Raw genomic sequence first — 115,343 nt, 5'->3', positions numbered from 1 at the left:
CTTCTCATACTGGCCATTGTGCTCGAAGACCTTCTGGTTAAGGCCCTTGAGAAGGATATCCAGGTATTCCGCAAACACGGCCGGCGCCTGATCGACATCGACGCCGAAGCGCTCGAACTCGAACTGCTGGTATCCCGAGCCGACGCCGAGTTCGAGGCGGCCGTTCGAAACGATATCGGCAAAGCCGATCTCGGAGAGCAGGCGCTGCGGTTGATATAGCGGCAGCACACACACACCGGTGCCAAGGCGAATGGTGCTCGTAAGGCCAGCACAGTGCGCCACCATCATCAAGGGCGAGGGAACCAGGCTGTAGTTGTTGAAGTGGTGCTCGGCGAACCAAGCGGTGTTGAAGCCAGCCTGCTCCGAAGCGATTGCCTGTTCTATGGAGTTACCGATGACGCTGTCGCACGATTGATGATAGCCTCGCTGGGCCGCCAAGATGAACGTCGCGAATTCCATGGCGTGTCCCTCGTTTACACAAAGTGGCCAATCAAGCCTTCGACTTGTGCCGATTGCGGGTGGGCCGCGGTGTCGATCCGGCCTGCGGCGACGTAGTCGACGATCTTGCGCAAAGCCGCTTATCGTTCGGCGGCCGCAGGCAAGCGCCAAAACCTGGCTAGTGATTCGACCCTGATGACGAGTTTTCCGTCACCGATGAAGACGATCACTTGGCAAGCCGCGCTTGGCACGTGCCATGCAGCCGCAGTCTCAATCCTCGAACCTCGTCGGCTTCGACGAACCGCAACCCGTCGCCGGCGAACATTCCGTTGGATTTTCTTGATCGGTTGGCTGGGCGTTTCGCGCGTCAGCCAACGAGGTCAAGCCGCCGTCCACGTAGAGGGTCGAGCCGTTTACGTATGAGGCATCAGGCGAGGCCAGAAAGAACACTGCCTCGGCGACGTCTTCGGGCTCTCCCATCCGCCCCATCGGGATGCGCCGTTTGATCGCTACGGAATCGATGCAGCCGGACTCGACCAGCTGAGCAATGTCAGGCGTACGGATATAGTCAAGAGCGACGGTGGCCGTTCGGATGCCGACCGACCCGAGTTCGGCCGCCATGCACCGGGTCAGAATGTTCATACCCGCCCTGGACGCCCCATAGGCATGGCGCGGCACGAAGGGCAGGAAACTATTGATCGATCCAAGATTGAGGATTACGCCGCCGGCGTCCATCGACTTGATCGCCTCGCGCGCGCAGGTGAAGGTGCCGGTGAGATTGACGTCCAGTACCCGCTCGATCTGTCGCGGGATTTCGATCCCTCGCACAAACGTATCGGCAATAGCAGCACAGTTGACGAGGATCTCGATGCGACCGAGGCGCCCCCGTATTTCCTCGAACAGGGCCACCACCTCGCTCTCGACCGCCAAGTCGACGGATTTCGCCACGTGCCTGCCGCCCAGCAAACCAGCGAGTTCTGCCGCCCCAGCACCATCTTTATCAGCAATCACGACTGTGTCGGAGTTCGCGGCAAAGCGGCGAACGACGGCGGCGCCTATACCGTTCGCGCCGCCCGTCACGACCACTGTGCGCGCGCCAGTTCGTTCGGCCGGCCGGAAGAGTTCGGCTCGAGGCGTCTCGTCGACCGTCGGGTGCGCGTCGCCCGGCTGGTTGAACGACATCCAACCGCCGTCGACCGTCAGCACCGATCCTGTGATGTAGCCCGTCTGTGCGCTGGCCAAAAAACGCACGGCCCGAGCGATCTCGTCGGGGCGCGCCATTCGCCCCATGGGCACGCGGCGGCGCACGGCCGCGAGGTCCATCTTGCCCGCACGTTCCAGTTCCGCCACCATCGGCGTGCGCACGTATCCTGGCGCTACCGCCGTTACGCGGATGCCGCGCGAGGCCCACTCGCATGCAAGCGATCTCGTGAGAGCGATCAAGCCTGCCTTCGAGCTGGCATAGGCGTTGCGCTTGGGATTGCCGAGCACGCCCGCCAGCGAAGCGACGTTGACAATGGCAGCGCCGGGCTGCATGCGCCTCGCCGCTTCGCCGGCCATGATGAAAGGCCCGATCAGATTTGTTGCCAGCACGCGTCGGAAGGCCTCGAAACCGGTGTCGACGGTCGCAGCCATGGCGGGTCCTATCGCCGCGTTGTTGACGAGAACATCGATTTTCGCGAACTGCGCTTCGATGCGGCCGTATAGGGCGACAATGTCCTCTTCTCGTGAGACATCGCATTCGAGGCCCAGATGCGGATGGCCGAGACCGCCGGCCAGTTCAAGAACGCCGCTGCCAGGAAGGTCCACCGCAACGACGATGTCTCCATCGGCGGCAACGATCTCGACCAGCGCACGGCCGATTCCGCCTGCCGCTCCCGTTATGATGACGACCCGTCCTGCCTGCTTCATATGAACCTCTCCGCAGCCAGCGTCAGAGATATCGACGCGAGTCAGGCGCAAGACCGGTCGCGGACGTCCTGGTGACGGCGAGTTTCCATACCGGGTAGACGTGTTGCGTTCCGCGACCGCTCCCGCGACGTGGCTCCGCAATTGGGAGCCTTGGACAGCATTGTGGTGACATGCATGGCATTTTCATTTTGATGACGAGCTGCGGCGCTTCCTGAGCGCGTAAACCGGGTCATTGGGATGCGCTGCTCCGATCGGTTGCCGCAAGCCGAACCGTTCTGCCTCGGGGACCGCTGGTGGGGTCTGCTCTTCGATCCAATCGTAAACGACGGTCCGTTCGGCAATGCGCCACGCCCCTTCCCTCTTCTGAAAAAGATCGCAGTAACGGCCGCAGAGAAGCACCTGGCGTGCTTCTCCGTCATTGTCTGGTCCGCGTTGCAGCGCGGTGAAATAGCTTTCGACCACGGCCTCCGACGGGTCGATGAATTCGATCAAGACGTTCGTGATCTGGTGGATTAAGCGCGGTCCGGTTTTGAAGAGACCAAGCGCAAACTCAAAGAAGCCCTCGGCTGAGCCGCGATAGGCACCGTGATTGTCATGCGCATCGGGCCAATATGCACTGCGCAGCGCAGCCTCATCCGCGCGGTCTATGCCGCGGCAGTACCGATAAAGGCAGTCGCGGATCGCCTCGCGGTCGCGCAGTTCGGTGATTTTCGCCTGGCCCATCGCTCTGTCGCAAATTTGAGATTGGAAGAGGCGTTTCGTGCCTCTAGGTGCGTGCAAGGTCGAACCGATCGGCAACTGAAGAAGCCAGAACGGAGACGAACTTCACGTGTCGCGTGCGTGTCATTGAGGTCTCGATGCCGGAGAGGAGGTAGGCAGGGAAGCGGCCGGACATCTTGCTTTGCGGTGTGGGGCCACGTCTCGTCGATTCCACCTAAGCTTCCCCAGTTCTTGGTTGCATGGCGGCTGGTTCGAACCGCGCTGCCGATGTGCGATCGACTTCCAGCGCACGTTCGGGGCAGGATCGCGCGCCTTGTGACGCAAGCAGTTGCTCCCCCTCCGCAACCTGAATGTCACCGGGCAGGATGTAGCCATCGTCATCAAGCTTGAAGATGTCCGGCGCTTGCGCCCAGCATCGCGCGTGACCCTGGCATTTGGCATTGTGGACGATAATGCGCATAGCGCTGCCTCCATTGTCTTGGCATGGCTCGGCGATGGTCATGACCAGTCCAGGATCAGATTTTCGATCCCGAACACATGGCCGCCACAGGTGATGGGCGCTGTACCCTCCTTGATCCGGAAGGTCGGTATGCGCGCCAGCCACTCCTCCAGGCCAATGACAATCTCGCGCCGGGCAAGGTGTGAGCCAAGGCAACGGTGGGGACCATAGCCAAAGGCGGCGTGGCGGTTGTGCTCTCGCGCCAGATCGACCGTGTTGGGGGATTCGAATTCCTCCGGGTCGCGATTTGCAATCATCGTGGCGCACGAAACATAGTCTCCCTTTCGGATCGGCGCGCCTTCGAAGTCGATATCTTTCGTAGCCACGCGGATCAACTGAATGGGCGGATAGGCCCGCAGCAACTCTTCGGTTGCGAGCAGGATGCGGTCCGGTTCGCTGCGCAGCAGTTCCTGATCCTTGAGGTTGCGCGCTAGATAAGCCAGGTCAAAGCCAATAGCTGCTGCGACAGTGTCAAGTCCCGCGACGAACACAAGCACGCCGATGCCACGGATCTCCCCGTCGGTTAGCCGGCGGCCTTCGATCTGTGCCTGCACGATGAAGGTCATGAGATCGTCGACCGGATCCTTGCGGCGATTGGTTGCAAGTTCATCGATGAAAGCCACAATCTTGCGGGCAGCCACAGGTCGTTCCACATCGTCGCCGTGGAGCAGATCTTTCGCCCAGCCGACAAATGTATCGAGTCCCTGATCCGGCAACCCCAGAAAGCGAAGGAAGATGCTGACAGTGAACGGAAAGGCAAAATCCTTCATGACGTCGCAGCTTGTGCCCGATGCGGCGATCCCATCGATCAGGGCGATCGCTCGCTCACGGACAGCCGGTTCCAGTGCCGTCACCCGCTTGGGCGAAAGCAGCGGACTGAGCAGTGAGCGAAATGCGCCATGGGCCGGTGGATCGAGCTCAAGCGGGATCGTCGGCCAGGTTTCGCCCAGTATGGAGGAGAAGATGCTGCGATGGCTGGAAAAAGTTTCAGTGTCCTGCAGCACCTTACGCTGGTCTGCGGCGCGGGTGATGACCCAGGTGCCCCGGCCATCTTGCGTGTTGTAGGGGGAATAGAAGATCGGAGGCCCGTCATGGGCGCAAGCGACGGCTGCGTGTGGATCCCCGTTGGGCGTTGGTGGCATGCCTGGCGATGTGAACAGGCTGAAGTCTCTCACCATTTCGGGCGGGACATGATCTGGAACCGGGTTGATCGCCATTGCATTTCTCCTGCCGTCTAACCACTAACCAGGCCGCGCGCCATGGCATCTTGGCCATCCAGCAAGCTTGTTGCCCTCTTGGCCAGACCGCTGCCTGCCCGCCAAAGAGCCGACGAGCGAAATCGTCGGAGACCCGGCGTTTTCCAGCTTCGAACGGCGAACCGGAATGAAGCTCTTGCTCCACAGCGGTTCGGGGTCGATCATCTCTTCGAGGATATCCGCAGCGCGGCACGCGAAAGACCGGTTGGCCGCCGAAGTGCTCGCCGGTCTCCTCAAGCGCCGGCGAGAGGGCAGGAGCAAGCACATTCTGGTCGAACCGTATCTGCAGGTCGATCGGTGGCCATTGGCCGGTGCCGGGCGGTTGTGACGGTGACGCCAGTCACGCCGGTCGATATTGCATTCCGCGGGCAATGCCCGTTTCGGATAGAATCTGAACTGACGCTGACCTGACATGTCGTCCTCCTTCATTGCATTGAGCGCGATATCACTCACGAATGGACGCCAGTCGGTATCTCCTGCCGTCTCACATGAGAGCTTCAAAAGTCGTGCCAACGGCGCGGAAAGAGCCCTGCAGGAGATTTTCTACATATCATTCAACAGCTTGAACGAATGCGCAGCCGCAAGCCTGGCGGAGCAAAGCCGTGTCCCGGACATGACAAACCCGACAGCAAGGTCGCGGCAGCTTCAAAATGCTCCGAGAGCACAAGGCGGCTTTTTCCGTCACCTTGGGACCGTGCCCGCCTCACGCAAGCGCGGTTCAGAAAGATCACATGGCCAGCTTGCTAATGGACGTGCTGGCTTTTTTGTACCCGTTGTCGATTTCGAAGCGGTCTCGCGAGCGTCGATAGGGCGAAGCGCGTGGGCCTGTCAGCCGTCTCAATCCTGAGAACGGAGGCCATAGGGACCCTCGCCAGGTTAACCCCGATCGACTCCTGTCCCTCGTTCCGAGTTTGAGCCCCAGATTTTCGCTTCGAATACGAGCCACGTGTTCGCCGCGCCGGCGACCCGGCGACCCTCCGGTCCGACTTCCGACATTTTTGTCCAGCTTCGGACAAAGAGGGGCGCGGCTTGATACGCATAAACGGGATCCCCTCTGCCCAGAGCTCACGATCAGATGATTATGGGCGCGCTCGCTCTCGGCGAAGGCACGGTCTTGGCCGCTCAAGGCAAAGAGTGTCGCTGCAAAAAACAGTGTGACCCCCAGCCTGAAAATCAAATGGCACGGCGCTTGCGTCGTACTCGGCAGAACCCATCACAAGGTGGCCAGGAGTAAGACCATTGCTGACATCGCGACGCCCCGTACAAGCGCGTAGTGAAACCGTTCTCGTGCCGCCACAAATCGAGAACGCCCGTGCTCGCGAGCGGTTTTGCCATGGCTGATCCAAGGTCGACGCAAAACGCGCGGCGCTCGACCGAATTGCCGGCCAAGGTCGATGCCGTGTCAGTTTCAACCGAAAAAGCAGCCCACCAGTTTTCCTCCAGGAGCACATTGATGACCGTCAAAAAAAAGGTTCCTTTCGTCACCTTTCGCACGCGTGTTCGCGATGATTCCATCGAGGGACCAAACCCGCACCGCTGGGAAGACAAGACATCCGACGACTATTTCAGCGGCAAGCGCATCATCCTGTTCTCGCTGCCCGGTGCCTTCACCCCGACCTGCTCGACCTTGCAGTTGCCCGATTTCGAAATGCTCTACGACGAGTTCGAGAAGGTGGGAATTGACGCGATCTACTGCGTTTCCGTCAACGATGCCTTCGTCATGAATGCCTGGGGCAAGGCCCTGGGGCTGAAGAAAGTCCAGCTCATCCCAGACGGCTCGGGCGAGTTCACCCGCAAGATGGGCATGCTGGTTGCCAAGGACAATCTCGGCTTCGGCATGCGCTCCTGGCGCTACGCTGCCGTGATCAACAATGGCGTGGTGGAGCAGTGCTTCGAGGAGAACGGTTTCTGCGACAACTGCGAGGCCGACCCCTATGGCGTATCGTCGCCGCAGAACGTCCTTGAAACGCTGCGAGCCGCCAAAGCCGTGACGGCTGCATGATCTAGACGAGTCAACGTCTCGAAAATCCCCTTGCACAAGGCGAAGGGTCGCTCGGTAGGAGTTTCACGCTAGCCATGGAGTCCTCAGCAAGCCTGCTTCAGCGTCAGAAGCAATCGTTGGTTTTGACGCCGCAAATGATGGAATCCATTCGCCTGTTGCAACTGGCGCATCCCGAACTGCATCAGTTCGTCGAGCAGGAAATCGAGAAGAACCCCTTTCTGGAACGGGCCTCAAACCGGGCGCCGAAGGACATTCCGTCGATTTCGGCCGGGAACCCGCGCATCGGGCCGACCACGGGCGGAATATCGGATCGGGCCTCGCAGTGGAAATCAATCCGCGGCAAAAACAATGTCCAACCGGGGGGAAACCATGCGTTCGAAGATTCCTGGACGTCCATCGAAACATTGCACGACCATGTCGCTCGTCAGATCGCTCTCAGCGCATTCGCGCCGCTGGAGCGGCGAATAGCTGGCGAGCTTGCCGGTCATCTGGAAGACACCGGATACCTTCCGGTGAACCTTTCGGAACTGGCCCGCAGCCTGAATGTCCGGGAGGCTGTTGTGGAACGGGTTCTCGGAACCTTGCAGCAGTTCGATCCACCGGGTATTTTTGCGCGAACTCTCAGCGAATGCCTTGAGATACAATTGCGGCAGCTAGACAGGTTCGACCCGGCAATGGCAGCGCTGGTCGCCAATCTTGAAGCGCTGGCGCGACGCGATTTTCAAACATTGAAGCGCCATTGCGGTGTCGATGAAGACGACCTTCTCGACATGTTGCACGAAATCCGCGCGCTCGATCCCAAGCCCGGAAACCGATTCCAATCCGGAGGGCCTGAATCGATCATTCCCGACGTCTTGGTCCAGCCCTCTCCCGGAGGTGGGTGGCAAATCGAACTCAATCCAGACACGCTGCCCAGGCTGCTGATGAACCAAAACTATTTTGCCCAGGTCTCCCGCCTAAGCGCTCAAAATTCGAAAGATCAGTCATTTCTCAACGAATGCCTCCAAAACGCGAACTGGCTAATCCGCAGCCTTGATCAGCGCGCCAAGACGATCCTCAAGGTAGCGGCTGAAATCATCCGCCAGCAGGACGCCTTTTTTGAACATGGGGTCGCCCACCTGCGGCCTCTCAATCTCAGGACTGTCGCGGATGCGATCAACGTGCACCAGTCGACGGTAAGCCGGGTAACGTCGAACAAGTACATGCTGACCCCGCGCGGCGTGTTCGAACTGAAGTATTTTTTCACTGTCGCGATCGGCTCCTCCGAAGGCGGCGACGCGTACTCCGCCGAAGCTGTCCGCCATCAAATCAAGGCGATGGTTGCCGTGGAATCGCCCAACGAAGTGCTTTCCGACGACGACATCGCCACCCGGCTCAAGGAAACCGGGATCGACATTGCTCGCCGCACCGTTGCGAAATATCGTGAGGCGCTGAACATCCCGTCCTCCGCGCGACGTCGCCGGGAAAAGCGCGTGCGTCTTCGATGCCAATCAAGCCCGGGCGGCGGCGGCGACGAAAGCGGCTCTTAAGCGAGCCCGTTCTTGATCCGTGCCAAGTGGCTTTCGCCTTCCTCCGGGCCAAAACAGCTTTCGAAATCGCCGCATTCCTGACAACTGGGCGCGGTGCATAGCGAAAAGCCTTCAGCCTCGCAGAGCTTACGATAGAAATACTTCTTCCATTTCATGTTTTTGGTGTTGCCGGCCGCCAGCGCCGAGAAATGCCTGGCCATTAAGCGGCTGAGTTCGGCCCGATTGAAAAGGCCAAGGTCCTGCCACAGATGGTCATTGCGCAAACTGCGCCTGGCGATGATCTTGGCGAAGAGGGTGCTCGCCGGATTGCCTGGCCTGGCATGCCCAATAAGCAAGCCGCGCAGAAGCCCTTCCTCCATATCCGGCTCGGGATCGGTCAGCTTTTCCAGCACGAAGGCGTTGACGGGAACAGCCGGGAAATAGCGTGTCATGACATCTCGCAGGTCGGCACGCGAAAGGCCGGTTGCTTCGGTCGCGGTCGCCTTGCCGGCCTCGACCTCCTCGAACGCGAGGTAGAAAACACAGGCAAGCACATGCCGGTCGAACGCCGCCGCCTGGTCTGTCGGCGGCCATTGGCTGGTGCTGAAACAGCCACGGTGATGGGCGAATGTGGCGCCGTTCTGCTGGTCTTGTCCCCAGCTCATGCAGCAAGCTTGTCGGCCGCAAGGTGGGTCTGGCAGTTCTTCGGGCAGACGCGGCCGCAGGCGCCGCAGCCGATGCAGCGGCCGGCATGGTCGACGATCATGACCATGCGGTTGAGCTCGCCGTCGAAGTCGTCGTCCTCGCCCGCGCAGATGCCGAGGATTTCGCCTGCGTCATCGACGCCATGAAGGTGCATGACCTCGCGCGAGCAGACCTTGAAGCAGCGGCCGCAGCCGATGCAGGTCGCGCCATCGATCGCCGTCAGATAGTGCGGCGTCCAGGGAGAGCCGTCGCGGGTGACGAAAGCGCCCGTCATTGTGAATTCTCCAACGCTGCGAGTTCTTCCTTTGCCGCATCCAACTCGGCAAAAACCTCGAAGGCTTTCCAGGCGACCGCCTTGATCTCGGTCCAGTTGACCGGAAGGTCCTCGGCAAGGTCGTGCAATTCCATCTTGGCGGCTCCCGCGCGCGACTGCAGCTTGCGGACCTTCTTCTGCAACAGCGCAAGGTCTGACATGATCCCCTTCCTCGCAAGCCGGTCGTTACGCCCGCGCCATGTCGGGACGCGCTTCGAAGGCCACGAGCGCATCGCCGGCGCGCCGGCCTCGGCGGGTTTCCGGAACGTCTCGAAGCCGAACCGGTGATGCCGATGGACGCTGCAGCCAGCTTATGCAATCCCGCGCGGCGAGACGCAGGTCCGTATCCTTCGAGTTCGGCATAAGAGCGGTTGAGCGCAGACGACAATCAAGATCTTGTTCCCGACGTCGACGCGGGCGGTGAGCGCATATTGTGAGGGTGTCGATTTGGCGACGCCCCTATGCCAGAGAAGGCGGATCTCGCGTGGATCCGGCGCGTTGCTTTCCTTCGCTCCATTGATCGCATCAACCAGGATCTAAATAATCGCGCGGCGGCTGCCGCCTCAGGAGGAAGCCTCAAGCGCTGTGCCGGGAACGCAGGACGCAGCTCATAAAAAGTTGTCTTCATCCCATTCATGGGTTTGCTCAAGAGCGCGGCAGGAAGACAGGCCGGCACCAGGCGTGTCGTGAATTGGACAAGCCCGACGACAGGTTGCGGCCGCCTTTTCAGGAACGGCCCGACAGGATTGCTGGGGAGGCAAGCTGAATTCACGCCGCGTTCAACCGTGTTGCACATTGGTCTCATCGCACCCCTTTGTCAGTTCCAAGGCCTGCCGCTCGAACAGGCGGCGGTAGATGCCGTCGCGACGGATCAGCGCGGCATGGTCGCCCTGCTCGGTGATGCAACCACGGTCGAAGACAAGCAGCCGGTCGAGTGCCCGCACCGTCGAGAGCCGGTGCGCAATGACGAGCGTGGTGCGCCCGACCATGAGCCGCTCCATCGCCTTCTGGATTAGCACCTCCGATTCCGAGTCGAGGCTTGATGTCGCCTCGTCCAGAATCAGGATCGGGGCATCGGCGAGGAAGGCGCGCGCTATCGCCACACGCTGGCGCTCGCCGCCTGAGAGCTTCACGCCGCGTTCGCCGACCAGCGTACCGTAGCCGTTCGGCAGGCGTGCAATGAAGTCATGCGCGCTGGCGAGCCGCGCCGCCTGCTCAATGTCGGACCGAGAAGCACCCGGCCGCCCATAGGCTATGTTCTCGGCCAGCGAGCGGTGGAACAGGAGGGGCTCCTGCTGTACGATCGCGATCTGCGAGCGCAGCGAACCCTGCGTCACCCGCGAAATGTCCTGCCCATCGATCAAGATTCGTCCAGCATCCAGGTCGTAAAGCCGCTGGATGAGCTTGACGAAGGTGGTCTTGCCGGAGCCAGAGGGGCCGACCAGACCGACCCGCGCGCCGGCCTCAATCGAAATCGACAAGTCGCTGTAAAAGGGCGACCAATGATTGCCGTAGTGGAAGTGGACGCTCTCAAAATCGATGTGACCCTTCGTGATCCGGATCGGCTTGGCGCCCGGATCATCGGCCACGTCGGGCGGCTGGCTGTAGGTTTGTACCAGTTCCTCCATCTCATTTACAGAGCGCTGGATGTTGCGCACGTGTATGGAAACATCACGCAAGTAGCCATATAGGACGGTGAAAGAGGCGAGCACCAAGGCGATGTCACCTGGGGTAGTCTGGCCGCGCGACCACAAAAATAAGGCATAGCCGATCAAAGCCGCTCTCATCGCAAGAAGCATGATCCCCTGGAATGCAGCACTGACCGTCCCGCGCACCCAGGTCCGGAGGGTGCGGTGCCGCCACTTGGAGATGACTTTCGCGAAGCGATGATCTTCCCGCACCTCGGCGCCGAAGCCTTTGACCACCGCGTTACAGCTGATCGCGTCCGCAAGCGAGCCGCCAAGCCTCGTGTCCCAGTTGTTGGCGAGGTTTGCGGCTGGCGCCACATAGCCGAGCGACAGGACAATAATCAGCGCCACATAGCCAACCGAGCCGCAAGCGATGATCAGCCCCATCATCGGCCAATACCAGCCGAGCAGAACGCTCGACCCCACGAGCATGATGAGCGACGGGAACAAGGCAAGAAGGATCGTGTCGTTAAGGAGGCAGAACGCCCACATGCCGCGCGTGATCTTGCGCACCGTAGAGCCGGCGAAGGTTTTCGCATGCCAATCGGTCGAAAAGCGCTGGACGCGATGGAACGCGTCGCTGGCGATGTCCGACATCATCTTCAGAATGAAGTCATTGACGGCAAGGAAGGCGATGTTGCGCATGACGACGGCGCCGAGTGCGAGCGCGATCAACATTGAAAAGGCCGCAAGAGCCGCATCCCACACGACGGCGTCGGCTGCCGCTCCTTGGGCGACCGCGTTTACGAGCCGTCCGGAATAGAGCGGCGTCAGAACGTCAAGGAGCGTTGCCACCAGCACCGCGATCATAATGATCGCGAGCCGGACCGGCTGCTTGCTCCAGTGGCGCATGGTGAAGGCGAAAACGTCGCGAAAGGCGGCGCCGCGTAGATCGATGTGAAAACGCCGCGTGGCTTTGTACGAGCGAAGCAGGCCGCTCGGTCTCAAGAAACCCGAAATGGAAGGTCTGCGTGAGGACGAAAACATCGCTCGGAATGCGGGTGGCTGATCTGGACCTGACATGTTGCTTTCTTTCCTTCGTTCCATCGATCGCGATGTCACCCGCGAGATGAATATCGGCCGCAGGCACGCGCTGCCCTACGAGGAGAGAACCGCAAAAGCCGCGCCAAAGGCTCAGAAAGAAGCTCAGAAGCATTTTCTGCATATTCTACAATGACAAACGAGATCTCAGCAGGGCAACGGGGGCGTAACAGTGCCGTGTCGCGCACGCGACAAACCCGACAGGACGCCTCGGTCGCGCGGGCAACCTTGGCGAACGGCCCCGACAGGATTGCTCCTCACGCGAGGCGGAATCTACGCCCGCCCGATTCCACGGCGTTCCGCGTTGAACAATTCCCGCCGATGTCGGAAATGCGACATAGCTGTGTTAGAGCCATCATGTTGTTTTGAAATGATTCCCTTCTTTGGCACGGTCCATGCGTAGCTGTTCGCGAACGCTTCCGGCCTGAAGGAGAGACAGTCCATGATCAAGCGCACCGAAAACGCCGTGGCCTAAAGACCGCGCTTGCCGGGGGCCGAGCCGGCGCAACGCTGGCGCACCAAGGTCGAGGCGGGTTGCCGCGCCGGCGCCAAGAAGCGCGCAGGCCGAATGTGGCCGCGGCAACTCCTTCGGCTAACCATCATCATCATCATCATGACAGACCGGGCGTGCGCCTTGTGTGATTGCGCTCAGCAGAAGGATCACATCCATGAGACCTGTTTATCTGGACAACAACGCAACGACACGGGTCGATCCTGAAGTCGTTCAAGCAATGCTGCCGTTTTTTACCGAGCAATTCGGCAACCCTTCGTCGAGCCACGATTTTGGCGCTTCCGCCGGGGCGGCGGTGAGAAAGGCGCGCCTGCGGGTGCAAACGCTGATCGGAGCGGAGTTCGAGAACGAGATCACCTTCACCTCGGGCGGGACGGAAAGCGACAACGCCGCGATCCTCTCGGCGCTCGAGGTGATGCCTGAGCGCACAGAGATCGTGACTTCCGCAGTCGAGCATTCGGCCGTGCTGACGCTTTGCGCCCACCTTGAGAAGACGCGCGGCATCAAGGTGCATAGGATCCCGGTGGATCGCCACGGCCGGCTCGACCTCGACACTTATAAGGCCGCCCTCACCCCGCGCGTGGCGATCGTCTCGATCATGTGGGCGAACAACGAGACCGGGACGATCTTCCCGGTGGTCGAGCTTGCTGAGTTGGCCAAGGAAGTCGGCGCCCTTTTTCATACCGACGCGGTGCAAGCGGTCGGCAAGCTTGTGATCGACTTGAAATCGACGGCAATCGATATGCTGTCTCTCTCCGGCCACAAATTACACGGACCGAAAGGGGTCGGCGCACTTTATGTAAAGCGCGGCGTGCGCTTCTGTCCGCTGATCAAGGGGGGAGGCCAGGAGGGCAACCGCCGCGCCGGCACGGAGAATACGCCAGGCATCGTCGGTCTCGGCGTGGCAGCCGATCTTGCCTTGAAATTCATGGACGACGCGAACACACGGGTAAAGGCGTTGCGCGACCGCCTGGAGAAGGAACTTCTCCAGCGCATCCCACACGCCTTCGTCGCCGGCGACTTGCTAAAGCGGTTGCCGAACACCGCAAACATCGCCTTTGGAGATATCGAAGGTGAGGGCATACTGCATTTCCTTAATCGCGAGGGCATCGCCTGCTCCTCCGGCTCTGCTTGCGCCTGCGGCTCGCTGGAGCCGAGCCACGTCTTGGTGGCGATGAACATCCCCAATAGCGCGGCACACGGGGCAATCCGTTTCTCCTTTTCGCGCAACAACGGCGAGGAGGACGTCGACCGCGTGCTCGAGGTCATGCCCGGGATCGTTAAGAAGCTGCGTGAGCTTTCCCCATCTGCCAGCCAGGCGAGAGGACTTCAATCAGCTCCAGGCCTGGGCGACAAGGCAAACCCGACCACCGTTTCCGGCCCAGGAGGATGCAATGCGCAGTTGTTTCGCTGAAAGCCGCGCCATCGATGTCACCGACATCCTCGCCCGGCTGAAGAGCCTGTCGGCTGCGGAGGAGTTCTTCGCAGCCCTTGGCATCTCTTATGATCCGAAGGTGCTCAATGTCTCACGGCTGCATATCCTGAAGCGCATGGGCCAATATCTCGCTGAAGAGGATTTCGCCGGTCTTCCCGACGGGGTGATCGCCGCGCGGGCGCGTGCGACGTTGGAACGCGCCTATGAGGATTTCGCGACATCTTCGCCACTCACCCAACGGGTCTTCAAGGTGCTCAAAGAGCACGATCCCGACAAACCGGCCACTCGGGACCACACCTTTGTCCCGTTCGAGTCGATCCTGAGGCGGTTCGGGACAGAATAACGCGACACGAGTGCGACGCGACAATGTCGAAAAGCCGACAAACTCGGTCATCACGACGGCACCTTCGGAAGAAAACAACCCATGTCAAAGGGAACAGAGCAACGCAAAATGGTTGGCACGAATGATGCTGCGAAGGAGATGAACGCCAGGGCCGCTTGCGGATTGGAGCCGAGAAAGACGCAATGCACATTGTAATCTGTATCAAGCAGGTGCCGGACTCCGCGCAGATACGTGTCCACCCGGTGACGAACACGATCATGCGCCAGGGCGTGCCGACCATCATCAACCCTTACGACCTGTTCGCCCTCGAAGAGGCACTGAAATTGCGCGGCGCCCATGGCGGCGAGGTCACCGTGCTTACGATGGGTCCGCCGATGGCAGAAGATGCGCTGCGCAAGGCGCTCACCTATGGCGCCGACCGAGCGGTACTCTTGACCGACCGCTGTTTTGCCGGCTCCGACACGCTGGCGACCTCCTTCGCGCTTTCTCGGGCAATCGTGAGAATTGCCGAGACCTTCGGCGCGCCGGACATCGTCTTCGCCGGCAAGCAGACGATTGACGGCGATACCGCCCAGGTCGGGCCCGGCATCGCCAAGCGCCTCGGCCTCCTGCAGTTCACCTATGTGGCGAAGATCGACTCTATCGATGTCGATGCGCGCGAGATCACCGTCAAGCGCCGTTCGGAAGGCGGTACGCAGATGCTGAAAAGCAGGCTGCCTTGCCTCATCACAATGCTGGAAGGCACCAACGAAATCCGCAGGGGCTCGCTCGACGACGCCATGCGCGCCGCGCGCAGCCAGATCGTGAAATGGAGCGCGGCCGAAGCTGGCATTGAGGACCTCAACAAATGCGGCCTGCGCGGCTCGCCGACGGTCGTCAAGCGCGTTTTCGCCCCAACCACGAAGGCGGAAAAGGCGACGCAGATCGACATGACCGACAAGACGCAGCACGACCTCGCTGACGAACTGATCGCCGCAATCTTTACCCGCCAGCCAGCGCTGGAACACGAACTCGCCTTCGACGGCGGCCAGTGACGGGACGGCAAGGAGAGATGATGTCGAACGCGAACCGCGAAGCCCCTCCTTCCGCCGGCCGTGCCGGCATCAAGAGGGAATTGCCTGAGCACTTTAGGGACTATCGGCACGTCTGGGTTTTCATCGAACTGGAACGCGGCGAGGTCCATCCCGTGTCCTTCGAACTGCTTGGCGAAGGCCGCAAGCTCGCCGACAAGCTAGGCATCCAGCTTGCGGGGATCGTGCTCGGACCGCCGTGCGAGGCCACGCAGCATGCCGTTGCCGAGGCCTTTGCTTACGGCGCCGACCTTGTCTACCTCGTCGAGGCACCGCTGCTTGCCGACTATCGCAACGAGCCTTTCACCAAGGCGATGACGGATCTGGTCAATACCCACAAACCGGAGATCCTGCTTCTCGGTGCGACCACGCTCGGCAGGGATCTCGCTGGCTCAGTAGCGACGACCTTGCTGACAGGGCTCACTGCCGACTGTACCGAACTCGATGTAGATGTCGACGGTTCGCTCGCCGCGACCCGTCCGACTTTCGGCGGTTCCTTGCTATGCACGATCTATACGCTCAACTACCGGCCGCAGATGGCCACGGTACGACCGAGGGTTATGGCCATGCCACCGCGGACGGACAAGCCGGTCGGGCGTGTCATCCGGCACAAGCTGTCAATGACCGAGGAAGAGATCATCACTAAAGTCCTTGGCTTCAACCTCGATCGCCAATCGGCAAAGGCAAATCTCGCCTACGCCGACATCGTGGTTGCCGGAGGCCTCGGTCTCGGCTCAGCGGAGAATTTGCAGCTTGTGAAGAATCTAGCGCGGGCAATCGGCGCCGAATATGGCTGTTCGCGCCCGTTGGTCCAGAAGGGCTGGATGCCTGCCGATCGGCAGGTTGGCCAAACTGGCAAGACCATCCGGCCAAAGCTTTACATAGCGGCCGGGATTTCCGGCGCCATTCAGCATCGGGTTGGCGTGGAGGGGGCTGATTTGATCGTGGCCATCAACACCGACCCGAACGCCCCGATCTTCGAATTTGCCCATCTCGGCATCGTCACCGACGCAATCCGTTTCCTGCCGGCATTGACGGAAGCTTTCACCCGGCGGCTGTCGCCGCACAGCCACGACAAGCTTGCGAGCTAAGGGAGAGGGCCATGATCGAGCAAGAATTCGACGCCATCGTCGTCGGGGCCGGTATGTCCGGAAACGCGGCCGCCTACACCATGGCAAGCCAGGGCCTGACGGTGCTGCAGTTGGAGCGCGGCGAGTATCCGGGCTCCAAGAATGTCCAGGGCGCCATCATGTACGCCGACATGTTGGAGCAAATCATTCCGGATTTCCGGGATGATGCGCCTCTCGAGCGGCATCTGGTCGAGCAGCGATTCTGGGTGATGGACGACACCTCCCACACCGGGATGCAGTATCGATCGGACGATTTCAACGAGGCGAAGCCCAATCGCTACACGATCATCCGCGCCCAATTCGACAAGTGGTTTTCGCGCAAGGTGCGCCAAGCCGGCGCGACGGTGCTGTGCGAGACGACGGTGACCGAACTTGTCCGCAGTGCCAGCGGCAAGGTGATCGGCGTGCGCACCGACCGGGCTGGCGGGCCGATCTACGCGGACGTCGTCGTGCTCGCAGAAGGTGTCAACGGGCTGCTCGGTACACGGGCCGGCCTGCGCAAGATGCCGAAGCCAGAAAGCGTGGCGCTCGCTGTCAAGGAAATGCATTTTCTACCCGATGAGGTCATTGAGCAGCGGTTCGGCCTCCAGGGCGACGAAGGCTGCGTGATCGAAGCGGCGGGCACGATTTCCCGCAGCATGGCCGGACTGGCCTTCCTCTACACCAACAAGGAGTCGATCTCTCTCGGCATCGGCTGCCTCGTCTCCGATTTCGCCCAGACAATGGAGAGCCCTTACGTCCTCCTCGACAACTTCAAAAACCATCCTTCGATCCGGCCGCTGATCGCGGGCTCGGAAGTCAAGGAGTATTCCGCGCATCTCATTCCCGAAGGTGGCTACAAGGCAATTCCGCAGCTCTTCGGCGACGGCTGGGTGGCGGTCGGTGATGCCGCCCAACTGAACAACGCTATCCACCGCGAGGGTTCGAACCTCGCCATGACTTCCGGCCGCATCGCGGGCGAGGCAATCATTGAGATCAAGGGCCGCAACCAGCCGATGATCAGGAGGAACCTCGCCCTCTACAAGACCATGCTGGACAAGTCCTTCGTAGTCAAAGACCTGATGAAATATAAGGACATGCCGGCCCTTATACACACCAATTCCCGCAATTTCTTCATGACTTACCCGCAGTTGATGTCGCAGGCCGCGCAGAACTTCATGCGGGTCGACGGCACCCCAAAAATCGAGAAGGAAAAGGCGACCACTGCTGCCTTCATCAGGGCGCGTTCGCGCTGGGGGCTGATCAGCGATGTGGTCCGCCTGGCACTCGCGTGGCGCTGAAGGAGAAACAGGATGACGATGGCCGTGACGAAGTTACGTGTCGAGGAGAAGCTTTATCAGAACCGCTATCTGGTCGATCCAGGCCGCCCGCATATCAAAGTGCGACCGCACGAGAGGCCGAGCGCGAACCTGCTCGCGCTGACACACATCTGCCCGGCCAAGTGCTATGAGTTGAACGACAAGGGACAGGTGGAGACGACTTCCGACGGCTGCATGGAATGCGGCACCTGTCGCGTGCTGTGCGAGGCCAGCGGTGAGATCGTATGGAATTACCCGCGCGGCGGCTTTGGCGTTCTCTTCAAGTTTGGATAACTGCCGCAAAGAGCGAGAAACGAGAGGCTCGCAATTGCGGTCAAGACCGCCAATATTGCTCACAAACGCCCGAAAAGCTGAAAATACTATGTTTCTGGAACTCGAACTACAAAAAAGGGGTTGGGAGGAGCACCTTGGACAACCCTTGAGGTGTTTGCATGGCTCACATGCTTCCAGATCAGGTCGGTGAAATTGTATCTCGGAACACCCCGCCTGAACCTGCGGTCGAAGCGGCGCGCAATGCGGACAGCTTGCTCAGGGGAATCTACGAGATATCGAAGATTCTGACTGCCCCGACCCGGCTGGAGATTACGCTTGCCAATGTCGCGAATATCCTCTCCTCGTTTGTGCAAATGCGTGATGGCGCAATCGTCGTCCTGGATGCTGAAGGAGAGCCGCAGATTAGCGCAACTACCGGCGGTGCTGTGCCTAAGTCAGCCGCCGGCAGCGTCATACCCCAGGCTGTAATAGACAAAATCGTCGCTACTGGAGTGCCGATCGTCATACAAGACACAAGCACGTCCGAGCTATTTCAGGCTGATCCTCAATCGAGCAGCGGCACGGTCGCAACTGCGTTTATCGGTGTCCCGCTAAAGGCTGAGGAAAAGATCTTCGGGACGCTGTCGATCGACCGCGTCAGGAACGGTACCACCAGGTTCCGCTACGAGGAGGACTTACGTTTCCTGGCCATGGTCGCCAATCTGGTCGGCCGGACCATCCGCCTGCATCGCACTTTGAGCACGGCTGGTCAGCGACTTATCGAGAAGCAACCGAGACCAGAGCAGTCGCTCGACGAGGACAGGACCCATCCGGCCCGACATCCGCATGTCAAGATCGACGGAATCATAGGAGAAAGTCCCGCGCTCAAGCAAGTGCTGGAGATCGTCTCGGTCGTGGCCAGGACCAATTCCACCGTGCTTCTTCGAGGCGAAAGCGGTACCGGCAAGGAGTTCTTTGCACAGGCCATCCATAAGCTTTCACATCGGAGGGAGAAATCCTTCGTCAAATTGAACTGCGCGGCACTGCCCGAAAGCGTTTTGGAATCGGAGCTCTTTGGCCACGAGAAGGGCGCCTTCACCGGGGCTATCCTGCAGCGCGCTGGCCGGTTCGAATTGGCAAATGGCGGAACCCTGCTGCTTGATGAAATCGGCGAGATTTCGCCTGCCTTTCAAGCCAAGCTGTTGCGCGTCTTGCAGGAAGGAGAACTGGAGCGAGTGGGCGGCACCAGGACCCTAAAAGTTGACGTGCGGCTCATATGCGCCACCAACAAGGACCTCGAGACGGCTGTCCGGAATGGAGAGTTCAGGGCCGACCTTTATTACCGCATCAATGTGGTGCCAATAGTCCTGCCTCCCCTCAGAGAACGACCGGGCGATATTCCACGCCTTGCGAACGCTCTCCTCGACCGATTCAACAAGGAGAACCATCGCGATCTTGGCTTCACGCCGTCGGCGCTTGACCTGATGTCGCAATGCTATTTCCCTGGCAACGTGCGTGAGTTGGAGAATTGTGTGAGACGGACGGCCACACTTGCGCGTTCAACGACAATAACTGCGTCGGATTTCGCCTGCAAGAACAGCCAGTGCCTGTCTTCGCTTCTGTGGAAAGGAGTCGACCGTTCGCACGGCGCCTATGCCGTCGACGAGTTCGCACGTGGCAATATGATGCCGGTTGGATCGCCGCTGCCTGCCATGCGAGTCGGCCCCTCACAGAATGAGGCATCGCCCGGCGAGACCTGCGACCCCCACCATCCCGTTTGCCCTGCAATGAACCCGCGTCTGACGGAACGCGACCGGCTGATTGATGCGATGGAGAAAGCCGGCTGGGTTCAGGCCAAGGCGGCTCGTGTTCTTGGTCTCACGCCGCGGCAGGTCGGCTATGCTTTGCGCCGACATCGTATCGGAGTGAAGAAGTTCTAAACGTCCCTGATGACATCAAACGTGAGGGCGCGGTTGCTGCCCGGACCGGGCGTAACTGAGACAAGACGTCACTTTTCGCATTGCTTTTGACCGTTGTCGGCGACCTGACAAAACCGTGTCGCAGGAAACGGACACAATTGGACACAAAAGGCCGACGTAAAAGCCAACATGACGGATAAGACCGCTTTTGGGGTTGGCATATCTCTTGCGCTCTGAAGTGCGATGTTCACATCACGCACGGAGCCGCTCCATGTCCGCACCGATGATTTCGCTACAGGGCCTTTCCCGCACGACAGTCTTCGATCAGTCGCCGGCGAGAGCGAAATCCGGTGGCTGCGCATCTTCATCCTGCGGCTCCTCCGCGAAGCCGCACGAGATGGACTCGGCCGTCTGGGAGAAGATCAAGGATCATCCCTGCTTTTCAGAGGAAGCGCACCACTATTTCGCGCGCATGCATGTCGCGGTCGCCCCAGCCTGCAATATTCAATGCAACTACTGCAATCGCAAATTTGACTGCGCCAACGAAAGCCGGCCTGGGGTCGTTTCGGAAAGGCTGACGCCCGACCAGGCGCTGCGCAAGGTGATCGGGGTTGCCAACGAAGTGCCGCAGCTTTCCGTGCTTGGCATCGCCGGACCGGGCGATGCCTGTTACGACTGGAAGAACACAAAGGCGACATTCCAACGGGTCGCCAAGGAAATCGCCGACATCAAGCTGTGCATCTCAACCAACGGGCTCGCGCTGCCAGACCGCGTCGCCGAGCTTGCCGAAATGAATGTCGATCACGTGACGATCACCATCAACATGGTCGACCCGCGGATCGGTGCCAAGATCTATCCGTGGATCTTCTATGACAACCGCCGTTATACCGGCGTTGAGGCAGCCACGATCCTGCACGAACGACAGATGTCGGGGCTGGAGATGCTGACGGCGCGCGGCATCCTCACCAAGATCAATTCGGTAATGATCCCCGGCGTAAACGATGAGCACCTGATCGAGGTGAATAAATGGGTCAAGGAGCGCGGCGCGTTCCTGCACAATGTCATGCCGCTGATTTCCGACCCGGCGCACGGTACGCATTACGGCCTGAGTGGGCAGCGCGGCCCCAAGGCAATGGAGCTGAAGGCCCTTCAGGATCGTCTCGAAGGCGGCGCCAAGTTGATGCGCCACTGCCGGCAGTGCCGGGCCGATGCTGTCGGCCTGCTCGGCGAGGATCGTGGCCAGGAATTCACGCTCGACCGGCTTCCCGACAAGGTCACGTACGACGCCAGCAAGCGCGAGACATATCGGGCAGTGGTCGCGCGCGAGCGGGGCGATCGCCTGGCGGCCAAGAGCGAGGCGCTCGGGATGGTCAAGACCGCAGGCTCCGGCAAATCGCTTCTGGTAGCGGTGGCGACCAAGGGTGGCGGCCGCATCAACGAGCATTTCGGCCATGCGAAGGAATTCCAGGTTTATGAGGCCTCTCCGAAAGGGATCAGTTTCGTCGGTCATCGCAAGGTCGAACAGTATTGCCTCGGCGGCCGGGCCGAGGACAAGAGGCTCGACGGCGTCATCTCTACGCTCGAAGGCGTAGACATCGTGCTGTGCGCGAGAATTGGAAATTGCCCCGAGGATCGTCTCAAGGAAGGTGGGATCCGAGCAACAGAGGCTTACGGGTATGACTACATCGAGACCGCGATCGGCGCGCTTTACGCCGCCGAGTTTGGGAGTGAGCCACTGGCTGCGACGGCCTGAGCCGCCTCATTCTAACCGAACCGGAGTTGAAAATGGCCTTTAAGATCATCGCTTCCCAATGCACCCAGTGCGGTGCCTGTGAGTTTGAATGCCCTTCGGGCGCGATTAAGTTCAAGGGCGAGATCTACGTGATCGATCCGAAAAAGTGCACCGAATGCGAGGGGACCTTCGAAACGCAGCAATGCGCCTCGGTATGTCCGGTGTCGAAGACTTGCGTCCCTGCCTGACCTCCATTTCGGCTACCGACACGGTCGAGGCGCCTCCGCAGGACCATAGACCTCCTGTTGGAAAGCTGCAGCCGAGAGAAAGGAACGGCCATGAGCCTCGGACGCGAACAGGACATCGAAATCCGTACACCCCCGCGATTCATGCCGGGTGAGCGGGTCCGCGCCACACGCCACATAAAAAATGACGGCACCTATCCGGGCAAGGAGATCGGTGAAAATCTGGTGCGCAAAGGCGACGAGGGCTATGTGCGCGACATCGGCACCTTTCTCCAGCAGTTCTACATCTATGCGGTCGAATGGGTCGATCGCGGCACCGTCGTCGGCATGCGTGCGCGTGAACTCATGAGCCTTGAGACGGCCCGGACTCCTTCCAGTGCCGAAATCGGTGCTGGCTTTAACAAAGGAACGGCCCGATGAGGGTAATGATCCGCAGGACCGGTGCTGGCTTGTCGGCATATATTCCCAAAAAGGATCTCGAAGAGCCGATCATCAAGGTCGACAACGAACACTTATGGGGCGGGGCTGTGACGCTGAAGAACGGCTGGCGGTTAGTTCTGCCCGACCTTCCGTGGGACACGCCTTTGCCGATTACCGTCGAGGCAAGGAAGATTTCCGGCGAGGACTGACCTTCGGGTTGACACAAAGAGAGCGGCAAAGGGATACGAGCATGAACACAATGACCTCGGGCCATCTCGTCGTCATTCGGGACAGTTTTGCCGAAAGGCAGCTTGACCTTTTGAAGAAAGCGCTCGCGGCCGATCAGGTCATTCCCTATCTCGGCCCGGGCTTGCTTGAGATCCGCTCCGCGGGACCGCCCGTACCGCATACCCCCGAAGCCGTTGCCGCAGCGCTCAACAAGCGCACGCCAGCCCCTTCGAAGATTCGCACCAACATGTGGTCGGTAGCGCAGTATATCGAACAGCGCCGGCACCGCCGGACGCTTCAAGCTTGGATGGCCGAAATATTCGCGGCCCCGGTGGTGCCGACCATCTTGCATGCCTGGCTTGCAACGCTGCCGCTCTCCGTGATCGTCGACAGCTGGTACGACGGTGCCATGCGCGCGGCTCTAATACAGACCCGCCGAACGGACGTCGTCGAAATACAGGGCGTAACACGGGCGCACGAGATCGGTGACATTTGGACGAAAGCCTACGATTTGTCCGGGATATTACTCGAATCCGCACCAGCGGCGAAGACGGTTCTCTACGCCCCTCACGGCGGTGCCAGGCCGGCCGCAAACTTCCTCGTCGCAGATTCCGACTACGTTGAAGTGCTGAGCGAAATCGACATCCAGACGCCGATCCCTGACCTGGTGAAGGAACGGCGAGCTAGCCGTGGTCTTTTCTTCATCGGCTGCCGCTTCAACGATCAGATGCTGCGCACCTATGCCCGGCAGATCATGAAGCGCTCCAATGGCCCACATTTTGCGGCAATCGATACAGCGACGCTGACCAAGAACGAGCGTCGTTTCCTTGCGGCAAGCGCAATCACGGTCATTGACATGCCGACGGGTCAGGCCGCAGCCCGTCTCGTCGGACTGGGCGAGACATTGCATGAAGCCAAACGGGGTATCGTTTGAGCCATTCTCAGACGCCTCAACATTGCCGAAAAGGTAAAACGGGCAATTGACTTCCGGGTTTTTCAACAACTCCGAGAGGCGCTCTGAAAAGCTACGACGGTTATTTCATTCGAGGCTGCAGTGGATATGGCATTCGATGCTGCGGATGAACACAGCGGCGACGGGCTCGAACCAGCCGAGCAGAGCATAGTCTGGCGCCAGGGTTGTCGCGGCGAGCGGTCGCAGCTGATCGGCTTCACTTGGCGGTAAAAGCTGTGGCACGGCGCGATGACCAGGGCCGGTTGGGGTCGATGCCAATCGAGCTAAGGCCAAGCGTGCTCACCGCATAGGCGGTCACCTGCCACTGCCATATAGGCGGTCACCTGCCACTGCCATCCCAGAGTGTCAGGATGATCGCGTTGCGCGACAGCTTGGCGCGCCGCAGACGCGAGCGATTGGTTCAGGGCAGCCCGCTTCGCCATCAACGAGACCCGCTGCTGCATGAGTTGTAAACGCCCGCACCACGGCGCCGCGAATCCGCGCTTGTGGCGCCATGACCTTGAGGCGAGTGAGTTCGGCGCTAACAGCGCAGACTGAACCAATCCGATCAGCCCGGCCCATGCCGGAGAGCACGGCGACCAATGCCGCCAGCTCCACCACGCAGGGGGACACGATCCCGCCTGCGGCTAACCGCGAGTTGAAAAGCATACGTCGACGCCCGCCATTTCCGCATGCACCGCCTTGGATAAGGCCTGCCTCGAGGCATGATGCGGGCCTGGTTGGCCTTCCTGTCGATGCCAGCTTCGTAAGCAGCGGCTCCCGCGAGGTCGAGCAGTTCTAACTGGCGGCTTGAGTTGACGGCGCTCACGCACAGCCGTTCCAGGTGCGGCCGGTTATGCGGCCTTCCCCTTCCCATTTGGCTTGGGCAAGCTTCTGGGTGATCCTCTGCATCGCCGGTCGCAGAGAGGTCCGGTCTGCAACGTCAGCACAGGCCACTATTGCGGCCGCCTCGGGATGTATGCGTCCCTCTCATCTGTTTGGCCGGACTGGGCGAGCTTGCACCCGGTCGGACATGCAGTCCAACCTGGATGCGCGCTTGCACATCAAGCCGCATGAAGGCGAAGAAAATCCTCATACGTCGCTTGCAACCCGGCACCAAGAGACGTTTTGGCTTTCCAGCCAAGGTTACGCAAGCGCGTTACGTCAAGTAGCTTGCGCGGAGTACCGTCTGGCTTCGTCGTGTCGAACACCAAATTGCCCTCCCAGCAGACCGCCGCCTTGACGAGTTCCGCCACCTCGCGAATTGTGACGTCCTCACCAACGCCAACATTAATCAGGGGCGCAGTGTCGGGGGCTGTCAAGGCGTCAAAATCCGAATCTGGCAGGCCAAGCAGGAACGCAATGGCATCGCCTACATCCGACGAATACATAAACTCTCGCCGAGGATTTCCGGATCCCCAGACCCCCACAGAGGAGTCGCCGTTCATTTTAGCTTGATGAAAGCGGCGTATCAGAGCAGGCAGAACGTGACAATTTTCGGGGTGATAATTATCGCCGGGACCATATAAATTGGTCGGCATCAACGCGAGATAGCGCGCCTTGTACTGCCGGTTGAAAGACCAGCACGATTCGACACCTGCGATTTTTGCCAAAGCGTAGGGACGATTCGTCGCTTCAAGCGGACCGGTGAGAAGGTATTCCTCCCGTATCGGCTGCGGACAGTCGCGTGGATAGATACACGAGGAGCCAAGAAAAATCATCCGTTCGACGCCGGAAGCGTAAGCGGCATCAAAAACACTGACTTGAATCGCGAGGTTGTTATGAAGGAAATCGACAGGGGAGCTAGCGTTCGCCAGTATACCACCAACCTTTGCGGCGCACATAACGACGTAATCTGGCCGCTGCGACATGAAGAACCTGCGCGTCTCGCTCCGGTCAAATAGATCCAGTTCGTCGTGAGTACGTGTTATTATCTCATAGGATCCTAACGCCTCGAGGGCTCGCATTGTGGCGGATCCAACAAGGCCGCGATGGCCTGCCACATAGACTTTCTTCATCTTTTTGTTTTCCATTGTTAACGCTCTGGGCGCTCCTTAAGAAGGCCACCATAGCACTGACAACAACCCAGCATGGCGCCGCCGTTGTCAGCATAACTCTCGTGGACTGTGTGAATAATAACCCTGCTTCATCAGCACTGCCTCACGCTCTGCCATGCGCAAATCTTCCCGAACCATCTCCCTAACCAATTCGATGAAGGAGATTTTGGGCTCCCACCCAAGTTTTTCTTTCGCCTTGCGGGCATCGCCGAGAAGTGTCTCGACTTCTGCAGGACGAAAATAACGGGGATCTACTTTTACGATCAGAGCTCCCGTCTTTGCATCGTACCCCTCTTCGTCGACCCCTTCCCCCACCCAACGAACATCGATGCCGAGTTCAGCGGCCGCGACGGTGACGAATTCGCGCACCGAATGTTGCTCACCGCTAGCGATCACAAAGTCTTCAGGTTGCTCCTGCTGCAGCATCAACCACTGCATCTGGACGTAGTCTCGAGCGTGCCCCCAATCGCGACGCGCATTAAGGTTGCCCAGGAATAGAGTGCGCTGCATTCCAAGCTTAATCCGAGTCAAGGCGCGCGTGATTTTGCGAGTTACAAATGTTTCTCCGCGCGCAGGTGACTCATGATTAAATAAAATGCCGTTACATGCATACAAATTGTAAGATTCTCGATAATTTACGGTGATCCAGTGAGCATACAATTTGGCAACAGCGTAGGGGGACCGGGGGTAGAACGGTGTCGTCTCGGTCTGTGGCGTTTCCCGCACCAGCCCGTAGAGCTCAGACGTCGAGGCTTGGTAGTAGCGCGTATGCTTGACGAGCCCCAGGATCCGAATTGCCTCGAGGATACGCAGCGCACCCAAGGCATCGGAGTTCGCGGTGTATTCTGGTTCTTCAAAGGAGACTGCAACGTGGCTCTGAGCTGCCAAATTGTAAATTTCGTCCGGCTGAACCAGTTGGATGACGCGCGTAAGGCTCGACGAGTCTGTCAAGTCCCCGTGGTGAAGTGTAAGATCAACGCCACTTTCATGAGGGTCATGATAGAGATGGTCTATACGGCCCGTATTAAAAAGAGACGATCGTCTCTTTATCCCATGCACAGAATAGCCCTTTTCTAAAAGCAATTCTGCGAGGTAGGAACCGTCTTGCCCCGTTACCCCGGTGATTAAAGCTACTTTTCTCTTTGACAAGCTTGAATCCTTTTGATTTTGACGCGCCCATGAAAACGCTCGCCTGCGGCGGGATTGCGTGGCGAGAAAGGGGCGTATTGGGCAGGGCGAACGGGGGCCTCTGCGCGAAGGCAAGGGAGAGTTCGAGCGGGATGCCAGCCTTTCATGGAGCCGGGGAACGTTCGAAAGAGTTGTCGATCAAGATCAAACGACGCGGGTCATTCAAATCGAATTCGACAATTCGTGGCACGAAGAGGCGGGCATAGCGGGTGAAGGCGCTAGTCGGAGGAAAGCGAATAACAGTGTCGCATCGACCGAGGAGATACATCTCAACGAGCGCGGAAAACCCGCCGTCGGTGCCCAGTGCTGCACTGTGTAAGGGGCCGGCCTGATCCGCCTGGAAGCGTTTTGGGACGGTGAAAAGTTCGGGAAATACGCCCGACAGGTGATCAACAACCTTGGCGCTGTCTGTACACAAGAACACCCTTACAGGTCTTGAATGCGGTTGCGCCTTGGCCATACGAATGGCAGTGCATACCTGCTCTAAGGCAACCTTCGGATCAGCCCAGTAAGGTGCGTGATCCATAATATCTTCGCCGTTGCCGTGGCGGACATGGACTCCAATTATGCTGTGCCCGTCAAAATGTTCCTGGTAGAGCGCTTCAATGCGATCCTCAATTTCGACCCTCGGTGCGATGCTCCTAAATATGGTTCGCTCGGCCTTTTCATCGCAGCGCCACATCAAGCAAGCATCACACACTACCGTGTTGGCTTCACAATCATCTTGGGCCTGGAAAAGATCGTTAAGCTCGTCACGTTCTTGGAAAATCTGTTCATCCGGACGGTACACGCAGTCGATGGATGGCTTGTTCCACCACGACGGGAAGAAGGGACCAGGGAATGAGACGTGGTTGATCTGGTCATCGCAAATGACCCGTACACCACCGATATCCTCAATTGGCTTGAAGAAAGCTGGAAAGGCATTCGCAAACGGGTTGTCGAGGTAACAAGAGCCGCGCCAATCTATTGCTAAAGCTCGTCCCGTCCGATGTGCGTAGTCCCAAGCCGACGCGAGAGACCACAGGCAATCACCGAGACCCGTGCGCCGTCGAGAAACAACGAACCGATCGTTCCTTGAGCGATCAACAAGCATCTAAATTGCCTCTCTCCAGAACACCACAAGCCTCAGCTTTGCTGCTGCGTTTGAGGCAAGCGCCTGCGCAATTCGGGGAAGATTGTCGTGCTGTGCCAATGCGATGTAGCTTGCGTCTGTCGCGGAAGTGCCTGGCCGCGATGGACGCGCGCCTGGGCTGGTCTTCGGCGCAGACCAGAAAATGCTCTTCGGAGCCAACGCAAACATCAACCACTTTCCTTAAGGCTGCTACATTCTTGAATTCTTTCTATGCATCGTGCCGTAACATCGGTAAAATCGTCTGTTTCGATGAAACGCATCCACGCCATGGATGGCTAGTGACATGGGTTCCAGGGCGTTGGCTGTGAACCCTCTCGCTGTGCTCCGACGCACCGCTAACCCCAGCGGAACCTCACGGTGACAGCACGCAGCATCGACCTAAGTGAGCCGGCCATGAGCGCGGGCCGCCGCCACGAAGCTTCGACTGGGCCAGGTTCTGCATGGGAGCGCCACAAAGAAAGAGGCGATGCGTCGAGCTGTAAGCGAGCCTGAGCTCGCTTTCGAAGCGCTATGCCATCAACCCCAAGACGGTCGCGAAGTGGAGGAGCGGAGTTCGACCGCCGATCTGCCCACCGGCCCCAGGGAGCCGAGATCGAAGGTTCTGTCTGCCGTAGAAGAGGACCGTTGTTGTGGCCTTCCGCCGCAACACACTGCTGCCGCTGGACGATTGCCTCTACGGCCTTGCAGCCGACGATCCCGCATCTGACGCGCTCTTCATTGCACCGATGTCTGCAGCGCAAGCATCGGCTTCTTCCACATTGATATTGCGGAGATCCCAACCGAACAGGGCAAGCTAAACATCGAGGCCTTTGTACCGCGGCACCGCCTGTCGCGAACCTTCGCGCCCCTCTGTCCCGCCGGCACCAAAGGAGACCGTCGCGGCGCCGTTGTTGCTAGATCACATTCAATTCCCTAAACGCCCGCCCTTCGGCGACACGGATGTACCCAAACGCGGAGCAATCGACCGTGCGGTAGCCGCCATGCACGAGAAGCTCGGCCAGCGCCTTGCCGACCGCCGGGGCCTGCTGCAGACCGTGGCCTGAAAATCCGTTGGCGAAGAAGAAATTTTTCACCTTGGGGTGCGGCCCGATCACCGCGTTCTGGTCGAGCGTGTTGTAGTCGTAATGGCCGGCCCAGGCGCGTGTCGGCTTGATCGCCTCGAAGGCCGGAATGCGGGTCGCCAGCACCGGCCAAATCACCTCTTCGAACAGCGGCCAGTCGACCTCGAAATCCTGGGGATCGGCCGGGCCGTCGCCCTCTTCCGGCTCGGCGCCGCCAGTGAGATAGACCGAGCCTTCCGGCCTGACATAGATGCCGGAGGGATCGACCAGCAGCGGCATGTCGGCATATTTTTCGCGCGCCTCGAAGACGAAGACATTGCGCTTGCGCGGCTCGACCGGCAGCGCCAGCCCGGCGAGAGCGGCGACCTTGCCGGCATTCGGCCCGGCGGCATTGAGGACGGTGCCGGCTTCGATCGTCTCGGCATTGTCGAGCCTGACGCTGGTGACACGGTGGCCCTGCCGCTCGATGCCGATGACCGAGGCGGTCATAAAGTCCACGTTCTTGCCGCGCAGCGCCTTGCGGAACAGCGTCAGCATCGCATGCGCGTCGAACCAGCCTTCGCCGCTGCGGCCATAGGAGCCGGCGGATATACCTTCGGTCGACAGCCAAGGGAAGCGGCGCGTCAGCTGATCCGCGTCCTCGAGCACGATGTCGGCCCCCTCGGCGACCTGCGCTTCGTGATTGGCATTCAGGATCGGCAGCCCGTTCTCGCTAGCGAGAATGAGAAAGCCGCCCTCGCGAAAACCGATGTCGGCGTCCGCGCCGAATTCTTCCTTCAGCCGCCGGAACAATTTCATGGTGAACTGCGACAGGCGGATGTTCTGCGGGATCGAGAATTGCTGGCGAATGGAGGCGCAGGACAACGTCGTTGCCGCGTGCGCGAACTGCGGATCGCGCTCGATCAGCGCGATCGAGCCGGAAAACCCTTCCTCGCGCAGATAGTAGGCGATCGAGGAGCCGACGATGGCTCCTCCGATGATAACGATGTCGTAACGCACTTTTTTGTCGCCTTTCCGGTAACCGCCCGTGTCGATCACACAGCCGTCAGCATGATGTCGAAGCGCGTGCCGCGGCGGGCGCGGGCTAGCGAGTTGAAAAGGGTTGCCGCATGCGCTGGATCCAGCGGCGCTCACGCAGCTGCCGGTCCTGCCTCACGCAGCAAGTCGTCGGCTCTGTCCGTCTTCTCCCAGGTGAACACAGGCTCTTCACGGCCGAAGTGTCCGTATTGCGGTATATCGGGCGTACGAGATCAAGCATCTTGATGATGCCTTTCAGTCGGAGATCGAAAACATGCGAATCCAAACATGAGGCCCTGATCCCGCCCTTGCTCGAGATCCTGCCATCGTCCTTCATCAACGCCCTGGCTGATGTCGGGCGACTGCCCGGTGAGAGCCAGAACGACGGCGCAATTTCGACCATCAAAGCCGATGGCATCGTCGTAGCCAATATCGAGTATCGTATCGCGGGCGACTTGGGTGTAATCGATGTGCGCATGGCTGGTACCCTGGTCCTGCTGGCTTTGTCATTTCGCGCTCTTCGCAAATGCTGTTTGGCGGCGGAACATAAAACGACACCAGATTTCTGCCGCCACTGATCTCGAAAGTTGTGATGAGCGTACCATTGACAGCGATTTGCGCTCGCAACGATTCCATGAATTTCTTTGAAGGATCTGTTGCAACGCTAAACAACAACGCAACGAGATTGGCGGGGGCCTGGTAAGACGGCAAGCTGGAACTGGTTGGCCAAGAGGGAGGCGATCGGCGCACCTTTCCCCAGGCGACGTGCTAACTTGCATCGTGCACCTCATCCGCCATTTGCTAAATGTTTAGTCCCGGCATTTGCTGGAGCGGATTGAAAGTGAACGCTCGGGCTGGGAAGCCCATGCCTTCCAGATGAACTCGCAGGGCGTGAGGCCCTTGAGGGTCTTCAGCTTGCGGCCGAAATTGTAGGCCGCGACGAAGTCGGCAAGATGCCGACGCAGTTGGTCGCGATCGTCGTAGTGGAAGCGCTTGACGGTTGCGTCTTGATGGTCCGGTTCATTCTCTCGACTCTTCTCGCCGGCCTGTCGCCGTCGACATCTGGCAATCGGCCGATGCTTGCCTGCAGACAGCGGTGGGAGCGCGTCAGATGTGGGACGTCGGCTGCAACGCGTAGAGGCAATCGTCGAGCGGCAGCAGCCTTGTTGCGGCGGAAGGCCACAACAACGGTTTTCCTCGACAGACAGAACTGTCGACTCCCTGGAGCCGGTGGACAGATCGGCGGTCGAATTCCGCTTCTCCACTTCGCGACCGTCTTGGGGTTGATGCCATAGCGCTCCGAAAGCGACCTCAGGCTCGCTTCACCTAGCCCATAGTGCATCCTTTGAGTCGGACGAGAATGGCGAAATTTCTTTTCCGCGACATGCAAGCAAGAAGGCTTCAGCCAATGGCGGTTTTTCGATAATCGGCCGTGTCTATCCCGTGTCGTTTCAGCTTGTCGTAGAAGGTCTTGCGGGGAACTCCCAGGACTTCGATCGTGCGCCTCACGTCGCCGCCGCATTCCTGCAAGGCATCGCGGATGACAGTCGCCTCATAAAGGCTGACCTTCTCGGACAAGGGGAGGCTTGATACCGCTTGTTCCTTTCGACCTGATGCAATGGGCGTGCCTAGCCTTTCAAGTCCCAATGCAACGCGATCGGCGAAATGCACGAGTTCACGGACATTGCCGGGCCAAATGTGGCTCACGAGGCGATCGCGCACGCCAGCGCTTATGTCCGGAACTGGCCTGCTGAAGCGTTTGGAGGCGCGTTCCAGGAAATGCCCAAAGAGCATCGGGATGTCTTCGCGCCTTTCGCGAAGCGGCGGGATGCGGAGCGTCACCACATTCAGCCGGAAATAAAGGTCTTCCCGGAAATCTCCGCGGGCGGCCGGATCGCCGAGATCGGCCTTGGTAGCCGACACGACACGAAGGTCGATGCTGCGGGTTTCGTTCGTGCCAAGCGGCGTGATCTGCCGGGTCTCAAGCACCCTCAGAAGCTTCACCTGGAGTGCTGGCGGCATCGACTCGATTTCGTCGAGGAAGAGCGTCCCTCCGTTCGAATGCTCGATGCGACCGGTCCTGCGCCTCTGCGCGCCAGTAAAGGCGCCTGCCTCGTGCCCGAAAAGTTCGCTATCGATGACGCTTTCGGGCAGCGCTCCACAATTCAGGGCAACGAAGGGCTTCGTGCGTCGTCTGCTCCAGCGGTGAAGCAGATCCGCGACCACCTCCTTGCCCGTGCCCGTCTCGCCTTCCACAAGGACATCCACATCGGTATCGGCGATCTGGCGGAGAGTTTCGCGCAATCGAATCATGGTCGGTGCCTCCCCGATCAGCGGGATATCGCCCGCAGATCGGACAACCGCATCCCTAAGACGTCTGTTTTCCAGGACCAGGCGCCGTTTTTCCGAAGCGCGATGCAGCGTCACGAGAAGCCGGTCGTTCGCATATGGCTTCGAGATGAAATCGTAGGCGCCATCCTTGATGGCGGCAACGGCCAGCTCGACGTCGGCATGCCCGGTGATCAGGACAACCGGAATTTCCGGGTCGATCGCCTTCACTCGCTCGAAGAGCTGAAGTCCGTTCAGCCCGGGCATACGGATGTCACTCACGACAGGGCCATCGAAGTTCCCGTCGATTCTGGCGAGTGCGGCCTCGGCCGAACCGAACACGCTCGGTGAGAACGAGGCAAGCTTCAGCATCTGCGTGGCTGCGCGAAGCACATCCTCGTCATCGTCGATAAAAATGACCGGTCCTGATTCAGCACTCATGCCGCTCGCCTCAGCTCGACCGTGAAGGAAGTCCCTCTCCCGTGGCCGGCATCATCATGCCGCAACGAGCCGCCGAGCTCACGTGCGATCTCTTGCGAAATGACCAGGCCAAGACCGAGACCCTTTTCCTTGTTGGTAACGAACGGCATGAAGAGGCTCCTGCGAATGTCGGGGGCAAGGCCGGGGCCGTTGTCCCGAAGGGAAATAGCGACCATTTCCCCGTTTTCGGCGAGCGCTATCTCGACGCGGGGCTCCGGTTGACCCTTCAGAGCGTCAAGCGCGTTCTGGAGAAGGTTGACGAGTATCTGCTCCAGTCGCATGCGGCTTGCCATGACAATTGGAGACGGATCGATCCGCTTCCGTTCAATCGTCACCCCGGAATCGCGAATTCGGCCTGAAAGAAGCGACAGAGCGCCGTCGATCGCGTCGTCCGCCAGTATCGGTCCCATCGATCCGCTGGCGCGGCGGGAAAAGGACCTTAGCGTTTCAGTGATCGTGCCGATCCTGCCGGTCATGGCGACGATCGAGGTCAGATTCTCGGCGGTTTCTTGCGACCGGCCGATCCCTAGAAGACGCGCGGCATTTTCAGCATAGGTGCGGATTGCGGCGACCGGCTGGTTGATCTCGTGGGCGACCCCGGCCGTTATCTGTCCCAGGATTGACAAGCGGTTCGCCTGGGCGAGTTCGTCGCGCAGGCGACGCACTCTTGCTTCAGCGTTCTCTCGCTCGGCGATCTCACCGGCGAGCGCTGCGTTCGAGCTCTGGAGCTCCGCCCTGCGCAGTTCGACGCGATGCTCCAGTTCCGCATTCAGCAACACAAGCACTTCTTGCCGCTGCCGGGCCGCCCGCCGCCGTCGAACAATGATGAAAATGACGAATCCAACGAGAACGAGGGCAAGCAGCGTTGTCACGCGGGCTGTCATGACCGCCGAGGAGATCTCGGTGTCGGCGGGGATGAGCAACGACATGCGCCAGCCCGGAACTGCTTTGCCGAGATCCTGCGAAACCGCAAAGAAACCGGCTGATCGACTCTCAGGAGTTGCGGTGACCAGGTTGTCGCCGCGGCGGGAAAGCGGCACCGGCTCGAAAGTCACGCCCGGTAGCTGCAGACGATCGCGAGCGGTTTGCTTCTCCTTTGCGGAAAGCGGTGAGAGAGTGCCAAAACGCCATTGGGGCACGCTCGTGGCAAGAACCACGCCTCGCTCATCGGTCGTGAAGACCACGAAGCCGCTCTCCAGCCAACGCGACTCGACGCGGTCGAGCTCCACCTTCACCACAACCACACCGAGCGGCCCCTCCGGCCCATCGACCCGGCTCGACAGATAGAGACCAGGGCGCGCGCTAACCGTGCCGAGCGCATATTGCATAGCCGCGCTATCCGCCATCGCCTCGGTGAAGTAGTGGCGAAAGCGGTAATCGCTGCCGACGAAACTGGTCGGCTCGCCGGCGTTGCTCGCAGCGACCGCTACGCCCTCAGGATTAATGATGTAGAGTATAGAAGAGCCGGCGTCGCGCGCGATGGCGCGAAGCTTCTCATCAAGCGCGGCTTCGTTGGCAGTGCTCGGACTGCGAAGCATCTCCTGAACGGCATCGTCGCGTGCCAGAACCAGCGGAATCATTCGCTGCTTCTCGATCTCTCCTTTCAAACTGTCGGCTGCAAGCGGGAACGCGGCAAGAGCACGGTCGCGTAGGGCATACTCTGCTCTGGTGCCGGCGATGCGTCCCGTTGCAAAGACGACGAAACAGAGCGCCGCACCAAGAATTGCAAGCAAAACCACAAGCCAGAGAGATCGACCGCCGGATCTACCAGTGAAGACCAATGGGACGCGCTGGAAGGCGCCATTACCCATGTCTTCTTCTTCTGCCATCGTATTCTTAAAACCGATCATTGACGAACCATAGTGCGGGGTTCCGCCAGAAGGGAAGGCGATCCGTGCGGAAAACCGCACAATCTTGCTGCGCGATTTGTTGAAGATACCTGAGGCTCCGGCGATTTCCGCGCTCTCTTGGCTTGGCACGGCTATTGCGGTCAACAACGCAGCAGCGTTCGACCGGGGCGCCGCGATGGGAGAAGCCGCGGGGAGGAACAGCCCGCCCCAAACCGGTCAGGGAGAGAAAACTTACATGTTGACCCCACTGGCTCCAAGCGTAAAGCGCGCACCCCGCAAGACCCTTTTTGCCAAGCCTTACGTGCAGGTGCTTGTCGCAATCCTGCTCGGAGTCGCGGTTGGCCATTTTTATCCGCAAATCGGAGAAAACCTGAAGCCGCTCGGCGATGCCTTCATCAAGCTCGTCAAGATGATCATCGCGCCCGTTATCTTTCTGACCGTGTCGACTGGAATTGCCGGCATGAGCGATCTTCAGAAGGTCGGCCGTGTTGCCGGCAAGGCGATGGTCTATTTCTTCACCTTCTCGACGCTCGCGCTTATCGTCGGCCTCATCGTCGGCAATGTCATTCAGCCTGGCGCCGGCCTCAACATCGATCTGACCTCGCTCGACGTCCAAGCCGTCAATGGCTATGCCTCAAAGGCCCATGAGCAGTCCGTGACCGGCTTCCTCATGAACATGATCCCGACCACGATTGTCGGCGCCTTTGTGGAAGGCGACATTCTACAGGTGTTGTTCTTCTCCGTCCTCTTCGGCATCGCGCTGGCGATGGTCGGAGAATCGGGCAAATCGGTTCTTTCCTTCCTTCAGGACCTCACTGCACCCGTTTTCAAATTGGTCGGCATCCTGATGAAAGCCGCGCCGATCGGTGCTTTCGGAGCAATGGCCTTCACGATTGGCAAATATGGCATCGGTTCGGTAGCCAACCTTGCGATGCTGGTCGGGACCTTCTATCTCACGGCCTTCCTCTTCGTATTCGGGGTTCTCGGTGCAGTCTGTCGCTACAATGGCTTCTCGATCTTTTCTCTTATCCGCTACATAAAGGAAGAGCTGCTGCTGGTCCTCGGAACGTCCTCCTCCGAGGCTGCGCTGCCCTCTCTCATGGAGAAAATGGAAAAGGCCGGCGCCAAGCGCTCGGTCGTGGGCCTGGTTATCCCGACCGGATATTCCTTCAATCTGGATGGCACCAATATCTACATGACCCTCGCGGCCCTTTTCATCGCGCAGGCGACGAATACGGATTTGTCAGTTGGCGATCAGGTCCTGCTGCTGCTCGTCGCGATGCTTTCCTCCAAGGGTGCAGCAGGTGTCACAGGTGCCGGCTTCGTCACGTTGGCCGCTACGCTCTCCGTAGTGCCGGCAGTTCCCGTTGCTGGAATGGCGCTGATCCTTGGCGTCGATCGCTTCATGTCGGAATGCAGGGCACTGACGAATTTGGTCGGTAACGCGGTGGCATCGCTCGTCGTCGCCCGCTGGGAAGGCGAACTGGATCAGGCGCAATTGAAAGCTGCATTCTGCGGCCACCAGCCTGCCGAGACATCAACCGGCCAGCCACTGATAACGCCCGCGCCGAGCAACTCGGCAGCATCGCTGCCGGTTGAATCGCCTGGCTGGTCCCAAACGCCGGACGATCGGGCCGCGGGGTCTAAACAAACTCTCGCGGGCCGATGAAATCAAGAATCCCGAAATGCAGTGGGTGCAAAATCATCTGCGCCTTGCGAAGGTCTTGCACCGGTCACGACACACAAGCCATCGATGATGCGCTTAATGCCTCCGAAGTTTGCGACGGTTCGTGGAACCGGGCGCGGAGCTGGGTCGGAGCCGTCGGCACGGCTGAACAATTCGCCCAGGCTCTACGTTTCGGCTTCTACCTCGCACCATGCCACGACAAGAATTCGGTAGCGAACAGGATCAATGCAGGAATGACAGATTTTACTGAATCGACCTTTGCCGGATTTCTTCTTGATGTCGTTTAATCAGACTCGAACAATGGCGAAGCGACCCATAATTGCTGATATCGCCCGGGAAGCCGGGGTTAGTGTTGCCACCGTTGACCGAGTTCTGAATGCCCGTCATCCGGTGCGGAAGGAGACTGCGCAGCGGGTCTTAGCGGCGGCACAGGCCATCGGATATCACGCCGCAGGTCTTATCAAGCAGCGCCTGCAGCCGGACCTGCCGCAATATCGGCTTGGCTTCATCTTGAGAAAACCGACTCACCACTTCTACCAGGGCTTCGCGCGTGAGGTCGAAGCGGCGGTCAACGCGGCGAAGTGCTTCCATGGCACTTCGCTCATCGAATTCGCGCCGTCGCACATGCCGTGCGACCTTGTTCCACTGCTCAAGGAATTCGGCGCGCGCTGCCACGCGATCGCCATGGTGGCGCCGGACCATCCGGCGATCACGGCAGCCGTCCAAGAACTCAAGGCAAAAGGCATCCCCGTTTTTTCGCTGCTTTCCGATTTCGCCGAAGGTGTTCGTGAGGGTTATATCGGCCTCGACAACCGCAAGGTCGGGCGGACGACAGCGTGGATGCTTTCAAAGGTCGCAAGACGGCCGGGCAAGGTGGCGGTTTTTGTCGGCAGCCACCGTTTTCAGGGGCAGGAGCTGCGGGAGGTCGGCTTTCGCTCCTATTTCCGTGAGAATGCACCGGCATTCGAGCTGCTCGATCCGCTCGTGAACCTTGAGGCACGGCAGATCACCTACGAGGCCACGCTGGATCTCATGCAACGGGAACCCGAACTCACCGGCTTCTATGTGGCCGGCGGAGGTATGGAGGGAGCGATCTCCGCGCTCCGTGAAGAAGGCGAAAGCCGGGGTCTCGTCGCGATCGTTAACGAGATCACGCCGGAGTCACGGGCTGCACTCGCAGATGGCATGATCACGATGTCGGTCGCCACGCCCCAGCGCCTGCTTTGCCAGGAACTGATGACGCTGATGGCCCAGGCCATCAAGGTCGGCACTTCGGAGACGCTTGGGCAGACTTTTCTGCCGTTTGAGATCTATCTGCCGGAAAACATCTGAAAAACTGATAAAATACTATCATGAGAGCCTAATTTCCTTTCATTCATGAAAGAAAAGCAGCGGGAGTTTGATTGACTCACCTCCCTCATTCCGGTCTCGTTTAACAACGAATGATTGCTGCGCGGCGGAAGCCAGTCAGCCGAGAACGACGACCCGCACTTCATGAAGAGAGAGGAAAGCCATGCGTCAAGCATCGCTCCGCTTTGCGATCGACCGCATGACGCCGCCCCATCTTGCCAGGGCCGTACTTGCTCGCGGCCCGGGCCTGACTGGCATCGACATTAGCTATCATCTCGATGGCAATTTCATTGCGCGCGAAAAGCCGGCTGCAGACGTCCGTCTTGCCGACGGATCAATCGTCACGACTATCTTCATCAACGCCTTTTCGTGTTTCAATGAATCCCCGCGTGCAAGGGCGAGGCGAGCAAACTCGTCGATTGTGCGGCCTGCGGAGCGAAGACGCCGACGAATGCGATTCGCCAAGGACATCCACACGCTGGACAATAGGCGCACTTGCCTCGGGCATCGATTTCATGGCGCGAGATGGATGATCACATGGAACACGATACTCGCAACTCCGAGCAAAGTGCCAGGCAGATCTCGTCACGCTGCATATCGCTTCCAAAAATGAAAAGGCCCAATTCAAAGTCCGAGATGAATGACGTGGTCCCTATTGTGCCGTTGCACGAGAGGGCGCCGGACATCTTTGAAACGTCGACAGCGCTCACCGCTCCCTCTGGGCTGGAAGCCACGTTGTCCAACGTCGTCGACCTCCTGCCATCGTTGGTGCAGGTGCGGCACGGCATCATCTCGCTCTGCGACGGTGCCGGCATACCGGACATGACCGTCGGCGCCGGCTGGAGCGAAGGCAGCGATGAGCGCTACCGCAAGCATCTGCCACGGGCGGCGATCGACCAGATCATAACGACGGGCATGGCGCTCGTCGCCGAGGACATAGCGTTGGATCCGGCTTTCAACGCCGCCGACAAGGACGTGCTCGGGGCGTCCGACAACATGAAAGTGTCGTTCATCGGCGTACCCATTCGCGTCGATGCGAACGTCGTGGGCACGCTGACCATCGACCGCATCCTGGACAACAAATCAGGCTCCCTCCTCGATTACGACCTGCGCCTCCTTACCACAATCGCTAATCTGGTTGGACAGACAGTGAAGCTGCATCGCCTGTTCGCGTCCGACCGCGAGCGACTGATGGCCGAGAAAATCCGGATGCAAAAGCAATTCGGCGAACTCAAGCAGCCTGGGCATGAGGGCAAAAGGGCTCATGTCAAGGGGATCATTGGCGACAGCCCGGCGCTGCGCGGGCTGCTCGAGAAGGTCGCGTTAGTAGCCAGGTCCAACAGCACCGTTTTGCTGCGCGGGGAATCGGGGACCGGCAAGGAGCTGGTCGCCAAGGCCGTTCACGAGATGTCGGGACGCGCCAAGCGGCCGTTCATCAAGCTCAATTGCGCAGCGCTCCCTGAGACAGTCCTGGAATCCGAACTGTTCGGTCACGAAAAGGGTGCCTTTACCAGTGCATTCAACTCGCGCAAGGGGCGCTTTGAGCTCGCCGACAAGGGAACGTTGTTTCTGGACGAGATCGGTGAGATTTCGGCCTCGTTCCAGGCAAAGCTGCTGCGCGTGCTGCAGGAGCAGGAGTTCGAGCGCGTCGGCAGCAACCAGACGATTAAGGTCGACGTTCGCGTGATTGCCGCCACGAACAGGAACCTGGAAGACGCGGTTGCAAGGAACGAGTTTCGCGCCGACCTTTATTATCGCATCAGCGTTGTTCCCTTGCTGGTGCCGCCATTGCGCGAAAGGCGCGGTGATATTCCGCTCCTTGCCGCTGAGTTTCTCAAGAATTTCAACAGCGAGAACGGCCGTACGATGGTCTTCGATGCGAGTGCGACTGAAGTGCTGATGAACTGTGCTTTTCCCGGAAATGTCCGCGAGCTTGAAAATTGCGTGCAGCGGACAGCGACCCTGGCAGCGGGAGCGTCAATCGGCAGAAACGACTTTGACTGCTGCCATGGCCGATGCCTTTCCGCGATGCTATGGAAGCACGCATCGAAGGAAACTGCGCCGAAATCGGAGCCGATCGCACCATCGCCACTGAACCCGGCCATGCAATCGTCTGGTGCTTTTGCTTCGGCCGCCATTGGGGTCCCGCCCGTCGACAGCGAGCAGGCACTGCCAGCGCCTGTTCGGCTAGGCCTCGTAAGCGACGCGAAGATGACCGATCGCGAGCGTCTCATCGCGGCCATGGAAAGATCCGGCTGGGTACAGGCAAAGGCAGCGCGCCTGCTTGGACTGACGCCGCGCCAGATTGGTTACGCGCTGAGGAAATACGGTATCGAGATCAAGAATCTCTGAACCTGCTGTCGGACTTCAAGCGGGGCCGCGAGATAGCGCGCGAGGCGAATAGCTGGGACAAATTAGCGTTGATTGGTACGGCTCGGACCTCCGTCGGTGAGGCGTTGCAGCCCTCCTGTTGGCGCCGGCCGCAATCCACGGCCCGCTCGACCGCACGGCGCTTGGTATCCCAGTCATGTTGGCGCAAACGCAGCGCCGTCATGGTCGGTCCGATGGCCATGTCGCTCCGCCGGCCCCGTGCCGGATGTCTCGCCATTGAAACGGAGAACAGTACGCCGTCAACCAACCTTACCGGAGTGGTGTAGGTCGTCAGGCAGATAAGCGCCGTGCTGCCTTTCGCGCACGCATATCCGGCGGCGTGATCGCCTTTGACGACACCTCCGACGCTCAATCGACGTCTCTCCTCACCCAGCGTCACCCACGGCGAGTGTCGCGTTTGGCATATTTTTGTGCAGGTTCGAAGAGGTAAAGTCGCCACAGCGCGTGGTGTTGACGCGACGATTGGTATGATAAACAACAGAACTAAATCGGTTTAGACAGCTCGCGCGGAGATCTAACCCAAGTGGCTCAGGAACCATGGATCAGGCCAAAGGACCAAGGAAAGGCAGAACCATAGGCAAGACCAACAATGTCAACGCCGACCTGATCGCAGTCGTGGTCGCCGTGAACGACGCTGGACCATGTGTTCTGACCATCGAACAGGGGGCCGCTCTTCCCTCGGGCCCGTTTGAGCTCGCTCATCGTTCGCTCCAGTCGGGGCTTAGGGCATGGGTGGAACTGCAGACCGGTCAGCCTCTCGGTTATATCGAGCAGCTCTACACCTTTGCCGATCGCGATCGGGTCGGCGCCAACCAGCGCGTGATCTCGATCAGCTATCTCGCACTCACCCGCGAAGAAGATGCGGGCGCCTCGGGCAGGCGCAGTTGGGCCAGCTGGTACGACTATTTCCCGTGGGAGGATCATCGGTCCGGCAGGCCCCCGATAGTGCTGGAAGAATTGCGGCCGCGCCTTATCGAATGGGCGGACGGCGCGGACGACGGCGCGACGCGCTTCGATCGCCGACGGCGAGCGGCGGTTGCCTTTGCCTTGGACGGCCGGGCATGGAACGAAGAGCTCGCGCTGCAGCGCTACGAGCTGCTCTACGAAGCCGCCCTGGTGGAGGAAGCAAAGCGCGGCGGAGTTTCGGCCATCCTCGCTTCGGTGCCGGGCAGATCGATGATCGCCGATCACCGCCGCATTCTGGCAACGGCTATTGCGCGACTGCGCTCCAAAATCAAATACCGGCCTGTTGTGTTCGAACTGATGCCGCCGCTCTTCACGCTTTTGCAGCTACAGCGAACTGTGGAGGCGCTCTCCGGCAGGCTCATCAACAAGCCGAACTTTCGCCGGCTCATAGAGCAGCAGGAACTGGTTGAGAAGACCGGGGCGACGACCGCCGAGACCGGCGGCCGGCCTGCGCAGCTCTACCGCTTCCACCATACTATTCTCGACGAGAGGCCTGTGGCCGGCACAAAATTACCGCTCCCACGGGCTTGACACCCCTTATAGTCACAACGATTATATATATCTTATAATCAGATCGACTATAACTGGAGGCTCGATGAGTGCCGTCCTGCCTTCGAGCGCCTCACTGTACGACCGCGTTCGGCGCGTTATCCCACCGATCGAGTGGTCGGTCTTCGTCGAGGATATCGACGCAATCCTGAATCTGAAGCGACAGCGCAATGCGGTCATCCTGGCGCATAACTACCAGACGCCGGAGATTTTTCACTGCGTGGCTGACATCGTTGGCGACAGCCTGGCGCTGGCCCGCGAGGCGATGACAGTCGACGCCGATGTGATCGTGATCGCCGGCGTGCATTTCATGGCAGAAACAGCCAAGTTGCTCAATCCCGACAAGACAGTGCTCATACCGGATCTCGACGCCGGCTGCTCGCTGGCGGACTCGATCACCGCCGAAGACGTACGCCTGATGCGGCAGCGCTATCCGTCCGTTCCGGTCGTCACTTACGTCAACACCTCCGCCGCGGTGAAAGCCGAGTCAGACATCTGCTGCACCTCGGGCAACGCGCTCGCAGTGGTGAAGTCGCTCCGGGTCCCGCGCGTGATCATGCTGCCCGATGAATATCTGGCAAAGAACATCGCGGCGCAAACCAAAGTCGAGATCATCGCCTGGAACGGGCGCTGCGAGGTGCATGAACGCTTCACGGCGGCCGACATCCGCGAGCTGCGTGAGGCCCATCCCGGCATCAGTGTACTTGCCCATCCCGAATGTCCGCCTGAAGTGGTCGCGGAAGCCGACTTCGCCGGCTCGACGGCGGCGATGTCCGACTATGTCGCGCGGCATAGGCCGGCGCGTGTGGTGCTGATGACGGAATGTTCCATGAGCGACAACGTCGCGGTCGAGCATCCGGAAGTAGATTTCGTGCGCCCATGCAATCTGTGCCCGCACATGAAGCGCATCACGCTCGCCAACATCCGGACCGCGCTCGAGGAGAACCGCCACGTCGTCACGATCGATCCTCATGTCGCTGAACGGGCCCGCTGGGCTGTGGAACGCATGCTCTTTGTATGACGGCGGACATCCATCACATTGGCGGAGCGCCGGTCATCATCGGCGCTGGCATCGCCGGGCTCATGACGGCGCTACACCTGGCGCCGCAACCAGTCGTCCTTCTGTCCGGAACCCCGCTCGGAACCGAAGCCTCGAGCACCCTCGCGCAGGGCGGCCTCGCAGCGAGTCTGGGGGAGGACGACAGCCCCGACCTGCACCTCGCCGATACGCTTGCTGCCGGCGATGGGCTTTGCGACGAACAAATGGCCAGGCGGGTGGTAGACGCCGCACCTCAAGCCGTCGAGAATCTCATTCGTCTTGGTACTCCTTTCGACCGCTCGCTAGACGGGAGGCTGCAGCTGGGCCTGGAAGCGGCGCATTCGCGTCGCCGCATCGTGCACGCCGCCGGCGACGCAACCGGCCGCGAGTTGTTTCGGGCGCTGCTCGGCGTGGCGCGGCGAACCCGTTCGATCACGATCATGGAAGGCATGACAGCGCTTCGCTTGGTTGTCGCGGAAGGCAGCATTGTAGGGGTGGTGGCTGCCCTGCACGGCGGCGTGTTCGCATTGCCCACACGCCGCGTGGTGCTGGCCACCGGTGGGATGGGCGGCCTGTTTTGCGACACAACCAATCCGCTCTCCTCATTCGGGCATGGCCTGGCGCTGGCCGCCTGCGCGGGCGCGGAACTGGCCGATCTCGAATTCGTGCAATTCCACCCGACGGCCCTCGACATTGCGCGCCGGCCAATGCCGCTTGTCAGCGAAGCAGTGCGTGGCGAAGGCGCGGTGCTGATCGATGAGCACGGCCATCGCTTCCTGGCAGACACGCCCGGGGCAGAACTCGCATCGCGCGATGTGGTCGCGCGGGCGATCTCGGATCAGCTCGCAGCCGGGCATGGCGTCTATCTCGATGCCCGACATTGTCTCGGGCAGAAATTCGCAAGACGCTTTCCGGCAATCGACGCTATTTGCAAGCATGCCGGCATCGATCCGGCGGTGGAACCCATTCCCGTACGGCCCGCTGCTCACTATCACATGGGCGGCGTGGCCGTTGACGCCGAGGGGCGAACTTCCGTTAGCGGCCTGTGGGCCTGTGGCGAAGTCGCATGCACAGGACTGCATGGCGCCAACCGGCTTGCCAGCAACTCGCTGACCGAAGCGGTTGCAACCGCCGCCTGGGTGGCTGAAAGCGTCGCGGGTACGTCTGCGGGTTGGCAGTGGCCTAGGCTTCCGGCAACTGTTCCCATCCGGCCCGACCCTTCACCTATTCGCCCGATTGTGTCCAATGCGCTTGGCATTGTTCGGAATGGGAAATCATTGTGCGACACGGTCGCGACACTGCTGCCGATCTCTGTTTGCGAGACGGCCGCGGCCGATCCGGCCCTGGTGGCATTGTTGATGGCGATCGCCGCCCTTCGGCGCGAGGAGAGCCGCGGCTCCCACTTTCGATCCGATTTCCCCGGGCGCGATGCCGCCGCCCTCCCCTCACGATTGACGCTCTGCACAGCTTTTGAGAATGCCGTCACGCTCAGATGGCAAGCATCCGAACGGAGCCGTTGACATGACTTCACTTGCACCACTTCCCCAGATCATCATGGAGCCCATCGTGCGTTCTGCCCTGCTTGAAGACCTGGGCAGAGCCGGCGACATCACGAGCGATGCGATCATCCCCGCCGATTGCAAAGCGACGCTGGCGTTGAATGCCCGGCAGGCAGGCGTTGTTGCCGGGCTCGACCTGGTCATGTTTGCCTTCCTGCTGGTCGATCCCGGGATCAGCATCCAGCTGCGGTGTCCTGAGGGCGGCAAGGTTTCGGCCGGCCAGACCATCGCGATCGTAAACGGGCCGGCGCGCAGCCTGCTGACGGCGGAGCGGACGGCGCTCAATTTCTTATGCAAACTCAGCGGCATCGCGACGGCAACGGCTACGCTCGTAAACGCGGTGAGGGGCCATAACGCAAAAATCGTGTGCACACGCAAAACGACGCCCGGCCTGCGTGTCCTGGAAAAGTATGCGGTACGAGCGGGCGGCGGTGCCAATCACCGCTTCGCGCTCGACGACGCCGTGCTGATCAAGGACAACCACATCGCCATTGCCGGCGATATCCGCACCGCAATCGAGCGGGCGCGCAGCGCCATCGGTCACATGGTCAAGATCGAGGTCGAGGTCGACAGGCTGGACCAGTTGGAGATCGCGCTTACAGCGGGCGTCGACGCCGTGCTCCTCGACAACATGTCGGTCGAGGGCCTTGCGCAGGCTGTGGCTATGGTCGGTGGCCGCGCGATCACCGAGGCTTCGGGCCGGGTAACGCGGGCGAGTGCCCCCGCAATTGCGGCGACCGGCGTCGACCTCATATCGGTCGGCTGGCTTACCCACAGCGCGCCCATTCTCGACATTGGTCTCGACATGCCGGCCGACCGAAATTGCAACAGGCATCTGAACTGATGGAGAGGACATGAACCGGGATCGCAGGAACTCCTTTGGTCGCAGGCTAACCTGCGTCAGCACGTCCCCGGTTCCACCAACAGCCGACGCAAGCCTTCTCGGCGCCAGGCGACACGCTTCAACAACGGAGGCGGGAGGGACGGACCAGCAAGGCACAGAAAGCCGCGTCGCAGTCCTTGGCGTCATCATCTGCCGACTCGACGAGATGCGCCAGTTGGCGGCCTCTCACGGGCTGGAACTTCTGAGTTATCTGCTGGACGTCGCCTTCACCGAATCCTGCGACGCGATCAGAAAGGAGCATTCCTGTGCTCAGAGTAAAATAACGGAAACCGTAATCCCCACGGATGACGTGAGTTGAGCCTGCGGGCAGCAGTTGGAGAGTCCGCTCAAGAGCGCCACCAGTCGCGTTTCGATAGAAGACTTCCCGCTGGCATGCGCCTTGTCTTCAGCATCCACTGCAACGCTCCAGGTCAAGGACGGAAGATTATGGAGAACAAGACCTTATGAACGAACTCAGCCCAGACCTGACCTCGGATCCAATCGGTTGGGCGCTTCCCCCTTGGACGCGAGCGGAAGCCCAAGCGCTCCACGACGCGCCATTCAACGACCTTTTGTTTCAGGCCCAGACCCTTCACCGGCAGAATTTCGATCCCAACAAGGTCCAGCTCAGCCGGCTTCTCAGCATCAAAACAGGCGGATGCCCGGAGGATTGCGGCTATTGCAGCCAATCGGCACATCACGAAAGCGGGTTGAAGGCGTCAAAGCTGATGGAGGTCCGGCGCGTCATCGCCGAGGCGACCAAGGCCCGTGACGCCGGCGCCACCCGCTATTGCATGGGCGCTGCCTGGCGAAACCCGAAGGCGCGCGACATGGACGCGGTGGTGGCGATGGTCGAGGGTGTCAAGGCACTCGGTATGGAGACCTGCATGACGCTCGGCATGCTCGATCTTGAGCAGGCCGCTCGTCTGAAACAGGCCGGTCTCGACTACTACAACCACAACATCGACACCTCCGAGCGCTATTACTCAGAGATCATCTCGACGCGCACGTTTGCCGATCGGCTGGATACGCTCGCCAATGTCCGCGACAGCGGCATTAAGGTCTGTTGCGGCGGCATTGTCGGCATGGGCGAAGAGCCGGTGGACCGGATCGACATGCTGGTGACGCTGGCCAACCTGCCGGAGCACCCGGAAAGCGTGCCGATCAACATGCTCATCCCGATCGAGGGCACCCCGCTTGCCGAGGCTAAACCCATCGAGCCGATCGAATTCGTGCGCGTCATCGCGCTGGCGCGCATCATGATGCCGAAATCGCATGTCCGACTCTCCGCCGGCCGCACCGCCATGACCGATGAAATGCAGGCGCTGTGCTTTTTTGCCGGCGCCAACTCGATCTTCGTCGGCGACACACTGCTGACGGCGGACAATCCCGGCGAAGACAAGGATACTCTGCTGTTCCAGCGTCTCGGCATCGAGCCGATGGAAATCGGCACGCAATGAACGAGGCACTTCTTGCCCGGTATGACGCGTCCTTGCGCGGACTGGCGCGCAAGGACCGGCTGCGCACAATTGCACCGCGCGCCGGGCTCGACTTCTCGTCGAACGACTATCTCGGGCTTGCCGCCTCCAAAAGACTTGGCGAAGCGGTGGCGGCGGCGATTGCGCGGGGGACGCCGGTCGGCGCGACCGGATCGCGGTTGTTAAGGGGCAACTCACCGGAGCACGAGGCCCTGGAGGCAGACGCCGCGACGTTCTTCGGCGCCGAACGCGCGCTGTTCTTCGGCAGCGGCTATATCGCCAACTTCGCTCTGCTGACGACGCTGCCGCAAAAGGGCGACCTCTTGATCCTCGACGAGCTTGCTCATGCCAGCATGCATGAGGGGGCCCGCGCTGGCCGCGCCGAGTTCAAGCTCGCCGCGCATAACGACATCGATGCTGTCGAGGATGCGATCACGCGCTGGCGCGCCGAAGGCGGCACCGGGCGCGTCTGGATCGCGGTCGAAAGCCTCTACAGCATGGATGGCGACCGCGCCCCGATGGCGCGCCTTATCGCGCTTGCCGATCGGCACGAGGCATTCCTCGTCGTCGACGAGGCGCATGCCACCGGCATCTGGGGACCGGACGGCCGCGGGCTGGCCGCCGCTTTCGAGGGCCGCGACAACATTGTCGCACTTCACACATGCGGCAAGGCGCTCGGCGCGTCCGGCGCACTCGTCACCGGGCCGGGAACGCTATGCGACTATCTCGTCAACCGCTGCCGGCCATTCATCTACGCCACCGCGCCGTCGCCTCTGATGGCGGTGGCAGTGCGCGAAGCGCTGGCCATGCTGTCCGACGAGCCCCAACGCCGTGTCCAGCTGCAGGAGCGCGTAGCCTTCGCGGGCCGCCAATTGGCCGAGCGCTGCGGCATGAAGCCCAGCGGCTCGCAGATCCAGCCCTTTGTCATCGGCGACAACAGGCGCACCATGGCGGTGGCGGCGGCGCTGCAGACGCGCGGCTTCGACATACGCGGCATTCGTCCGCCGACCGTACCCGAGGGCACATCGCGGCTGCGCATTTCGCTGACGCTCAACGTCGACGAAGCCGACATTTCAGCGATGGTCGAGGCGCTCGTTGAGGTGTTGGCCCAAACATGATCGGAGGCGACATGACCAAGCGCATCGTCATCACCGGAACAGATACCGGAATCGGCAAGACGGTGTTTTCGGCGGGATTGGCCGGCTTCCTCAACGGCTTCTACTGGAAGCCGGTGCAGTCGGGCCTCGACGGCGAGACCGACAGCGAGGTTGTTGCGCGGCTTGCCGGCCTTCCGCCGGGGCGCGTGCTGCCGGAAGTGTATCGCCTGAAGGAGCCGCTGTCGCCGCATCGTTCGGCCGAACTCGATGGCGTCGCGATAGACGTGGCAAGGCTCTCGCTTCCGGACTTGCCGGGTCCGATCGTCATCGAAGGTGCCGGGGGACTGATGGTGCCGCTCAACCGGCGGACCAAGTTCATCGACATATTCGCTCAGTGGCGGGTGCCGATCATCCTGTGCGCCCGTACCAAGCTCGGCACCATCAATCACACCTTGTTGTCGATCGAGGCCCTGCGGGCTCGCTCGATCCCGCTCGTCGGCATCGCCTTCATCGGCGATGAAGTGGCCGATACGCAAAGGACAATCGTGGAATTCAGCGGCATACGCCAGCTTGGCAGGCTGCCGCTGCTCGATCCGCTGACGAGTGAGACGCTGAGGGAAGCGATGGTTGCCGGCTTCGACCTCGCAGCGATCGCAGGAGGCGAGTGATGTCGCAGTCTCAAGTCTGGCATCCGTTCACCCAGCACGCGCTCGAGCCGGCTATCCCTGAAATCGTCAGGACGGAAGGCGCCTATCTCTACAAGGCTGACGGCACACGTATCCTGGACGCCATTTCGTCCTGGTGGGTCGTCACGCATGGCCACCGCCATCCCCGCATCATCAGGGCCATCGAGACGACCGCGTCGAGCCTCGACCAGATCATCTTCGCGGGCTTCACCCACGAGCCAGCCGAACGCTTGGCCAGGGCGCTTGTCGGGCTCGCTCCCACCGGTCTCGACTGGGTGTTTTATTCCGACAGCGGCTCGACCTCAGTCGAAGTCGCGCTGAAGATGGCGCTCGGCTATTTCCGCAACATCGGCGCGCCGCGCTCGCGCATCGTCGTCATGGAGCACAGCTATCATGGCGACACCATCGGCACGATGAGCGTCGGCGCCCGAGGCGTGTTCAACGCCGCCTACGAGCCCTTGCTGTTCGAGGTCGACACAATCCCCTTCCCGGCCTCCGGGCGCGAGCAGGAAACGCTGGATCGTTTCGAGGCCGTCAGCCGTGACCGGCGCGCGGCCGCGCTGATCGTCGAGCCGCTCGTGCTTGGCGCCGGCGGCATGCTGATGTATCCGGCATGGGTTCTGGCCGAGTTGAAGAAGATCGCTGAGGCCTCCGGCACACTGCTGATCGCCGACGAAGTGATGACCGGCTGGGGACGCACCGGGACCATGTTCGCCTGCGAGCAGGCGTCGATCTCGCCGGACATCCTGTGCACCTCGAAAGGGCTGACGGGCGGCGTGATCCCGCTGGCCGCCACGCTTGCGACCGATGCCATCTTCCAGGCCCACTATTCGATGGACCGCAAGAAGACGTTTTTCCACTCGAGTTCCTACACCGCCAATCCGATGGCCTGCGCGGCAGCCCTCGCCAATGTCGAGATCTGGCATGACGAGCCGGTGGCCGAGCGGGTCGCGGCCCTGAGCGCGAGGCAGGCCGCCGGGCTTCAGCGCTTTCGCGACAATGCCAACTTCACCGACAGCCGGGCGACCGGCACGATCGCGGCCCTCGATCTGCGCACTGGCTCAGCCGGTTACCTGGCCGAGATTGGGCCAAAGCTGCGCGCATTCTTCCTCGAGCGCGGCATGCTCGTGCGCCCGCTCGGCAACGTCCTCTATCTTCTGCCGCCCTATTGCATCACCGGCGAGGAATTGGACGGGCTCCATGACGCCATCGAGGAGGCCGGCGAACGCTTCGGCACAAAGCCATGAGCGGATCGTCGCGCGTCCTCGGGTTTGGTCATCATGCGCCGTCGCGCAAGGTCGAGAACCCGGAAATTGAAGACCGTCTCGGGCTTGAACCCGGCTGGATCGAGCGGCGCACCGGCATTCGCTCGCGCTTCTGGGCAACCGACGAAGACACGCTGTCGGGCCTTGCCGCGCAAGCCGGCGACATGGCGCTGGCGAATGCCGGCATCGACCGGAGCGACATCGGTCTTCTGTTGCTCGCCACCTCGACCCCCGACCACCTTCTGCCACCAAGTGCGCCGCTGGTCGCACATCGGCTGGGGCTCGGCCGGGCCGGCGCTATCGATCTCACCGGCGCCTGCGCCGGCTTCATCTATGCGCTGATGTTCGCTGACGGATTCACCCGGCTGCATGGCAAGGTGAGCCTCGTCATCGCCGCCAACATCCTTAGCCGCCGCATCAATCCCGCCGAGCGCGCCAGCGCCGTGCTGTTTGCCGATGCTGCTGGCGCCGTGGTGATTGGTCCGTGCGATAAACCGGATCGAGGCATTCTCGGCGCTTCGGTGAATTCCGACGGATCGCGCTATGGGTTGATCCAGATTCCCGCCGGCGGAAGCAACACCCCGTTCCATGGCGACCTCGATCTCGAGCAAACCCGCATGACGATCACCGACGGCCGCGAAGTGTTCGCCAAGGCGGTTGAGATGATGACTGCCTGCTCGCAGGACGCACTCGCGGCGGCCCGGATGCGGCCGCAGGACATCGATCGGTTCGTACCGCACCAGGCCAATGCCCGCATTTTCGATGCGGTCGGGCGAAACCTCGGCATCGCCGATCACACGATCGTCAAGTCGATCTCCGAATACGGCAATTCTTCTGCCGCGACGATCCCGCTGTCGCTGTCGCTCGCTCATCGCACGCAGCCGTTTGGGGCGGGAGAGAAGGTTCTTCTAGCGGCTGCGGGTGCGGGCCTCAGCGGAGGTGCGCTCGTCATTGGAATTTAGTCGCGCGAACCGGCTGCCAACATTCACCTTGTATGATGATGAGGACAACAGAACCAATGCGAAAACTAGTCGCCGGCAAGCTGCACGGCATCCATGTCACCGAAGCGAACCTCAATTACCATGGATCGATAACGCTCGACCCCGACCACTGCGAGGCAGCCGGGATCCTGCCGATGGAATTCGTGGAGATATGGAACAAGAATTCCGGTGCGCGGATTTCGACCTATGTCATCCTCGGCGAGCGCGGTTCACGGTGCTGCATCCTCAACGGAGCGGCGGCTCGCACCTGTCAGCCCGACGACCCAATTATCGTCTGCAACTCCATCTACCTGGACGAAGCGCATATCACCTCGCTGAAGCCGCGCATCGTCACGTTCGACCAGGATAACTACATACTCGACCGCCTGAGCTACTCCGTCGATCTTGACACAGACGGCCGTTACAGTTTCTCGATCCTTGATGAGGCGAATGAAGCTTTGGCAATTCCAGCCTTGGTCTCCGGGGCGTGAGCCGCGCTCCGCAGATGTGCGAGCCTCGGCACTGAAGAGCGTCTGGTCTAAGACTCGACGAAGTTGCTGAAAAAGGCCGATGCCTACTGCGCCTTGGGCACCGTGGGCCTTCGTGGGATGGCGCAATGTCTCGCAGCTGCTGATCCGCGAACAGCGGTTTGCATGTCTGACCCTTGTCTCAGGTTACTTGCGGTGGCGGCTTGCAAATTCTTTCTGCTTTCTCAAGCGCCGCGGCTGGGTCCTTGACGACCTGGCTTTTCATGATCTTTGCCGCCGTGTCGATCAAGCAGGCCACCGTCTTCCGCATCGGCAGCGGTGCCAAACCATCATCGCGAATATGGCTAGCCGAACGGCCGCAAGCAGCATTGAGGTGGGCCTTCGGCAAAGTGTTTCCCGCCGGCGCCAAGGCTCGCCAGCCATCCGACGCCTGATCGCGTTACATATCAGGTTCGTCGATCGGTGGCTTGGCAGCAAGACCGAGCCTGGCTCGTTGGCCATCGGCGTAATTTTCGGCGGGAAACTGTGTCTTGAACCGAAGAACTGTCAGTTTGCCGTCCTCGACAATATGAACAACCCATCCCCCACCACAACGCTTGACGCGCACGTCATTAGGTTCGCCAGCCACCATTGCTGCCCCTCATTTTCGTTGCCCTTGGGCTGAGACTGGAAGTCGTTCCCGCACATCGGAAAACATAGGACCTTACGTAACGTCAAGCCCCGATTTTGGGATAGCCGATGCCTTGTCGATTTCAGGGTGACGGCGATTCTGGTCCGCAACGTCCGTGAGTGCTCAAATCGATTTAGATGCGCAGATTTTGCATGTTAATTCAGCCTTGTTATCCACAACTAACGTGAATGGGAACGCGTATTCAGTCCGAGTACCTCTGCAAAAAATCTGCCGCTCTGGTGAGGGGAGCGGGCGATCAGGGCGTGTGAGGTGCTGACGTCAAACGCGAGATTCCGGAAGATTGATAAAATCGTTTGTTTCGATGAGATGCATCCACCCTGTGGATAGAAATACAGTCCCATGAACGGGCAAGCCTCTGGTGCGGGAGATGATGCTAAAGGAGACATCCCGCATGGCCACTCCACGCAAAAGCTCGGCACGTCTCGGCGCTACCAAATGCTCAGCCCCTCACCTCGCTCTCTACGGTGCGACGAAGCGCGCTGGCAGATCGCGGAAGGCACAATGGTTACCGATCCGCAGGGTGGATTCATCCTGTGGGTCGAGCCTCCGAACACCATCGATTGGCTCGACTCTTTCAGGGCTGCATCGTCCGGAAAATCGTGATCGCCCACCCTCTTGTCTTGACTAGCCCCAGCCTAGGGCTTATCTCGTCGCATTGTTAGCGCTCGCCCTTGGTGAGTGCTAACCGCAGGCCGGCATAGCCGAGCTTTGTAAGTTATCCGGCGTCGCCGGACGCTTTTCTCACCGTTCTCATCGAGGAAGAAAAAATGGCAAAGTCGAAGTTCCGCCCGCTTCATGACCGCGTGGTCGTTCGCCGGGTCGAATCCGAATCCAAGACCGCCGGCGGGATCATCATCCCGGATACGGCAAAGGAAAAGCCGCAGGAAGGCGAGATCATTGCTGTCGGCTCCGGCGCTCGTGACGAAGCCGGCAAGCTGGTCCCGCTGGACGTCAAGGCTGGCGACCGTATCCTGTTCGGCAAGTGGTCGGGCACCGAAGTCAAGCTCAATGGCGAAGACCTTCTGATCATGAAGGAAGCCGACATCATGGGCATCATCGGCTAACACGCCGCTGCCCTTCATCCGTACCATCCAATCTGAATTTCGGGCGAAATGCCCAGGAGTTAAAAATGGCTGCCAAAGACGTAAAATTCTCCCGTGACGCCCGCGAGCGCATGCTGCGCGGTGTCAACATCCTCGCCGACGCGGTGAAGGTCACGCTCGGCCCCAAGGGCCGCAACGTCGTCATCGACAAGTCGTTCGGCGCCCCGCGCATCACCAAGGACGGCGTCACCGTCGCCAAGGAAATCGAGCTTGAGGACAAGTTCGAGAACATGGGCGCGCAGATGGTCCGCGAAGTCGCTTCGAAGACCAACGACATCGCCGGCGACGGCACCACGACCGCGACCGTTCTGGCGCAGTCGATCGTCCAGGAAGGCCACAAGGCGGTTGCCGCCGGCATGAACCCGATGGACCTGAAGCGCGGCATCGATCTTGCCGTGACCGACGTCGTCGCGACGCTGATCAAGAACGCCAAGAAGATCAAGACCTCGGAAGAGGTTGCCCAGGTCGGCACGATCGCCGGCAATGGCGACGAGTCGGTCGGCAAGATGATCGCGGAAGCGATGCAGAAGGTCGGCAATGAAGGCGTCATCACGGTCGAGGAAGCCAAGACCGCCGAAACCGAGCTCGAAGTCGTGGAAGGCATGCAGTTCGACCGCGGCTATCTCTCGCCCTACTTCGTCACCAACGCCGACAAGATGGTTGCCGATCTCGAGGACGTCTACATCCTGCTGCACGAGAAGAAGCTCTCCAACCTGCAGGCCATGCTCCCGGTTCTCGAAGCCGTCGTGCAGACCTCGAAGCCGCTGCTCATCATCTCGGAAGACGTCGAAGGCGAGGCTCTGGCCACGCTGGTCGTCAACAAGCTGCGTGGCGGCCTGAAGATCGCCGCCGTCAAGGCGCCGGGCTTCGGTGATCGCCGCAAGGCCATGCTGGAAGACATCGCCATCCTGACCGGTGGCCAGGTCATCTCGGAAGACCTCGGCATCAAGCTCGAGAACGTCGGCCTCAACATGCTTGGCCGCGCCAAGAAGGTGTCGATCTCCAAGGAGAACACCACCATCGTCGACGGCGCCGGCAAGAAGGAAGAGATCCAGGGCCGCGTTGCCCAGATCAAGCAGCAGATCGAAGAGACCACGTCGGACTACGACAAGGAGAAGCTGCAGGAACGTCTCGCGAAGCTCGCGGGCGGCGTTGCGGTGATCCGCGTCGGCGGTGCGACGGAAGTCGAAGTCAAGGAAAAGAAGGACCGCGTTGACGATGCGCTGAACGCGACACGCGCGGCCGTGGAAGAAGGCATCGTTCCCGGCGGCGGCGTTGCCCTGCTGCGCGCTTCGCTGAGCATCAACGCTGTCGGCGCAAACTCCGACCAGACCGCTGGCATCAGCATCGTGCGTCGTGCGCTGCAGGCTCCGGCCCGCCAGATCGCGGCCAACGCCGGTGCGGAAGCCTCGATCGTTGCCGGCAAGATCCTTGAGAACAAGGGCGCGACCTTCGGTTTCAACGCCCAGACCGGCGAATATGGCGACATGATCGCCATGGGCATCGTCGATCCGGTCAAGGTCGTGCGCACGGCTCTGCAGGACGCGGCCTCGGTCGCCGGCCTGCTGGTCACCACCGAAGCCATGATCGCGGAGGCTCCGAAGAAGGAGTCGGCTGGCGGCGGCGGCATGCCTGGCGGCATGGGCGGCGGCGGCATGGGCGGCATGGGCGGCATGGATTTCTAATCTAGCCTCTATCAGCTTTCGGATACCGAGAGGGCGGCAGCGACGCCGCCCCCTTTTTTTGGGACGGAGCCGGTCGGAAAAGGTTTGGGCTCGCGTGATATTGTAGTGTGCGCGCCTACACGGCCACACTACATCGTCGCAGTGGAGCTTTCGGGTGGCGAACTGAACAAACATGGCTTTGTGCGCGACTATCAAGACTTAGCAGCGCTCAAGCCACTACATCGATGGCACGTTCGACCATGGCGGTCGGTTTTCGATATGCCTGATATGAGCGGCCGTGGAAGCCGCTCAAAGAATGATACCGCAGTGCTGTTGCCAACGTCGGCGATTTCGATGATCGACTCCGCCTATGCCAGCTCTTCACGAGCTCTATCCGCGCTTGCCTGTTATGGAGCGAAAGCCTTAGCGCGACTCGTGATTGAGGCTGTCATTGCTATGGGCTAATCAGTCGGGAAGCTGCGCTTGCAATGACGGAGGGCCGGAACGATCTCGTCCGATCATCTGGCACAAGTTGTGCCTATTAGTACGTTGCGAAGCTAGTAACTTAACCATGAAGGGGGACGACGGTTTGACCGTGACACAGTCGCTGACGAGACGTCTCAAAAATCCCGAGCTATTTGACGATCTGGCCGGTGTGCCTGGTCGGAAGGCGGAGCAATCCACGAGGCGTTTTTCGGTGTTCAATCCCTCAACGGGCGAGCTGTTGGCTGAGCTTCCAGATATGGATGTCCGGGACGTTTCCAAGGCAATCGATAAGGCTGAAGCTGCGCAGGAACATTGGGCGGCGCTCACCGCGCGCGAGCGCTCCGACATCTTATGGGAATGGCACCAACTGATCCTCGACCACAGCGAGGATCTTGCAGCCATTTTGACGGCTGAAATGGGTAAGCCGCTTGCAGAGGCGAAGTCTGAAATCGCCCATGCCGCAGCCTACCTCCAATGGTATGCCGAGGAGGCCTATCGCATCTATGGCGAGACGATTTCGCCGCCTTCTAACGACAGGCGTATGCTGGTAATCAAACAGCCGATCGGTGTTGTCGGCGCCATTACTCCTTGGAATTTTCCCGCCTCGATGGTGGCTCGCAAGATTTCGCCTGCGCTTGCCGCCGGCTGCGCGATTGTTCTGAAACCCGCGGAGCAAACACCGCTTGTCGCGGGTGCTATGTTCACGCTTGCCCGGATGGCAGGTTTTCCCGATGGCGTTCTAAACTTGATCTACGCATCGGAAGGCGATGCGGTTGGGCGTGAACTTTGCTCGAACCCGAAGGTCCGCAAGATCAGCTTCACTGGGTCGACCGAGGTCGGGCGGCTGCTCATGAGGGAGTGTTCGGATCAGATCAAAAGAACCAGCTTCGAACTTGGTGGTAACGCTCCTTTCATTGTTTTTGATGATGCAGACGTCGACGCTGCCGTCGATGGTGCGCTACAGGCAAAGTTTCGGAATGCAGGCCAGACCTGCGTTTCAGCCAATCGGCTTTACGTACAGTCCAGCGTGTATAATGAATTCTGCGACAAATTCACCAAGCGCGTCAGTGCATTGCGCGTCGGTGACGGTTTCGAGCCAGAAGTTGCGATCGGTCCCCTGATCGATAAGTGCGCGCTTGCAAAGATTGAAGATCATATTCGCGATGCTGTGCGGCAGGGTGGGAAGATCCGTTGCGGTGGCAACCGTATCGGCGAATCGGGAACCTTCTTCGAGCCCACGGTGATCACCGACGTCGAAAGGACAATGCGGGTCGCTCAGGAAGAAACCTTCGGACCGCTGGCTCCCATAATCCGCTTCAACGATCCCGACCAGGTGGTGCGCGAGGCGAATGACACGATTTACGGTCTTGCAGCCTACTTCTACGCTTCCAATCTAAAGCGCGTGTGGCGCGTGGCTGAAGCCCTCGAATACGGAATGGTCGGCATCAATACGGGACGCATGTCATCCGAGGCCGCACCCTTTGGCGGAATGAAGCAATCAGGGATCGGTCGTGAGGGGTCGCGCCACGGCCTCGAGGATTATCTCGAAATGAAGTACCTGTGCATGGGTGGGCTATAATCCCACAGCATCCGCGTCCCATTGACTTCGCCCTGACAATCCGCCGCGGCCATCGATGGAATGGTGGCCTTCGATCAAGGCCCAGCGTAAAACCTTGATGCTGTCATCCTTGCCTTCGGCCGCGTTCACCGATCCCTGATTGACACGTGCTTGCCATGTACCGCTTCAATCCGCCGGGAGTGGTTTTTCCTGTCTCGGCCGCGACAGATCAGGGTGCTGGTGCGCAAAATCTCCGTCCATCCGACAGCCGGCGAGCCTTCGATCACAGTTCTACCGTCTGGTCGAATGGCGGCATCTTCTGAAGCCTTATTGCAGCCCTAGCTTCCTCTTCAGTTCCGCGTTCTCTGTGCGCAGGCGTTCCGCGAGCAGGCTCTTCAATCGCTTGTTTTCTTTCTCGAGGGCGACCAGGTCCTTCAGATCGTCGCCATCGGATCTAGGCGCCGCGGCCTTCTTCCAGTGATAATAGGTCTGTTCCGATATACCCGCCTGCTTTACGGCGCTCTTGAGAGTGGTGCCGCCGCTGATCGACGTCTCGACCTGAGCGAGCATTTGGGCGCGCTCTTTTCCGGAGTAGACCTTCCGGGCGCTCCGCACGGCCGCTGCTGTTGCTGCCGCCGGGGACGCCGTATTGGCGCCATTCTTGCGACCAGGCTCAGTCTTGGCCTTCCGCGAAGGTGGGGTTTTCTTCTTCGTTTCAGGCGTCCTTCCTTTGGGAGCGTGTTCGGTTGCAGCTTCTACTGATTCAGCTTCTAGGGGATTTGCCATGAGATACTCCGCTCGCGGTTTGTGCGCGTGTTCAGCATCAAGGGGTATGACATTAGAGTCAATCAGCCGACGATTTGGCAGATCCATATCTTTGAGCTCCCTTGTTGTGTCGGCTATAGCCGCGGAGAGATCGACATCGCTCCAGATGGAATGGCCCCGTTTTTGATAATTGCGCTTTTGTTTGACCTCCACAGTGAACGGTCGGGTCTGCCGCCTCATAGTTTCTTCCTTGTTAGAACGAATTGCACAGGAGGTCGCGGCTGACGATGACTGAACAACTGGCGCTTCCTCTGTTGCGCCGAGCTATATGGATGAGATAGTCCGAGAGCAAGCGGCACTTGCGGTGTGCATTGACAAATGCTCGGGCCACGTCGCTGGCTGACCGCAGCTTTGTTTTCATATCGGTGCGTTGCAGAGCTGGAACAGCTGCTCGCGCGTCGCAACGCCATCGAGCACGTTTTGAAGGGGTGGATCTGAAGGCATCCGGTTTCCGCTGGGCGAACGCCAACGCCGCGCGGAATATTGTCCGCGATGGCTCGATCAGGTGGTTGCGAGCTTGTCAGCGAATCTAAAGCGGGGGTGCATGCAACGACACATTACGACACAGTCGGCTAGCCGGAGCGTCTGATCGACGTGGCCGGCAAGACGGTCATGCTGTCGTGACGCAAGTGGGCGTCGACGGGTCAGGTTTTCATTTAGCGTTTCAATTGAATTCGGAAATGAAAGTCCCCCTAGCTTTCCAGTTGGATAGGCCTCGCCGGAAGTCATGATCGTTTCGTCCCAGTGAAGGTCGCAATCATCCGTGATTGCGACCTTCGCTAGCCAGCTCCGGCCAATCATTGCGGGAGGATATGCAATACAGGTCGAGGCGTTGTCGGCGTTTCGGCGGGTAAGACGGGATAGGCGACCTCCGGTACTTTTCCGGTCAGCGAATTAAGGAAGGCAACGAGCAGGTCGACTTCTTTTTCCGTCAATTCTTGGCCGAGCTGGGTGGTCCCCATGATGGCGACGGCCTGTTTCAGATCCCAAACCTTGCCCGAATGAAAGTATGGCGCGGTGAGTGCTACGTTGCGCAACGGCGCCACGCGGAAAACATAGGAATCGTCGGCTTCATGGGTCACGGCAAATCGGCCTTTGTCGTTTTCCGGCAGGACATCGGTGTTGGGCTTTTCAACGAGGCCGAATGGGGAATAGCCCTCCCCACCCACGTTGATACCGCCGTGGCAGGACGAGCAGCCTTTGTCCATGAAAAGCGTCAGGCCCTGTTTCTGTTCGGAAGTCATAGCGGCGTCATCGCCGTTGAGGAAGGCATCGAAGGGCGCCGGTGTGACCAGTGTCGCCTCAAAGGCTTCGATTGCCCTGGCGACGTTTTCGAAGGTGACGCGATCGGCTTCGCCCGGGAAAGCTGAATTGAACCACTCGACATATTTCGGCATCGACTTGAGCGTGGCGATGAGTTGACCTGGTGTGTTGGCCATTTCGACAGCGGCTTGGATCGGTGCCTTGGCCTGAGCCTTCAGGTCTTCAGCACGACCATCCCAGAACTGCGCGATGTTGAAGACAGCGTTCAGTACCGTCGGCGCGTTGCGCGGTCCCTTCTGCCAACCATGGCCGATCGAGCTTTCATGATTGTCGTCGCCCCCGGTGGCCAAGTTGTGGCACGAGTTGCACGACAAGACGCCTGACGCCGAGACGCGTGGATCGAAGAACATTGCCTTGCCCAGGGCTATCTTCTCCGGTGTGATCGGGTTGTTGGCGACTGTCGGCGTGATGGACGGTAGAGCCTTGAAGGTGGCCCGTGCCGTTTCTCTGAGGTATACGGGGATCGTTTGCGCAGCAAAAGCGATGGCCGGCAACGCGACAGCCACCGTAGCGAATAGGATTTTCACAAGTGATCTCCCTGCGTTTTGCACGGAAGCCATTGTTGATATGCGGTTCGTGAACGCCTTGCGCTAAAGGCGGCAATCCTCTTTGCATAAAATCGACTCTGACGCGGACCTGACATATTGTCTTCCTTCGTTGCATTGCGCGCGATGTCACCCACGATGAACGCCCAGTCGGTATCTCCTGTCGCCTCTCGAGAAGCATCAAAAGTCGTGCCAACTAAGCAGAAGGAACCTCCGGGGGATTTTCTGGTCATCATTCAATAGGTTGAACGGAATTCGCAGCAAAGCGCAGCCCTACTCCGGTGTCGCGGATCTGACAGCCAACAGTCGGGCTGAAACAGAGAGATGTTTGGTCCCTCAGCGTCTTGTCCGATGGGCACCCGGCCTCCCGCATGGGCGGCAGGGGACCACAAGGTATTGAGGCTCAAGATGAACACCGCCGGCCAGCATCGCTAGGCAGCCCCGCAGATACTTTGAGGCTGGTCCGCGAGCTGGTGCGCCTAGTGCCCGACCGCCAGATCGCGCGGCTCCTCAATCGCGCCGTAAGCCGACGGCGCGTTAAAGCGGCCGCGCAATCATCGATGTGAGCGTGATGACGGCGCTGCGCACTGTGTCGTCGAATTGTGGCCACTGGAGCAATCCTCGTAAAGCGAGCCAAGGTTCTTGATCTAAACGGCGGCGGCCGCCATATTAGCGTAGCGCCTCTCACACGTTCGAGAGTGATCGCATTTTGGATGCCGCCGGCTCGGGCTGTTTCGGCATCCTATTTCAACATCGGCCGCCGCTTGGTTCGAGTTATCGAATGGCCGTTCTCTGCATTTGGAGGCAAAATGACCGCAACGCCTTTCGCGCTGCCCGAGGCAGTGCTTACCGCAATCTCAAACGGAAAACCCGTAATTCAGGCATATCGGGAACATCTTGGCTATTCGACCGAGGACATTGCCGTGACCAGCGGTCTGACAGTCGAGGAGGTCGGGCTGATCGAATCTGGCCATTGTTTCGACAAGGGCTATCGCGATCGGATCGCTCGGGCGCTTGGCTTGGCTGAGAGTATCTTCGATGAAATCTTGGGTATCCCGAACGCTGCCTGACGTCGGCCTCTGAAGATTACCCGCCGCCTGCCAGGTCGGATCAAAATCCAAAGGGTATATCATTACCCTTACGGCGGCGGGGCGGTGGCAGAATTCTTATTTCTACGGAATCGATTCGCTCTGCGGAAGTCCAAATAGCAGAAGAATGTCACGATCATCTGACGGCCGGGACGGATGATTCCCAAATCATCTTCTGGCGTCAGCGCATTCTCGCCGCCGGTAGCCTTGCTGCAGAGAAGAGACGATGAGATTGAGCGGATCCGCGGCCGGGTTTGTGCCCGAATGAACTCCCTCGGGGAGCGAATTCTGAGCGCTGGCGCGGTGATGCGGCGATAGCCATAGATGGACTGCTCGTCGACCAAATGGCGAATGAGCGGCAGCAGCCCTGCATCCTCTGGTTTGAGCAAACGACAAGCGAGATACGCTTTCAATCCGAACCCTCCTGGCCCAAGCAGTTCGCCAGTCTCGCTGCCTGATCAGCACCCCGCCAACCCGCGTGCAGGCGTTGCAACAGATCCTTCAGAGAAATTCATAGACTTTTAGCAACCCCAAACCGCTGGGAATGGTAAGCAAACATAAATTGGTCGAAACCTGTAGCATCTGCGGAGAACGCCAAACGACAAAGTCAGCAGGAGTGCTCAGTCTTTCAATGTGGCTTCACTTTGAGCGCATGGGAAAGTAATCGCAATGGAGACCCAACCCATGACCAATCCCGAGCACCCCGCCAATCCGTTTTCCCTTCCCGACAACCTGCCACCCCCGGTGGACGATGGCGAGGCCGATCATCTGGCCGGCATGCAAATGCCAAGCGTGACGCTCCGCACGACCTTCGGCGAACTGGTGGACTTGTTCGCCTTGTCGGGTCGCGTCGTCGTCTATGCCTATCCGATGACCGGGGTTCCCGGGGTCGAATTGCCGCCGGGTTGGAACGACATTCCCGGTGCGCGCGGATGCACGCCGCAAACCCTGTCGTTTCAGGCCGAAAAGGATGTGTTCGCCGCCTTCGGCGTCACGATCTACGGATTGAGCACGCAAACCCCAGAATATCAGAAAGAGCTGTCCGATCGGCTCGGCCTGGCCTTCCCGATCGTGAGCGATGCCGAGTTCAAGCTGACTGACGCGCTGCGCCTGCCAACCATGACCGTGGAAGGCATGCGGCTGATCAAGCGGCTGACCTCGTCATCAAGGACGGGGTGATTGAACACGTCTTCTATCCGGTGTTCCCGCCGAACAAATCGGCGGCCGAAGTCGTCGCTTGGCTGCAAGAAAACACCGCTCCGGCGCAAAGGTCGGGCGTGCTGATCTACACCACCCCGGACTGTCCCCCACTGCAAGGCCGCGAAGGCGCTCCTGACCGAAAAAACGCGTTGCGTTCATCGAGCTTGACGTTGAGCGCGATCCGGAAGCGGCGAACGTCATGGTCGCCCGCAGCGGCGGCCGCCGGACGGTCCCGCAGATTTTCATTGGCTCAACCCATGTGGGCGGGGGCGACGAACTGCAAGAACTCGAACGGGCCGGTCGCCTGGACGAACCTCTCGCCGCACGGACGAATTAATAGGGCAGGCAATCGTTGCTCTGGCCCTCGCATATCGCGCTCCTCACGCGAACACCCGGATATCGATCGTGGACGTATCGCCTCTCCATTCCCTGCTCATGGCCTATGCAGCTTACATCCTGGGCGCCTTGAGCCCAGGCCCAGTAATATGGCGATCATGAGCACAGCGATGAGCCGCGGCCGTACGGCAGCGTTCGCACTTGCCGCCGGGGTGATCACCATCTCCTGGACCTGGGCGACACTCGCATCGACAGGGCTGGCCGCATTGCTTCTGACCTATCCTAAAACGCTGTACGCCATCCAGATCGTCGTCGGCGGTTCCTATCTCATCTATCTTGCGGTGATTGCATTGCGGGCGGCCCTCCAGGGGAAGGACCTGGCGAAGCTGGCCGAAACTCAACCCTCCCGCGCGGAGTTTAGGATGTTCAATCGTCGGGGCGTGCTGATCCATGTGGCAAACCCCAAAGCCGTCATGGCCTGGGTCGCTACAATCTCTCTCGGGCTTCAGCCGGGGGCTCCAGCCTATAGGCCCTTCGTCATCCTGCTCGGATATGCGGTGCTGTCTGTCATCATATTCAGCGGATACGCGATCGTTTTCTCCTTTCCGGTCATGTCGAGGCTCTACGCCAATCGCGCAACGTTGGATTGACGGTGGACTGGCGCTGTTTTTCGCAGGCGCCGGTCTCACCTTGGTTCAACGCGCAATCACGGAAGCCGGCGGCTATCTGGCCACCGGGCGGTGAAGGGGGCAGATCACAATGGGCACGAACAATCCGCCGCTTTCGCCCGAGGACGTCGAACGCTTCGGGCCTGATCCCCTTACCAGCTTCCGCACCAATCTGGCGTCGGTTGAAGAGCGCATCACGCTTGCTTGCGCACGGGCCGGCCGCGACCGTGCCTCCGTGCGGCTGCTGCCGATCACCAAGACGGTGCCGGCCCATATCCTGCGATATGCCTTCGACGTCGGCATCAGCACCTTCGGCGAGAACAAGATCCAGGAGGCAATGACAAAGTGCGAGGCGCTTCACGATCTCGCCATCGACTGGAGCATCGTCGGACATCTCCAGACCAACAAGGCCAAATATCTGACCCGCTTCGCGCGTGAGTTTCATGCACTCGACAGCCTGCGGCTCGCCGACCTTCTGAACACGAGGCTGGAGCGCGAAGATCGCTTCCTCGACGTCTATGTGCAGGTCAACACGTCTGGCGAGGACAGCAAGTTCGGCCTCCATCCGAACGCAGTGCTGCCCTTCGTGGAGACCCTCGATCAGCTTCCCCGTCTCCGGCCATGCGGGTTGATGACACTTGCGCTGTTTTCCTCCGACATGGCCAAGGTGCGGCCTTGCTTCATTCTGCTGCGCCGGCTGCGGGACAAAGCCGTGAAGCACAACGCCGCGCTCACCGGGCTCTCCATGGGTATGACCGGAGACTTCGAGGAAGCCATCGAGGAAGGCGCCACTGTCGTGCGCGTCGGTCAGGCCATCTTCGGCAAGCGGCCGACGCCTGACGGCCACTACTGGCCGGGTTTCGCCCCCACCGATCGAGGAATTGAACCATGATTTTTCGCAAACGGCCTGTCTGCTTTTCCGATCACCCCCGCCGATCGTTCCGGCCGGGTCGACGTTGACGCGCTACGGAAACTGGTCAGCCGGCTGATCGCGGCTGAGGTCGATTCCATCGGCCTGCTCGGCAGCACCGGCATTTATGTGTATCTGACTCGCGACGAACGACGCTGCGCACAGCTCTACCCAATGACACGCAATTGCATCGCGCGTCGACGGTCCTGAGGGAGCTCCGCCATCCGCGAAGCCGGATCGCTGCAGGCATTGCGCAATCGTCTCGTTCACGCTGTCAATGTAACGACAGCCGGCCCGAAACCAGCCTATGATCTGGAGGAGGACAATGCCTGATGTGTCCGTCCTCAATGTCGCCCTGCATGGAAACAAGATCGGCACGCTCAGGCTCTTGCAAGGAGACCAGATCTTTGCACTCATCCAGGAATACATCGACGAGGCGCGACGGCCGACCTTAACTCTCTCCTTCAAAGACGATCACGGCGGGCTCGTCACCGAGCAACCAGCCACGCATATCCAGGTATCGCCCTTCTTCTCAAACCTGTTGCCGGAAGGTCCATTGCGCAAGTACCTGGCAGATCGGGCTAGCGTGAAGGAGGTGCGCGAGTTTTTCTTGCTGTGGGTGCTGGGGCGCGATCTACCCGGCGCCGTGACCGTCACGCCGACGAATGGAGAGGCCTGGCCGCCCGCCGATAACGCTGTCGGCGGCGGCAGACAAAAAGACAAGGCACTGCGGTTTCGCTCGCCGGCGTGCAGCTCAAATTCTCAGCCATCAGAAACAAGCGCAAGAACAGCGGCCTCGTCATTCGGGCCAGGGGCGTCGGCGGCTCCTGGATTGCCAAACTCCCGGCTGAGCGGTTTGATGGCGTCCCCGAGAACGAATTCTCGATGATGACGATCGCCTCTCGCCTCGGCATCAATGTTCCTGGAATCGACTTGGTCCATGTCGACTCTCTGGAAGGCCTTTCCGCGGGGCTGAGGCGGCTGCGGGGGACAAGGCTTTCGCCCTTCGTCGTTTCGATCGAGACGGCGCAAATCTCGTCCCATAGAGGACTTCGCGCAGGTCTTTCGCCGCTATCCCGAACAGAAGTACGAAAGTGCGAGCTACCGCAACATCGCCACGGTCCTCGGGATCGAAACCAAGGAAGAGAGCATCGCCGAATTCATCCGGCGGTTGGTTTATTGCACACTGATCGGCAATGCCGACATGCACCTCAAAAACTGGTCGCTGATCTATTACGATCGCAGGACGCCTGCTTTGTCTCCGCCCTACGATCTCATATCGACCATCCCCTACATTCCCGATGAAACGGCAGCGCTGAAATTCGCGCGTACGAACAAGGTCAGCGAATTCAACGAAGACGAGCTCCGACGCCTGGCAGCAAAAGCACGCCTGCCTGAGAAGCTGGTTCTCGATTGCGCCTAGTTAGGAAACCGTCCAGCGCTTCTCGACGTGTGGAACGCCGAGAAGAACAACCTATGGCTCGGCAAAGACGTCATCGCCGTGATCGATCGCAACATCGCGATCGTTCCCCTCGCAAGCAAGGTCTATCGGCTAGCGCGTTGATCCCAGAAGATGAAAATGCGGCGAAAGCGATAGCGGACAAGGAAGGCGTGAGCGCAGCGGTTGTCGGGTATGAATGCGTCGCCAGTGCTTGAGGTGAGCGAAGGTGTTATCGATCTTGTGGCGTTGGCGGTAGAGAACCGGATCGTAGTTATGGTTGTGCTTCGCATGAGCCGGAATCAGGGAGTGATGCCGTGCTGGACGAGGGCATCGCGGAAGCCCGATCAAGCTATAGGCACGTTCCGCGAGCAGATGGCGGACTGGCGTCACGTATGTGCTCAGCGTCAGACGCGATTGCACTCAAAACGTCAGCTTGAAGCCGGCCGACATGGTGAAGGCATAGAAGTCCATGCCTGCGCCATCTTTGAAGGTCGTGCTGCTTCGGGCGCCCGTCGGGATGTCGTACACTGTCATATCGCCTTTCGCGCGGAAGTTCTCATCGAAATTGCCGGCTAGGAAGAGGCTAGCGCGTTCGGTGATTTGATAACCAGCCTTGGCGCCGAGCGAGATGAAGGGAATGGTACGAAAGTCCTCTTCGTACACCCTGCTCCGCCAGTGATGGTCAATATCGCTTGGGTTAGTCGAAAGGCCGCCGCGGAGCAGACCCGAGAGCGTCCAATTGCCGAATTTTGTGATCGATTCCGCACCAAGGGAAAACGCCCGGAATCAGCAGCGCGCTTTGTGTCCCGCGTCCAATCGTCGACGACAGTGAGGATGTGGAACGATCGAAGACGAAGTCGAGCGATCACCACTGCTTAAACTCGGCGGTTCCAGCATCGGCACGGCGGCGGACGGTCAGCTTCTCGCGATAGAACCAGCTTCTCGCGATAGAACCGAAGAGCTCCTGTGGCATCTCGTCGCCCGTTCCCACACATTTGCGACGGAGGCGGCGAAAGCCGAGATTTGTCTAACGCGAATATGCCCGCTCTCTACGACAACAGCCAAGCATTGCGAGCAGCGCGGAGCCGTGACGAACGACCTTCCAGTCGGCTTATTTCTCCTCGGAACTGTCGGCAATGTGGCCGCCGGTCTGCCGCCGCCACAGGCGGGCATACAGGCCGTCGCGTTTAAGTAGCTCCGAGGGGGAGCCCTCCTCAACGATGCGCCCTTTGTCGAGCACGACGATCCTGTCCATGCTGGCAATCGTCGACAGGCGGTGGGCAATGGCGATCACCGTCTTGCCCTCCATCATAAGCTCGAGTTTTTCTTGGACCGCCGCCTCGGCTTCACTGTCCAGGGCAGAAGTCGCCTCGTCTAGAAGGAGGATTGGCGCGTCCTTAAGCAGCACCCGAGCGATCGCGACCCGCTGACGCTGGCCGCCAGAAAGCTTCACCCCGCGGTCACCGACGAAAGCATCGTAGCCGGTGCGGTTTTCGCTGTCCTTGAGATCGGCCACGAAACCGTCCGCATCGGCCAGCATTGCGGCGCGTTCGACCTCCTCCGGCGAGGCATCCGGCCGGCCGTAACGGATGTTGTCCCCGACAGAGCGATGGAGCAACGAGACATCCTGGGTCACGACCCCGATATTCTGACGCAGGCTTGCCTGCGTCACCGAACGGATATCCTGGCCGTCGACGACGATTGCGCCATCGTTTACGTCGAAGAACCGCAGAAGCAGGCTGACAAGCGTTGACTTGCCGGCCCCCGACATGCCGACGAGCCCGACCTTCTCGCCGGCGCGGACCCTGAGCGATAGATTCTCGATTACCCCTTTTCCTTGCCGGTATTCGAACCGGATATCCCTGAACTCGACCGTGCCGGCGACAACGGCCAGCGGCCTGGCTCCGGAGACATCGGTTACCGTTGGAGGCGTGGTGATGACCGGCATCGCGTCGCGTATCGTGCCCACAGCCTGGAATATCTGCTGTCCTAGCTGGAGAAAGGCCAGGGAGTTGGCATTGAGCCGCTGAACGAGTGCGATTGAAGCAACAAATTGGCCGGTGGTGACAAAACCGGCCACGAGTCCCCAAAGCCCGACGGCGATGTTGGTCAGCGAAAGAAGGACGTTCAGCAGGACGACGCCGGTGTCGGTTGTTAACTGGATGCGCCGCTCAAGCTGTTGCGTCTCGATGGAATCTCCCATGATGGTGCGCATTGCGTCCGCCTCGCTGTCTTCGGCCGCAAACAGCTTGACCACGTGGATGTTGCTGTAGAGGTCGGTCATGGCGCCGACGACGAGGCTGCGCGCGCGGGCAGAGTGGCGGGACCGCACGGCAAAATATGGCACTGCCACAACCGCGACAGCGACGTTCGCCACGATCCAAAAAAAGACCGGAAGCGCCAGCGGCCAGGACAGCGTGGCAAGCAGCGAAAGCGAACCGAGAAACTGCACGAGAAAATACGGTATGCTGGAAGACGCTACGACGATCTGCTGCTGCACGGCGGAGGCGAGTTGCGAAATGCGCGACGCCACCTGGCCGGCGAAGAGATCGTGGAAGAATGCAAGGTCCTGACGTTCGACCGCCTTGTAGCCATGCCATTGCATAGCCGCGGGCATGCATACGGACACTGCCTGGGAACCCAATGTCTTGGCGATGAACATCAGCAGCGGTTGCACGGGGAACATCAGCAGGCCGAGGAACGTGAGCATAGGCCAAGCTTCCTCAAGGAAAACCGCCGCACCATTCGTGCTCACCCCGTCCACAATGATATACATGCCCCAGATCACCGCGAGGTTGATTCCCTCGACCGCCATCATGAAGACGGCGATGGCCGCCAGCGCGCCACGGAACATGCGTGCGAAATGCAGAAGCAGCGCAAACGGACCTGTTGCCGGTAAAGGCGCGTAGGGGATATCCAGCGGGCGGATAAGCGTCTCAAAGGGACGATAGATGAAATGCAAAGGCGACATGGCGGGTCAAACCGGCTGATCAGAAGAATGGGTGCGGCGCATCGGAGGAGTGCGAGAGCGCTCGCGCCCCCTGAACTGCCAAGCGCACGTTCCTCGTCCACACACAATGCGTTCCTGGCGCGCTTCGAGCGGACCACGCAAGGCTGAGGGGCGCACTTGAATGTACATGCGCGCTGTGGCCAGGTTCGAGAGCTGCATAGGGTGGCCTCGTAGTGCTGGTGGACGGCTTTGCTGAAGGAGGCGCGATCTACGAGGAGGCGCCGCGGCTGGCTATAGCGGTCCAGCTCCCCAGGTGTGGCTGGGTTCATCGTCCTGTTCTGGCCGTCTCATTGCGGGCATCGAGCACGCTCCTGGTTGATTTCTCAATCCTCCCCGACGCCCTGCCGACGTCTCACTTACGAGATCAAAGCAATTTGCGTGCCGGATTTGCGCTCCGTTTCGTTCAACCGCTTGCTCGCCAGCCGGTGCCTGGCTGTACGGCCAGCGGGTGGGGCTCTGACATTCTTGTTCGGTTTCGGACACAGGAAGGTCGCCATAGACACTATCGGGAAGACCGAATAGAGCCTCGAGCATGTAATCATCGCACCCGGTTGGGCCAGCGCCTTGTAGCTCGGGCGCTGCACGCTCGCCCGCGCAAAGCGGCGCAGGATCGATTCCGCATCGGCCGTGCGGTGCTGCAGGGCCGGCGCATATTTGATCAACTCGTCATACTGCTGCTCGATGAGGTTCCAGCCGATCGCCCGTGTCAGGATCGGCAGAAGGTTCGGGAGATCGCGCGCCATTTCGGTGTCGGGCACCCAGCACTTCATCGGCAAGAGAACGGGCGACGGTTCCGGCCACGGTCGCCAACCATCTGGTGGCGCACCGCGACGGTCCGGCTCTTATGCTACGGCGAACTGGGGAGCACATGCGCCCCCTGCCATGACGCACGCATCCAGAAGGAAGAGGTAGGTTACGCGAACGGGTGTGATGGAGTGGGAGGCGCATCGCGTCCGACCATCCGTGGAATCGGCAGCCTTGATTAACGTCTGCGACGTCTGACCAAAGCCATCCATGGCGGAGTGCTCTCGCTGAGGTTAAAGGCAGCCTCTTCGGCCTCGTACCGGGTCAGCCCGGTGAGCGGCCGACCGTATCTCTCGGCGGGAAGCCCTGTCAGGCTATCGATCACACACCACAGCCCTGATTCCGACGGCAACGGAAGGCGAAGGCGGCTTACGCGCAGCCGAGTCGAATGAAGGGCGCCTCGTGCTCCCTTTTGCGGTCGGCCCGACGGTCCACTCTTGTCAACCTGACATACACCCAAAGTCAATGTGACTTGGGGTTGTCCGAGCTGTCGGAGATGCGACGTTAATGTCGGTCATCCGACACAGCCGGTCCGATCGATCGCCTTGATCTAAAGGCATTTCCTTTGGCGCACATATTGCATCGTTCATCCGGACACGGATCAACGGACTGACGACAGCCATGCAGAGAATGTCGATAGCTAACGCTTTGTGCCGGGCCAAATTCCGGCCCTTCCAGGTGTGATTGCAAGCGTCATGGGGCTTTGAACATTCCCTCATTGTGGACATGGAAAATACCCTGCTGGCTCGGATGCCAACTCTTCAGTCTGGTTCACTCGGCCAGTTCCTGGATCCGCGTAGGGCGCACGGGTCATGGTGACTGCCGTCTTGGCTGCACCCGCGTGCTGACTGCTTCGAGCAACGCTCAACGCTGCTGCATGCCGGCGATGAAAAGCCAGACTCCAACAATGCGTCTTCCGAAAACCGAAAGAGGTGAACAGATATGTTCAAGATCGGCGCTTTGGCGCTCGCGTTATCAATTCAAGGGGCATCGGGACCGGCGACCGCTCGGGCGCTGGCCAACGGTTCGAACGATGCGCATCCATCGCTAGCGCTGAGCGATTTGGAGCGGGCACTGACGATCAACAATCGCTATCGCGGGCTCGTGAATGTCCCCGAGCGGCCGTTCTGGCTGACTGGAGCCAACGCGTTCGCATACCGCCGGACTAGCCACGGCGAGCAGCAGTTCATGCGGGTCGATGCTGCCACGGGTTTGAAACGGGCCGCCTTCGATCAGGCCCGTCTGGCGGCGGGGCTAAATGAAGCGAGCCATAAGAGCTATCAGGCCGGCGATCTTCCCTTCGAGCGTTTCGAACTGACCGAGGATGGTCGCAGGCTCGACTTCCTGATTGAGCAGGTCCGGTGGAGCTGCGACGTTGCAAGCTATGCCTGCACCAGCACAAAATTGGATGTGGAGGCCCCGGAGTTTCAGCTCAGCCACTACTACACGCCACCGGCTGAGAATAACCCCGACCAGAGGAGCGTCTCGCCCGACGGCAAATGGATCGTCTATATAAAAAACTACAATGTTTTCCTGCGCAGCAAGGACGGATTGCAGGATGTTGCGCTGAGTCGGGAGGGATCCGAGGGCAATTACTACGTCTTTTCGACGCTGAATTGGTCGCCGGACTCGCGCCATCTCGCGGCCTACCGCGTTCGCCCCGGCTACAAGCGGGAGGTCCCCTACCTCGATTCGTCGACGGACCGGTTGCAGCGCGAACATTCAACCCTGGTCTACCCCAAGCCGGGTGATGTCCTTCCGCTACCCCAGCCGGTTCTGTTCGAGATTGCCAGCCAGCGCCAAGTCGCGATTGACGACGCCCTGTTCTCGAACCCCTTCGAACTTTCACCTCTCCGGTGGTGGGCGGACGGTCGCGGCTTTACTTTCGAATATAACCAGCGCGGGCATCAGCTCTATCGGCTGGTCGAGGTAGACGCCGCCACGGCCCGTGCGCGCTCGATCATCGACGAGACCAGCAAGACATTTGTTGATTACCAGCCTCTGGTGATGGATCAGGAGGGTACCGGGAAAATCTTTCGTTACGATGTCGACGACGGGAAGGAGATCATCTGGGCGTCCGAGCGCGATGGGCACGAGCACCTGTACCTGTTCGACGGCCGGACCGGCGCGCTCAAGAACCAGATCACCAGCGGTGAGTGGGTCGTCCGGGGGGTCAACCATGTCGATCCGGTCAAGCGCCAGATCTGGTTCGAGGCGAGCGGGATGAACCCGGGGGAGGACCCTTATTTCGTCCATGCGTACCGCATCGGCTTCGACGGTGAGGGGCTGACTGAGCTCACGCCCGAGCCGGCCAACCACCATGTCGAGTTCTCTCCCGACGGCCGCTATTATGTCGATATCTGGTCACGCATCGATCTGCCGCCCCGCATGACGCTCTACCGCGCCATCGATAATGCCAAGCTCATGCAGGTGGAGACCGCCGACACGTCCGAGCTCGTCGCCGCCGGCTGGCAGCCGCCACTCAGCTTCCACGCCAAGGGGCGCGACGGCAAGACTGACATCTGGGGCGTGATTCACCTGCCCGCCAATTTCGATCCGAAGAAGAAGTACCCGGTCGTGGAGAATATCTATGCCGGGCCGCAGGGCTCTTTTGCCCCAAAATCCTTCTCAAGGCGGACAGAGCCGCTCACGCAACTGGGCTTCGTCGTTGTGCAGATCGATGGCATGGGTACCAACAACCGCTCGCGCGCCTTTCATGACGTTGCCTGGAAAAATCTGAAGGACGCAGGCTTTCCCGATCGCATCCTATGGCACAAGGCGGCCGCCGCGAGGTATCCGTGGTACGATATCTCCAATGTCGGCATTTTCGGCTGGTCCGCAGGCGGCCAGAGCGCGGTGGGCGCGCTGCTCTTCCATCCCGAATTCTATAAGGTCGCGGTCGCCAACAGTGGCTGCTATGACAACCGGATAGACAAGATCTGGTGGAACGAACAGTGGATGGGGTGGCCAGTCGGCATTGAATATTCCCAATCCTCCGCCATCGACAATGCCTACAGGCTGCGGGGCAAGCTGATGATCGTCGTCGGCGAAATGGACCACAATGTCGACCCGTCCTCCTCGCTCCAGCTTGCCGACCGCCTCATCAAGGCGGGAAAAGATTTCGACATGGTCTATGTGCCTGGTGCCGATCACGGCGCGCCAGGCATCTATACTGAGCGCAAACTCCTGGACTTCTTCGTTCGCAACATTCTCGGTCAGACCCCACCCGACTGGCACGCTAAACGAACCGAGCTGCAAAAGAGCAAATCGTCACGATGATGGCTTGGGCAGCTTCTGCCTGTGGCAATCCTCGCGCCCGTTTTGTTGGCTTGATCGAGGCGGCGAGCGAGCGGAGAACCGCTCGGACGAGGCCTGTGCCGATTCCTGCGCAACGGGCCTTCGCAAGACGGAAACAGGAGCGATTCCGACGCTCGACGGCCCCCGGAAGCGGGACGGAAGCGGGGGTGGGCGGCGAGTTGCGACCGGAAGGGCCGCCGTTCAGGCGGACTGCATCCGAAGGGCCGAAACGAAGAGAAGGAGCCGAAGCGACAGCGAAGGGTTGCGGGACGCCGCGGCGGGCCTAGAAGGGAGTGCCGCCTTACCCTGCGCCGCCGGGAGGCACAACAGAGAAGAGATGCGCCGACCTGCGACCCATGCCGACGCAGGTTCGGTCTGCCAAGCCAACGTAGGGCATGTGACGTTGAACTGTCAGGTTCGACCGTATACGTCCTCAAGCCGCACGATGTCATCTTCGCCGAGATACTCGCCGCTTTGGACCTCGATCATCACCAGTCCGATATTGCCGGGGTTTTCGAGCCGGTGTTTGTGGCCGCAAGGGATATAGGTGGATTGATTGGTGGTCAGGAGTAGCTCCTGGTCGCCGTTGACTATTTTCGCAGTGCCGCTGACCACGACCCAGTGCTCGGAGCGGTGATGGTGCATCTGCAGGCTCAAGCGTCCGCCCGGCTTCACCTCGATGCGCTTGATTTTGAAGCGCTCGCTTTCCTCCAGAACCGTGTAGGTGCCCCAGGGCCGGTGCACGGTACTGTGAAGCAAGTGCGCTTCATGTCCCGCAGCCTTGAGGCCCTCGAAGAGTTTCTTGACGTCCTGGACGCGATCGCGGGATGCAACAAGCAATGCATCGGGGGAATCCACGATCACCAGGTCGCTGATGCCGACGGTGCCGATGACGCGTTTGTCCGAGCTTATGTAACTGCCCACGGTGTCGACCACATGGACATCGCCGCGAATCCTGTTGCCGCTCCCGTCAGCGGCGACCAGTTCGGCCATTGCGTTCCAAGATCCAATGTCGTTCCACCCCATTTCGCAGGGAACGACAGCGAGATTGTGGGTTTTTTCCATCACCGCATGGTCGAGTGAAATACGCGGCGCCATGGCGAAGTGCTCAGATGAGAGTTCGACGCTGGCAACATGTTCGCCGTGGCTGACGCGAGCGTTATCATAGCTATCGAGAACGGCATCGATCACCTGCGGGCAATGCGCAGCCATTTCGTCGAGCATGACCTGCGCCTTGAAGCAGAAGATGCCGGCGTTCCAGAAGAAACGTTTGGACGCGACATAAGATCTGGCAGTCTCGGCGTTCGGTTTCTCGACGAACCGGACAACTTTCTCACCGTCGGCCTCGATGTAGCCGAATGCGGTGTCTGGCCTATCCGGGGTTATGCCCAAGGTTGCAATACGCCCCTGCTGCGCCTGTTCGATTGCCCGGTTCATGGCGGTTTGAAATGCGGGCAGATCACCAATCATATGGTCGGCGGGAAAAACACACAGAACAGCATCGGGACCCTGTGTTGCCTTGGCATGGACGGTTGCCGCAGCGACGGCGGCGGCGGTATCCCGACCCTCAGGCTCAAGCAGAAAGGTGCGTGGCAAAACAACGGAATCCAGCTCGTCGAAAACGTCTTTCGTAAGGAAGAGGTGCCCCGTGGACGTCACGGTAACAAGCTCCACGACATGCTGCATCGAAGCGGCGCGCAACACGGTGTGCTGGATGAGCGAAAGTCCATCCGCCACCTTGAGGAAAGGTTTGGGGTGCGATTGCCTTGAGGCGGGCCAGAGCCGCGAACCAGCTCCACCGCTGATGATGACCGGAACCACTTTCATCAAAGGTCCTCTATCTCGTCTGTAAGCGCGAACGCATGTGCCCCTTGCAGCGTCGAGGCGACGATCGCCATGGCCCTGCTCTCGGTCGAAGCTTCCGAGTAGCAGCGCAGTTCCGGGGCATTGCCGGAAGGCCGCAGATGTATGATCTCACCTGAAAGCATCCGCGCCCTGAGGCCATCGGTTTCGTCAATTTCGGCGACGGTCCCGAACGAGGCAAGAAAGTGCTGCAGTGCGTTCCGGCTTGCGAGATGATCCATCAATCTGCGCGAACTTTCCGCGGGGAAGTTCTGAAGCCGGTCACTGGCGCACACAGGAAGATTCCAAAGCCCGCGCAGTCGCGACAGCTTCTTTTTTGTCGACGCCATGGTACTGAGGACGGCCATAATCGGGACGAATGAGTCCCGCGTCGGCAGTGCAGTCAATGTCTTCCCATTCACCACACAATCCGAGCCCAGCAGAACACCACCATTGGCCTCAAAGCCGACGATGACGCCGCCGGCGCCGTGTAATGCTTCCATTGCTTCAATGACAAATGGAGACCCGACTTTCGTCCTCTGGACCGCGAAGCCAAAGGCCTTCGAAATTCCCGAATTGGAGGTCACTGGCGTCACGATCGTGTCTGCCTTCAGGAAAAGAGCCGTTGCAAGCCCAACCAGGTCGCCGCGAAGAAGATCGCCATTTTCATCAGCGATGAGTGGCCGATCAGCGTCCGCATCGGTCGACACGATGGCATCGAGACCGAATTCGCGGACCCACTTCTTCAATTTTGCAATTGTTGCTGTGTCTACGGCTTCGGTATCGACAGGTACGAAGGTCCCGGTTTTCCCGATGGCGACCACGCTGGCACCGAGCGATTGAAGAACCTGTATCAACAGTTCCGCCGCGACCGAACTGTGCTGATAGACTCCAAGTCTCATGCCGGAAAGTGAGCCCGGCTCCAGCATGTCATGGGCGCGCTCTCGATAAGAGGCGATCGCTTCTTCACGGTGCATAGGCCACGTCGTTCCCGGACAAGCTGGTGGTAAGCAATACGCATTTGATCTTTCGGCTACAAAGCGCGTAATCGCGGCCTCATCCGCCTTGCTGATTTCACCATTCGGGCCATAGAATTTGATGCCGTTGCGATCGGCTGGAATGTGCGACCCGGTGACCATAAGAGCCGCCGCGCCGTGTTTGCATGCATATAGTGCCAGGGCAGGCGTGGGTATGGTGCCGCAATCGATCGGCTGGAAACCATTTGCGGCCAACGCCGCCATGCAATTGTTGGCTATCGCCTGACTGCTGTCACGTAGGTCGCGGCCTATGAAGACTGAACTATTCGGCTGAACCCGGCTGGAAATCAAACGCCAAGCGAAAGCTTCGGTATAAAGTCCGCTGGCCTTGCCGACCAATTCCGAAGCCAAACCTCGAACGCCGCTTGACCCGAATTTCATGATTTCGCTTTGCTAGTGGACAGGCAGGGTGGGGTAATGTTGCAATGGGCTAGTACTTTCTACTGCAAGCGCCATCGTTCTCAGGCATCTGCTGTTCAGGTATGCGGTCTCTACAACACGGTGTGGCGTAAGGACCCCTCAGAGTTCCGCCGAACAGCAGGGCATCCATTGGCACAGGGGCATCTACAGTTCTCCTATTGGTATCTTTTGGCGCGCTCATTTAATGATCAAGGAAGTGGAGTGATCGATCGGTGCCTGCCGGTATTTCGCTATGCAGCATCATGACAGGTGCGTAAACTTGGTTGTTTGGATGGAATGCATCCATGGCATGGATAGGGCTCGAAGGGCGTCTCGATCAGCGCAATGGAACCCTGTGATTCTTAGGTATTTGGATTAAGGTCAGCCAGAGCGCTCGCCGACCGTGGCGTCGCCTAGGGCGCTAGACCCAAGCAGGAACCGATGCTTGGATCAGCTGGGGCGACGATCAGCGCCGACAATGTCTTGCCTTGCGACGCCTTCAGTCTAGGAAAATTGTTCTGGAATTGCGCTCGATCAAGGCCCAGCGCAAAACCTTGATGCAGTCGTCGCCGCCGCAATCTTCGCCTTCGGCTTTGTCTACATCCATCCGTTCGAGGACGGAAACGGCCGCATTCACCGCTACCTGATCCACCACGTCCTTGCCATGCACCGCTTCAATCGCCGGAAGTGGTGTCCCGTATCGGCCGCGATCCTGGACCAGATCGACGAGTACAGGCGCGTGCTGGAGAGCTATTCGAAGCGCCTTCTGCCATTGGTCGAATGGGAACTGACGCCGCAATTCAATGTCCGGGTGCTGAATGACACCGTGGATTTCTACCGATACTTCGATGCAACCCCGCACGCCGAATTTCTTTATGCCTGCGTTCGGCGGACGATCGAACGGTACCTTCCTGGCGAAACAGCTTTTCTGCAGCGCTACGATCGATTCCGGCAACAGGTGAATGCCTTTATCGACATGCCCGAGCGGCTGATCGATCTGCTCTTCCGTTTCCTTAACCAGAATGGTGGCCCCTCTCGAGCCGCGCCCTCGGAAAGGAATTCCCAGCTCTGACCAATGACGAGGCGCGGCGGCTCGAGGCGATCTATGCGCAGACCAGAAAACGGCAAAGCACGCGGCAGAACCCTTTCACTGGACTGCCGGTCGACCCTTGAGTTGTCGCCGAAACTCGGGACGTCAAGTTCTGGGGCAAACCGGACAAGCCGAAGGTGTGTCGGGAATGCTGCTGCGCCACGGCAGTGATTTCTGCATCGTCTATACGCCTATAAACGCAGTGCCGGCGTCAGCACCCCAGCGGTCGAAGATACGCGACAAGTCGCGTGCAAAGTCATCTTGGGGACGCTGACAACAAGGTACCTCGGCTCAATCGCGTCCACCCCATTCACAAAACCGGCTCCGTGGAGTAGTGGGAACGCAGAGAAATCTCCGGTCGCAGCCTTACCCGGTCAAAACAAGGATTCAAACCATGAATGCCCTCGTCATCTGCTCCGGCGGATTGGACTCTGTTTCGCTCGCTCACAAGGTGGCGACCGAGCAGAAACTCATTGGCCTGCTTTCGTTCGATTACGGCCAGAGGCACAAAAAGGAACTCGGCTTTGCCGCTATGTGCGCCAAGCGGCTGGGTGTTCCGCACCAGATCGTCGATATCCGCGATGTCGGCCGGAACCTGAGCGGCTCGGCGCTGACTGATAATGTGGACGTGCCCGACGGGCACTATGCCGAAGACTCCATGAGGATCACGGTGGTGCCTAATAGGAACGCCATCATGCTGGCCATCGCCTTCGGGGTTGCCGCCGCGCAGCAGGCCGATGCGGTGGCCACTGCCGTCCACGGCGGAGATCATTTCATCTATCCCGATTGCCGGCCCGCTTTTATCGACGCCTTTCAGACGATGCAGAACCATGCGCTCGCAGGCTACGCCGATATCCGCCTGTATGCTCCGTATGTGAATATGTCGAAGGCCGACATCGTCAGCGAGGGGGCAAAGTACGCCACACCGTTCGAGGCGACGTGGTCCTGCTACAAGGGCGGTGCACGTCATTGCGGTCGCTGCGGGACATGCGTCGAACGGCGCGAAGCATTCGATCTGGCCGGCATTGCCGATCGGACAAATTATGAGGATGCAGACTTCTGGCTCCACGCTATCCAGACAACGAGCGCGTGATGTTCCGCATTACCAAAGAGTTCCACTTCTCGGCCTCGCATCAGCTCACCTCCTTGCCATCCGATCATCAGTGCGCACGCCTGCACGGCCACAACTACATCGTCGTCGTGGAGCTTTCAGGTGGCGAACTGGACGAACACGGCTTTGTGCGCGACTACCAAGATCTGGCGGCGTTCAAGCACTACATCGATGGGACGTTCGACCATCGGCATCTTAACGACTTGCTGGGGCATGACCATGCCACAGCGGAATGTCTGGCCAGGCACTTCTACCACTGGTGCAAGATGCGGCTACCCGAAACCTCCGCCGTGCGGGTGAGCGAGACGCCGAAAACCTGGGCGGAATACCGACCATGACTTGCGCGTTGCATCCCGGAATCCGGGTGAGCGAGATTTTTGGGCCGACCATTCAGGGCGAAGGCGTGCTGATCGGCTTGCCGACGGTGTTCGTAAGAACCGGCGGGTGCGATTATCGCTGTTCCTGGTGCGACAGCCTGCATGCGGTGGACCGTCGCTTCCGCCATGATTGGGAGATGATGTCTCCCGACGCGGTTTGGCAAAAGGTCATTGCGCTTTCCGGCGGTCAGCCCGTGATGGTATCGCTGTCGGGCGGCAATCCGGCCATCCAGCCGCTTGGCCAGTTGATCGACCGCGGGCATGGTGAGGGCTACCGTTTTGCATTGGAAACCCAAGGCTCGGTGTCTAAGCAATGGTTCGCGGATCTCGACGTGCTGGTACTAAGCCCCAAGCCGCCCTCAAGCGAAATGACGACAGATTGGGCCGCGTTCGACGCCTGCTTAGAGGCGGCGCAGGATAAGCCGCAGATGGCGCTCAAGCTCGTTGTCTTCGACGATGATGACTATGCCTATGCCAAAGACGCCGCGGCGCGCTACCCGCAATTACCCGTCTATCTGCAGCCCGGCAATCACACGCCGCCGCGTCCCGGCGACGAAGACGCGTTCATCGACATGGCCGGTGTGATGAGGCGCATGGAATGGCTGGTTGAAAAGGTGACCCGTGACAGGTGGTTCGAGGCGCGTGTACTGCCGCAGCTTCATGTTCTGCTCTGGGGGAACAAACGGGGCGTCTAGCCGAAGCGGAAGGATTGCCGACGACGAGCAAGACAGACATCTATAGCAATCTCACCCAACTGGGTGGCAGCAGCGTCGTTCCGGAAAGCCCCGAAAATACCGTGCTGGAAAAGGCACCGAATCCGCATGAGGGCTCGCCTTACTGGGGGGCACTTCACCGCTGCTCTGGGGCGCCACTTGCTCTCGATACTAGCATGCTTTTCCGCTGGGTTTGTTTGGTCGTCGATCACCGCTGCGGGACGAATGCGCTTGACAAAATAGCGCCGGCCCATTCAATTCGACGCATTCACCAGGGGAGTCCCGGCAAGGGGCTGAGATACTGCTGGCTTTCGCGGCGCAGTGACCCGTTGAACCTGATCCAGTTCATACTGGCGTAGGGACGGTGCAAGCGCGTTGCGGGAGTCTATGCCCGAGGTCCTGTTTCGGCAGGTCGACCAAAGCGTCTTTTCATCCTTCCGGCACAGAACTGGGTCTCCAATGCAATGAGCAAAGGAGCCTCAAGATGAATGCCCTCACCCCCGCCGTGTCGACGGGACCCCTGCCCGCCTCGCGGAAAATCCACAAATCCGGCGTCCTCCACCCGCAGATCAGGGTGCCGATGCGCGAAATCTCCGTCCATCCAACGGCCGGCGAGCCGCCCGTCATCGTCTACGATCCGTCCGGCCCCTATACCGACCCGACAGTCGAAACCAGCATTGAGAACGGCCTTGCACGGCTTCGCCATGAATGGATTATCGCGCGCGGCGATGTCGAAGCCTATGATGGCCGCCATGTCCAGCCGGAAGACAACGGATTCGCGGTGGGCGAGCGCCTGACGCCGGAATTTCCCATTCGCAACCGGCCGCTCAGGGCCAAGGCCGGCAAGGCGGTGACACAGCTTGCCTATGCGCGCGCCGGCATCATCACGCCCGAAATGGAGTTCGTCGCCATCCGCGAGAACCTTGGCCGCGAGAACCTCGGCCGCGAGATCTTGCGCGGCAAGCTTCAACGCGACGGCGAAGCCTTCGGCGCGGCGATCCCCGACTTCGTCACGCCGGAATTCGTGCGCGACGAGGTGGCTCGCGGACGCGCGATCATTCCCGCCAACATCAATCACCCGGAGAGCGAACCGATGATCATCGGGCGCAATTTCCTCGTCAAGATCAACGCCAACATCGGTAACTCCGCCGTCACCTCTTCGATGGCCGAAGAGGTCGAAAAGATGGTCTGGGCGATCCGCTGGGGCGCCGATACGGTGATGGACCTGTCGACCGGCCGCAACATCCACAACATCCGCGACTGGATCGTGCGCAATGCGCCGGTGCCGATCGGCACGGTGCCTCTCTATCAGGCGCTGGAAAAGGTCAACGGCATTGCCGAGGACCTGACTTGGGAGGTCTACCGCGACACGCTGGTTGAACAGGCCGAACAGGGCGTCGACTATTTCACCATCCATGCCGGCGTGCGGCTGCACTACATCCCGCTGACCGTTGGCCGGGTCACCGGCATCGTCTCGCGCGGCGGCTCGATCATGGCCAAATGGTGCCTGCACCATCACCGGGAAAGCTTCCTCTACGAGCATTTTGCGGAGATCTGCGACATCTGCCGCGCCTATGACGTGTCTTTCTCGCTCGGCGACGGTCTTCGCCCGGGCTCGATCGCCGATGCCAATGACGCAGCGCAATTCGCCGAACTGGAGACGCTCGGCGAGCTGACGCAGATCGCCTGGGCGAAGGATTGCCAGGTGATGATCGAAGGGCCCGGCCACGTTCCGATGCACAAGATCAAGGAGAACATGGACAAGCAGCTCGCCGTCTGCGGCGAGGCGCCCTGCTACACGCTTGGACCGCTGACCACCGACATCGCGCCGGGCTATGACCACATCACTTCAGGCATTGGTGCTGCCATGATCGGCTGGTTCGGCACGGCCATGCTCTGCTACGTCACGCCGAAGGAGCATCTCGGCCTTCCCGATCGCAACGATGTCAAGATTGGCGTGATCACCTACAAGATAGCGGCCCATGCCGCCGACCTGGCGAAGGGCCACCCGGCAGCGAAAACCAGGGATGATGCCCTTTCCCGCGCGCGCTTCGAGTTCCGCTGGGAGGACCAGTTCAACCTGTCGCTCGATCCCGAAACCGCGCGATCCTTCCACGATCAGACCTTGCCCAAGGAGGCCCACAAGCTGGCGCATTTCTGCTCCATGTGCGGGCCGAAATTCTGCTCAATGCGAATATCCCACGACATCCGCGCCGAGGCACAGAAAGAGGGCATGGCGGCGATGGCTGCGAAATACCGCGAGGGCGGCGATCTCTACGTGCCAGCGGAAGAGAGCGGCGCACCGCTCATGTCGGAGGCACAAGAGCCATCATGAGAGTGCTGGTGCAGGGGGCCGGCGTCGCTGGCCTCACCGCAGCCTTCGAGCTCGCCGTCCGCGGCGCGACGGTCACAGTCGCCGAGATCCGACATGCCCTCGGTGGCAATGCGTCGTGGTTCGCCGGCGGCATGCTGGCGCCATGGTGCGAGCGTGAAAGCGCCGAGCAGCCGGTGCTCGATCTCGGACGCGATGCCGCCGAATGGTGGGAGGCGGTGACACCCGGCCAGGTGACGCGGGCCGGAACACTGGTCGTGGCTGCGCCGCGCGATGCGGGCGAACTTGAGCGGTTCGCCAGCCGCACGTCGGGTCATCGGCGCGTCGATGAAGATGAAATCGCTTTGCGGGAGCCCGACCTTGCCGGCCGCTTCCGCCGCGGATTGCTCTTCCCCGACGAAGCCCATCTCGACCCGCGCCAGGCGATGGCGGCAGTGCATGACAGGTTGTCGGCGATGGGCGTCGAATTCCGCTTCGACGCCGATGCCCGGCACATTTCCGGTTTCGATCGCCAGATCGACTGCACCGGGATGGCGACGGACGACGACCGGCTGCGTGGCGTTCGGGGCGAGATGCTGATCCTGCGCACGCCCGACGTCTCGCTGTCGCGCCCGGTCCGGCTGCTTCATCCGCGCTTTCCGCTCTACGTGGTGCCGCGTGCCGACCGGCGTTTCATGGTCGGCGCGACGATGATCGAAAGCCATTCCGGGGGACCGGTCACGGCGCGTTCGATGATCGAGCTTCTGGGTGCCGCCTGCGCGCTCCATCCGGCATTCGGCGAGGCTGAGATCGTTGAGACTGGTGTCGGCGTTCGTCCGGCCTTTCCAGATAACCTGCCGCGTGTCGAGGCACGCGGCAACACGGTCGCGATCAACGGGCTTTATCGCCATGGCTTTCTTCTCGCGCCCGCCATGGCGCGCCAGGCGGCCGACCTGGTTTTCAATCATGACGGAACCAAGGAGCTAGCTCATGAAACTGTTGGTCAACGGCGAAGCGCATGAGGTTGCCGCCAACACCCTGGCCGAGCTGCTTGCCGCGCTCGACTATGAGGGCGATTGGCTGGCGACCGCAGTCAACAGCGACCTCGTGCACAAAGCCAACCGGGCGGAATTCCGGTTGAGCGACGGCGATCGGATCGAAATCCTTTCGCCGATGCAGGGAGGCTAGCATGTTCGAGCTTCTCGGGACGACGCTTCCTTCCCGCCTGCTTCTCGGCACCGCGCAATATCCTTCGCCGGCCATTCTTGCCGATGCGGTCAAGGCATCGGGCACGTCGGTGGTGACCGTCTCGCTGCGCCGTGAGATGGCAGGCGGTCGGGCCGGCGAGAAATTCTGGTCGTTGATCCGCTCGCTGGGCGTCAGAATCCTGCCCAATACTGCTGGCTGTCATTCCGTCAAGGAAGCGGTGACCACTGCGAAAATGGCGCGCGACGTCTTCGGCACGAGCTGGATCAAGCTCGAAGTGATCGGCAACCACGACACGCTGCAACCGGACGTGTTCGGCCTGGTCGAAGCCGCCCGCATCCTGTGCGAGGACGGTTTTGATGTATTCCCCTATACCACCGATGACCTTGTCGTCGCCGAGCGGCTGCTGGAGGGGGGCTGCAAGGTCTTGATGCCGTGGTGCGCACCGATCGGTTCCGCCCTCGGGCCGGTCAACGTGATGGCACTGCGTTCGATGCGCGGCCATCTCCCTGGCGTCCCGCTGATCGTGGATGCGGGGCTCGGACGGCCGTCGCACGCGGCCAACGTCATGGAACTCGGCTTTGACGCCGTGCTCCTGAATACGGCGGTCGCCAGGGCGGCCGATCCGGTCGGCATGGCCCGTGCGTTCGGCAAGGCGGTCGACGCCGGTCGCGAAGCCTTCAGTTCGGGAATGCTTGAACCGCGTGACGTCGCCGTGCCCTCGACACCGACGATCGGCAGGGCGGTTTTCTCATGAAGCTCGATCCCTTCTACCTGATCGTCGACAGTGCCGCCTGGATTGGGCGGCTGGTGCCGCTCGGCGTCAAGCTGGTTCAGCTTCGCATCAAGGACATGGGCGAGGACCGACTGCGCGCCGAAATCCGCAAGGCAAAGGCCTTGTGCGCCGAGCACCAAAGCCAGCTCATCGTCAACGACCACTGGCGCCTGGCAATCGAGGAAGGCTGCGACTTCGTTCATCTCGGCCAGGAGGATCTACAAACCGCCGACCTCTTGGCGATACGGGCGGCCGGCATGAGGCTCGGGCTCAGCACTCATGATCATGCAGAATTGGAAACGGCCATAACGGCCATGCCCGACTACATCGCACTCGGTCCGATCTATCCCACCATCCTGAAAAAGATGAAATGGGCGCCGCAAGGGCTCGAACGGATCAGAGAGTGGAAGTGCCGGGTCGCGCCGATTCCCCTGGTCGCCATTGGCGGTCTCAACCCTGACCGCCTCGACGGCGCTTTTGAGGCTGGTGCGGACAGCGCGGCGGTGGTGACCGACATCACGCTGAACGACGACCCCGAAGCGCGCACGCGAGAATGGATCGAAAAGACAGACAGATGGCGCTGAGGCGAGAACCGCATGTGCTTGTCGTTGGCGGGTCGGACTCCAGCGGTGGAGCTGGAATTGCCCGCGATATAGAAACGGTTTCCGCCTTTGGGCTGCGCAGTTGTCTTGCCATCACCGCCGTGACAGTACAGACGCACTCGGCTGTCGAGCACGTCAAGCTTGTGCCGTCGGAGCTTGTCGCCGCTCAGATGCGCGCCGCGTTCGCTGCCAACGCTGTCGCGGCCGTCAAGATAGGCATGATTGGGACATCGGCGGCTGTTGAGGCAGTCGGCGCTGTTTTGGTCAACCGCCAAGTGCCTGTGGTACTCGACCCGGTCCTGGCCTCTACCTCGGGACGCAATCTGCTGGCGGACGATGCCATTAATATGCTGCGCCACGATCTGATGCCGATCTGCCGGCTTGTAACGCCTAACCTGGTCGAGCTGGCTGCGCTTACCGGCTCGTCACCGGCCGCGGACGAAGAAGGGGCTTGTCGTCAGGCTGAAGAGCTATCGAGGACGGTGAGGACCGCCGTACTCGTCAAGGGCGGCCATGCACAAGGAACCCGTTGCGTCGACGTGCTTTTGCAGCCGAACCAACCTGCAGTTCGGTTCGAGGCGCCCCGCTTGCCGCAAGGGATGCGCGGAACGGGTTGCATGATGGCCAGCGCAGTCGCCGCCTCGCTTGCTCTTGGAGCGTCGCTGGAAGCGAGCGTGCGCCAAGCCAAGCAACATGTTTTCGATGCGCTTGCCGGATCGAAGGATATCGGGCCGATAAGCTGATCGGGCCGAACGTATCCAACGCTCCGATCAAGTCTGCCAGGCGATCGTGGGTCTACTCCTAGGTGTGGAGCCTCAACAGGTTGTCCTCGGTCAAGGCGAGGCGGCTGATAGGCGTTTTTGATTTTAGGCTGCCATGTGGGCGATGCCAATTGTATCTGTGCAGCCAGACGGGCAGTTCGGCGGCACGGTGATCGGATGTCGGATAGGCTATGGCGTAGGCCCATTCGCGCAGCGCCGTCTGGATGAATCGCTCGGCCTTGCCATTGGTCTTGGGCGTATAGGGCCTTGTGGTGACGTGCTTGAGGCCGAGATCGCGGCAGGCGTTGGCGAAAGCCTTCGATCTGTAGCAGGAGCCGTTGTCGGTCATGACGCGGGCTATGGTGACGCCGAGGCTGGCGTAATAGGCCACCGCCGCCTTGAGGAAAGCGATGGCGCTCTCCTTTTTCTCGTCGGGCAGGATTTGCGAGAAAGCGATACGGGAAGCATCGTCGATGCAGACATGGACGAACTCCCAGCCAGCGCCGCGCGACTTGCCCTTTTGCGGATCGCCGGTGATGCGATGGCCGACTTGGCTGAAACGTCCGAGCTTCTTGATGTCGATATGGATCATCTCGCCGGGATGCTCGCGCTCATAGCGTCGGATCGGTTCGGCCGGCTCGATATCCCTGAGCCGCGACAGCCCGGCACGCCTGAGAACCCGGCTTACGGTGGCAGGCGAGACGCCGACCTCCATGGCGATGTGCTTGCCGGTCAGCCGTAGGCGGCGCAAGGCGACGATGCGCTCGGCCACTGCCTGTTCGGTCATGTCCGGCATGACGTTGGGCCGTGACGAACGGTCGGCCATGCCGTCACGACCTGCGGCCTTGTAGCGCTCGGTCCAACGCGCCACGATCTTGGCCGACACGCCATACATCCGCGCCGCATGGGCTTTGGAAAAACCGCCTTCTATCACCGCCAGCGCCATCTCCTCTCGACGCAGCGGCGTGAGACGGGCATTCTTGTGGATGTTCATTCGGACCCTCCGCTGAGTGCTGAAGCCTGGTAACTCCAGTCTCCTCGGTTCGGTCCGAATGGACAACCTCCTGAAAGCTCACACCTAGGACATGAAGGCCCTATCCGAGGGGTGAGAATGCGGCATACATGGTCGCTGTCGCCTATGAACAACACGCCGCTTTGAGGAGGAAGCCGCATGCCTCTGTGCCAACCGGTTGATGGGTCATCCGAAACCCGCACCTAGTCGTCGCTAGCGACGCATGCCGCTTGGCACGTTGTTGGGTGAGCGAACGTTCGAACCGGGGTTAGCCAACTCGAGCCATAATTGCGGATTGAATCGCCGTTGCGGTATATAGGGAAGCATCTAACGACAGATTCCCAAACGCCGGTTGACAAAGGAGGTAGTTTGCACCTGCCGCTTCCAGCTGATCAAGAAGAGCTTGTCCCGCAGATGCTGCCGTTCCTACTACGCACAATTCCTTCTCGATTGCTGCATCGAAGGTCAGCGGCAGGTTTGGTGGAGTCGGCATGCCATTGAGATCATAAAGGAATTTAAAGCTCTTGAGCCACCGTTCGTAAGCAGGTGCGGCGAGTGAACGTGCATCTGTTTCAGAGCGCCCAATCACGACCATTCGGAGCAATCCAAGAAATGGCGCTTGGTCGTCCGCCTCACTGGTGTGCTCTCGACCGGCGCGGAAGGCATCAGTGATTCTTCGAACGGAAGAGGAAGGTCCCACGCACGCGATGTTCATGCCATTCGCAGCGGCCCAGCCTGCCGATTCCGGTCGATTGGTGGCGATCCAAGTCGGCGGATGTGGACGCTGATGAGTTCTTAGCGTCAGCGGAACGCTGTTCAACTCAAAATGGCGACCTTGATAGGATAGCGTGCCGCCCTTCAGCGCATTGATAAGAATTTCGCTGGCTTCCGCATAGTGGTTTGGCGCCGCGTCCGAGCCAATCCCGAAGTAACCTAATTCGATCGGGAGCGAGCCGCGCCCTATCCCAAGTTCGAGCCTGCCACCGCTCAATTGGTCCAGCATACAGATCTCTTCGAACGCACGTAGCGGATGATAGAGGGCAAGCAGCATTACCAACGGGCCGACACGAAGGCGACGGGTTCGCTGGACTACGCTCGACAAGAACAGATTCGGTGAGGGACCTCTCCCATGTGGGGTACAATGGTGCTCTGCGAGATGATATGCATAGAACCCAAGGTGATCGCACGCCTCCGCTAACATCAGGCGATCTTCGTACTGTCGGGCGATATCGGGGCCGTCCTCGTCCAGATGATCGAAGATGCCGACAGCTAGGCCTGAAGGAAAGGCCTTATCCATGATATTGTCTCCATTTTTGACGCAACAAGTCCGGTTGCTTGCGTATTCCAAGCAATTTAAAGATTTCTCGCTTGTGTAATCGCTCGGATTATTGCCTGCGAAATGCTCAAGCGGAGGCTCATGCAACCTAATACGGGCAAATTGACATATTAACTATTCTACAAATACGACCAGCGGCACAAAGAAATGCATCCATTTGCTCTTTTGTACCGATGCTGACGCGGATGTAATTTTCCAAACCTTTATCTGGAAAGACGGCAACAAGTATTTTTTGCCTTGCAAAGGCTGATTGCCACCATGAGCCGTCCTGTCCCGTTGGCACGCGGGCAAGCAAGAAGTTTGCGTGGGAAGGGATTACGGAAAATCCAAGTTGCGACAGCGCGAGCGTTACTCGCCGTCGTTCATGCCTGATGTGTCTGTGGTTGTCTGCATAGGCGGCGCGGTGCGCAAGGACGCTGATACCAACCGCATGCCCGACCACATTCATGTTGAAGACGTTCTGGATGTTGCGTAGCCTGCCGATAATTTCAGGGTGACCGAAACCGAAACCGACGCGAATGCCGGCGGCAGCATAGCTTTTCGAAAATGTTCTTAAGACCAGAAGGTTCGAATAGCGATTGATGAGGCGTAGAGCATTCTCGGGTGCAAAGTCGACGTAGGCCTCATCCAGCACGATCAAGCGGTCCGATTTCGCTACCAAGCGTTCGATATCGGCCACCGGAACGAACGTTCCGGTCGGGTTGTTCGGGTTAGCTAATAGAATGAACTTGGCGTCCTTTGCAGGACCGCAGAGCAATTGCTCCATCGGCAAGGAATGATCTTCGCTAAATTCGATTTCGACAAATTGAGCACCCTGCAACGTTGCAAGTTTGCGGTTGAACGAAAACCCTGGCGACATCATCGCCACGCTATCCCCCGGGGCAAGGAAAGCTCTGTAGACAAGTCCAAGCAGTTCAGACGATCCGTTGCCGGCGATCACCTGATCCGTGGAGACGATGTAGGCATTCGCGGCTGCTTCCCTCAAGCTGATGTTATCGTCTTCTGGATATAGATACTGCCGTTCGAGAGCTGCAATCGCGCTTTGCATTATGATTGCTGGAAGCGGGAACGGGTTCTCATTCGTGTTTAGTTTTACCCAACTTGAATCCGGCGCTGGTCTATCGGATGGCAGAGCATCTAACTTTCTCGCCACTTGCGAAAGAGACGAAAGCACACTCTGAAGTTTTGCATCGGACATGTTTTTCTCCGTTTCAGTCGCAGAGGGAATCCGCGATGAACTGATGGTCAAGAGCACATGGCCGACCGACGATGCGTTCACACCGCCGTTGTCAGCACATTGACCCTCGAGGTCGGGCGGGCTGTCCTCCCGGGTCGGATTGACCCGACGCTCAGGTCCGCATCCACTCGTCATCGGGCCAAGGCTCCGCCTAACCACTAACTTGATTTGTCCCTGATATTTGCCTCGGTAGGCCTTTCAAGAACGCTTGATCTGATGCCGTATTTCCTCAGCGTGTATCCAATCTGGCGCGGCGTCAGTCGAAGCAGGCGCCGCCTTTGCCTGCACCGAGCCACATCTCTCCACGGCCGCGATGACACGCTCGCGATCTTACATACTCGCACTCTTAAAGAGGCTGCGCTGGCAGACGCCAGCGGTGCCTGGTCGCTGAGGACGGACGGGACCGTAGCGGCGGCCCAAGGAGCAGCCTCAGTCGGCCGCGTGGCCGGCCTGTCTGGCATCATCGGCCCCAGTTGCAGCACCTTGTTGCCCGGTCCGCTCTTCCACGGCGCCGCGGAAAAACACTGTCCGTGGCAGCAGTCAAAGTCGTTTCTGCCGATTGACGCTCTCGCTGCCAGAAACATGCGATGCAGCTTCACTGTCTGCCCAACCAGATTGGCGATTGTGGTGAGGAGGCGGAGGTCGTAATCGAGGAGGGAACCTGATTTGTTGTCCAAGATGCGGTCGATGGCCGGCGTGCCCACGACGTTCGCATCGACGCGAACGGGTACGCCGATGAACGACACTTTCATGTTGTCGGACGCCCCGAGCATGTCCTTGTCGGCGGCGTTGAAAGCCGGATCCACCGCTTGGTTGCGGATTTTGACTGGTCACGGGCAAGCGCGAAAAACGCCTTGGCCGTAAGTCGGGGCGCTGCAAAGTGGTCGAGTGCACAGCGGTGCGATGCCTTGCCATGGGTTTCCTTTCATGAATCGCGACCGTCGACTGACTTCTACACGCCGCAACCGCACGTTGATTCACGAGACCGGAATGGGCCGGGAGAGTCAATTGAGCTTTCTTTCATTCGCGAAAGGAAACTCGGCGCTCATGATAGAATTCCATCAGTTTCATATCTCCGGTAGATGATATCGAACGGCAGAATGTCTGCCCCGGCGTCGCCGCGATGCCGGTGCTGATGGCCCGGGCCATCAGCCTGATCAGCTCCTGGCAAAGCTGGCGCAGTGGCGTGGCGACCGCCATCGCGACGATCTCAGGGCCCGACCGCGACTCCGGCATGATTTCATTCACAATCGCGACAAGGTCTTGACCTTTGCCCACCTCGCGGAGCGCCTGATGGCCCCCTGGCCCCGCCGACCATACAGGAGCCGACGAGCTCAGGTTGCCGTGCATGAGATCCAGCGTGGTCTCGTATGTGATCTGCCGCTTCCCGAGGTTCACGAGCGTATCGAGCACCTCGAAACTCGGCGCGTTGTCACGGAAATAGGAGCGAAAGCCGATTTCGCGGAGCTCGTGCCCCTGCAAGCGGTGGCTGCCGACGAAGACCGCCACCTTGCCGGGCCGTTTTGGGACCGTGGAAAACATCCAAGCGGCTGCCCCCCCCTACCTTGCGGTTGTTGAGGCCGATATAGCTCTCGCGCACGCCGGCGGCGAAGTCGGAAACGGCGAAAACCGGAATGTCTTTCGCCTTGAGCTCCTCGACTGCTGCCTGATCTTCGGGTGGTCCGGCGCCCGCGTGGCGATAGCATGGCAGCGTCCGCTAGGGTCCTTGTGCTCGCCGGCTCCTTCGGGCGGTTGGGGATAGTCGAGCCGGTGCTGCCACCGCTAACTCGTTCAGGCCTTGTTGACCGACAGCTACGTTGTGAAGATCAGCCGGTCGCTCCCATCTGCTAAGATGGGCGGCTATGGCGACGAGCGCAAAGACAGCGCACCATAGACTCATTACTTGCGATCGTCTGAGCATTCAGGAGTTCTCGCGGCCGCCACTCAGAACTCACCATTTCTGTGAGTACCTGGGTCGACGCGACAGCGAGCGATGGGGCCGCGTCGTCTTACCTGACCAGGCAAGTCTGGCGATCGTCCGCGTCGCTCGGGGAGGCTAGGACAACCGCAAGATGATCGCGTCACTCAGTGCCATTGTGAGTCTTAAGGCCTGAGGATCTGGTCGAGTCCGCGCCGGTCGAGCCGCGGCGGCTGGCCGCCGTATATGTCGCCCGTCGTGCTACCGACTCACTGTTGTGAATGAACGTTTCCCCATCCTCCATCCGATCGCTGTAACTGGTCAGTTCTCTTCCCACAGCCAAAGTCGCACTTTCGCGGCCGAACTGCAGACCTCTAGCAAAGCCAGCTGCGCTGCGCCGTTTCCCAAACGTCTAGTCACATTTTCGAAGTGCGTGTTGGAATCGGTGATTTCGTGACACATTATCGCCACGTTTTAGCCGCGACCTGCTCGCAATCTCCCACCAGAAAGCCGGCGTTGCCCTGAGACGGTTCGGTCCGGCATCGGCTCACCCCCCCGCTTAAGGGTCAGTGCCGGATCGAACGCTCTTGCATCTCTTCTTGAAGGAAATCAGGTGCGACGTAAACGGCGGTCATTAGAAGAAGCTGATCCGCTCCATTGATCGATACATGGTCCGCCAAATTGCCAGCGTGCCAAGGACCTGCAAATCAACGATGGGTTGAGGCGGCGGCTGCCAGGCGAGACGCATCTCGGGCCGGCAGGGCCATTCCGAGCGCCAGGGCGCGAGATGTTTCGGATCGGAGTGTTGCGCAGCTCACTTCTCGAGGATCGATTCGGTCGCAAAGACGCATCACGGATCGCATGTCGTGCTCGACCAGTAGAATGGAAACATTGTCGGCCCATCTCGATCTTGTCGGCGACCTCGGCTTTTCGGTCGCGTTTAAGCCGGCCAGTGGCTCGCCAAGCGGCATGATACGAGGTCCAGCCGCCAAAGCTGTCGAGATGCTAAGCATTCGACGGAGCCCGCCAGGAAGATTTCCCGCCGGACTAGCTCGTTGGCCTCGATGTCGATGACGCCGACGACGCCGACGAAAGAGAAATTGGGATTGTAGCGCGCCGGTTCGCTCAACACCGCGTCACTGGCCATCGCCGGCCGGGCAGCGAGCAACGCTGCCGCCCCACCAAAGACTTTCGCATACACTTTCCCGTAGCGATCCCGGTAGGGGCGCGGTCCGGGTTCATTGGCCCGGCCGATCAACGCACCGGCAACGGCGCCGACGGCGCCACCGACAACGGCGCCTTGCACCGGATCATTTGCCACGGCAGCGCCTATGGCCGCCGCCCAGGCCGCCGACCGCTGCACCCTTTTCCGTCTGAGAGTAGGCGCCCAGCGCCATCAACTACCATCATAGGAATCATTCGCCATTCGGCTATGCAGATCACGGGCCATCGCTTGTCGTCGCGTCTAAGATTTCCGGCACCACGCGCTTGACGACCCTAGCCCAGATCTCGAAACTGCTGGTATCTTTGGCAGATCTTTCGAACTGCTCACTCTGTTCGACAAGTGATACGAAAGAGGAAAAGAACTGCGGGCGAGGTCGGTCCGCGGGACTTAGGGCCGCGATGTAGTCCCGAAGAGCCTTCAGTCCCTCAGAGGAAATAGGCGACCCATCTGTACTCCGAGCTTGCGCGACGACGAGAAAGTCTCTGAGCGCCTGCCGCCACTGACCAAGCAAATCTTTGGCGTTCGGATGTTCCTGGATTTGCTGGGAGAGGATGCCCGCAAGGAGGAATAGGTTCTGCGGTGCCTGATCCAGCCACCGGTCAAAGATCGGCACGTGGACCTGACCAGGAGCCCTCTCGTCAAGGCGGGCTTCCGTTGTAATAGTCGTTATCCGGCCCGGTTCTAAGCCGACCCGCCTGCAAAGCTTTACCTGGATTGCCCGCAACTCCGCAATGTTAACTGGCCACCACTGCGAGAACTCCTGAGCGCGATAGAAACCGGTGATGTCGAGCAGGGCGTTATTGCTCCTCTGGCGCTTCTTGATCTGTAGCATGGTGAACGAGGGAAACGCCTCCCTGTCACTCCCGGCATCGAAATCTCGAATCGGATCGACGAGGATGGCGAGCGCGCGTGAAGAGAGCGTTGGTGACGAGCGACTACTCTCAAGCATAGTCGCCAAACGTTCAATTTGATCACTCACTCCCCCGTAGCGCCGAAGCCGAGACCCGTGCGGATAGGGAAAATTCTTATCGCGATGAGATTGCGGCAACTGCCACCAATCCACGATCTCCCGCAGCCACTCCTGCCGCTCGTTTTCCGATATGTTATTGGCTTCCGGATATCCTGCGGGCAAATCCAGTTGCGCCGAGTTCCCCGGAAGATCGAGATGTACAACCAACGTTCCCCGGGGCACGATTTGGCGGGCCGCGTTAGATGCGCGCGCATATACTTCGTTGAAGTCGCTACCCTGAATAATCTCAGGTCCGTCCGTTAACGATGTCGTCGTCCAAAGCCGAATCGGCTTCTCCACGTCCATCGGCGCATCTAGACCGCCGCGGGCTAACCCAAAGCGAGTGGATTGAAGTTCGGGCGTGTATGGGATGCCTTCAATTGCCAAGATTCGGGCAGCATCTGTATCGCGACCATGATCCATTGCGCCAGCAGAAAGCACAGCGACACGGCGTGCATCTTCTTCGCGCTCCTCACCGAAATGCTCAAAATGAACCGCGTGTTCATGCTTGTGACCATGTATGACAAGATTGATTTCTGCCTGCCTAATGAACCGTCTGACCTGCTCTAGATTGGAGATACTTTCGAAGGCCTTCAATTCGACACGTAAGCCAGGCGCGCGAAGATGATGATGCATAAGAAGGATCCGAAGCTGCGGCCCAGATACGGGATGGGGTGCGTCAGCCATCACCCTTCTCATCACCTCGAGTTGAGCATCTGAAATATGAGCCATGTCGTAGCTTCGTAGGCCATTTAACGCCGAACTCAATCGCTCTTGCTCCGCAGGATCCACTGACAGCCGCGCTGGAATCTCGTTCCAGATGGCCGCGAGATCCGTCGGCAACTCGGCCTGAATCTGCGACCAATTGCTTGTGTTCAACGGATAGACGATCCAGCGATTGTCGTGCCCTACGAGAAAATGTCTTGAGGCATCGACAATGTTTCTGGAATCAAAGCCGTCTAGCCAAGGCACGATGCAGCCATTGGCTTTCCAGACGGCCGCAAAGGCCTCGTAGCGTTCTGTCGAGCCTGGGTCTGACCATTTTTTGACATCATGGTTGCCAGGCGTTGCAACAATTCGTCCGGGCTCTATTCCGAACTCACCGAAGTTCGCTAGGATCAAATCAAAGAGGATCTGATGGCCGCCAGGGAGCCCTTTTCGCTGAGCGTCACCCGCAAAGAGCACGCCATCGAGGCGCTGCTCCTTCTGACGCAGATCGTTCGCGATCCTTTCGAAAAGCTTCCCGATTTCTCCCTCGCGGGTCGGATGGCCAATATCACGAACGGTGGTCTTTGACAGGTCATCAAGCCGGAGCTCGCTCCCCCCATCCGCAAGATGCGTATCCGTCACGAGAAGGAAACGAGGCGGGTTCATCGGGCATGGCGAGCGATGAGGAATTGACGTTCGGCGAGTTGCTGCCGGCGTTTTATGATCTCAGTCTGGAGGTCGGCACCGAATTCGCTCGCGACACACCAAACCCATCGCAGCACATCGATGTTCGCTTCGCGGGCAATTGAGAGGAAATCCTCCATATGGTCGATTTTTTCGCAAGCATCCGAGAACCGCCCACCAGCATCGGCGATATCCGCGAGCAGGCCAATGCGATATTTGGTAGGCAAATTGTCTGTTTCGACGACTCTGTCGAAGCGTTGCGAGAGAGCATTCGCGGCACTGAGGCAAACCAGTGCTGCATCAACCATCGTCTTCAACGTGACGGTACTGTCCCCGCCAGCGCGAGCAATTCGGCCTGCATACTTTGCAAAATGAAGACCATAGTGCTTCAATTTGTCGACACGAGAAAGACCAATAATGTCAGTGTGGTTGCGTTGATCATGAGCGAACTGCTCCTGCTGCCATCGCAGCAGTGTGGTAGAGTCAATTACGTGGCTTTGCATCGTTATCTCCTGCCCAGTCGTCACTCTACAAAAAAACCCACAGACGACAAGTTGGTCTCGCTGGCTTGGCCGCCCGTTTCGGTAGGGCTTGCAAAATTGAAAGCGTAAGATTATCTTACCAATCGGTAAGGAGTTCGTACATATGACTCGCGATGATGTCAAGGATGCCCTTATTTCGGTCTTAGGTCGTGTTCAGGCGGCCTGCGGGGACACTCTGCCTCCTTTGAGTGGCAGCGATGTACCGGCCAAGGTATTAGAGCATTTCGATAGCCCGACCTGGTCGGTCGCGACGAGTTGGCTCGCGAAGAAGCTCGACGTCATCATTCCGAATGACGTCCATATCTTCGGCACTCTCGACGGCAAGACCCTCTTGACGATCAATCAGAGTATCGACCTCGTCCTCGCCAAACATGTCAGCAAGGCTGCGGTAACCGTCGCAGCGGAATAGGAGATGAGCGAATTGGATAAAGAGCTGCTAATTGCGGCACGCATCAAAGAAGCGCGGCGACTATCGGGGCTGAGCCAAGGCCAAGTCGCCAAGATACTCGAAATGCACCGCCCGACCATCAGCGAGATCGAATCAGGTAATCGACGTGTGAGCGCAAGCGAACTGATGCGATTTGCAGAGATATTCGACGTATCGGTCGCATATTTGGCCGGGGAAAGCCCCGACAAAATGAACCCGTCTGATCCAAAGCTGCAACTTGCCGCTCGCGAACTGAGTAAACTCAGTCCGGAAGCTTTGAACAGTTTGATGCGCGCGCTCGCCGTATTTCGAAAGGATGATGACGAAAACAGCTCGGGCGGCGGCAATGAACAAACGTAGCCTGATTCTCGAAGGCGCACAGGCCGCAACAGATGCACGAGACCGGGTCGGCGCCGATGAGATCAAACCGATCGACGTCTATGATGCGGCAGAAAAACTCGGCATCCGCGTGCGTTTTGTCGATATCAGCATGGAGGGCTTTTACAAGAAAGGGCCACCCGCAATGATGCTACTTTCGTCTTTGCGGCCGTTGCCACGTAGAGCGTTTACCTGCGGTCACGAGGCCGGCCATCACGTATTTGGTCACGGCTCCACGGTTGACGAACTCAAGGAAGACGAGCGCAAATCCTCCGAGAAGCCGGAGGAGATACTCGCTGATGCCTTCTCGGCCTTTCTATTGATGCCGACCCTTGGAATTCGTCATGCTTTTGCAGTCAGAAAATGGAAAATTGAGACCGCGAGCCCGTTCCAGTTGGCGACCGTGGCCAGCGAATTCGGTGTCGGCTACACGACGCTGCTTACTCATCTGACCTACATCATGACCGCACTATCAAAGCAGCGGCTTGCGGAATTGTCACGTTGGACACCTCAGCGAATTCGTGAAGACATTGTGCCCAACTCAGGCCTGAGCGCTCTCTCGATTGTTGACCGTCACTCGGAGGCATCTGTGGTCGATCTCGAGATCGGCAACGGTATCCTTCTCCCGCGATTGACGGATGTCGGAACTGACAAACTGCGGCATGTCCAAGATGTGAACGACTTCTCTCTCTTCAAAGCCATTTCCCGAGGTAGTGGAAGGCTTCGTGTCGGACTACGCGATCTGACAGTGAGAATCGGTCCGGAAAAATATGTCGGCCTTGCAAAGTATCGGTATTTGGAGGAAGCAGATGACTAAATCCTCGACGCCTCGGCTGATCGATGCGGATAACCTATCCGTGGGCTGGGCAACGATTGTCCAAGAACTCATGAGGCCAGGTACTCGATCGATTTCGCCATTGATCTTCTCTCTCACCGGCTTCGGTGCCAACGGCGACCCACAAGAAAACCACGCCATCCGCAACGGCTTGGACCAGATGCTTGGGGATATCGGCAAACGCGACTGCGAGAATGTCGCGTTTACGATTTTCCCTCAGAAGCACTACCTGCTTTCTGGCGGCAATCGAGAAGAATTTTTCGACCTCTACCGTGAGGCTTTCCCGCGGATTCAGGAATTGAACCCCCGCAATAACAGAAGGGGTTCTTACTTTCAGAGGCTTGTGGATTACGAAGGCGGCAACAACGGCCTTAACCAGCTTGATTGGATCTTGAAGGAATACGAACGCAATCCACATGGACGGCGCTCAAAATGGCAGGCGACAACCTTTGATCCATACCGCGACTACTCATCCACGGCCCAGCTCGAGTTTCCATGCCTTCAGCAGGTCAGCTTCACTTTCTCGGATGATGACGGCTTGATCGTGAACGCGTTCTATGCCACCCAGCAGATCATTCGGAAAGCTTACGGCAATTATCTCGGCCTAAGTCGGCTAGGCAAGTTTATGGCACACGAAATGCACTTGAAGCTCGAACGTCTCAACGTGTTTGTAGGCGTCGCGCAAGCCGACGAAGCCAAAAGAAGCGATCCGCATTTTCAGGCGCTCATGAAAACTATCGATGTCGCACTGGACTCAGAAGCCTCCGTCGAAGCGTAATGTTCGGTGTCTGTCAAAAACTCCACGATTAGTTCGAACCGCGTTGCCGGATTGCGGCCAACGCCTGTTTTCGATGCCTATTGGCGATTTGCTGCAGAACGGCAGGAAATTCTATTCAAACGGATCGCCGGTCAGGAAGGCCCGTGGACGGACGATCCGATCTTGAGGCAGTTTCGCTTTACAAATGCCTACAGGGCTACTGATCGCGTCAGCCAATATCTGATCAAGCACGTCATCTACAATCCCGAGCTCGATCCGAGCCCCATCGAGACGGTCTTCCGCACTTTACTCTTTAAGATCTTCAACAAGATTGAGACTTGGGAGGTTCTTGCCTCGCAATTAGGCAAAATTCATACGAGTACTTATAATCGAAACCTCTATGACGGCGTCCTTATGCAGATCATGGCAAATGGTGGGCGTATCTATTCAGGCGCGTATATAATGCCACCGGTAAAAATCGCTAACACGGACGGAGTAAAGCATCGCGGTCATCTTTCTCTAATCGACAAGATGTTCAGTGAGGACATTACAGAAAGCCTCATTGCCTCTACGTCTCTGAGGCATATTTTTAATGTGCTGACATCCTATCCGTCAATTGGGCCGTTTCTCGGCTATCAATTGGCAATTGATATTAACTACTCCACCGTGGTGGACCATCAGGAATCGGAATTTGTGGTCGCAGGCCCGGGCGCCCTTGATGGTATCTCGAAATGCTTCGAAAACGCCAATGACTATAATCCGGCGGATATTATCGAACTCATGTGTGACCGTCAGGAACTGGAGTTCGAGCGCCTCGATTTGTCGTTCAAGTCACTTGGTGAACGACGTCTGCAACTAATCGATTGCCAGAATCTGTTTTGCGAGATCAGCAAATATTCACGTGTTTCGCACCCTGAGTATGTCGGAGCGGCTGGCCGCACTCGCATCAAGCAGTCATTTCGTCAACACGGTGGCCTTGAGCCCCTTTTCCTCCCTCCAAAGTGGAACCTGACCGAGTTCGGTGTCAGCGCCTAACGCACGGCAACGGCAACGGCGGCTGCGGTTGTAGCGGTATGCGACAAGCTTATGTGCCAAGCAGCGATCCCGAGAGCCTGCTCGCGCGCCTGGGCGCCCCCCGACAAACGCAATTGTGGACGACCGTCGACAAGCACAATCTCCACATCCGTCAATGCAGTTCCCTGTTGGAGACCACCGAGAACCTTAAGAACCGCCTCCTTGCTCGCAAATCGAGCTGCGAGTCGCGTAACCCAATTCGGGCTTCCTGCGATATCGGCAAGTTCCTGTATCGTGAAACAGCGACTTAAAAGGTCGACGTCGTCGATTTTGTAGAGCGCGGCAAATTGCTCAATCTCGATGAGATCGAGGCCGATGCCAACTACACTCATTCCGTCACTGCGCAGCGCTTTTACGCAATTGCGGATCGGCGATCTTCTTGAGCGCCGCTTCTCGATCCAGAGCAAGCGCCCGCGCCTCCTCGACAACGGTGCTCATAGCAGTCTTATGCTTTGAGGCTGCGGTGTCGACCTTTTTGGCAAACGCTTTCGTACTCTCGCGGTGGACAAAGCTTTTACTTTTCCAAGCCATCCGAGTCCTCCAACTCATGCAGGGATTCGGCCAGCAGGCCGAAGAACTCCTTAGCGTCATTCTCTATCCGGGTGATTACCGTGTCAACGCGCCCGTCTTGCGGCATCACATTGCCACCGTCGATTTGGACCACAAACCGCGGGCGTTTATCCCCACCAATGGAAATGGGGACGCAGAGCATCCATTTCAAATCCTGCCTGGCTGCCTTTCTACGGAGACGGTTCTCCGGTCCGTCCATCCGGAACTCTTGGGGAAGCGGCGCGATTTCGAACAATGTATCCCCGCTTAGCCAGGCATGGCCAGCAATTGTACCGTCGATAGGTACCAGAAGACCCTCGTCATGGTAGCTGTCATAGCCGGTCGAATAGCGAAGCCTCAACGATTTGAAGAAGCCTTTGTCTGGTATCGCAATCGCCACTCTGACGCGCGGATCACGCTGATCGAGCACAGTTTCAAGGACGTCATCCACTAGCGCCTTCGTAGTCTTGCAGGCATTGCGATAGGCTTCCGGTCTGCGGAACAGCCATTTGTCGAGGCTCACTAGCGCTGCGCGTTCGGCATCCTCCACCTCCTGGATTGCCTGAGCCGCAGTAAGGTCGAATTGGAGAAGACTGAGGCTAGTTGACAGAACGAGCCGTTCCGCCCGGCCAGCAGCTCTGAGGTTGAGTTCGGACGAACCAAAAAGACCCGTTTGGATGAAGGCCGCAAGCCAATTGAATTTTGAAAGCAGACGGCGTTCCGTCGCGGTTTGGATTTCGATTGCCAGTGTGATGGCATCCGGATCTAACTCCCGCTCCTCGTCGAACGACCAAGCAGGCAGATTGGATACGATTCCGCCGTCCATATGGAGATCTCCATCCACGAACAGTGGTTCAAAAATTACGGGAAGCGAAATTGACGCTGCAATGGCAGCCGATACTGGCACCTTTGGCGTGCGTTCCGGTGAAAATAACTGCAGTCGGCCGCGGCTGAGATTCGCACTGACGATTTTCAGTGTCGGGCGACCGTCGCGGCCAAAGTCTTCCATCACAACGATGCGCCCCGGTTCACTCGGGAACAAACGTCTCTGCAATAGAGTTCCAATCGCCAAGGACAAAGTCGTCGTTCGCGCCAACCCCGCGAAAAATAGCCTAACTGTGAAGAATGCCCCGATCATCAAGGCGATAACAATGATGCCGGCAACAACGTAGTGCGACTCGGCTGCCAGCCAGCCTGCGAAGAAGACCAAAAGAACGCACAATCCCGCAGTGCAGAGGCAAAACATTGGGAGGAACGGAAGAAGCTCACGGAAAAGGAGAACTTTTCTCCAGCCCCATCTACCAAAAAAATCACGCGGGGTTCTAATGCCAGGATCGATTTCTGACAGCTGTTGCACGAGGGACCGGCCGGTCTTCGGATCAAGCAGTTCGTCAGCGGTCAACCCCGCCGCCTTCAAGACGGCAACAATAGCTCCGGCGGATGTCCCACCAAGCCCTTTAAACTCAACGTCGCGCGCCTCAAGCGCACGAAGGACGCCGAGGTGTATCAATCCTTTTGCGCCACCTCCCGCAAAGGCGACGAACATACGATGCGTCATTTGAAAGCACCCCACCCGTCTGAAAGTGTAGGCGACGTGATCTTCACTGTCATGAGGAGAACGCCGGCGACGGTCGCGTCAAAGGAAGAACGGCGTATAAACCGCAGTCCTCCGCGCGTCCGCAACAACCTTGGTCCGAAACGGATGGCCAGCGCGTCCAAAGGCATCAGCGCCCTATGGTTTCGCGTTGAGCATCACGCTCTGCGTCATCGCGGGGCGCCAGCCAGAGGACGTTCGCCTCGGCGTTTGCTGGAGCGATGACGTCGACTGGATAGAGGCGAAACTGTTCCCTCAGCAGGGTGAAGGCTTCGAGAAGGATGAGAGCGAACCATATCGGAACGTCGGCCGTGCCGTCGCCAGACCGGACGGGTTCCAAGAGGTCGCGCCAGCGCTTGGCGCCTGGCCCGAGGTTCTGAACCCGCTCTTCGGCGCTCGCTCGATTACGGGAGAGATGCAATCGATGGACTATATCGACCGCACCATGCATCCATTCATTTGCGCGACGCTGGTGCGCGCCTTCGATCACTCCGACGAAGTCGCTCATGAGCCGAACATTGTAGATCGCGAGATCGGTCATGAGACGTGCGGTGTCCTGCCGATCCGGAACGAGGCGGACGCCGGCGGAGAGCAGGTCGTCGGCGACAAACTGCATGATCGCTGCCCCATCGGCAGCGGGTATGGTGCCCGAAGATAGGGCGGGCAAATCGCTTTGAACCACACCCCTTGAGGGATAGAGAACCAGTTCCCCATCCGAGCTCGAACCTACCCTGTCGAGTTCGATGACGACGTTTTGTAGCTCGTCGAGGACTACTGCACCATCGAAGAGCTGGAACTGCGGTGGACTGGCCAGCCGCTCCAGCATTCGTTGTTCGACGGACAGAAGCTGGGGAGGGTTGTCGCCATCGAGGCCGAGGAGCTCGCCGGCAACCGCGGCCAAGTCGATCCAGTCCTGCCGGAACGAGATCGCGGCGAAGGCGCGAAGCAGGTGCCCGGACTCTTTGAGATCGCCATCCGAAATATGGACGCATGCCTCGACACCACCGAGACGATAGTCGGCACCATCGTCTCGGTGTGAGAATATCGAATGCATGCTGACGCCACCGTGCACAATGCCGGCGTCATGACATAGCGTGAGCGCTTCTGCGACGCGGACCATGTTCCGCCAGAAGACGCCACGACTTGCGCTTGTCAGATAGCGCCCCTGCCTTGTCCTGCGGCGCTGTGATGGCCCGGAAATCGGACTGCCGGGGTCGACCATTACGATAGCAAGCTCGTGTTGGTCTTCCGCAACTTCGAGAACTTCAACCAGCACGTCTCGAGCACGACGAGAAGAAAGCACCCGCCGAATCCGTCTCAGGCCACGGGCGACAATTGCCCGCAAATCATCGTCGAGGGCCGTGCCCGTCTTCCTGAACAAGCGCAGTAGGTACCCCTCGCCGTCCGCAGACCCGACAGCAGTACGAAGGTGAGAATCCCACCCTCCCGTCAACCGTGCGAACGAGTCTTCTGCGAATTTGAAACGTGCATCTAACGGCGGATTACTCTTCTTGTTGACTGCAGCCATATGGTTTGCGCCCTTGAATACTTCTGCTTAGCAGATTCGAGGCCGCCACGCCGTTTGAGATGGCAACAAAACTGGGGTTAAACCAAAATGCGGGTGTTGAGCTCCGCGTAGGGCGTCTGGGCCTCGATCCCGCGTCGAGTGGCATAGAGGCGAGCAACGCCGTCCGGGAGAGAATCGACCTCGGGCTCGAAGAGGTGGGGCATGATGTCGGTCAGCCGCGGCAACTCGGAAATGCGATGCCGCTGCAAGTAGCTGACCGCCCTTTCGCGCGCCGGGCCGGAAGCCCATGTAGCGGTTCCAGAGTTGGCGAAATGCGTTTCCTCTACAATGTTTTTGATCCAAAGCCACGGCGCAATGCGCTCGGTTCGATGGTTCGAAATGCGCCACATCGGCAGATAGTCGCGCGAGAATAGGACTTCCGATCCATCGCTCAGCTTCCAGATCCCGTAGGGCAACCAGATCCGTGAGGGCACGAAGTCCGGGAGTGGGGAGCGCGGTGTGGCCACCTCGAAGTCGGCCCGCTCACCAAATCCCGTGTCGAAAAGCAGGTATGTCGGACGGCCGGGATAGCGAAGGTAGGCCGGGGTCTTGGAACCATAGGCCTTGTCCCTCACGATGGTTCCGGGCTTGCCACGACCAGGCGGGCCGAAAACACGCTGCCTCCAGAGGGAGGTACGAAGGACCATGTGCTCGTCAATCGACCATGGGGCTGCTCGCAGCAACCGCGCTCTCGATACCGCATGTTGCACCTCGGCTTGCGGGAGGGCCAGGGTGTCAGCCAGCTCGAGAATGATGCGCAAGACATCTTCGAGACTGATGCGTTCCGTTGCCGCGGGACTGTTCGGCTGGATATAGATCGAGAGCTCATGCCAGTCCCGGTAGCCGAGCGCCCTGGCGAGTGCCTCATGCACGGTCGCCAAATTCAGTTCGGCCGCGGCGCGTGCCAGATATTTTGCGGCCTGTTTCGGCCGAACGAGATCGGAAAAGTAGATACGCATGGAACCGCTCCGGCGGTGCTTGCAGCGGCGTGTCCACTTGGCCCGCGCACCTTGGAAGAGGTTCAGACGGGGGTCATCGAATCATTCCTGCCCGTGGGCTTCGCCAATGTGGACGGCATGGCCGGATCAGCCACGGCCCAGCATAGGCGATTCGAGCCGATGGGCAAGCTGGATAGCGGCAGCAATCGTACGGATCACGCTCTACGGAGGACGCTATGGGACGTTCGGAATTGACCGCCCGATTAGCCCGTACCGCTCCTTCATCTCTTCGGTTCGAACCCAGGTGTCGCCGGCGATTTTTGCAATCAGCCCCTTGAATACGCGCTCGAACGCTTCTTTTGTGGCATCGTCCGACAAAGCCTCCGCCTGCGCCGCCGACAGCAATGGCCGCATATCCGTCAGCAGCCGCGGATTTGCCAGTTTAGCGAACATCCGTTCCTCGGCCTGGGCCCGGGATATCGCTTGGCCGGCAAACTGAAGATAGAGGCCGAACATTTCGGTGATCCGATCAACGTCAAGTCCGGCGAACACATCCAGGGCATGGGAGAGATCATAGAGGTCACGTCCTTTGTCGCGTTGCAGGAGAGCCCGCAGCTTCGTGGCCAGCATTTCCTCCCGAGAGAAGGTAGGAATCGCAGCCTCGCCGGCAAACCAAGGGTTGTCTATCCGAAATGGTATCGCTTGCGGCGGATCGTAGGCTTCGATTTCGCGCGTGTTGATTTCGACCTTGAGGCGAATTGGCACACCGCTTCCGTCTTCCCCTTCCACTCGAAAGCGAAATTTGGGCGCGACTGGACTTTGATCGAATTGGGCGCGGCCAAGCCACGGCTCTAGTACCTCACGCAGTTGATCCAGAATCGGTCCTATCGGACCAGAGGTCGTTCGGACGAGATCTATGTCTTCCGAATACCGCATCGACTTGGGGAAGTGCAGCTTGTTCAGTGCCGTGCCGCCGCGAAAACGCAGTTCAGCGGATAGGAGATCGTCATTGAAGATGTCGATGAGCGCGCGGCTTATGATGAGGTCCTGCTCGACCTGACGCTGATCGGCCCACGGAACGACGTTACCCCAGGCAACAATGTTTTGAGCTGGGATCATTCGTCGACCTCCGGCGTGCGACGCACGACCACACGCCAACGGTCGTCGTGCTCCTGCGGCGCGGGCGTGAAATCGGGATCGCGCGTTTCATCGCGGTCGAGCTCCGTCCACGGCGTGGCGCCGCGCGCCGTCAGCGCAGCGTGCATCAGATTGGCGCGATCCGCATGGCCTAGTCGTTCCAGCAAGTGGCCGAGACGCTGGACGACGGGCCGCTCGGCCGCATCGGACAGCGCGGCGAGCTGGGACGGATCGATCTTTTCGGAAAGGTCAGTGAGCACTGTCGCAACGTTGTCGATTCCGCCCGCAGCCTGTGGGTAGCGCAGGAGGTCGAGCGCCGTGAGGGCGGGTGAGGATATTTTCATTATTCCTGTATCTGTTTTGCGATCCTCGATACCCGACTCCACTGCTGCGATGTCTTTGCGGTAATAGAAGACGATCAGGTTGCGGCCAGCCTTGATCTTCGGCATGCGTTTTGAGGTGACGATCTGGAATTCCATCACGGCCTGGTGCGTGGCTCCGTGAAGTTCTGCCGCCTTCAGCAAGCCGACATAGTAGGACTGGTGTTCGTGGCGCATCAGGGAATCGATGTACCATGACGGCGGCGGCGCACCCCAGGAGGCGAACTGCGGAGGCACCGCGACATAGAACCCCTGCCGAGGTCTGATCAGCGCCTTGCGTCGCTGAAGGCGCTCGGCGGCGTCGAGAAGCGCACCGCGTCCGACGCCGAGCGCCTGTTCCGCCTGTTGGCTCGTAAAGACCACCTGTCCTGCGGAAAGCAGGCTTGCTACATGAGCTGACAGGGCAGAGCGTTGATCGTGAACCATGCCCCATTATCCGCTCTTAGCGCGGATATTTCAACATGATTTGATTAGCCGAGCAAACCGTTCTCGCGTTTCGTACCACGAGCGGTTTTTCAAACATGATTTGTCAAAAATGGATATCTGGGTATCTTCCCGACGAGCGTTCCAGGCCAAGATCGACCGCCTTGGTCGCCATGCAGGTGCAGCTTATCTATGTCGAAACAATCCAAGCCTTCCAGAAAGCACCATTATGTAACCCAGGCGCAACTCCGTCACTTTGCGCGACGAGGCCCGCACCCAGATCCACGTCTTCGACAAGACGACCGGCAAGAGCTTCACGTCATCGATCTTGGACGCGGGTTCGGAAAACGACTTCAACACAATCACCGAGGATGGCGGAAGGCTCAATTTCGAGGGGATGTACGACGCAGTTGACGATGCCGGAGCAGCTATTGTCGCCCAGATCGCGGAGCGCCGCTCTTTGTCATGGATGGGCGAGCAGCAGGTATTGGCGCTGGCGGACCTTGGAACTGTCCAGATGCTGCGAACAAAATTGGCCCGTGAAACGCCGGGCGTCCTTGTCGAAGAGATGCGGGACTTGCTCGACAAACTCGGAGCCGATTTGCACGACCCGCACTTGGCACCGCCGACTGACGCCGATGCCAAGCGCGGCACGATCGAGGCATTTGTCAAGCGCACCAGCCATCGAAATTCGTTTCTCCGGTTGATGCCGGGCCTGGTTGAGCCCGCGGGCTCCGCGCGCTTCCTGATCTCTGACCACCCGGTCGTGTTCACCAATCCCTTCCCCTATGGCGATCATGGGCTACAGGCGCAGGGTATCCTCGTGCATCTGCCGTTGAGCCCGACACTACTCTTGACCTGGCATTGCCCAACGATCGTTGCACGGCTTGACCGTCTCCTGTGCACCGAAGGCAAAGAGCATGCGACGCTACGGGCTTACGGCCGGCGCCTGATTTCCGGAGAACCCGCCGCCATCAGCGATGAAGAGGTTGAGCGCCACAACGTAGTACAAGTGACGCAGTCGCGGCGTTTCCTGTTCTCGCACGCGGCAGACTTTAGCTGCGTCCGCGATCCGCTCACGACAGAACCCAGGTCGGGACAGCGGGATGCGTTGGTCCATCTTGGCAGGATGGGAGAAGGGCCCCCGCCCCGACGACGCATGCCCGACGGATGGAACATGGTGGTGCATGGTCCGCGCGACCATTGCTTGCTGCATCTCGAAGAGATCGATCCGGACGGCGAAGGGATCACGGCGCGGACCTGCGATCTAGCGCTGCTCGATGCCGCAGCCCGAGACCCGCGGCTCGATTATGTCGAGCTATACGACGGGCCGCGGCAGCGCAGGCATCTCGGCCAGGTGAAACTTGAGACGCTTGCCACGCGCGGGCCTGGCTGGTTCAGGGCGGTGCATTTCGATGACTCACTGCGAGCCCTCGACCGCCATATCAGCGAAACGAGTGGCAAGAAATCGATTGAGAAGCGCCCCAACGCTGAAACCTGCACGGAGAGTTCTGCAGGACGTCGAACGTCTTCTCTTGGCTAGAACAATCCGTGAAGACCGCTTAGAAAGTTGGTGCGCCGGTGACAAGTCGGTGTGCCCGCCGGAATAAAATCGTACCTGCGGGATCAACTTGCTTGGGGGCGTAAAGTTGTGGCGATCCTTGATCCGCGCGTGCTCGAATTGATCGAGACTTTGGTGGCAGCTCGGCTGGACTGGTTGGCGTTCGAGTTGATCGAAGGAATTCGGCTCGGCCGTTTGCCCGATGAGCCCGAAGAAGTGCTCGCGGCCGCGCGCCAGTCAGTGCGCAGCAATGCCCAGCCCAAGGCCCGCGGCGAGCCGCGCGCTCTGCTAGATGAGCCGAAGCCGATACCAGCGGGCGAGCAGGTAGAATGGGCAGCGGCCTATGTCGAAGAGCGGCTCGACGCGGCGCTCGAACAGCTGCAGGCGTCGTTGGAGACCCTCGACTTCATCGTCGAAGGGACCATCGAGCGGCAGGATCCTCAAGACGTTCCGACACAGGCATCCGGCAAGACCGATCAGGGTGTGACACTGGTCCTGCTCGATCTCGAGGGCGATCGGAAAAGCAGCCGCGACGATGTTGCAGGCGCCCGCGGCGACTTTTTCACGCTACATGCAGCGTTGGCGGAGTGGACCGCTCTGTCTCGCGGACAGGCAACAACATGATCCCCGCTGTCCAGACCGCGCTCAACACGATCGTAGGCCGCGTCACTACCCTCGACCACGCGTCCGGCGCCGGGCGCATCTTCGAGCTATTCGTGATGACCAGCCTCGCGCGCGGCCTACGAGACGCTGGCTTTGGCGTCTGGCTCCAGCGATCCGACGGGACCATTATCCGCCCCGGTGATGCCGATCGGCGTTTCATTCAACGCGGCGGTGCGCCTACTGGCGTCCCCGCAGCCTCGGCGGGGCCGACCAATGCCACTGTGATCGGCTTTCGCTGGGGCCACCGGAGGAAGTGGGAAATCTGGAACGGCATTCAATTCGCCGGTCGTAGCGCCGCGACACACGAGATCGACATCTCGATCGTGCCCGGCAGTGTCGGGACCGAGATCCGTAAGGCCGGCGGCATTCCGGTGGGTCGCCCGCGCGTAGCGATTGAGTGCAAGGATGTCGGCACCTCCGGCAGCGTCGACGAGATGCGGGCCTTCATCGCGCGGCTCTATGATGTTACGCTGCTTCACGCGCATCATCGTCACATGCACTTTCCCGACGCGCGGGCGCTGCATCCCGGTAGCCCGAACGAGCCGAAGCACCGAGCAATTGTAACCTATTGGCAGGAAAACCGGCGCACCAAGAATATCATCGCACGCCGCACTGGGTTCACGGCGGGGACCGCGCCGCTCGGCGAGTATCATCGCGTCGAACCGCACCGCGATATCAGCGTTGGAAGCAGCACAGTCGATGAGCTGATCTGGTCGGTCGTCAATTGGGCCCGCCGCAATGCCTGAACCGGACGAATTCACGCAGAAACAATCTGTAGAGGCAATTCGCCTCTACACCGTCTATCGACACGAGCTCGATTATAGCGAGATCGGCGGTCGGTTTATGCCCTATCGCTGGTGGACGCTCCCCAACCCGCTCACCGTGATATGGATGCCGTATTCCAGCATGTTGTCGGAATATGCCTCGGAGCTCGCGAACATCATCAACGACCTGACTCATGACGTGCGTCGGCTGCGCGCATGGGCGCGCGTCGCGGCCGCACTCTCCGATAAAGAGAAGCTCGCAGTCTCACATGAGTTCATAAACACGCTGGGGACGGTCGCTCTCGGGAGGCCCTATGCGATCAAGTCGCGCTTCGCCTTCGCGGCGGGACATCTGTGCCACCAAGCCAATAGGACAAAAGATCTGCAAGGGTGGCGTGACGAGTTCCCGAATGAGCGAGCGCTCTATCTGGACGATATAGACCCGATTTGCAGGGGGTGGCGACGCTTCCGGACTTTCAAGCGCCGCGTCGAGCCTATCGCCGGCGGCGCGTTCAAGCGGGCTACCGGGGACTTCCGTAACGCCTACAATCATCGTTTTTCGAGCCGGTTTCTCATTGGTATGAGCGCGATGGTCACGCGTCTCGTCGGCGAAGACGGGCGCATCTGCTACGGTATTGGCGGCAGCGAGCCGCTTAATCTCGATCAGGTTGCCGATTTGCTCGCCATCGAGCGTGACCACTGCTATCGCGCCTTTGAAGCTTTTCAGGCGCTAGTCGCGGAGTACACCGCGGCGATCACGGCAGCGAAGGAACACTTCACTCCTGAACCGTAATTCCCCTTTGTCCCGGAACGCTCAGTAGCGCTGCTTCATGTAGCCTGGAATCACGAACCTCTGCACATCAGGCTGCGACCTTGAGCGGTTCATAGCATCCCAATACATGGCGACAGCCACCGGTTCGGTGACCGCTGTACGCGCGCCCGACCGCGTGTGACGTCGCCTTCATGATCGGCTTCCAACTTGGTGTCGGTCGCGTCCTTGTCGAGCAGATCCTGGCAACGCCGCAGCTCTTCGCGCACCGCCTTTGTCGCCGCGGTATGTGCCGGCTGGGGTCCGGCGGCGCTCACTGACGGAAGGTCGGAGAATACAGGAATGAGCCGTTCGAGCACGACCTCAAGCGCGGCTCCCTTGGCAGCAGACCATGCCGCGATTGTCGGCCGGTGTTCTCGCTCCCAGGCTGCGCGGCGAAGCAGCGTCGCTTCGGTATTTCATGAGACCTGTTCTTTCTACGCGTGCCGAAAATCCCGACGTTCGACGCATATTTGACCGGAATCACGCGCGTGCCTACCCTTCAGCATGTTTGAAATCACCGGTGACGACGTTGCTCTTTTGAACGACGGGGACCTTCGATCTCTCGTCGCTCTCCTTTGCGAGGCGGAATTACGCCGCCGTGGCCTTCCTGCTTCGGCGGTGACCTGGGGCGGCAATCAGACCGCCGCTGATGGCGGCCTCGATGTCCGAGTTTCGCTCCCCGCCGGAACGCCGATCGACGGGTTCGTACCGCGCGCCGCCACGGGCTTTCAGGTGAAGAAGCCGGATATGCCGCGCGGCGAAATTCTCGCGGAAATGCGCTTGGCAGGAACGGTAAGGCCCGTCATTCAGGAATTGGCGGCGCAAGCCGGCGCCTACATCATTGTCAGCGCAACCGGATCGACTGCGGACGGGGCGCTTGCCAACCGGCGCAAGGCGATGGCGGATGCAGTCAAGGATATCGCGCAGCGGGATCAGCTCGCCCTCGATTTCTATGACCGCGGACGCATTGCGACATGGGTACGCGGTTATCCGGGCCTTAAACCGTGGGTCCGCGATCGCATCGGCAAGTCTCTGTTGGGTTGGCAACCCTATGGCTCTTGGGCGCATAAGCCTGTCGGCAGCGACGATAGCTACCTTGCCGATGACGCATTGCGCATCCAGACCGGCAGCACGGAGAATGGCGATGGCGTCACCGCACTCGCTGGCCTTGAGAGAATCCGCGACCTTCTGGGCCAACCCGGTAAGGTTGTGCGTTTGGTCGGACTTTCCGGCGTCGGGAAGACCCGCTTTGTCCAGGCGATTTTCGATCCAGTCGTAGGCGCGCGCAGTCTCGATCCGTCGCTTGCCGTTTATGCCGACATGGCGGACACGCCCGATCCGCAACCGATCGCGCTCGCCAGCAATCTGGTCGCCCAACGCATGCGCGCAATCCTGGTCATCGACAATTGCCCGCAGGAACTGCATCGGCGGCTTTCGGAACTTGTCCGCACTGCCGGCAGCACGATCAGCGTAGTCACCATCGAATACGACATTCGGGAGGACGAGCCCGAGGGCACGGACGTCTTCGGGCTGGAACCGTCATCGCCCGACCTCGTCCAGAAACTGGTCAACCGTCGCTTTCCGTCGCTCTCCGACGTCGAAGCACAGACCATTGCCGAATTTTCTGGTGGGAACGCGCGGGTCGCCTTGGCGCTTGCGGAAACGGTAGGCAAGAATGAGTCGCTTGCCGGACTGACCGATGACGGCCTTTTTCGGCGCCTGTTCCAGCAGCGGCATGAGCACGACAGCGGGTTGCTGCTAGTGGCGCAAGCTTGCGCGCTGGTCTTCTCGTTCGATGGCGAAACTGTCACTGGCGACGAGTCCGAGATCGTCCGTCTGGGTGGCCTGGTCGGAAAGGCCGCTGCCGAGATCTTCGCGGGCATTGCCGAGCTTCGCCGCAGGGACCTCGTGCAGCAGCGCGGAATTTGGCGGGCAGTGCTGCCGCACGCCATCGCAAACCGCCTTGCCGCGGTGGCGCTCCAGAACATACCTTGGGCAACCATTGAAACCCAACTCGTCAACGGCGCCTCGGAACGGCTGCTCAGATCATTTTCGCGGCGTCTCGGCTACCTTCACGGCAGCAAGGAAGCGGTCGTTATCGTTGATCGTTGGCTTGGTCCCGATGGCTATGTGGCTGACATCGCCAATCTGAATGGGTTCGGACGGGCGATCCTAGAAAACATCGCGCCTGTGGCGCCGGCGGCCGTCCTCGATGCGATCGAGCGCGCAACTCGCGGGCCTGACAGCGAGACAATGCGAGAAAATGGACGGCATCTTTTGCGGCTCATGCGTTCGCTTGCGTACGATCCCGAATTGTTTGATCGGACGGTCCCCCTCCTGGCAAGCTTCGCACGTCCGGAGGCCGATGGCGCGCGCGACGAAGCGACCGACGCCGTAGAATCCCTGTTCTACCTCTATCTCTCCGGCACGCACGCCAGTGTCGACCAGCGCCTGCGCGCGGTCGAAACCTGGCTGCGTTCAAGCAATCCGGCCGACCGGGCGCTAGGCATTCGGGCGCTAGGCGCAATGTTCGAAGCCTATCACTTCACGTCCTCATACAACTTCGATTTTGGCGCGCGGCCGCGCGATCACGGCTACTATCCGCGAACGGATGCCGAAGTGCTCCATTGGTTCGAGTCCGCGCTGAATTTGGCCGGAACCCTCGCGACAGCGGACCATCCCGTAGCCCCGGCCATCCGCGCGCTGCTGGCGGATAAGCTCCGCGGGCTATGGTCGTCTGCCGGCGCATTGGATGCACTCGAACGGACGGCCAGGGGAATCGCGGCTAGCGGCTTTTGGCGCGAAGGATGGATTGCCGTCCGTCAGACCCAAAAGTTCGTTGGCCAATCCATGCCCGAGGGGATAGCTGCGCGCCTGGACGCTCTTGAGAAGCTTCTCCGGCCTGCCAACCTCATCGAGAACGTCCGGGCGATCGTCATGAATCGCAGGGGGATCGGCGCCCTTGATTTCGATGATATCTATGGCCCTGATGATGACATCGAGGCTGAAACCGCGCGCACTGAGCGCATCATACTGCAGCTTGGCGAGGAGCTGGCGCATGACGCAGATGCCTTTGCCACCTTACTCCCCGAGCTTGTCGGCGCCGAAGGGCAATTGTGGCTGCTGGGACGCGGCATGGCTCAGGCTGCGCCTGATCGCGGCGCACTTTGGGACGTCCTTGTCAGCGAGTTGGCGAAGACACAGGAATCCAATCGGAATGTTCAGGTGCTGCGCGGAATTCTACACAGGGTTGCGGAACACGATGCCGCCGGAGCCGACGGGCTTCTTGATGCGGCTTTGCTTCATGACACATTGGCATTGTGGTTTCCGACCCTGCAATCGGCCGTGCCGATCAATTCACGAGGGATGGGGCGTCTCCGTCAATCGCTCGCAAGCAACACGGCGCCGATCGCGCGGTTTCATGTGCTGGGTTGGGGCCGGGCAACCGACGGGATCGACCCATGCGAGCTAGCCGATCTGATCGTGGCGATCGCCGACAAAGCCGGTGGCTTCGACGTAGCTATTGAAATTCTTTCAATGCGCTTTCACGCCGACCGCACGCAAAAGAACGAGCCATCGCCGCATAGTCTGGAAGCTGGGCGCGAGCTTCTCCGGCGTATCACCTTCGGCGACAAGAACGACCGCGAGGATCATAGATTGGGGCGAATTGCGCAGTTGTGCCTTGTTGGCGATGCCGGGGCTTCCATAGCTCACGATCTCGTTGGAAAGTTTCTGGAGGCGACGAAAGACCACAAGACCCAAGCCTACTATCATGACGATCTGGTGAAGGGCGTCGTTAAAGCACAACCGGTTGTCGCACTTGACGGGCTCTTTGACGGCGATGCGGCGCTGCGCAAAAGCGGCGTGAGAGCTATCGAGGATATGACGCACATGCATGGCAATCCGTTGGATTCCGTGCCGGATGATGTCCTCATTGCGTGGTGCGAAGCTGAAGCCGCGATTCGCTATCCCGTCGCTGCCGCGACGGTCACGCTGTTCCGCCGACCCGACGAAAAGGCACCGCTGCAATGGACCCAAGCGGCGCGGATGGTGCTGGAAAAAGCCCCGGACCGTGTGCAGGTCTTGGCCGAATTTCTGCGGCGGTTCCGGCCGCGCACTTGGAGCGGCTCGCGCGCCGCGATCATCGAGTCGAACGTGCGCATGCTGGATGAGTTGGATTTTGGCGGTGACGCCGCCGCGATCAGCTTTGTCGAACAAGCAAAGAAGGGCCTTGCGGACGCGGTTGCCGAGGAACAGCGGTGGGAGACACAGCGCGACCGTGGCCGAGACGAGCGTTTCGAATAGCGACGCTGGAATCGCCGACAAGAACGCGTGTGGCGCGTCCGCCAGAGCGAACCTGGCTCTCGAAACAGCGCCGCGCGAAGAGGCGTCTCAGCCATGCGGCTTCGATCCCTCGCGCGCACGTAAGGTGAGCGACAAATGCTCCGCTTCCTCTCATTTGACGAAGGGGCCGCCCCAGGAATATCGGCGACTACGCTCGTGAGGTTGGCCGGCCTCACTATGGTTTGAGCGCCCGACCCGGAACCGCTCCTTGTCCGAAATATGCCCACGAATTTCGGACAACGGCGCCAAAGAGCTCCTGGCCGCTGTGTGCTGGAGCGATGAGCCTATTGAGAAGCCGCTAACATACGCAACGGCGGCAGGCTGCTGCGCGGCAGCAAGCAGCTTAATCCTCGATCTCGACTTCGGCGTTGTAATGATGGGAGGAAAAGTCGGGCATGATGTCGCCCGCCAGCAACTTCTCTTTTGAGAGCAGGCCTGCATCCTCGAGCGCCTCGAAATCCGGCAGGTCGCGCAGCGTGTCGAGCCCGAACTCCAGCAGGAATTCTTTTGTCGTCACATAGGTGTAGGGCGCGCCCGGCGTTGGGCTGCGCGGACCGGAAGCGATCAGGCCGGCACCGCGCAGATGACCAATAAAATCGCGACTGATCTCCTTGCCGAAGAAAGACGACAGTTCGGCGCGGGTGATCGGCTGGAAGTAGCCGATGCACATCAGCACCAAAACCTCCGACTGCGTAAGGTCGGCCGTCTTCCCACTTCCACCTACAGCAGCACGGATGGCGTCTGCATAGGCAGGCCGGGTCAAATGTTTCCAGCCGCCGGCGACCGAAACCAGATCGTAAGGGCGGCCGCGCAGCTCCTCGCGGATGTCGTCGATGAGAAGATCAATGCTGCAGCTTTTCCCGACGATGCGGGCGAGCATTTCGCGGTCGACCGGCTCGCTAGCGGCGAAGATCGTTGCTTCGACCCGGTGCATCCATTCACGCCAACGCGCTTCCGGCGGCAGATGATCCAGTTCCCGGTCAAACAGCTGGTCAGCTGATCGACGGTCATCTGGCCGGTTCCCTCCTCGCCTACGTGCACTCTCCGCCATTGTCTTCACAGCCCGTAGATGCGGAAGGTAGCGCGGCCGGACAATTCACACACGGCACCGAGCTCGACCAGCCGGTCGAACAGGCGGCGCAGGCCGCGATCGCTCATGCCGGCGATTTGTTCTGAGGCGACGATCGCGTCGTCAGAGAGCAGCTTTTCCACGACGACGTCCGCCGCCTTGGCCCTGAGTTTCGGCGCAACCGCAAGCAGCCGGTCCGCCCGGCGCTCAAGTTCGGCGAAAAGATCAATGGCGCGCAGCGCTGCGCGCGCCTGCGCGGCCAGCAGGCTTTTGGCCCAATCGGCTTCCGTTTCGGCGCCGGCAGCCAGAGCGGCAGTCACTGGTCGACGCGCCCGGCCCGTACCCACAACTAAGGTCGCTTCGGCGCCCAACAAAGGGATTGCAGGTGTCCAGCCTAGCCGCTGCGCGAGCAAGACATCGGCAAGCCAGGCTCCGAGAACGCGCCGGAGGCCGTAACGCTCCGCGGCCGCGAAGGCCCCGACCAGCGTTTCGACCGTGCCGGTGTTGGCGGCAAGCTGTCGCAGATCGTCCGTCAGATCGCTGACCGCCTCATCGTTGAGCGTGAGACCTAGATCTTCCAGCACCGCGGCGACATTTTTCTCCGTTAGCAGATCGTCCGCTGGCCGAGATGCCAGCCGCCGCCAAGCAAGAAGGAAAAGGCCGGCGGGACCGACATTGTCGCCCGGTCTTGTGAGCAATACGGCATCGCGCAAGGCCGCTTCGTCCTCGACGCGCCCTGCCTGCCGTGCCGTGACCGCAGCCGCCGAAAGCGCCAGGCGCTGCCGCCAGGCGCCGGCCCACCGCTCCCGCCGGCGGACCACCGCATCGAGCGCGCCGATGGCGGCGCCGGCCGTGACTGCAATGTCCTCGATGCCTTGTCCCGCAACCGTTTGGGTGTCGAGGGCGGCCCCGCGCAACCAGGTCGGCACCGTTGCCATCGGTGCGATCGAAGGGGCGCCGCCAAGCACGCCATGGCGAGACCGAGAGGGTTTGGGTCGCAGAATCATCGCAAGCACGATGAATCATGACGGCGCTTTTAGCAATCTATTTGCGCAGAAAGCGCTGTGCTTGTCGGCATCATAAAACGAACGATAATCTTGCATTATCATTCATAAGATGGCCTACTGCCGAAATGGCTTCTATTGTCGAGCAAAACCCGGAAAACCGTACCGAGCTACCTTCTGCTCGACGAGAGAGCGCGTCGGAAAACGCCTTTCTGGACGATAACCGCCCAGCTGGCGACATTCCGGTCGACGATTTGCCCGATATCATCGACCTGGTGATGGCGATGGGGCAGCAGGCGGAGGCGGCGATTGAGCCAGCATCTGCCGTCCCCGGCGACGAGATCCCCTCCCCTGCCCTGCCATCCGCAGAAGTCGTGCCCGTCGGGCGACATCCGAGCCAGCTCGACGAGCTTGCCGAACGCGCGCGCGGTTACGTCGAGGCTGCCAGTTCCGCCAACACCCGCCGTGCCTATGCCGCCGACTGGAAACACTTCTGCGACTGGTTGCGCCGCCAGAACCTCGTCCCGATGCCGCCGGATCCCGAGACCGTCGGGCTCTACATCACGGCCTGCGCCTCTGGTGGCGTTTCGCCAAGGAAAGGCACCGAAGGCCGCAAGGATGCCGTTTCGACCATCGAACGGCGTCTGTCGTCGCTCACCTGGAACTATGCCCAGCGCGGCCTTGCCCTCGACAGGAAGCATCGCGCCATTGCCACCGTCATGGCTGGCATCCGCAATGCCCACGCCCGCCCTCCCCGGCAGAAGGAGGCGCTCCTGCCGGAGGACTTGGTTGCCATGCTGGAGACACTTGAGCGCGGCAATTTGCGGGGCCTGCGCGACCGCGCCATGCTGTTGCTCGGCTTTGCCGGTGCACTGCGCCGCTCCGAGATCGTCGGCCTCGACTGCGGTCGCGACCAGACCGAGGACGGCTGTCAGCTGACCGGATATCGTGAGATTCGCCGCCTTTCTGAATCGGTTTTCGTGAGACTACGTGCATGGCGACGAACCCGCTTCTCTTTAAGCATTTGATTTTCCAACCTTACTGACGATTGTTGCC

At 59.8% G+C, this 115,343-nt stretch carries 99 protein-coding genes, 9 pseudogenes and 1 riboswitch (1 of these 109 running past the window's edge); of the genes and pseudogenes, 64 read left to right on the top strand and 44 right to left on the bottom strand.

Translation table 11 applies throughout. The features are described 5' to 3' along the window. The 5 genes from J1C56_RS23445 to J1C56_RS23425 all read right to left on the bottom strand — a co-directional run. Window positions 1-459: the beginning of an LLM class flavin-dependent oxidoreductase gene (locus J1C56_RS23445; protein ID WP_214392441.1), read on the bottom strand. It extends 585 nt beyond the left edge of the window; the window shows 459 of its 1,044 coding nt (coding positions 1-459); it begins with the start codon at window positions 457-459; its stop codon lies beyond the left edge, outside the window. A gap of 249 nt (window positions 460-708) precedes the next feature. After that, window positions 709-2,349 (bottom strand): SDR family oxidoreductase, encoded by a 1,641-nt coding sequence (locus tag J1C56_RS23440; protein ID WP_214392440.1) that lies wholly within the window; start codon window positions 2,347-2,349, stop codon window positions 709-711. Between the two features lie 183 nt (window positions 2,350-2,532). Continuing rightward, on the bottom strand, window positions 2,533-3,072 hold the full coding sequence (locus J1C56_RS23435) for a nuclear transport factor 2 family protein (RefSeq protein WP_006333835.1): 540 nt from the start codon (window positions 3,070-3,072) through the stop codon (window positions 2,533-2,535). A gap of 211 nt (window positions 3,073-3,283) precedes the next feature. After that, window positions 3,284-3,529: a ferredoxin gene (locus tag J1C56_RS23430; protein WP_027056547.1), complete on the bottom strand. Its 246-nt coding sequence runs from the start codon at window positions 3,527-3,529 to the stop codon at window positions 3,284-3,286. Between the two features lie 38 nt (window positions 3,530-3,567). Continuing rightward, on the bottom strand, window positions 3,568-4,785 hold the full coding sequence (locus J1C56_RS23425) for a cytochrome P450 (RefSeq protein ID WP_214392439.1): 1,218 nt from the start codon (window positions 4,783-4,785) through the stop codon (window positions 3,568-3,570). 1,492 nt (window positions 4,786-6,277) lie between these two features. Between J1C56_RS23425 and J1C56_RS23420 the strand changes: the two genes are divergently transcribed. Next, window positions 6,278-6,826, top strand: a complete 549-nt coding sequence (locus tag J1C56_RS23420) for a peroxiredoxin (RefSeq protein WP_214392438.1) — start codon at window positions 6,278-6,280, stop codon at window positions 6,824-6,826. Window positions 6,827-6,900: 74 nt separating this feature from the next. Then, entirely contained in the window at window positions 6,901-8,355 is a 1,455-nt protein-coding gene (rpoN, locus tag J1C56_RS23415; protein WP_097574892.1) for an RNA polymerase factor sigma-54, read from the top strand. Here rpoN and J1C56_RS23410 read toward each other — a convergent pair. From J1C56_RS23410 to J1C56_RS23395, 4 genes are all read right to left on the bottom strand, one after another. Next, complete coding sequence (locus J1C56_RS23410; protein ID WP_214392437.1) at window positions 8,352-8,999, bottom strand: nitrogen fixation protein NifQ; 648 nt, start codon at window positions 8,997-8,999, stop codon at window positions 8,352-8,354. The two genes, rpoN and J1C56_RS23410, sit on opposite strands and share 4 nt — an antisense overlap. After that, window positions 8,996-9,313, bottom strand: coding sequence for a ferredoxin III, nif-specific (fdxB, locus tag J1C56_RS23405; protein WP_006333844.1), 318 nt, complete (start codon window positions 9,311-9,313; stop codon window positions 8,996-8,998). Before fdxB ends, J1C56_RS23410 begins: the two co-directional genes overlap by 4 nt. Further along, a complete protein-coding gene (locus tag J1C56_RS23400; protein WP_214392436.1) occupies window positions 9,310-9,513 on the bottom strand; it encodes a CCE_0567 family metalloprotein in 204 nt (67 codons plus the stop codon). Before J1C56_RS23400 ends, fdxB begins: the two co-directional genes overlap by 4 nt. 618 nt (window positions 9,514-10,131) lie before the next feature. Beyond that, a complete protein-coding gene (locus tag J1C56_RS23395; protein WP_246591833.1) occupies window positions 10,132-12,027 on the bottom strand; it encodes an ABC transporter ATP-binding protein in 1,896 nt (631 codons plus the stop codon). A gap of 34 nt (window positions 12,028-12,061) precedes the next feature. Here J1C56_RS23395 and J1C56_RS23390 point away from each other — a divergent pair, with 34 nt between their 5' ends. The 13 genes from J1C56_RS23390 (at window position 12,062) to J1C56_RS23330 (ending at window position 23,619) form a co-directional block, all read left to right on the top strand. Further along, window positions 12,062-12,217, top strand: coding sequence for a hypothetical protein (locus tag J1C56_RS23390; protein ID WP_214392435.1), 156 nt, complete (start codon window positions 12,062-12,064; stop codon window positions 12,215-12,217). Window positions 12,218-12,749: 532 nt separating this feature from the next. Further along, on the top strand, window positions 12,750-14,006 hold the full coding sequence (gene nifS, locus J1C56_RS23385) for a cysteine desulfurase NifS (protein WP_214392434.1): 1,257 nt from the start codon (window positions 12,750-12,752) through the stop codon (window positions 14,004-14,006). Continuing rightward, on the top strand, window positions 13,987-14,370 hold the full coding sequence (gene nifW / locus J1C56_RS23380) for a nitrogenase stabilizing/protective protein NifW (protein WP_006333852.1): 384 nt from the start codon (window positions 13,987-13,989) through the stop codon (window positions 14,368-14,370). Before nifS ends, nifW begins: the two co-directional genes overlap by 20 nt. Window positions 14,371-14,552: 182 nt before the next feature. Then, the gene (locus J1C56_RS23375; protein ID WP_027033177.1) at window positions 14,553-15,404 is read left to right on the top strand and encodes an electron transfer flavoprotein subunit beta/FixA family protein; all 852 of its coding nucleotides are present in this window, start codon (window positions 14,553-14,555) and stop codon (window positions 15,402-15,404) included. A gap of 20 nt (window positions 15,405-15,424) precedes the next feature. Next, window positions 15,425-16,531 carry an electron transfer flavoprotein subunit alpha/FixB family protein gene (locus J1C56_RS23370; protein WP_214392433.1) on the top strand — a complete coding sequence of 369 codons (1,107 nt, stop codon included), beginning with the start codon at window positions 15,425-15,427 and terminating at the stop codon, window positions 16,529-16,531. 11 nt (window positions 16,532-16,542) lie between these two features. Further along, window positions 16,543-17,850 (top strand): FAD-dependent oxidoreductase, encoded by a 1,308-nt coding sequence (locus tag J1C56_RS23365; RefSeq protein ID WP_214392432.1) that lies wholly within the window; start codon window positions 16,543-16,545, stop codon window positions 17,848-17,850. A gap of 12 nt (window positions 17,851-17,862) precedes the next feature. Then, the gene (locus tag J1C56_RS23360; RefSeq protein WP_006333856.1) at window positions 17,863-18,162 is read left to right on the top strand and encodes a ferredoxin family protein; all 300 of its coding nucleotides are present in this window, start codon (window positions 17,863-17,865) and stop codon (window positions 18,160-18,162) included. Between the two features lie 158 nt (window positions 18,163-18,320). After that, the gene (gene nifA, locus J1C56_RS23355) at window positions 18,321-20,081 is read left to right on the top strand and encodes a nif-specific transcriptional activator NifA (RefSeq protein WP_214392431.1); all 1,761 of its coding nucleotides are present in this window, start codon (window positions 18,321-18,323) and stop codon (window positions 20,079-20,081) included. A gap of 250 nt (window positions 20,082-20,331) precedes the next feature. Further along, complete coding sequence (nifB, locus tag J1C56_RS23350) at window positions 20,332-21,813, top strand: nitrogenase cofactor biosynthesis protein NifB (RefSeq protein ID WP_214392430.1); 1,482 nt, start codon at window positions 20,332-20,334, stop codon at window positions 21,811-21,813. A gap of 32 nt (window positions 21,814-21,845) precedes the next feature. After that, window positions 21,846-22,040, top strand: a complete 195-nt coding sequence (locus tag J1C56_RS23345) for a 4Fe-4S binding protein (protein ID WP_027033172.1) — start codon at window positions 21,846-21,848, stop codon at window positions 22,038-22,040. Window positions 22,041-22,130: 90 nt separating this feature from the next. Next, window positions 22,131-22,457, top strand: coding sequence for a nitrogen fixation protein NifZ (locus J1C56_RS23340; RefSeq protein ID WP_006333875.1), 327 nt, complete (start codon window positions 22,131-22,133; stop codon window positions 22,455-22,457). After that, entirely contained in the window at window positions 22,454-22,666 is a 213-nt protein-coding gene (gene nifT / locus J1C56_RS23335; RefSeq protein ID WP_027033171.1) for a putative nitrogen fixation protein NifT, read from the top strand. Before J1C56_RS23340 ends, nifT begins: the two co-directional genes overlap by 4 nt. A 41-nt stretch (window positions 22,667-22,707) precedes the next feature. Next, complete coding sequence (locus J1C56_RS23330; protein WP_027033170.1) at window positions 22,708-23,619, top strand: SIR2 family NAD-dependent protein deacylase; 912 nt, start codon at window positions 22,708-22,710, stop codon at window positions 23,617-23,619. 1,082 nt (window positions 23,620-24,701) lie between these two features. On the opposite strand, the gene J1C56_RS23325 is transcribed toward J1C56_RS23330, so the two are convergent. The 3 genes from J1C56_RS23325 to J1C56_RS23315 form a co-directional block, all read right to left on the bottom strand. Next, window positions 24,702-25,670: a GDP-L-fucose synthase family protein gene (locus J1C56_RS23325; RefSeq protein WP_027033168.1), complete on the bottom strand. Its 969-nt coding sequence runs from the start codon at window positions 25,668-25,670 to the stop codon at window positions 24,702-24,704. Between the two features lie 72 nt (window positions 25,671-25,742). Further along, window positions 25,743-26,843, bottom strand: a complete 1,101-nt coding sequence (gmd, locus tag J1C56_RS23320) for a GDP-mannose 4,6-dehydratase (RefSeq protein ID WP_027033167.1) — start codon at window positions 26,841-26,843, stop codon at window positions 25,743-25,745. A gap of 142 nt (window positions 26,844-26,985) precedes the next feature. Then, complete coding sequence (locus J1C56_RS23315; RefSeq protein ID WP_214392429.1) at window positions 26,986-27,975, bottom strand: nodulation protein NodZ; 990 nt, start codon at window positions 27,973-27,975, stop codon at window positions 26,986-26,988. Window positions 27,976-28,438: 463 nt separating this feature from the next. Here J1C56_RS23315 and J1C56_RS23310 point away from each other — a divergent pair. Next, a pseudogene (locus J1C56_RS23310) lies at window positions 28,439-28,834 on the top strand (transposase family protein); the annotation flags it as partial. Between the two features lie 73 nt (window positions 28,835-28,907). Here the strand turns inward: J1C56_RS23310 and J1C56_RS23305 are convergent. Then, window positions 28,908-30,074 (bottom strand): NAD(P)/FAD-dependent oxidoreductase, encoded by a 1,167-nt coding sequence (locus J1C56_RS23305; protein ID WP_214392428.1) that lies wholly within the window; start codon window positions 30,072-30,074, stop codon window positions 28,908-28,910. 326 nt (window positions 30,075-30,400) lie between these two features. Here J1C56_RS23305 and J1C56_RS23300 point away from each other — a divergent pair, with 326 nt between their 5' ends. Continuing rightward, window positions 30,401-30,670, top strand: coding sequence for a hypothetical protein (locus J1C56_RS23300; RefSeq protein WP_168991845.1), 270 nt, complete (start codon window positions 30,401-30,403; stop codon window positions 30,668-30,670). Window positions 30,671-30,893: 223 nt separating this feature from the next. Here J1C56_RS23300 and J1C56_RS23295 read toward each other — a convergent pair. From J1C56_RS23295 to J1C56_RS23285, 3 genes and pseudogenes are all read right to left on the bottom strand, one after another. Further along, window positions 30,894-31,416: pseudogene (locus J1C56_RS23295) on the bottom strand (IS3 family transposase); the annotation flags it as partial. Between the two features lie 77 nt (window positions 31,417-31,493). Continuing rightward, entirely contained in the window at window positions 31,494-32,861 is a 1,368-nt protein-coding gene (locus J1C56_RS23290; protein WP_214392427.1) for a sigma-54-dependent transcriptional regulator, read from the bottom strand. Continuing rightward, entirely contained in the window at window positions 32,858-34,711 is a 1,854-nt protein-coding gene (locus J1C56_RS23285) for a sensor histidine kinase (RefSeq protein WP_214392522.1), read from the bottom strand. The genes J1C56_RS23290 and J1C56_RS23285 overlap by 4 nt, the downstream gene beginning before the upstream one ends. Window positions 34,712-34,985: 274 nt before the next feature. Between J1C56_RS23285 and J1C56_RS23280 the strand changes: the two genes are divergently transcribed. The 13 genes from J1C56_RS23280 (at window position 34,986) to panD (ending at window position 51,171) form a co-directional block, all read left to right on the top strand. Beyond that, a complete protein-coding gene (locus J1C56_RS23280) occupies window positions 34,986-36,419 on the top strand; it encodes a dicarboxylate/amino acid:cation symporter (RefSeq protein ID WP_096453579.1) in 1,434 nt (477 codons plus the stop codon). 318 nt (window positions 36,420-36,737) lie between these two features. Beyond that, complete coding sequence (locus tag J1C56_RS23275; protein ID WP_069091033.1) at window positions 36,738-37,769, top strand: LacI family DNA-binding transcriptional regulator; 1,032 nt, start codon at window positions 36,738-36,740, stop codon at window positions 37,767-37,769. A 555-nt stretch (window positions 37,770-38,324) separates the two neighbouring features. Next, window positions 38,325-40,139 (top strand): nif-specific transcriptional activator NifA, encoded by a 1,815-nt coding sequence (nifA, locus tag J1C56_RS23270; RefSeq protein WP_420797426.1) that lies wholly within the window; start codon window positions 38,325-38,327, stop codon window positions 40,137-40,139. 576 nt (window positions 40,140-40,715) lie between these two features. Further along, entirely contained in the window at window positions 40,716-41,675 is a 960-nt protein-coding gene (locus J1C56_RS23265) for an NUDIX hydrolase (protein WP_214392426.1), read from the top strand. Between the two features lie 64 nt (window positions 41,676-41,739). Further along, on the top strand, window positions 41,740-42,714 hold the full coding sequence (gene nadA, locus J1C56_RS23260; RefSeq protein ID WP_214392425.1) for a quinolinate synthase NadA: 975 nt from the start codon (window positions 41,740-41,742) through the stop codon (window positions 42,712-42,714). Further along, the gene (locus J1C56_RS23255) at window positions 42,711-44,252 is read left to right on the top strand and encodes an L-aspartate oxidase (protein ID WP_214392424.1); all 1,542 of its coding nucleotides are present in this window, start codon (window positions 42,711-42,713) and stop codon (window positions 44,250-44,252) included. The genes nadA and J1C56_RS23255 overlap by 4 nt, the downstream gene beginning before the upstream one ends. Window position 44,253: 1 nt before the next feature. Then, window positions 44,254-45,135 carry a carboxylating nicotinate-nucleotide diphosphorylase gene (nadC, locus tag J1C56_RS23250; protein WP_214392423.1) on the top strand — a complete coding sequence of 294 codons (882 nt, stop codon included), beginning with the start codon at window positions 44,254-44,256 and terminating at the stop codon, window positions 45,133-45,135. 503 nt (window positions 45,136-45,638) lie between these two features. Beyond that, the gene (bioB, locus tag J1C56_RS23245; RefSeq protein WP_214392422.1) at window positions 45,639-46,634 is read left to right on the top strand and encodes a biotin synthase BioB; all 996 of its coding nucleotides are present in this window, start codon (window positions 45,639-45,641) and stop codon (window positions 46,632-46,634) included. Continuing rightward, window positions 46,631-47,770 carry an 8-amino-7-oxononanoate synthase gene (locus tag J1C56_RS23240; protein WP_214392421.1) on the top strand — a complete coding sequence of 380 codons (1,140 nt, stop codon included), beginning with the start codon at window positions 46,631-46,633 and terminating at the stop codon, window positions 47,768-47,770. The genes bioB and J1C56_RS23240 overlap by 4 nt, the downstream gene beginning before the upstream one ends. Before the next feature lie 11 nt (window positions 47,771-47,781). Then, window positions 47,782-48,417 (top strand): dethiobiotin synthase, encoded by a 636-nt coding sequence (bioD, locus tag J1C56_RS23235; protein ID WP_214392420.1) that lies wholly within the window; start codon window positions 47,782-47,784, stop codon window positions 48,415-48,417. Beyond that, window positions 48,417-49,682, top strand: a complete 1,266-nt coding sequence (locus J1C56_RS23230) for an adenosylmethionine--8-amino-7-oxononanoate transaminase (RefSeq protein ID WP_214392419.1) — start codon at window positions 48,417-48,419, stop codon at window positions 49,680-49,682. The genes bioD and J1C56_RS23230 overlap by 1 nt, the downstream gene beginning before the upstream one ends. Then, window positions 49,679-50,662 carry a beta-ketoacyl-ACP synthase III gene (locus tag J1C56_RS23225; protein ID WP_214392418.1) on the top strand — a complete coding sequence of 328 codons (984 nt, stop codon included), beginning with the start codon at window positions 49,679-49,681 and terminating at the stop codon, window positions 50,660-50,662. Before J1C56_RS23230 ends, J1C56_RS23225 begins: the two co-directional genes overlap by 4 nt. Window positions 50,663-50,718: 56 nt before the next feature. Further along, the gene (gene panD / locus J1C56_RS23220; protein WP_006333949.1) at window positions 50,719-51,171 is read left to right on the top strand and encodes an aspartate 1-decarboxylase; all 453 of its coding nucleotides are present in this window, start codon (window positions 50,719-50,721) and stop codon (window positions 51,169-51,171) included. A 178-nt stretch (window positions 51,172-51,349) separates the two neighbouring features. Here the strand turns inward: panD and J1C56_RS23215 are convergent, their stop codons facing one another. Together J1C56_RS23215 and J1C56_RS23210 are read right to left on the bottom strand one after the other, a co-directional pair. Beyond that, window positions 51,350-51,556 (bottom strand): hypothetical protein, encoded by a 207-nt coding sequence (locus tag J1C56_RS23215; protein WP_214392417.1) that lies wholly within the window; start codon window positions 51,554-51,556, stop codon window positions 51,350-51,352. Window positions 51,557-51,607: 51 nt separating this feature from the next. After that, on the bottom strand, window positions 51,608-51,799 hold the full coding sequence (locus tag J1C56_RS23210; protein WP_010913541.1) for a hypothetical protein: 192 nt from the start codon (window positions 51,797-51,799) through the stop codon (window positions 51,608-51,610). Window positions 51,800-52,626: 827 nt separating this feature from the next. Here J1C56_RS23210 and groES point away from each other — a divergent pair. The 3 genes from groES (at window position 52,627) to J1C56_RS23190 (ending at window position 56,691) form a co-directional block, all read left to right on the top strand. Further along, window positions 52,627-52,923: a co-chaperone GroES gene (gene groES / locus J1C56_RS23205; RefSeq protein ID WP_006333965.1), complete on the top strand. Its 297-nt coding sequence runs from the start codon at window positions 52,627-52,629 to the stop codon at window positions 52,921-52,923. Window positions 52,924-52,988: 65 nt separating this feature from the next. Further along, window positions 52,989-54,647, top strand: coding sequence for a chaperonin GroEL (groL, locus tag J1C56_RS23200; RefSeq protein WP_006333967.1), 1,659 nt, complete (start codon window positions 52,989-52,991; stop codon window positions 54,645-54,647). A 550-nt stretch (window positions 54,648-55,197) separates the two neighbouring features. Next, the gene (locus J1C56_RS23190) at window positions 55,198-56,691 is read left to right on the top strand and encodes an NAD-dependent succinate-semialdehyde dehydrogenase (protein WP_214392416.1); all 1,494 of its coding nucleotides are present in this window, start codon (window positions 55,198-55,200) and stop codon (window positions 56,689-56,691) included. Between the two features lie 306 nt (window positions 56,692-56,997). On the opposite strand, the gene J1C56_RS23185 is transcribed toward J1C56_RS23190, so the two are convergent. Both J1C56_RS23185 and J1C56_RS23180 read right to left on the bottom strand, forming a co-directional pair. After that, complete coding sequence (locus J1C56_RS23185) at window positions 56,998-57,675, bottom strand: transposase (RefSeq protein WP_246591828.1); 678 nt, start codon at window positions 57,673-57,675, stop codon at window positions 56,998-57,000. 617 nt (window positions 57,676-58,292) lie between these two features. Next, the gene (locus tag J1C56_RS23180; protein WP_214392415.1) at window positions 58,293-59,378 is read right to left on the bottom strand and encodes a cytochrome-c peroxidase; all 1,086 of its coding nucleotides are present in this window, start codon (window positions 59,376-59,378) and stop codon (window positions 58,293-58,295) included. Window positions 59,379-60,172: 794 nt separating this feature from the next. Between J1C56_RS23180 and J1C56_RS23175 the strand changes: the two genes are divergently transcribed. Beyond that, window positions 60,173-60,433, top strand: coding sequence for a transcriptional regulator (locus J1C56_RS23175; protein WP_246591826.1), 261 nt, complete (start codon window positions 60,173-60,175; stop codon window positions 60,431-60,433). Window positions 60,434-60,501: 68 nt separating this feature from the next. Here J1C56_RS23175 and J1C56_RS23170 read toward each other — a convergent pair whose 3' ends face one another. Continuing rightward, window positions 60,502-60,864 (bottom strand): hypothetical protein, encoded by a 363-nt coding sequence (locus J1C56_RS23170; protein WP_214392414.1) that lies wholly within the window; start codon window positions 60,862-60,864, stop codon window positions 60,502-60,504. Between the two features lie 271 nt (window positions 60,865-61,135). On the opposite strand from J1C56_RS23170, the gene J1C56_RS23165 reads away from it, so the two are divergent. The 8 genes and pseudogenes from J1C56_RS23165 to J1C56_RS33900 form a co-directional block, all read left to right on the top strand. Further along, on the top strand, window positions 61,136-61,630 hold the full coding sequence (locus tag J1C56_RS23165; protein ID WP_338001490.1) for a peroxiredoxin: 495 nt from the start codon (window positions 61,136-61,138) through the stop codon (window positions 61,628-61,630). 178 nt (window positions 61,631-61,808) lie between these two features. Next, window positions 61,809-61,988 (top strand): glutaredoxin domain-containing protein, encoded by a 180-nt coding sequence (locus J1C56_RS33015; protein ID WP_136617751.1) that lies wholly within the window; start codon window positions 61,809-61,811, stop codon window positions 61,986-61,988. Continuing rightward, entirely contained in the window at window positions 61,909-62,637 is a 729-nt protein-coding gene (locus tag J1C56_RS23155) for a LysE family translocator (protein WP_214392518.1), read from the top strand. The genes J1C56_RS33015 and J1C56_RS23155 overlap by 80 nt, the downstream gene beginning before the upstream one ends. A 109-nt stretch (window positions 62,638-62,746) precedes the next feature. Further along, the gene (locus tag J1C56_RS23150; protein WP_214392413.1) at window positions 62,747-63,547 is read left to right on the top strand and encodes a YggS family pyridoxal phosphate-dependent enzyme; all 801 of its coding nucleotides are present in this window, start codon (window positions 62,747-62,749) and stop codon (window positions 63,545-63,547) included. A gap of 15 nt (window positions 63,548-63,562) precedes the next feature. After that, window positions 63,563-63,775 (top strand): dihydrodipicolinate synthase family protein, encoded by a 213-nt coding sequence (locus J1C56_RS23145; RefSeq protein WP_136617752.1) that lies wholly within the window; start codon window positions 63,563-63,565, stop codon window positions 63,773-63,775. Between the two features lie 97 nt (window positions 63,776-63,872). After that, window positions 63,873-64,208, top strand: a pseudogene (locus tag J1C56_RS33910) (HipA N-terminal domain-containing protein); the annotation flags it as partial. Between the two features lie 104 nt (window positions 64,209-64,312). Then, window positions 64,313-64,456, top strand: a pseudogene (locus tag J1C56_RS33905) (type II toxin-antitoxin system HipA family toxin); the annotation flags it as partial. 148 nt (window positions 64,457-64,604) lie between these two features. Beyond that, window positions 64,605-64,988 (top strand): annotated as a pseudogene (locus J1C56_RS33900) (type II toxin-antitoxin system HipA family toxin); the annotation flags it as partial. Between the two features lie 438 nt (window positions 64,989-65,426). Here J1C56_RS33900 and J1C56_RS23135 read toward each other — a convergent pair. From J1C56_RS23135 to J1C56_RS33700, 3 genes are all read right to left on the bottom strand, one after another. After that, a complete protein-coding gene (locus J1C56_RS23135) occupies window positions 65,427-65,762 on the bottom strand; it encodes an omptin family outer membrane protease (protein ID WP_214392517.1) in 336 nt (111 codons plus the stop codon). Window positions 65,763-66,117: 355 nt separating this feature from the next. Then, the gene (locus J1C56_RS23130) at window positions 66,118-67,977 is read right to left on the bottom strand and encodes an ABC transporter ATP-binding protein (RefSeq protein ID WP_214392412.1); all 1,860 of its coding nucleotides are present in this window, start codon (window positions 67,975-67,977) and stop codon (window positions 66,118-66,120) included. A gap of 395 nt (window positions 67,978-68,372) precedes the next feature. After that, window positions 68,373-68,774, bottom strand: a complete 402-nt coding sequence (locus J1C56_RS33700) for a Tn3 family transposase (RefSeq protein ID WP_214392411.1) — start codon at window positions 68,772-68,774, stop codon at window positions 68,373-68,375. A 988-nt stretch (window positions 68,775-69,762) separates the two neighbouring features. Between J1C56_RS33700 and J1C56_RS23120 the strand changes: the two genes are divergently transcribed. Continuing rightward, window positions 69,763-72,099 (top strand): S9 family peptidase, encoded by a 2,337-nt coding sequence (locus J1C56_RS23120; RefSeq protein WP_214392410.1) that lies wholly within the window; start codon window positions 69,763-69,765, stop codon window positions 72,097-72,099. Window positions 72,100-72,528: 429 nt separating this feature from the next. Here the strand turns inward: J1C56_RS23120 and J1C56_RS23115 are convergent, their stop codons facing one another. Beyond that, the gene (locus J1C56_RS23115) at window positions 72,529-73,944 is read right to left on the bottom strand and encodes a mannose-1-phosphate guanylyltransferase/mannose-6-phosphate isomerase (protein ID WP_214392409.1); all 1,416 of its coding nucleotides are present in this window, start codon (window positions 73,942-73,944) and stop codon (window positions 72,529-72,531) included. Continuing rightward, window positions 73,944-75,377, bottom strand: coding sequence for a phosphomannomutase (locus J1C56_RS23110; protein WP_214392408.1), 1,434 nt, complete (start codon window positions 75,375-75,377; stop codon window positions 73,944-73,946). The genes J1C56_RS23115 and J1C56_RS23110 overlap by 1 nt, the downstream gene beginning before the upstream one ends. Window positions 75,378-75,918: 541 nt before the next feature. On the opposite strand from J1C56_RS23110, the gene J1C56_RS23105 reads away from it, so the two are divergent. The 10 genes from J1C56_RS23105 (at window position 75,919) to J1C56_RS23060 (ending at window position 84,323) form a co-directional block, all read left to right on the top strand. Beyond that, window positions 75,919-76,467 (top strand): Fic family protein, encoded by a 549-nt coding sequence (locus J1C56_RS23105; protein ID WP_338001497.1) that lies wholly within the window; start codon window positions 75,919-75,921, stop codon window positions 76,465-76,467. A 412-nt stretch (window positions 76,468-76,879) separates the two neighbouring features. Further along, window positions 76,880-77,578: a 7-cyano-7-deazaguanine synthase QueC gene (gene queC / locus J1C56_RS23100; protein ID WP_214392407.1), complete on the top strand. Its 699-nt coding sequence runs from the start codon at window positions 76,880-76,882 to the stop codon at window positions 77,576-77,578. Further along, window positions 77,578-77,934 (top strand): 6-carboxytetrahydropterin synthase QueD, encoded by a 357-nt coding sequence (queD, locus tag J1C56_RS23095; RefSeq protein WP_214392406.1) that lies wholly within the window; start codon window positions 77,578-77,580, stop codon window positions 77,932-77,934. Before queC ends, queD begins: the two co-directional genes overlap by 1 nt. Then, entirely contained in the window at window positions 77,931-78,668 is a 738-nt protein-coding gene (gene queE / locus J1C56_RS23090) for a 7-carboxy-7-deazaguanine synthase QueE (protein WP_136617730.1), read from the top strand. The genes queD and queE overlap by 4 nt, the downstream gene beginning before the upstream one ends. A gap of 281 nt (window positions 78,669-78,949) precedes the next feature. Beyond that, window positions 78,950-79,066, top strand: a riboswitch (TPP riboswitch). Window positions 79,067-79,170: 104 nt separating this feature from the next. Beyond that, window positions 79,171-81,021: a phosphomethylpyrimidine synthase ThiC gene (gene thiC, locus J1C56_RS23085; RefSeq protein WP_214392405.1), complete on the top strand. Its 1,851-nt coding sequence runs from the start codon at window positions 79,171-79,173 to the stop codon at window positions 81,019-81,021. Beyond that, window positions 81,018-82,019 (top strand): glycine oxidase ThiO, encoded by a 1,002-nt coding sequence (gene thiO, locus J1C56_RS23080; RefSeq protein ID WP_214392404.1) that lies wholly within the window; start codon window positions 81,018-81,020, stop codon window positions 82,017-82,019. Before thiC ends, thiO begins: the two co-directional genes overlap by 4 nt. Further along, a complete protein-coding gene (gene thiS / locus J1C56_RS23075; RefSeq protein WP_006334020.1) occupies window positions 81,988-82,185 on the top strand; it encodes a sulfur carrier protein ThiS in 198 nt (65 codons plus the stop codon). Before thiO ends, thiS begins: the two co-directional genes overlap by 32 nt. A 1-nt stretch (window position 82,186) precedes the next feature. After that, complete coding sequence (locus J1C56_RS23070; protein ID WP_214392403.1) at window positions 82,187-82,960, top strand: thiazole synthase; 774 nt, start codon at window positions 82,187-82,189, stop codon at window positions 82,958-82,960. Further along, window positions 82,957-83,562: a thiamine phosphate synthase gene (locus J1C56_RS23065; protein ID WP_214392402.1), complete on the top strand. Its 606-nt coding sequence runs from the start codon at window positions 82,957-82,959 to the stop codon at window positions 83,560-83,562. The genes J1C56_RS23070 and J1C56_RS23065 overlap by 4 nt, the downstream gene beginning before the upstream one ends. Then, a complete protein-coding gene (locus tag J1C56_RS23060) occupies window positions 83,553-84,323 on the top strand; it encodes a hydroxymethylpyrimidine/phosphomethylpyrimidine kinase (RefSeq protein WP_214392516.1) in 771 nt (256 codons plus the stop codon). Before J1C56_RS23065 ends, J1C56_RS23060 begins: the two co-directional genes overlap by 10 nt. A gap of 58 nt (window positions 84,324-84,381) precedes the next feature. Here J1C56_RS23060 and J1C56_RS23055 read toward each other — a convergent pair whose 3' ends face one another. From J1C56_RS23055 to J1C56_RS23020, 9 genes and pseudogenes are all read right to left on the bottom strand, one after another. Beyond that, window positions 84,382-85,335, bottom strand: coding sequence for an IS481 family transposase (locus tag J1C56_RS23055; RefSeq protein ID WP_214392401.1), 954 nt, complete (start codon window positions 85,333-85,335; stop codon window positions 84,382-84,384). Between the two features lie 286 nt (window positions 85,336-85,621). Further along, window positions 85,622-86,650: an LLM class flavin-dependent oxidoreductase gene (locus J1C56_RS23050; RefSeq protein ID WP_136617737.1), complete on the bottom strand. Its 1,029-nt coding sequence runs from the start codon at window positions 86,648-86,650 to the stop codon at window positions 85,622-85,624. Between the two features lie 127 nt (window positions 86,651-86,777). Continuing rightward, a complete protein-coding gene (gene hisC / locus J1C56_RS23045) occupies window positions 86,778-87,887 on the bottom strand; it encodes a histidinol-phosphate transaminase (protein ID WP_214392400.1) in 1,110 nt (369 codons plus the stop codon). A gap of 197 nt (window positions 87,888-88,084) precedes the next feature. Continuing rightward, a pseudogene (locus J1C56_RS33895) lies at window positions 88,085-88,256 on the bottom strand (helix-turn-helix domain-containing protein); the annotation flags it as partial. 236 nt (window positions 88,257-88,492) lie between these two features. Next, window positions 88,493-88,756: pseudogene (locus J1C56_RS33695) on the bottom strand (GAF domain-containing protein); the annotation flags it as partial. Window positions 88,757-88,946: 190 nt separating this feature from the next. After that, window positions 88,947-89,468 carry a type 1 periplasmic-binding domain-containing protein gene (locus J1C56_RS23040; RefSeq protein WP_214392399.1) on the bottom strand — a complete coding sequence of 174 codons (522 nt, stop codon included), beginning with the start codon at window positions 89,466-89,468 and terminating at the stop codon, window positions 88,947-88,949. A 1,571-nt stretch (window positions 89,469-91,039) separates the two neighbouring features. Continuing rightward, window positions 91,040-91,241 (bottom strand): annotated as a pseudogene (locus J1C56_RS23030) (glycine zipper domain-containing protein); the annotation flags it as partial. Between the two features lie 42 nt (window positions 91,242-91,283). Beyond that, window positions 91,284-93,452: a metallophosphoesterase gene (locus tag J1C56_RS23025; protein WP_214392398.1), complete on the bottom strand. Its 2,169-nt coding sequence runs from the start codon at window positions 93,450-93,452 to the stop codon at window positions 91,284-91,286. Next, window positions 93,449-93,973, bottom strand: a complete 525-nt coding sequence (locus J1C56_RS23020; protein WP_214392397.1) for a hypothetical protein — start codon at window positions 93,971-93,973, stop codon at window positions 93,449-93,451. The genes J1C56_RS23025 and J1C56_RS23020 overlap by 4 nt, the downstream gene beginning before the upstream one ends. A 142-nt stretch (window positions 93,974-94,115) precedes the next feature. On the opposite strand from J1C56_RS23020, the gene J1C56_RS23015 reads away from it, so the two are divergent. Genes J1C56_RS23015 through J1C56_RS22995 form a run of 5 tightly spaced genes read left to right on the top strand, consistent with a single transcriptional unit; the run spans window position 94,116 to window position 97,444 of the window. Beyond that, on the top strand, window positions 94,116-94,421 hold the full coding sequence (locus J1C56_RS23015) for a hypothetical protein (protein ID WP_214392396.1): 306 nt from the start codon (window positions 94,116-94,118) through the stop codon (window positions 94,419-94,421). A 3-nt stretch (window positions 94,422-94,424) separates the two neighbouring features. Further along, window positions 94,425-94,799 carry a helix-turn-helix domain-containing protein gene (locus J1C56_RS23010; RefSeq protein ID WP_214392395.1) on the top strand — a complete coding sequence of 125 codons (375 nt, stop codon included), beginning with the start codon at window positions 94,425-94,427 and terminating at the stop codon, window positions 94,797-94,799. Then, on the top strand, window positions 94,786-95,634 hold the full coding sequence (locus tag J1C56_RS23005; protein ID WP_214392394.1) for an ImmA/IrrE family metallo-endopeptidase: 849 nt from the start codon (window positions 94,786-94,788) through the stop codon (window positions 95,632-95,634). Before J1C56_RS23010 ends, J1C56_RS23005 begins: the two co-directional genes overlap by 14 nt. Then, complete coding sequence (locus J1C56_RS23000) at window positions 95,627-96,430, top strand: thymidylate synthase (RefSeq protein WP_214392393.1); 804 nt, start codon at window positions 95,627-95,629, stop codon at window positions 96,428-96,430. Before J1C56_RS23005 ends, J1C56_RS23000 begins: the two co-directional genes overlap by 8 nt. Window positions 96,431-96,436: 6 nt before the next feature. Then, window positions 96,437-97,444 (top strand): nucleotide kinase domain-containing protein, encoded by a 1,008-nt coding sequence (locus tag J1C56_RS22995; protein WP_214392392.1) that lies wholly within the window; start codon window positions 96,437-96,439, stop codon window positions 97,442-97,444. Here the strand turns inward: J1C56_RS22995 and J1C56_RS22990 are convergent. The 7 genes from J1C56_RS22990 to J1C56_RS22960 form a co-directional block, all read right to left on the bottom strand. Next, window positions 97,441-97,815 (bottom strand): holo-ACP synthase, encoded by a 375-nt coding sequence (locus tag J1C56_RS22990; protein ID WP_214392391.1) that lies wholly within the window; start codon window positions 97,813-97,815, stop codon window positions 97,441-97,443. The two genes, J1C56_RS22995 and J1C56_RS22990, sit on opposite strands and share 4 nt — an antisense overlap. Before the next feature lie 4 nt (window positions 97,816-97,819). Continuing rightward, window positions 97,820-98,014, bottom strand: a complete 195-nt coding sequence (locus J1C56_RS22985; protein ID WP_214392390.1) for a hypothetical protein — start codon at window positions 98,012-98,014, stop codon at window positions 97,820-97,822. Then, window positions 97,998-99,590 carry a patatin-like phospholipase family protein gene (locus J1C56_RS22980; RefSeq protein ID WP_214392389.1) on the bottom strand — a complete coding sequence of 531 codons (1,593 nt, stop codon included), beginning with the start codon at window positions 99,588-99,590 and terminating at the stop codon, window positions 97,998-98,000. The genes J1C56_RS22985 and J1C56_RS22980 overlap by 17 nt, the downstream gene beginning before the upstream one ends. A gap of 166 nt (window positions 99,591-99,756) precedes the next feature. After that, a complete protein-coding gene (locus tag J1C56_RS22975) occupies window positions 99,757-101,154 on the bottom strand; it encodes a hypothetical protein (protein WP_246591811.1) in 1,398 nt (465 codons plus the stop codon). A 77-nt stretch (window positions 101,155-101,231) separates the two neighbouring features. Next, window positions 101,232-102,152, bottom strand: coding sequence for a hypothetical protein (locus tag J1C56_RS22970; protein ID WP_214392388.1), 921 nt, complete (start codon window positions 102,150-102,152; stop codon window positions 101,232-101,234). A gap of 213 nt (window positions 102,153-102,365) precedes the next feature. Then, the gene (locus J1C56_RS22965) at window positions 102,366-103,250 is read right to left on the bottom strand and encodes a nucleotidyl transferase AbiEii/AbiGii toxin family protein (RefSeq protein WP_214392387.1); all 885 of its coding nucleotides are present in this window, start codon (window positions 103,248-103,250) and stop codon (window positions 102,366-102,368) included. Then, window positions 103,247-104,074 (bottom strand): type IV toxin-antitoxin system AbiEi family antitoxin domain-containing protein, encoded by an 828-nt coding sequence (locus tag J1C56_RS22960; RefSeq protein ID WP_214392386.1) that lies wholly within the window; start codon window positions 104,072-104,074, stop codon window positions 103,247-103,249. The genes J1C56_RS22965 and J1C56_RS22960 overlap by 4 nt, the downstream gene beginning before the upstream one ends. Before the next feature lie 253 nt (window positions 104,075-104,327). Between J1C56_RS22960 and J1C56_RS22955 the strand changes: the two genes are divergently transcribed. From J1C56_RS22955 to J1C56_RS22935, 5 genes are all read left to right on the top strand, one after another. Beyond that, the gene (locus J1C56_RS22955; RefSeq protein WP_214392385.1) at window positions 104,328-105,614 is read left to right on the top strand and encodes a DUF4238 domain-containing protein; all 1,287 of its coding nucleotides are present in this window, start codon (window positions 104,328-104,330) and stop codon (window positions 105,612-105,614) included. Between the two features lie 108 nt (window positions 105,615-105,722). Further along, a complete protein-coding gene (locus J1C56_RS22950) occupies window positions 105,723-106,256 on the top strand; it encodes a hypothetical protein (protein ID WP_214392384.1) in 534 nt (177 codons plus the stop codon). Beyond that, complete coding sequence (locus J1C56_RS22945) at window positions 106,253-107,041, top strand: hypothetical protein (protein ID WP_214392383.1); 789 nt, start codon at window positions 106,253-106,255, stop codon at window positions 107,039-107,041. Before J1C56_RS22950 ends, J1C56_RS22945 begins: the two co-directional genes overlap by 4 nt. Beyond that, a complete protein-coding gene (locus tag J1C56_RS22940; protein WP_246591809.1) occupies window positions 107,034-107,852 on the top strand; it encodes an integrase in 819 nt (272 codons plus the stop codon). The genes J1C56_RS22945 and J1C56_RS22940 overlap by 8 nt, the downstream gene beginning before the upstream one ends. 522 nt (window positions 107,853-108,374) lie before the next feature. After that, the gene (locus J1C56_RS22935) at window positions 108,375-112,175 is read left to right on the top strand and encodes a hypothetical protein (RefSeq protein WP_214392382.1); all 3,801 of its coding nucleotides are present in this window, start codon (window positions 108,375-108,377) and stop codon (window positions 112,173-112,175) included. 382 nt (window positions 112,176-112,557) lie between these two features. Here J1C56_RS22935 and scpB read toward each other — a convergent pair whose 3' ends face one another. Together scpB and J1C56_RS22925 are read right to left on the bottom strand one after the other, a co-directional pair. Next, window positions 112,558-113,265: an SMC-Scp complex subunit ScpB gene (gene scpB, locus J1C56_RS22930; RefSeq protein ID WP_214392381.1), complete on the bottom strand. Its 708-nt coding sequence runs from the start codon at window positions 113,263-113,265 to the stop codon at window positions 112,558-112,560. Between the two features lie 5 nt (window positions 113,266-113,270). Further along, window positions 113,271-114,221, bottom strand: a complete 951-nt coding sequence (locus tag J1C56_RS22925; RefSeq protein ID WP_246591807.1) for a DUF1403 family protein — start codon at window positions 114,219-114,221, stop codon at window positions 113,271-113,273. A gap of 194 nt (window positions 114,222-114,415) precedes the next feature. Here J1C56_RS22925 and J1C56_RS22920 point away from each other — a divergent pair. Continuing rightward, window positions 114,416-115,288: pseudogene (locus J1C56_RS22920) on the top strand (tyrosine-type recombinase/integrase); the annotation flags it as partial. Between the last annotated feature and the right edge of the window lie 55 nt (window positions 115,289-115,343).

It is taken from the genome of Aminobacter anthyllidis, from assembly GCF_018555685.1.
Classification (GTDB): domain Bacteria; phylum Pseudomonadota; class Alphaproteobacteria; order Rhizobiales; family Rhizobiaceae; genus Aminobacter; species Aminobacter anthyllidis.
Note: the sequence above shows the minus strand (reverse complement) of the source record. Positions and strands in the feature narration are given on the sequence as shown.

Bases quoted from the DNA above. Each gene is read 5' to 3' on its own strand.
- J1C56_RS23440 (WP_214392440.1), bottom strand. From the start codon at position 2,349: ATGAAGCAGGCAGGACGGGTCGTCATCATAACGGGAGCGGCAGGCGGA.
- J1C56_RS23435 (WP_006333835.1), bottom strand. From the start codon at position 3,072: ATGGGCCAGGCGAAAATCACCGAACTGCGCGACCGCGAGGCGATCCGC.
- J1C56_RS23430 (WP_027056547.1), bottom strand. From the start codon at position 3,529: ATGCGCATTATCGTCCACAATGCCAAATGCCAGGGTCACGCGCGATGC.
- J1C56_RS23425 (WP_214392439.1), bottom strand. From the start codon at position 4,785: ATGGCGATCAACCCGGTTCCAGATCATGTCCCGCCCGAAATGGTGAGA.
- J1C56_RS23420 (WP_214392438.1), top strand. From the start codon at position 6,278: ATGACCGTCAAAAAAAAGGTTCCTTTCGTCACCTTTCGCACGCGTGTT.
- rpoN (WP_097574892.1), top strand. From the start codon at position 6,901: ATGGAGTCCTCAGCAAGCCTGCTTCAGCGTCAGAAGCAATCGTTGGTT.
- J1C56_RS23410 (WP_214392437.1), bottom strand. From the start codon at position 8,999: ATGAGCTGGGGACAAGACCAGCAGAACGGCGCCACATTCGCCCATCAC.
- fdxB (WP_006333844.1), bottom strand. From the start codon at position 9,313: ATGACGGGCGCTTTCGTCACCCGCGACGGCTCTCCCTGGACGCCGCAC.
- J1C56_RS23400 (WP_214392436.1), bottom strand. From the start codon at position 9,513: ATGTCAGACCTTGCGCTGTTGCAGAAGAAGGTCCGCAAGCTGCAGTCG.
- J1C56_RS23395 (WP_246591833.1), bottom strand. From the start codon at position 12,027: ATGTTTTCGTCCTCACGCAGACCTTCCATTTCGGGTTTCTTGAGACCG.
- J1C56_RS23390 (WP_214392435.1), top strand. From the start codon at position 12,062: ATGTTGCTTTCTTTCCTTCGTTCCATCGATCGCGATGTCACCCGCGAG.
- nifS (WP_214392434.1), top strand. From the start codon at position 12,750: ATGAGACCTGTTTATCTGGACAACAACGCAACGACACGGGTCGATCCT.
- nifW (WP_006333852.1), top strand. From the start codon at position 13,987: ATGCGCAGTTGTTTCGCTGAAAGCCGCGCCATCGATGTCACCGACATC.
- J1C56_RS23375 (WP_027033177.1), top strand. From the start codon at position 14,553: ATGCACATTGTAATCTGTATCAAGCAGGTGCCGGACTCCGCGCAGATA.
- J1C56_RS23370 (WP_214392433.1), top strand. From the start codon at position 15,425: ATGTCGAACGCGAACCGCGAAGCCCCTCCTTCCGCCGGCCGTGCCGGC.
- J1C56_RS23365 (WP_214392432.1), top strand. From the start codon at position 16,543: ATGATCGAGCAAGAATTCGACGCCATCGTCGTCGGGGCCGGTATGTCC.
- J1C56_RS23360 (WP_006333856.1), top strand. From the start codon at position 17,863: ATGACGATGGCCGTGACGAAGTTACGTGTCGAGGAGAAGCTTTATCAG.
- nifA (WP_214392431.1), top strand. From the start codon at position 18,321: ATGGCTCACATGCTTCCAGATCAGGTCGGTGAAATTGTATCTCGGAAC.
- nifB (WP_214392430.1), top strand. From the start codon at position 20,332: ATGTCCGCACCGATGATTTCGCTACAGGGCCTTTCCCGCACGACAGTC.
- J1C56_RS23345 (WP_027033172.1), top strand. From the start codon at position 21,846: ATGGCCTTTAAGATCATCGCTTCCCAATGCACCCAGTGCGGTGCCTGT.
- J1C56_RS23340 (WP_006333875.1), top strand. From the start codon at position 22,131: ATGAGCCTCGGACGCGAACAGGACATCGAAATCCGTACACCCCCGCGA.
- nifT (WP_027033171.1), top strand. From the start codon at position 22,454: ATGAGGGTAATGATCCGCAGGACCGGTGCTGGCTTGTCGGCATATATT.
- J1C56_RS23330 (WP_027033170.1), top strand. From the start codon at position 22,708: ATGAACACAATGACCTCGGGCCATCTCGTCGTCATTCGGGACAGTTTT.
- J1C56_RS23325 (WP_027033168.1), bottom strand. From the start codon at position 25,670: ATGGAAAACAAAAAGATGAAGAAAGTCTATGTGGCAGGCCATCGCGGC.
- J1C56_RS23315 (WP_214392429.1), bottom strand. From the start codon at position 27,975: ATGCTTGTTGATCGCTCAAGGAACGATCGGTTCGTTGTTTCTCGACGG.
- J1C56_RS23290 (WP_214392427.1), bottom strand. From the start codon at position 32,861: ATGAGTGCTGAATCAGGACCGGTCATTTTTATCGACGATGACGAGGAT.
- J1C56_RS23285 (WP_214392522.1), bottom strand. From the start codon at position 34,711: ATGGGTAATGGCGCCTTCCAGCGCGTCCCATTGGTCTTCACTGGTAGA.
- J1C56_RS23280 (WP_096453579.1), top strand. From the start codon at position 34,986: ATGTTGACCCCACTGGCTCCAAGCGTAAAGCGCGCACCCCGCAAGACC.
- J1C56_RS23275 (WP_069091033.1), top strand. From the start codon at position 36,738: ATGGCGAAGCGACCCATAATTGCTGATATCGCCCGGGAAGCCGGGGTT.
- nifA (WP_420797426.1), top strand. From the start codon at position 38,325: ATGGAACACGATACTCGCAACTCCGAGCAAAGTGCCAGGCAGATCTCG.
- J1C56_RS23265 (WP_214392426.1), top strand. From the start codon at position 40,716: ATGGATCAGGCCAAAGGACCAAGGAAAGGCAGAACCATAGGCAAGACC.
- nadA (WP_214392425.1), top strand. From the start codon at position 41,740: ATGAGTGCCGTCCTGCCTTCGAGCGCCTCACTGTACGACCGCGTTCGG.
- J1C56_RS23255 (WP_214392424.1), top strand. From the start codon at position 42,711: ATGACGGCGGACATCCATCACATTGGCGGAGCGCCGGTCATCATCGGC.
- nadC (WP_214392423.1), top strand. From the start codon at position 44,254: ATGACTTCACTTGCACCACTTCCCCAGATCATCATGGAGCCCATCGTG.
- bioB (WP_214392422.1), top strand. From the start codon at position 45,639: ATGAACGAACTCAGCCCAGACCTGACCTCGGATCCAATCGGTTGGGCG.
- J1C56_RS23240 (WP_214392421.1), top strand. From the start codon at position 46,631: ATGAACGAGGCACTTCTTGCCCGGTATGACGCGTCCTTGCGCGGACTG.
- bioD (WP_214392420.1), top strand. From the start codon at position 47,782: ATGACCAAGCGCATCGTCATCACCGGAACAGATACCGGAATCGGCAAG.
- J1C56_RS23230 (WP_214392419.1), top strand. From the start codon at position 48,417: ATGTCGCAGTCTCAAGTCTGGCATCCGTTCACCCAGCACGCGCTCGAG.
- J1C56_RS23225 (WP_214392418.1), top strand. From the start codon at position 49,679: ATGAGCGGATCGTCGCGCGTCCTCGGGTTTGGTCATCATGCGCCGTCG.
- panD (WP_006333949.1), top strand. From the start codon at position 50,719: ATGCGAAAACTAGTCGCCGGCAAGCTGCACGGCATCCATGTCACCGAA.
- J1C56_RS23210 (WP_010913541.1), bottom strand. From the start codon at position 51,799: ATGGTGGCTGGCGAACCTAATGACGTGCGCGTCAAGCGTTGTGGTGGG.
- groES (WP_006333965.1), top strand. From the start codon at position 52,627: ATGGCAAAGTCGAAGTTCCGCCCGCTTCATGACCGCGTGGTCGTTCGC.
- groL (WP_006333967.1), top strand. From the start codon at position 52,989: ATGGCTGCCAAAGACGTAAAATTCTCCCGTGACGCCCGCGAGCGCATG.
- J1C56_RS23190 (WP_214392416.1), top strand. From the start codon at position 55,198: ATGAAGGGGGACGACGGTTTGACCGTGACACAGTCGCTGACGAGACGT.
- J1C56_RS23185 (WP_246591828.1), bottom strand. From the start codon at position 57,675: ATGAGGCGGCAGACCCGACCGTTCACTGTGGAGGTCAAACAAAAGCGC.
- J1C56_RS23180 (WP_214392415.1), bottom strand. From the start codon at position 59,378: ATGGCTTCCGTGCAAAACGCAGGGAGATCACTTGTGAAAATCCTATTC.
- J1C56_RS23175 (WP_246591826.1), top strand. From the start codon at position 60,173: ATGACCGCAACGCCTTTCGCGCTGCCCGAGGCAGTGCTTACCGCAATC.
- J1C56_RS23165 (WP_338001490.1), top strand. From the start codon at position 61,136: ATGACCAATCCCGAGCACCCCGCCAATCCGTTTTCCCTTCCCGACAAC.
- J1C56_RS23155 (WP_214392518.1), top strand. From the start codon at position 61,909: ATGTGGGCGGGGGCGACGAACTGCAAGAACTCGAACGGGCCGGTCGCC.
- J1C56_RS23150 (WP_214392413.1), top strand. From the start codon at position 62,747: ATGGGCACGAACAATCCGCCGCTTTCGCCCGAGGACGTCGAACGCTTC.
- J1C56_RS23130 (WP_214392412.1), bottom strand. From the start codon at position 67,977: ATGTCGCCTTTGCATTTCATCTATCGTCCCTTTGAGACGCTTATCCGC.
- J1C56_RS23120 (WP_214392410.1), top strand. From the start codon at position 69,763: ATGTTCAAGATCGGCGCTTTGGCGCTCGCGTTATCAATTCAAGGGGCA.
- J1C56_RS23115 (WP_214392409.1), bottom strand. From the start codon at position 73,944: ATGAAAGTGGTTCCGGTCATCATCAGCGGTGGAGCTGGTTCGCGGCTC.
- J1C56_RS23110 (WP_214392408.1), bottom strand. From the start codon at position 75,377: ATGAAATTCGGGTCAAGCGGCGTTCGAGGTTTGGCTTCGGAATTGGTC.
- queC (WP_214392407.1), top strand. From the start codon at position 76,880: ATGAATGCCCTCGTCATCTGCTCCGGCGGATTGGACTCTGTTTCGCTC.
- queD (WP_214392406.1), top strand. From the start codon at position 77,578: ATGTTCCGCATTACCAAAGAGTTCCACTTCTCGGCCTCGCATCAGCTC.
- queE (WP_136617730.1), top strand. From the start codon at position 77,931: ATGACTTGCGCGTTGCATCCCGGAATCCGGGTGAGCGAGATTTTTGGG.
- thiC (WP_214392405.1), top strand. From the start codon at position 79,171: ATGAATGCCCTCACCCCCGCCGTGTCGACGGGACCCCTGCCCGCCTCG.
- thiO (WP_214392404.1), top strand. From the start codon at position 81,018: ATGAGAGTGCTGGTGCAGGGGGCCGGCGTCGCTGGCCTCACCGCAGCC.
- thiS (WP_006334020.1), top strand. From the start codon at position 81,988: ATGAAACTGTTGGTCAACGGCGAAGCGCATGAGGTTGCCGCCAACACC.
- J1C56_RS23070 (WP_214392403.1), top strand. From the start codon at position 82,187: ATGTTCGAGCTTCTCGGGACGACGCTTCCTTCCCGCCTGCTTCTCGGC.
- J1C56_RS23065 (WP_214392402.1), top strand. From the start codon at position 82,957: ATGAAGCTCGATCCCTTCTACCTGATCGTCGACAGTGCCGCCTGGATT.
- J1C56_RS23060 (WP_214392516.1), top strand. From the start codon at position 83,553: ATGGCGCTGAGGCGAGAACCGCATGTGCTTGTCGTTGGCGGGTCGGAC.
- J1C56_RS23055 (WP_214392401.1), bottom strand. From the start codon at position 85,335: ATGAACATCCACAAGAATGCCCGTCTCACGCCGCTGCGTCGAGAGGAG.
- J1C56_RS23050 (WP_136617737.1), bottom strand. From the start codon at position 86,650: ATGGATAAGGCCTTTCCTTCAGGCCTAGCTGTCGGCATCTTCGATCAT.
- hisC (WP_214392400.1), bottom strand. From the start codon at position 87,887: ATGTCCGATGCAAAACTTCAGAGTGTGCTTTCGTCTCTTTCGCAAGTG.
- J1C56_RS23040 (WP_214392399.1), bottom strand. From the start codon at position 89,468: ATGTTTTCCACGGTCCCAAAACGGCCCGGCAAGGTGGCGGTCTTCGTC.
- J1C56_RS23025 (WP_214392398.1), bottom strand. From the start codon at position 93,452: ATGAACCCGCCTCGTTTCCTTCTCGTGACGGATACGCATCTTGCGGAT.
- J1C56_RS23020 (WP_214392397.1), bottom strand. From the start codon at position 93,973: ATGCAAAGCCACGTAATTGACTCTACCACACTGCTGCGATGGCAGCAG.
- J1C56_RS23015 (WP_214392396.1), top strand. From the start codon at position 94,116: ATGACTCGCGATGATGTCAAGGATGCCCTTATTTCGGTCTTAGGTCGT.
- J1C56_RS23010 (WP_214392395.1), top strand. From the start codon at position 94,425: ATGAGCGAATTGGATAAAGAGCTGCTAATTGCGGCACGCATCAAAGAA.
- J1C56_RS23005 (WP_214392394.1), top strand. From the start codon at position 94,786: ATGAACAAACGTAGCCTGATTCTCGAAGGCGCACAGGCCGCAACAGAT.
- J1C56_RS23000 (WP_214392393.1), top strand. From the start codon at position 95,627: ATGACTAAATCCTCGACGCCTCGGCTGATCGATGCGGATAACCTATCC.
- J1C56_RS22990 (WP_214392391.1), bottom strand. From the start codon at position 97,815: ATGAGTGTAGTTGGCATCGGCCTCGATCTCATCGAGATTGAGCAATTT.
- J1C56_RS22985 (WP_214392390.1), bottom strand. From the start codon at position 98,014: ATGGCTTGGAAAAGTAAAAGCTTTGTCCACCGCGAGAGTACGAAAGCG.
- J1C56_RS22980 (WP_214392389.1), bottom strand. From the start codon at position 99,590: ATGACGCATCGTATGTTCGTCGCCTTTGCGGGAGGTGGCGCAAAAGGA.
- J1C56_RS22975 (WP_246591811.1), bottom strand. From the start codon at position 101,154: ATGGCTGCAGTCAACAAGAAGAGTAATCCGCCGTTAGATGCACGTTTC.
- J1C56_RS22970 (WP_214392388.1), bottom strand. From the start codon at position 102,152: ATGCGTATCTACTTTTCCGATCTCGTTCGGCCGAAACAGGCCGCAAAA.
- J1C56_RS22965 (WP_214392387.1), bottom strand. From the start codon at position 103,250: ATGATCCCAGCTCAAAACATTGTTGCCTGGGGTAACGTCGTTCCGTGG.
- J1C56_RS22960 (WP_214392386.1), bottom strand. From the start codon at position 104,074: ATGGTTCACGATCAACGCTCTGCCCTGTCAGCTCATGTAGCAAGCCTG.
- J1C56_RS22945 (WP_214392383.1), top strand. From the start codon at position 106,253: ATGATCCCCGCTGTCCAGACCGCGCTCAACACGATCGTAGGCCGCGTC.
- J1C56_RS22940 (WP_246591809.1), top strand. From the start codon at position 107,034: ATGCCTGAACCGGACGAATTCACGCAGAAACAATCTGTAGAGGCAATT.
- J1C56_RS22935 (WP_214392382.1), top strand. From the start codon at position 108,375: ATGTTTGAAATCACCGGTGACGACGTTGCTCTTTTGAACGACGGGGAC.
- scpB (WP_214392381.1), bottom strand. From the start codon at position 113,265: ATGGCGGAGAGTGCACGTAGGCGAGGAGGGAACCGGCCAGATGACCGT.
- J1C56_RS22925 (WP_246591807.1), bottom strand. From the start codon at position 114,221: ATGGCAACGGTGCCGACCTGGTTGCGCGGGGCCGCCCTCGACACCCAA.